Annotated in this window: 111 protein-coding genes and 1 tRNA gene (2 of these 112 running past the window's edge); 60 read left to right on the top strand and 52 right to left on the bottom strand. The window is 67.2% G+C overall.

Annotated elements, in window-relative coordinates; all coding sequences use genetic code 11:
* From gap to AADV74_RS05530, 5 genes are all read left to right on the top strand, one after another.
* Positions 1-753, top strand: the 3' portion of a protein-coding gene (gene gap, locus AADV74_RS05550; protein WP_342112491.1) for a type I glyceraldehyde-3-phosphate dehydrogenase. Its footprint begins 255 nt before the window's first position; the window shows 753 of its 1,008 coding nt (coding positions 256-1,008); the start codon falls outside the window, past its left edge; the stop codon is at positions 751-753.
* 8 nt (positions 754-761) lie between these two features.
* Positions 762-1,976 (top strand): phosphoglycerate kinase, encoded by a 1,215-nt coding sequence (locus AADV74_RS05545; RefSeq protein ID WP_342112490.1) that lies wholly within the window; start codon positions 762-764, stop codon positions 1,974-1,976.
* On the top strand, positions 1,967-2,755 hold the full coding sequence (gene tpiA / locus AADV74_RS05540; RefSeq protein ID WP_342112489.1) for a triose-phosphate isomerase: 789 nt from the start codon (positions 1,967-1,969) through the stop codon (positions 2,753-2,755). The genes AADV74_RS05545 and tpiA overlap by 10 nt, the downstream gene beginning before the upstream one ends.
* 108 nt (positions 2,756-2,863) lie before the next feature.
* Positions 2,864-3,115, top strand: coding sequence for a preprotein translocase subunit SecG (gene secG / locus AADV74_RS05535; protein ID WP_056163160.1), 252 nt, complete (start codon positions 2,864-2,866; stop codon positions 3,113-3,115).
* A 36-nt stretch (positions 3,116-3,151) separates the two neighbouring features.
* On the top strand, positions 3,152-3,517 hold the full coding sequence (locus AADV74_RS05530) for an RNA polymerase-binding protein RbpA (RefSeq protein ID WP_055818294.1): 366 nt from the start codon (positions 3,152-3,154) through the stop codon (positions 3,515-3,517).
* A gap of 78 nt (positions 3,518-3,595) precedes the next feature.
* Here the strand turns inward: AADV74_RS05530 and pgl are convergent, their stop codons facing one another.
* Genes pgl through tkt form a run of 6 tightly spaced genes read right to left on the bottom strand, consistent with a single transcriptional unit; the run spans position 3,596 to position 11,710 of the window.
* A complete protein-coding gene (gene pgl, locus AADV74_RS05525; protein WP_342112488.1) occupies positions 3,596-4,363 on the bottom strand; it encodes a 6-phosphogluconolactonase in 768 nt (255 codons plus the stop codon).
* Positions 4,360-5,325: a glucose-6-phosphate dehydrogenase assembly protein OpcA gene (locus tag AADV74_RS05520; protein ID WP_342112487.1), complete on the bottom strand. Its 966-nt coding sequence runs from the start codon at positions 5,323-5,325 to the stop codon at positions 4,360-4,362. The genes pgl and AADV74_RS05520 overlap by 4 nt, the downstream gene beginning before the upstream one ends.
* Entirely contained in the window at positions 5,322-6,863 is a 1,542-nt protein-coding gene (gene zwf / locus AADV74_RS05515; protein ID WP_342112486.1) for a glucose-6-phosphate dehydrogenase, read from the bottom strand. The genes AADV74_RS05520 and zwf overlap by 4 nt, the downstream gene beginning before the upstream one ends.
* 15 nt (positions 6,864-6,878) lie before the next feature.
* Positions 6,879-8,480 carry a glucose-6-phosphate isomerase gene (locus AADV74_RS05510; RefSeq protein WP_342112485.1) on the bottom strand — a complete coding sequence of 534 codons (1,602 nt, stop codon included), beginning with the start codon at positions 8,478-8,480 and terminating at the stop codon, positions 6,879-6,881.
* Positions 8,477-9,589 carry a transaldolase gene (gene tal / locus AADV74_RS05505; RefSeq protein WP_342112484.1) on the bottom strand — a complete coding sequence of 371 codons (1,113 nt, stop codon included), beginning with the start codon at positions 9,587-9,589 and terminating at the stop codon, positions 8,477-8,479. Before tal ends, AADV74_RS05510 begins: the two co-directional genes overlap by 4 nt.
* Positions 9,590-9,616: 27 nt before the next feature.
* On the bottom strand, positions 9,617-11,710 hold the full coding sequence (gene tkt / locus AADV74_RS05500) for a transketolase (RefSeq protein ID WP_342112483.1): 2,094 nt from the start codon (positions 11,708-11,710) through the stop codon (positions 9,617-9,619).
* Positions 11,711-12,056: 346 nt separating this feature from the next.
* Here tkt and AADV74_RS05495 point away from each other — a divergent pair, with 346 nt between their 5' ends.
* Positions 12,057-12,977 (top strand): heme o synthase, encoded by a 921-nt coding sequence (locus AADV74_RS05495; RefSeq protein WP_342112482.1) that lies wholly within the window; start codon positions 12,057-12,059, stop codon positions 12,975-12,977.
* A gap of 3 nt (positions 12,978-12,980) precedes the next feature.
* Here AADV74_RS05495 and AADV74_RS05490 read toward each other — a convergent pair whose 3' ends face one another.
* Both AADV74_RS05490 and AADV74_RS05485 read right to left on the bottom strand, forming a co-directional pair.
* Positions 12,981-13,700, bottom strand: a complete 720-nt coding sequence (locus AADV74_RS05490) for a hypothetical protein (RefSeq protein ID WP_342112481.1) — start codon at positions 13,698-13,700, stop codon at positions 12,981-12,983.
* 137 nt (positions 13,701-13,837) lie between these two features.
* Complete coding sequence (locus AADV74_RS05485) at positions 13,838-14,776, bottom strand: COX15/CtaA family protein (RefSeq protein ID WP_342112480.1); 939 nt, start codon at positions 14,774-14,776, stop codon at positions 13,838-13,840.
* Positions 14,777-15,045: 269 nt separating this feature from the next.
* Between AADV74_RS05485 and sufB the strand changes: the two genes are divergently transcribed.
* From sufB to AADV74_RS05455, 6 genes are all read left to right on the top strand, one after another.
* Positions 15,046-16,464, top strand: coding sequence for a Fe-S cluster assembly protein SufB (gene sufB / locus AADV74_RS05480; protein WP_342112479.1), 1,419 nt, complete (start codon positions 15,046-15,048; stop codon positions 16,462-16,464).
* Between the two features lie 35 nt (positions 16,465-16,499).
* A complete protein-coding gene (gene sufD, locus AADV74_RS05475) occupies positions 16,500-17,702 on the top strand; it encodes a Fe-S cluster assembly protein SufD (protein ID WP_342112478.1) in 1,203 nt (400 codons plus the stop codon).
* Positions 17,699-18,025 carry a non-heme iron oxygenase ferredoxin subunit gene (locus AADV74_RS05470; protein ID WP_342112477.1) on the top strand — a complete coding sequence of 109 codons (327 nt, stop codon included), beginning with the start codon at positions 17,699-17,701 and terminating at the stop codon, positions 18,023-18,025. The genes sufD and AADV74_RS05470 overlap by 4 nt, the downstream gene beginning before the upstream one ends.
* Before the next feature lie 60 nt (positions 18,026-18,085).
* Positions 18,086-18,847 (top strand): Fe-S cluster assembly ATPase SufC, encoded by a 762-nt coding sequence (sufC, locus tag AADV74_RS05465; RefSeq protein WP_342112476.1) that lies wholly within the window; start codon positions 18,086-18,088, stop codon positions 18,845-18,847.
* 9 nt (positions 18,848-18,856) lie between these two features.
* Complete coding sequence (locus AADV74_RS05460; RefSeq protein ID WP_055818324.1) at positions 18,857-19,186, top strand: metal-sulfur cluster assembly factor; 330 nt, start codon at positions 18,857-18,859, stop codon at positions 19,184-19,186.
* A gap of 107 nt (positions 19,187-19,293) precedes the next feature.
* Positions 19,294-20,133, top strand: coding sequence for a class I SAM-dependent methyltransferase (locus AADV74_RS05455; RefSeq protein WP_342112475.1), 840 nt, complete (start codon positions 19,294-19,296; stop codon positions 20,131-20,133).
* A 7-nt stretch (positions 20,134-20,140) separates the two neighbouring features.
* Here the strand turns inward: AADV74_RS05455 and AADV74_RS05450 are convergent, their stop codons facing one another.
* The 7 genes from AADV74_RS05450 to AADV74_RS05420 form a co-directional block, all read right to left on the bottom strand.
* A complete protein-coding gene (locus tag AADV74_RS05450) occupies positions 20,141-20,407 on the bottom strand; it encodes a hypothetical protein (protein ID WP_342112474.1) in 267 nt (88 codons plus the stop codon).
* A 2-nt stretch (positions 20,408-20,409) separates the two neighbouring features.
* A complete protein-coding gene (locus tag AADV74_RS05445; RefSeq protein ID WP_342112473.1) occupies positions 20,410-20,853 on the bottom strand; it encodes a GNAT family N-acetyltransferase in 444 nt (147 codons plus the stop codon).
* Between the two features lie 10 nt (positions 20,854-20,863).
* A complete protein-coding gene (gene valS / locus AADV74_RS05440) occupies positions 20,864-23,443 on the bottom strand; it encodes a valine--tRNA ligase (RefSeq protein WP_342112472.1) in 2,580 nt (859 codons plus the stop codon).
* 86 nt (positions 23,444-23,529) lie between these two features.
* Positions 23,530-25,167 (bottom strand): ATP-binding cassette domain-containing protein, encoded by a 1,638-nt coding sequence (locus tag AADV74_RS05435; protein WP_342112471.1) that lies wholly within the window; start codon positions 25,165-25,167, stop codon positions 23,530-23,532.
* Positions 25,164-26,018 (bottom strand): ABC transporter permease, encoded by an 855-nt coding sequence (locus AADV74_RS05430; RefSeq protein WP_342112470.1) that lies wholly within the window; start codon positions 26,016-26,018, stop codon positions 25,164-25,166. Before AADV74_RS05430 ends, AADV74_RS05435 begins: the two co-directional genes overlap by 4 nt.
* Positions 26,015-26,959, bottom strand: a complete 945-nt coding sequence (locus tag AADV74_RS05425; protein WP_342112469.1) for an ABC transporter permease — start codon at positions 26,957-26,959, stop codon at positions 26,015-26,017. Before AADV74_RS05425 ends, AADV74_RS05430 begins: the two co-directional genes overlap by 4 nt.
* Before the next feature lie 3 nt (positions 26,960-26,962).
* Positions 26,963-28,597: an ABC transporter substrate-binding protein gene (locus tag AADV74_RS05420; RefSeq protein ID WP_342112468.1), complete on the bottom strand. Its 1,635-nt coding sequence runs from the start codon at positions 28,595-28,597 to the stop codon at positions 26,963-26,965.
* A 158-nt stretch (positions 28,598-28,755) separates the two neighbouring features.
* Between AADV74_RS05420 and AADV74_RS05415 the strand changes: the two genes are divergently transcribed.
* The 5 genes from AADV74_RS05415 to ndk all read left to right on the top strand — a co-directional run bounded on the left by AADV74_RS05415 (position 28,756) and on the right by ndk (position 34,902).
* Positions 28,756-29,106, top strand: coding sequence for a GntR family transcriptional regulator (locus tag AADV74_RS05415; RefSeq protein ID WP_342112467.1), 351 nt, complete (start codon positions 28,756-28,758; stop codon positions 29,104-29,106).
* Between the two features lie 264 nt (positions 29,107-29,370).
* Positions 29,371-32,691, top strand: a complete 3,321-nt coding sequence (gene ileS, locus AADV74_RS05410) for an isoleucine--tRNA ligase (RefSeq protein ID WP_342112466.1) — start codon at positions 29,371-29,373, stop codon at positions 32,689-32,691.
* Positions 32,688-34,049: a bifunctional folylpolyglutamate synthase/dihydrofolate synthase gene (locus AADV74_RS05405; protein ID WP_342112465.1), complete on the top strand. Its 1,362-nt coding sequence runs from the start codon at positions 32,688-32,690 to the stop codon at positions 34,047-34,049. The genes ileS and AADV74_RS05405 overlap by 4 nt, the downstream gene beginning before the upstream one ends.
* Positions 34,046-34,486, top strand: a complete 441-nt coding sequence (locus AADV74_RS05400) for a DUF4233 domain-containing protein (protein WP_342112464.1) — start codon at positions 34,046-34,048, stop codon at positions 34,484-34,486. Before AADV74_RS05405 ends, AADV74_RS05400 begins: the two co-directional genes overlap by 4 nt.
* The gene (gene ndk, locus AADV74_RS05395) at positions 34,483-34,902 is read left to right on the top strand and encodes a nucleoside-diphosphate kinase (RefSeq protein WP_342112463.1); all 420 of its coding nucleotides are present in this window, start codon (positions 34,483-34,485) and stop codon (positions 34,900-34,902) included. Before AADV74_RS05400 ends, ndk begins: the two co-directional genes overlap by 4 nt.
* 180 nt (positions 34,903-35,082) lie before the next feature.
* Here ndk and AADV74_RS05390 read toward each other — a convergent pair whose 3' ends face one another.
* Entirely contained in the window at positions 35,083-35,697 is a 615-nt protein-coding gene (locus AADV74_RS05390; RefSeq protein ID WP_342112462.1) for a vitamin K epoxide reductase family protein, read from the bottom strand.
* A 281-nt stretch (positions 35,698-35,978) separates the two neighbouring features.
* Here AADV74_RS05390 and AADV74_RS05385 point away from each other — a divergent pair, with 281 nt between their 5' ends.
* Complete coding sequence (locus AADV74_RS05385; RefSeq protein WP_425287250.1) at positions 35,979-38,867, top strand: Rne/Rng family ribonuclease; 2,889 nt, start codon at positions 35,979-35,981, stop codon at positions 38,865-38,867.
* Positions 38,868-38,871: 4 nt separating this feature from the next.
* Here AADV74_RS05385 and AADV74_RS05380 read toward each other — a convergent pair whose 3' ends face one another.
* Complete coding sequence (locus tag AADV74_RS05380; protein ID WP_055911674.1) at positions 38,872-39,144, bottom strand: DUF4031 domain-containing protein; 273 nt, start codon at positions 39,142-39,144, stop codon at positions 38,872-38,874.
* 226 nt (positions 39,145-39,370) lie between these two features.
* Here AADV74_RS05380 and rplU point away from each other — a divergent pair, with 226 nt between their 5' ends.
* The 13 genes from rplU (at position 39,371) to AADV74_RS05315 (ending at position 48,872) form a co-directional block, all read left to right on the top strand.
* Entirely contained in the window at positions 39,371-39,679 is a 309-nt protein-coding gene (gene rplU, locus AADV74_RS05375; RefSeq protein WP_056163075.1) for a 50S ribosomal protein L21, read from the top strand.
* A gap of 19 nt (positions 39,680-39,698) precedes the next feature.
* The gene (gene rpmA, locus AADV74_RS05370; protein WP_055818357.1) at positions 39,699-39,956 is read left to right on the top strand and encodes a 50S ribosomal protein L27; all 258 of its coding nucleotides are present in this window, start codon (positions 39,699-39,701) and stop codon (positions 39,954-39,956) included.
* A gap of 107 nt (positions 39,957-40,063) precedes the next feature.
* On the top strand, positions 40,064-41,602 hold the full coding sequence (obgE, locus tag AADV74_RS05365) for a GTPase ObgE (RefSeq protein ID WP_342112461.1): 1,539 nt from the start codon (positions 40,064-40,066) through the stop codon (positions 41,600-41,602).
* Positions 41,599-42,381, top strand: coding sequence for a glutamate 5-kinase (gene proB, locus AADV74_RS05360; RefSeq protein WP_342112460.1), 783 nt, complete (start codon positions 41,599-41,601; stop codon positions 42,379-42,381). Before obgE ends, proB begins: the two co-directional genes overlap by 4 nt.
* Positions 42,382-42,410: 29 nt before the next feature.
* Positions 42,411-43,679 carry a glutamate-5-semialdehyde dehydrogenase gene (locus AADV74_RS05355; RefSeq protein WP_342112459.1) on the top strand — a complete coding sequence of 423 codons (1,269 nt, stop codon included), beginning with the start codon at positions 42,411-42,413 and terminating at the stop codon, positions 43,677-43,679.
* A 59-nt stretch (positions 43,680-43,738) separates the two neighbouring features.
* Positions 43,739-43,951, top strand: coding sequence for a hypothetical protein (locus tag AADV74_RS05350; protein WP_056163061.1), 213 nt, complete (start codon positions 43,739-43,741; stop codon positions 43,949-43,951).
* Positions 43,952-43,974: 23 nt separating this feature from the next.
* Complete coding sequence (nadD, locus tag AADV74_RS05345) at positions 43,975-44,574, top strand: nicotinate-nucleotide adenylyltransferase (RefSeq protein ID WP_342112458.1); 600 nt, start codon at positions 43,975-43,977, stop codon at positions 44,572-44,574.
* Entirely contained in the window at positions 44,571-46,010 is a 1,440-nt protein-coding gene (locus tag AADV74_RS05340) for a hypothetical protein (RefSeq protein WP_342112457.1), read from the top strand. The genes nadD and AADV74_RS05340 overlap by 4 nt, the downstream gene beginning before the upstream one ends.
* A gap of 40 nt (positions 46,011-46,050) precedes the next feature.
* Positions 46,051-46,428, top strand: coding sequence for a ribosome silencing factor (gene rsfS, locus AADV74_RS05335; RefSeq protein WP_055911696.1), 378 nt, complete (start codon positions 46,051-46,053; stop codon positions 46,426-46,428).
* A gap of 75 nt (positions 46,429-46,503) precedes the next feature.
* A tRNA-Ala gene (locus tag AADV74_RS05330) sits at positions 46,504-46,579 on the top strand.
* A 164-nt stretch (positions 46,580-46,743) separates the two neighbouring features.
* Positions 46,744-46,911 carry a helix-turn-helix transcriptional regulator gene (locus AADV74_RS05325; protein WP_342112456.1) on the top strand — a complete coding sequence of 56 codons (168 nt, stop codon included), beginning with the start codon at positions 46,744-46,746 and terminating at the stop codon, positions 46,909-46,911.
* A 377-nt stretch (positions 46,912-47,288) separates the two neighbouring features.
* On the top strand, positions 47,289-47,702 hold the full coding sequence (locus AADV74_RS05320; RefSeq protein WP_342112455.1) for a CBS domain-containing protein: 414 nt from the start codon (positions 47,289-47,291) through the stop codon (positions 47,700-47,702).
* Between the two features lie 453 nt (positions 47,703-48,155).
* Positions 48,156-48,872 (top strand): TIGR00266 family protein, encoded by a 717-nt coding sequence (locus AADV74_RS05315; protein ID WP_342112454.1) that lies wholly within the window; start codon positions 48,156-48,158, stop codon positions 48,870-48,872.
* Between the two features lie 25 nt (positions 48,873-48,897).
* Here the strand turns inward: AADV74_RS05315 and AADV74_RS05310 are convergent, their stop codons facing one another.
* From AADV74_RS05310 to AADV74_RS05300, 3 genes are all read right to left on the bottom strand, one after another.
* Complete coding sequence (locus AADV74_RS05310) at positions 48,898-49,839, bottom strand: CPBP family intramembrane glutamic endopeptidase (protein ID WP_342112453.1); 942 nt, start codon at positions 49,837-49,839, stop codon at positions 48,898-48,900.
* A 115-nt stretch (positions 49,840-49,954) separates the two neighbouring features.
* Entirely contained in the window at positions 49,955-50,929 is a 975-nt protein-coding gene (locus AADV74_RS05305) for a CPBP family intramembrane glutamic endopeptidase (RefSeq protein ID WP_342112452.1), read from the bottom strand.
* 520 nt (positions 50,930-51,449) lie between these two features.
* Positions 51,450-53,237, bottom strand: coding sequence for an alkaline phosphatase family protein (locus tag AADV74_RS05300; protein WP_342112451.1), 1,788 nt, complete (start codon positions 53,235-53,237; stop codon positions 51,450-51,452).
* Positions 53,238-53,434: 197 nt separating this feature from the next.
* On the opposite strand from AADV74_RS05300, the gene AADV74_RS05295 reads away from it, so the two are divergent.
* The 3 genes from AADV74_RS05295 to AADV74_RS05285 all read left to right on the top strand — a co-directional run bounded on the left by AADV74_RS05295 (position 53,435) and on the right by AADV74_RS05285 (position 58,437).
* Entirely contained in the window at positions 53,435-54,736 is a 1,302-nt protein-coding gene (locus AADV74_RS05295; RefSeq protein ID WP_342112450.1) for an alpha/beta hydrolase, read from the top strand.
* Between the two features lie 6 nt (positions 54,737-54,742).
* Positions 54,743-57,319: a phosphatidylglycerol lysyltransferase domain-containing protein gene (locus AADV74_RS05290; RefSeq protein ID WP_342112449.1), complete on the top strand. Its 2,577-nt coding sequence runs from the start codon at positions 54,743-54,745 to the stop codon at positions 57,317-57,319.
* Positions 57,320-57,546: 227 nt separating this feature from the next.
* On the top strand, positions 57,547-58,437 hold the full coding sequence (locus AADV74_RS05285) for an EamA family transporter (RefSeq protein ID WP_342112448.1): 891 nt from the start codon (positions 57,547-57,549) through the stop codon (positions 58,435-58,437).
* Positions 58,438-58,463: 26 nt separating this feature from the next.
* On the opposite strand, the gene AADV74_RS05280 is transcribed toward AADV74_RS05285, so the two are convergent.
* Positions 58,464-59,213, bottom strand: a complete 750-nt coding sequence (locus tag AADV74_RS05280; protein ID WP_342112447.1) for a GntR family transcriptional regulator — start codon at positions 59,211-59,213, stop codon at positions 58,464-58,466.
* Positions 59,214-59,385: 172 nt separating this feature from the next.
* Here AADV74_RS05280 and AADV74_RS05275 point away from each other — a divergent pair, with 172 nt between their 5' ends.
* From AADV74_RS05275 to AADV74_RS05250, 6 genes are read left to right on the top strand one after another with little or no spacing between them, the layout of a single operon-like run.
* Positions 59,386-60,321, top strand: coding sequence for a phosphate/phosphite/phosphonate ABC transporter substrate-binding protein (locus AADV74_RS05275; RefSeq protein ID WP_342112446.1), 936 nt, complete (start codon positions 59,386-59,388; stop codon positions 60,319-60,321).
* A 27-nt stretch (positions 60,322-60,348) separates the two neighbouring features.
* Entirely contained in the window at positions 60,349-61,197 is an 849-nt protein-coding gene (gene phnC / locus AADV74_RS05270; RefSeq protein WP_342112445.1) for a phosphonate ABC transporter ATP-binding protein, read from the top strand.
* Entirely contained in the window at positions 61,197-62,987 is a 1,791-nt protein-coding gene (locus tag AADV74_RS05265) for a PhnE/PtxC family ABC transporter permease (RefSeq protein WP_342112444.1), read from the top strand. Before phnC ends, AADV74_RS05265 begins: the two co-directional genes overlap by 1 nt.
* Positions 62,984-64,141 carry a TIGR03364 family FAD-dependent oxidoreductase gene (locus tag AADV74_RS05260; protein WP_342112443.1) on the top strand — a complete coding sequence of 386 codons (1,158 nt, stop codon included), beginning with the start codon at positions 62,984-62,986 and terminating at the stop codon, positions 64,139-64,141. Before AADV74_RS05265 ends, AADV74_RS05260 begins: the two co-directional genes overlap by 4 nt.
* The gene (locus AADV74_RS05255; protein ID WP_342112442.1) at positions 64,138-64,887 is read left to right on the top strand and encodes a phosphonatase-like hydrolase; all 750 of its coding nucleotides are present in this window, start codon (positions 64,138-64,140) and stop codon (positions 64,885-64,887) included. Before AADV74_RS05260 ends, AADV74_RS05255 begins: the two co-directional genes overlap by 4 nt.
* Positions 64,888-64,893: 6 nt before the next feature.
* Positions 64,894-66,045, top strand: a complete 1,152-nt coding sequence (locus tag AADV74_RS05250; RefSeq protein ID WP_342112441.1) for an alcohol dehydrogenase catalytic domain-containing protein — start codon at positions 64,894-64,896, stop codon at positions 66,043-66,045.
* A gap of 25 nt (positions 66,046-66,070) precedes the next feature.
* On the opposite strand, the gene AADV74_RS05245 is transcribed toward AADV74_RS05250, so the two are convergent.
* The 7 genes from AADV74_RS05245 to AADV74_RS05215 form a co-directional block, all read right to left on the bottom strand.
* On the bottom strand, positions 66,071-66,631 hold the full coding sequence (locus tag AADV74_RS05245; RefSeq protein WP_342112440.1) for a hypothetical protein: 561 nt from the start codon (positions 66,629-66,631) through the stop codon (positions 66,071-66,073).
* Complete coding sequence (locus AADV74_RS05240; protein ID WP_342112439.1) at positions 66,628-67,218, bottom strand: signal peptidase I; 591 nt, start codon at positions 67,216-67,218, stop codon at positions 66,628-66,630. The genes AADV74_RS05245 and AADV74_RS05240 overlap by 4 nt, the downstream gene beginning before the upstream one ends.
* Complete coding sequence (locus tag AADV74_RS05235; protein ID WP_342112438.1) at positions 67,215-67,634, bottom strand: hypothetical protein; 420 nt, start codon at positions 67,632-67,634, stop codon at positions 67,215-67,217. Before AADV74_RS05235 ends, AADV74_RS05240 begins: the two co-directional genes overlap by 4 nt.
* Before the next feature lie 181 nt (positions 67,635-67,815).
* The gene (locus AADV74_RS05230; RefSeq protein WP_342112437.1) at positions 67,816-68,403 is read right to left on the bottom strand and encodes a hypothetical protein; all 588 of its coding nucleotides are present in this window, start codon (positions 68,401-68,403) and stop codon (positions 67,816-67,818) included.
* A 268-nt stretch (positions 68,404-68,671) separates the two neighbouring features.
* A complete protein-coding gene (locus AADV74_RS05225) occupies positions 68,672-69,661 on the bottom strand; it encodes a hypothetical protein (RefSeq protein WP_342112436.1) in 990 nt (329 codons plus the stop codon).
* A gap of 226 nt (positions 69,662-69,887) precedes the next feature.
* Entirely contained in the window at positions 69,888-70,745 is an 858-nt protein-coding gene (locus AADV74_RS05220) for an SDR family oxidoreductase (RefSeq protein ID WP_342112435.1), read from the bottom strand.
* Positions 70,746-71,390: 645 nt separating this feature from the next.
* The gene (locus AADV74_RS05215; RefSeq protein ID WP_342112434.1) at positions 71,391-74,429 is read right to left on the bottom strand and encodes a P-loop NTPase; all 3,039 of its coding nucleotides are present in this window, start codon (positions 74,427-74,429) and stop codon (positions 71,391-71,393) included.
* A gap of 583 nt (positions 74,430-75,012) precedes the next feature.
* On the opposite strand from AADV74_RS05215, the gene AADV74_RS05210 reads away from it, so the two are divergent.
* Entirely contained in the window at positions 75,013-75,621 is a 609-nt protein-coding gene (locus tag AADV74_RS05210; RefSeq protein ID WP_342112433.1) for an HD domain-containing protein, read from the top strand.
* Between the two features lie 47 nt (positions 75,622-75,668).
* Here the strand turns inward: AADV74_RS05210 and AADV74_RS05205 are convergent, their stop codons facing one another.
* From AADV74_RS05205 to AADV74_RS05185, 5 genes are all read right to left on the bottom strand, one after another.
* A complete protein-coding gene (locus tag AADV74_RS05205; protein ID WP_342112432.1) occupies positions 75,669-76,082 on the bottom strand; it encodes a GreA/GreB family elongation factor in 414 nt (137 codons plus the stop codon).
* Between the two features lie 141 nt (positions 76,083-76,223).
* Positions 76,224-77,324, bottom strand: a complete 1,101-nt coding sequence (locus AADV74_RS05200) for a DUF998 domain-containing protein (protein ID WP_342112431.1) — start codon at positions 77,322-77,324, stop codon at positions 76,224-76,226.
* Positions 77,325-77,411: 87 nt separating this feature from the next.
* Positions 77,412-78,608 carry a DNA polymerase IV gene (dinB, locus tag AADV74_RS05195; protein ID WP_342112430.1) on the bottom strand — a complete coding sequence of 399 codons (1,197 nt, stop codon included), beginning with the start codon at positions 78,606-78,608 and terminating at the stop codon, positions 77,412-77,414.
* 78 nt (positions 78,609-78,686) lie between these two features.
* A complete protein-coding gene (locus tag AADV74_RS05190; RefSeq protein ID WP_342112429.1) occupies positions 78,687-78,950 on the bottom strand; it encodes a PLDc N-terminal domain-containing protein in 264 nt (87 codons plus the stop codon).
* Positions 78,951-79,105: 155 nt separating this feature from the next.
* Positions 79,106-79,474 carry a DUF1622 domain-containing protein gene (locus AADV74_RS05185; RefSeq protein ID WP_342112428.1) on the bottom strand — a complete coding sequence of 123 codons (369 nt, stop codon included), beginning with the start codon at positions 79,472-79,474 and terminating at the stop codon, positions 79,106-79,108.
* Positions 79,475-79,652: 178 nt separating this feature from the next.
* On the opposite strand from AADV74_RS05185, the gene AADV74_RS05180 reads away from it, so the two are divergent.
* The 4 genes from AADV74_RS05180 (at position 79,653) to AADV74_RS05165 (ending at position 81,831) form a co-directional block, all read left to right on the top strand.
* Entirely contained in the window at positions 79,653-80,816 is a 1,164-nt protein-coding gene (locus AADV74_RS05180; RefSeq protein WP_342112427.1) for an AI-2E family transporter, read from the top strand.
* Positions 80,817-80,945: 129 nt separating this feature from the next.
* Positions 80,946-81,404 carry a DUF6325 family protein gene (locus AADV74_RS05175; RefSeq protein ID WP_342112426.1) on the top strand — a complete coding sequence of 153 codons (459 nt, stop codon included), beginning with the start codon at positions 80,946-80,948 and terminating at the stop codon, positions 81,402-81,404.
* 1 nt (position 81,405) lies between these two features.
* A complete protein-coding gene (locus AADV74_RS05170) occupies positions 81,406-81,567 on the top strand; it encodes a hypothetical protein (RefSeq protein ID WP_342112425.1) in 162 nt (53 codons plus the stop codon).
* A gap of 45 nt (positions 81,568-81,612) precedes the next feature.
* Positions 81,613-81,831, top strand: a complete 219-nt coding sequence (locus AADV74_RS05165; RefSeq protein ID WP_342112424.1) for a hypothetical protein — start codon at positions 81,613-81,615, stop codon at positions 81,829-81,831.
* Here AADV74_RS05165 and AADV74_RS05160 read toward each other — a convergent pair.
* From AADV74_RS05160 to AADV74_RS05150, 3 genes are all read right to left on the bottom strand, one after another.
* The gene (locus tag AADV74_RS05160; RefSeq protein ID WP_342112423.1) at positions 81,812-84,433 is read right to left on the bottom strand and encodes a winged helix-turn-helix domain-containing protein; all 2,622 of its coding nucleotides are present in this window, start codon (positions 84,431-84,433) and stop codon (positions 81,812-81,814) included. The two genes, AADV74_RS05165 and AADV74_RS05160, sit on opposite strands and share 20 nt — an antisense overlap.
* A gap of 202 nt (positions 84,434-84,635) precedes the next feature.
* The gene (locus AADV74_RS05155; protein WP_342112422.1) at positions 84,636-87,002 is read right to left on the bottom strand and encodes an arylsulfatase; all 2,367 of its coding nucleotides are present in this window, start codon (positions 87,000-87,002) and stop codon (positions 84,636-84,638) included.
* 13 nt (positions 87,003-87,015) lie between these two features.
* Positions 87,016-87,402: an SHOCT domain-containing protein gene (locus AADV74_RS05150; RefSeq protein WP_342112421.1), complete on the bottom strand. Its 387-nt coding sequence runs from the start codon at positions 87,400-87,402 to the stop codon at positions 87,016-87,018.
* A gap of 265 nt (positions 87,403-87,667) precedes the next feature.
* Here AADV74_RS05150 and AADV74_RS05145 point away from each other — a divergent pair, with 265 nt between their 5' ends.
* Entirely contained in the window at positions 87,668-88,069 is a 402-nt protein-coding gene (locus tag AADV74_RS05145; protein WP_342112420.1) for a DUF7144 family membrane protein, read from the top strand.
* Between the two features lie 69 nt (positions 88,070-88,138).
* Here AADV74_RS05145 and AADV74_RS05140 read toward each other — a convergent pair whose 3' ends face one another.
* From AADV74_RS05140 to AADV74_RS05130, 3 genes are all read right to left on the bottom strand, one after another.
* A complete protein-coding gene (locus AADV74_RS05140; protein ID WP_342112419.1) occupies positions 88,139-88,705 on the bottom strand; it encodes a GIY-YIG nuclease family protein in 567 nt (188 codons plus the stop codon).
* 46 nt (positions 88,706-88,751) lie between these two features.
* Positions 88,752-89,021 (bottom strand): hypothetical protein, encoded by a 270-nt coding sequence (locus AADV74_RS05135; RefSeq protein ID WP_342112418.1) that lies wholly within the window; start codon positions 89,019-89,021, stop codon positions 88,752-88,754.
* A gap of 81 nt (positions 89,022-89,102) precedes the next feature.
* Entirely contained in the window at positions 89,103-89,690 is a 588-nt protein-coding gene (locus AADV74_RS05130) for a histidine phosphatase family protein (RefSeq protein WP_342112417.1), read from the bottom strand.
* 31 nt (positions 89,691-89,721) lie between these two features.
* Here AADV74_RS05130 and AADV74_RS05125 point away from each other — a divergent pair, with 31 nt between their 5' ends.
* Positions 89,722-90,249 (top strand): nitroreductase/quinone reductase family protein, encoded by a 528-nt coding sequence (locus AADV74_RS05125; protein ID WP_342112416.1) that lies wholly within the window; start codon positions 89,722-89,724, stop codon positions 90,247-90,249.
* Positions 90,250-90,377: 128 nt separating this feature from the next.
* Positions 90,378-91,550 carry a coiled-coil domain-containing protein gene (locus tag AADV74_RS05120; RefSeq protein ID WP_342112415.1) on the top strand — a complete coding sequence of 391 codons (1,173 nt, stop codon included), beginning with the start codon at positions 90,378-90,380 and terminating at the stop codon, positions 91,548-91,550.
* Here the strand turns inward: AADV74_RS05120 and AADV74_RS05115 are convergent.
* Positions 91,547-92,176, bottom strand: coding sequence for a hypothetical protein (locus AADV74_RS05115; protein ID WP_342112414.1), 630 nt, complete (start codon positions 92,174-92,176; stop codon positions 91,547-91,549). The two genes, AADV74_RS05120 and AADV74_RS05115, sit on opposite strands and share 4 nt — an antisense overlap.
* A 237-nt stretch (positions 92,177-92,413) precedes the next feature.
* On the opposite strand from AADV74_RS05115, the gene AADV74_RS05110 reads away from it, so the two are divergent.
* Positions 92,414-92,998 (top strand): hypothetical protein, encoded by a 585-nt coding sequence (locus AADV74_RS05110; RefSeq protein ID WP_342112413.1) that lies wholly within the window; start codon positions 92,414-92,416, stop codon positions 92,996-92,998.
* Between the two features lie 17 nt (positions 92,999-93,015).
* On the opposite strand, the gene AADV74_RS05105 is transcribed toward AADV74_RS05110, so the two are convergent.
* Entirely contained in the window at positions 93,016-93,798 is a 783-nt protein-coding gene (locus AADV74_RS05105; RefSeq protein WP_342112412.1) for an oxygenase MpaB family protein, read from the bottom strand.
* A gap of 54 nt (positions 93,799-93,852) precedes the next feature.
* On the opposite strand from AADV74_RS05105, the gene AADV74_RS05100 reads away from it, so the two are divergent.
* Positions 93,853-95,028, top strand: coding sequence for a glycoside hydrolase family 3 N-terminal domain-containing protein (locus AADV74_RS05100; RefSeq protein ID WP_342112411.1), 1,176 nt, complete (start codon positions 93,853-93,855; stop codon positions 95,026-95,028).
* Here the strand turns inward: AADV74_RS05100 and AADV74_RS05095 are convergent.
* The 3 genes from AADV74_RS05095 to AADV74_RS05085 are packed head-to-tail and all read right to left on the bottom strand — an operon-like array spanning position 94,993 to position 97,835.
* Positions 94,993-95,628 carry a TMEM175 family protein gene (locus tag AADV74_RS05095; RefSeq protein WP_342112410.1) on the bottom strand — a complete coding sequence of 212 codons (636 nt, stop codon included), beginning with the start codon at positions 95,626-95,628 and terminating at the stop codon, positions 94,993-94,995. The genes AADV74_RS05100 and AADV74_RS05095 overlap by 36 nt on opposite strands.
* Positions 95,629-95,660: 32 nt before the next feature.
* The gene (locus AADV74_RS05090; RefSeq protein WP_342112409.1) at positions 95,661-96,713 is read right to left on the bottom strand and encodes an FUSC family protein; all 1,053 of its coding nucleotides are present in this window, start codon (positions 96,711-96,713) and stop codon (positions 95,661-95,663) included.
* Between the two features lie 9 nt (positions 96,714-96,722).
* A complete protein-coding gene (locus tag AADV74_RS05085; RefSeq protein WP_342112408.1) occupies positions 96,723-97,835 on the bottom strand; it encodes a winged helix DNA-binding domain-containing protein in 1,113 nt (370 codons plus the stop codon).
* A gap of 121 nt (positions 97,836-97,956) precedes the next feature.
* Here AADV74_RS05085 and AADV74_RS05080 point away from each other — a divergent pair, with 121 nt between their 5' ends.
* Entirely contained in the window at positions 97,957-99,555 is a 1,599-nt protein-coding gene (locus AADV74_RS05080) for an ABC-F family ATP-binding cassette domain-containing protein (protein ID WP_342112407.1), read from the top strand.
* A 70-nt stretch (positions 99,556-99,625) separates the two neighbouring features.
* Here AADV74_RS05080 and AADV74_RS05075 read toward each other — a convergent pair whose 3' ends face one another.
* From AADV74_RS05075 to AADV74_RS05065, 3 genes are read right to left on the bottom strand one after another with little or no spacing between them, the layout of a single operon-like run.
* A complete protein-coding gene (locus AADV74_RS05075; protein WP_342112406.1) occupies positions 99,626-100,480 on the bottom strand; it encodes an SURF1 family cytochrome oxidase biogenesis protein in 855 nt (284 codons plus the stop codon).
* Positions 100,477-100,701, bottom strand: a complete 225-nt coding sequence (locus AADV74_RS05070) for a hypothetical protein (RefSeq protein ID WP_342112405.1) — start codon at positions 100,699-100,701, stop codon at positions 100,477-100,479. The genes AADV74_RS05075 and AADV74_RS05070 overlap by 4 nt, the downstream gene beginning before the upstream one ends.
* A complete protein-coding gene (locus AADV74_RS05065) occupies positions 100,698-100,997 on the bottom strand; it encodes a DUF3099 domain-containing protein (RefSeq protein WP_342112404.1) in 300 nt (99 codons plus the stop codon). The genes AADV74_RS05070 and AADV74_RS05065 overlap by 4 nt, the downstream gene beginning before the upstream one ends.
* 111 nt (positions 100,998-101,108) lie before the next feature.
* Between AADV74_RS05065 and AADV74_RS05060 the strand changes: the two genes are divergently transcribed.
* A complete protein-coding gene (locus tag AADV74_RS05060; RefSeq protein WP_342112403.1) occupies positions 101,109-101,819 on the top strand; it encodes a beta-ketoacyl-ACP reductase in 711 nt (236 codons plus the stop codon).
* A gap of 31 nt (positions 101,820-101,850) precedes the next feature.
* On the opposite strand, the gene serB is transcribed toward AADV74_RS05060, so the two are convergent.
* Positions 101,851-102,516, bottom strand: a complete 666-nt coding sequence (gene serB / locus AADV74_RS05055) for a phosphoserine phosphatase SerB (RefSeq protein WP_342112402.1) — start codon at positions 102,514-102,516, stop codon at positions 101,851-101,853.
* On the bottom strand, positions 102,513-103,757 hold the full coding sequence (gene glgC, locus AADV74_RS05050) for a glucose-1-phosphate adenylyltransferase (protein WP_342112401.1): 1,245 nt from the start codon (positions 103,755-103,757) through the stop codon (positions 102,513-102,515). The genes serB and glgC overlap by 4 nt, the downstream gene beginning before the upstream one ends.
* Before the next feature lie 96 nt (positions 103,758-103,853).
* Between glgC and glgA the strand changes: the two genes are divergently transcribed.
* The 3 genes from glgA (at position 103,854) to AADV74_RS05035 (ending at position 106,260) form a co-directional block, all read left to right on the top strand.
* A complete protein-coding gene (gene glgA, locus AADV74_RS05045) occupies positions 103,854-105,038 on the top strand; it encodes a glycogen synthase (RefSeq protein ID WP_342112400.1) in 1,185 nt (394 codons plus the stop codon).
* 36 nt (positions 105,039-105,074) lie between these two features.
* Positions 105,075-105,857, top strand: a complete 783-nt coding sequence (locus tag AADV74_RS05040; RefSeq protein ID WP_135119570.1) for an ABC transporter ATP-binding protein — start codon at positions 105,075-105,077, stop codon at positions 105,855-105,857.
* A 151-nt stretch (positions 105,858-106,008) separates the two neighbouring features.
* Positions 106,009-106,260, top strand: coding sequence for a type B 50S ribosomal protein L31 (locus AADV74_RS05035; RefSeq protein WP_055818496.1), 252 nt, complete (start codon positions 106,009-106,011; stop codon positions 106,258-106,260).
* A gap of 162 nt (positions 106,261-106,422) precedes the next feature.
* On the opposite strand, the gene AADV74_RS05030 is transcribed toward AADV74_RS05035, so the two are convergent.
* On the bottom strand, positions 106,423-106,668 hold the full coding sequence (locus AADV74_RS05030; protein ID WP_342112399.1) for a three-helix bundle dimerization domain-containing protein: 246 nt from the start codon (positions 106,666-106,668) through the stop codon (positions 106,423-106,425).
* Between the two features lie 268 nt (positions 106,669-106,936).
* Between AADV74_RS05030 and AADV74_RS05025 the strand changes: the two genes are divergently transcribed.
* Complete coding sequence (locus AADV74_RS05025; protein ID WP_342112398.1) at positions 106,937-107,464, top strand: hypothetical protein; 528 nt, start codon at positions 106,937-106,939, stop codon at positions 107,462-107,464.
* A 23-nt stretch (positions 107,465-107,487) separates the two neighbouring features.
* Here the strand turns inward: AADV74_RS05025 and AADV74_RS05020 are convergent, their stop codons facing one another.
* Positions 107,488-108,795 (bottom strand): APC family permease, encoded by a 1,308-nt coding sequence (locus AADV74_RS05020; RefSeq protein WP_342112397.1) that lies wholly within the window; start codon positions 108,793-108,795, stop codon positions 107,488-107,490.
* Positions 108,796-108,972: 177 nt separating this feature from the next.
* Here AADV74_RS05020 and AADV74_RS05015 point away from each other — a divergent pair, with 177 nt between their 5' ends.
* The 4 genes from AADV74_RS05015 (at position 108,973) to AADV74_RS05000 (ending at position 112,954) form a co-directional block, all read left to right on the top strand.
* Positions 108,973-110,439, top strand: a complete 1,467-nt coding sequence (locus AADV74_RS05015) for an SLC13 family permease (protein ID WP_342112396.1) — start codon at positions 108,973-108,975, stop codon at positions 110,437-110,439.
* 48 nt (positions 110,440-110,487) lie between these two features.
* On the top strand, positions 110,488-111,849 hold the full coding sequence (locus tag AADV74_RS05010) for a M20/M25/M40 family metallo-hydrolase (RefSeq protein ID WP_342112395.1): 1,362 nt from the start codon (positions 110,488-110,490) through the stop codon (positions 111,847-111,849).
* A gap of 22 nt (positions 111,850-111,871) precedes the next feature.
* The gene (locus AADV74_RS05005) at positions 111,872-112,279 is read left to right on the top strand and encodes a DUF7144 family membrane protein (protein WP_342112394.1); all 408 of its coding nucleotides are present in this window, start codon (positions 111,872-111,874) and stop codon (positions 112,277-112,279) included.
* 66 nt (positions 112,280-112,345) lie between these two features.
* Positions 112,346-112,954: an HdeD family acid-resistance protein gene (locus AADV74_RS05000; RefSeq protein ID WP_342112393.1), complete on the top strand. Its 609-nt coding sequence runs from the start codon at positions 112,346-112,348 to the stop codon at positions 112,952-112,954.
* A 1-nt stretch (position 112,955) separates the two neighbouring features.
* Here AADV74_RS05000 and AADV74_RS04995 read toward each other — a convergent pair whose 3' ends face one another.
* A protein-coding gene (locus AADV74_RS04995) for an NAD(P)H-binding protein (protein ID WP_342112392.1) crosses the window boundary here: on the bottom strand, positions 112,956-113,203 show its final stretch. It continues 1,270 nt past the right edge of the window; only the last 248 of its 1,518 coding nucleotides appear in the window; its start codon lies off the right edge, out of view — the gene reads right to left on this strand; the stop codon is at positions 112,956-112,958.

Raw genomic sequence — 113,203 nt, 5'->3', positions numbered from 1 at the left:
TGGGGCGAGCTGGGCGTCGACATCGTCATCGAGTCGACCGGCCGCTTCACCAAGTCGGAGGATGCGCGCAAGCACATCACCGCCGGCGCCAAGAAGGTCCTCGTGTCGGCTCCCGCCACGGGCTCCGACGTCGCGACGATCGTGCTCGGCGTGAACGAGGGCACCTACGACGCCTCGGTCCACGACATCATCTCGAACGCATCCTGCACGACGAACTGCCTCGCGCCGCTCGCCAAGGTGTTCAACGACGAGTTCGGCATCGAGCGCGGTCTCATGACCACGGTCCACGCCTACACCGCCGACCAGAACCTGCAGGACGGCCCGCACAGCGACCTCCGCCGTGCCCGCGCCGCCGCGCTCAACATCATCCCCACGTCGACCGGTGCAGCCAAGGCCCTCGGCCTCGTCCTGCCCGAGCTCGTCGGCAAGCTCGACGGCTACGCGCTGCGCGTTCCGGTTCCGACCGGTTCGATCACCGACCTCACGGTCACGGCCTCGCGTCCCGTCACGGTCGAAGAGGTCAATGCGGCGTACAAGGCTGCGGCCGAGGGCCCCCTCAAGGGCATCCTCAAGTACACCGAGGACGAGATCGTCTCCAGCGACATCGCCGGCGACCCGCACTCCTCGATCTTCGACGCCGGGCTCACCAAGGTGATCGGCGACCAGGTCAAGGTCGCCTCCTGGTACGACAACGAGTGGGGCTACTCCAACCGTCTCGTCGACCTCGCCGAGTACGTCGCCGAGAAGCTGTAAGGGCTGGCGTGTCGCTTCGCACCATCTCGGAACTCGGGCCGCTCGCCGGCACGCGTGTCATCGTCCGCTGCGATCTGAACGTCCCCTTGAAGGACGGAACGATCACGGATGACGGCCGCGTGCGGGCGTCGGTGCCGACCCTGACCGCCCTGCTCGAGCAGGGCGCGAAGGTCGTCGTCATCTCCCACCTCGGTCGTCCCGACGGTGCCCCCGACGCGCGCTACAGCCTGGCCCCGGTCGCCGAGCGGCTCTCGGAGCTGCTCGGCCGGCCGGTCGCCTTCGCCACCGACACTGTGGGGGAGTCGGCGGCATCAGTCGTCGACGCCCTCGAGGACGGTCAGATCGCCGTCCTCGAGAACCTCCGCTTCAACGCCGGCGAGACGGCGAAGGACTCCGCCGACCGCGTCGTCTTCGCCCAGAAGCTCGCCGCGTTCGGCTCCGTCTTCGTCTCAGACGGATTCGGCGTCGTGCACCGCAAGCAGGCGAGCGTCTACGAGCTCGCCGAACTGCTGCCGAGCGCTGCCGGAACGCTGATCGAGGCCGAACTGACGGTTCTCGAGAAGCTCACCCGCACGCCCGAGAAGCCGTACGCGGTCGTTCTCGGCGGCTCCAAGGTCTCAGACAAGCTCGGCGTCATCGGGCACCTGCTTCCCCGTGTCGACTCGCTGCTCATCGGCGGCGGCATGCTCTTCACCTTCCTCGCAGCCCAGGGCCACCAGGTGGGCGCGAGCCTGCTCGAGGCCGACCAGATCGACACGGTCAAGGGCTATCTCACCGAGGCCGAGCGCCTCGGGGTGCAGATCGTCCTGCCGACGGATGTCGTGGTCGCCTCGAAGTTCGGTGCAGACGCCGAGCACGTCGTGACCGCTGCCGATGCCATCGAGGAGACACCGTTCGGTGCATCCGGCCTCGGCCTCGACATCGGTCCGGACACGGCGGCTCGTTTCGCCGAGGTCATCAGGGACTCGAAGACGGTGTTCTGGAACGGCCCCATGGGCGTGTTCGAGCTCGAGCCCTTCGCGGCCGGAACACGCACCGTCGCCGAGGCACTCACCCAGGTCGACGGCCTCAGCGTCGTCGGCGGTGGCGACTCCGCCGCCGCCATCCGCTCCCTCGGGTTCGCGGATGACGACTTCGGACACGTTTCCACGGGAGGCGGCGCCAGCCTCGAGTTCCTCGAGGGCAAGCACCTCCCCGGCTTGGAGGTACTCGGATGGCACTGAACCGCACCCCGCTGATCGCGGGCAACTGGAAGCTCAACCTCGATCACCTGCAGGCGATCGCGTTCGTGCAGAAGCTCGCGTGGAGCCTCGACGACGCCAAGCACGACTTCGCCGGCGTCGAGGTGGCGGTCTTCCCGCCGTTCACCGACCTGCGCAGCGTGCAGACCCTCGTGGCCAGTGACAAGCTCCCGATCGCCTTCGGCGCCCAGGATCTGTCCGCCCACGACTCCGGTGCGTACACCGGTGAGATCTCCGGCGCCTTCCTCGCGAAGCTCGAGTGCAGCTACGTCATCATCGGTCACTCCGAACGACGCACCCTGCACAACGAGACCGATGAGGTCGTCGCGGCCAAGGTGCAGGCGGCTCTCCGCCACAGCCTGGTCCCGATCATCTGCGTCGGCGAGACCGCGGAGGACCTCGAGATCCACGGCCCCAGCGCCGTGCCCGTCGCCCAGCTGCGTGCAGCCCTCGCCGGCGTCACCAGCGCGGCTGACATCGTCGTGGCGTACGAGCCGGTCTGGGCCATCGGCTCCGGCCAGGCGGCGACGCCCGACCAGGCCGAACAGGTGGCAGCGGCACTGCGAGCCGTGCTCGTCGAGCTCCTCGGAGACGACGTCGCAGCGAAGACCCGCATCCTCTACGGAGGCTCGGTGAAGGCGGCGAACATCGCCGGCTTCATGCGCGAGCCGAACGTCGACGGTGCCCTCGTCGGAGGCGCGAGCCTCGACCTCGACGAGTTCGCCAGCATCTCGCGGTTCAAGCAGCACGTCGGCCTGTAACGATCGAACGCGGCGGGCGGTCCGGGTTCCCGGGCCGCCCGCCGCGTGCCGTTATACTGGCCTGAGTTCTTCCGGCGCTTCGTCGCGCCGATCTTCGAAAGGTTTTCCGTGGACATCCTCCAGGTCGTACTCCAGGTCATCCTGGGCCTGACGAGCCTCCTGCTCACCCTGCTCATCCTGCTGCACAAGGGTCGCGGTGGCGGTCTCTCCGACATGTTCGGTGGCGGCGTGACCTCCAACCTCGGAGCATCCGGGGTGGCAGAGCGCAACCTGAACCGCATCACCGTCATCCTCGGCTTGGTCTGGATCTCGGCGATCGTCGTTCTCGGCCTCATCACGAAGTTCGAAACCGGCGCCTGAGCGTCACCACTCTCTTCACGGATCTAAGGACACACAATGGCATCAGGTGGTAGCGCGATCCGCGGCTCTCGCGTCGGCGCGGGCCCCATGGGCGAACAGGACCGCGGCTTCCACGCCGAGCGCGTGGCCGTGTCGTACTGGGACGCCCTCGGAAACGAGACTGTGCGGCACTTCGCCGCGAATCTCCCGGCGGAGGAGATCCCCGAGACGATCGACTCCCCGTCCTCCGGCCTTCCCGCCGGCCGCGACAAGGAGAACCCTCCTCTCGTCGCCAAGATGGAGCCCTACAAGACCCATCTCGCGTACGTGAAGGAACGTCGCACCGAGGAGGAGGCCGAGCAGCTGCTCGACGAGGCGCTGCAGCAGTTGCGCGTGCGTCGCGGCACGGCTGCCGCCGAGTAGCTCCAGCACAGGCACACGAAGAAGGGCCGCATCCGATCGGATGCGGCCCTTCTTCGTATGCGCATGGTGCGCGGCGGCTCAGTAGCTGGGCGCGATGAGGTTCTCGGGAACCTCGGATGCTGCATCCGCGTCGACGAAGAACACCGTGCGCTTGCGACCCTTGATGCCGGCGACGGGCACCTCGTCGCGAGCGGCACCGGCGAGGGCCAGGCCCAGGGCCGACGCCTTGTCGGCGCCGGAGAGCACCATCCAGACCCGCTCCGAGGAGTTGAGGGTCGGGCGGGTGAGGCTCAGACGCTCGGCAGGCGGCTTGGGGGAGTTGCGCACGGGGATGACCGAGCGGTCCTCGATGCTGATGCCCGAGCGGTGCGGGAACAGCGACGCGATGTGGCCGTCGGGTCCGACACCGAGGAAGGTGATGTCGAACCGGGGAGCACCCTCCCCGTCTCCGTTGGCCTCGAGCTCCGCCGCATACTGCAGTGCGGCGTCGTCGAGGCTGATACCGGAATCCGACGTCGGGTAGGGGTGCACGTTCTCGGCGGGAACGCTGATGTGGTCGAGCAGGGCGTCGCGAGCCTGCTGGTCGTTGCGCTCGGCGTCGCCGGCCGGGAGCCAGCGCTCGTCGCCCCACCAGAAGCTCACCCGCGACCAGTCGATGGTGTCACGCGCCGGGCTGGCGTTGATGGCGGCGAGGACGGCCGTGCCGACGCGACCGCCCGTGAGGACCACGTTCGCCGTGGCCTGGTCATCGAGGATGTCGACGGTCTTCGTGATGAAGCGCGCGGCGACGGATGCCGCGAGCGACTCCGTGTCGGCGTGCACCAGGACGCGGCGTTCGTTGGTCATGCGAGGGGGCCCTCCGTGATCGCGCTCGGGGCGCCCAGGGTGGCCAGTCCACCCGTGATGACCTCACCATACAGTTCATCGGGGTCGAGCCTGCGCAGCTCGTCCGCGAGGCAGTCGCGCAGGTTGCGGCGCGCGAGCGCCACGTCGTGCGTCGGCTGGCCGGGCTGGGTGAGCGTCGCGACGCCCCCGTGCGTGCGCACGAGGTCGATCGAGTCGTCGCCACGGAACAGGCGCACCCCGTGGATGCCCTGCGAGCTCTCGGCACCCGTGAGCTCGTAGTCGGTCTGCACCTGCAGCGCGAGGTGCAGCCAGGCGGCCAGCAGCGTCGTCGACGGGGAGTCGGCCGAGCCGGAGACCTGAACGCCGGTGACGTTCTCGTACGGCGGCTGGTCGAGCACGGCGGCGAGCTGGGCACGCCACAGTGTCACGCGCGTCCACGCGAAGTCGGTGTCACCCGGCGTGTAGTTCTTCGCGCAGGCCTCGAGGGCGAGCTGCGGATCGGCGTGGCGACGGGTCGCATCCGTGATCCTGCGGAGCGCGATCAGGCCGAGCGGAGACTTGCCTGGAACCTCGGGCGCGCGCCCCGGCCACCAGACGACGACGGGGGCATCGGGCAGGAGCAGTCCCATGATGAGGCTCTGCTCGTCCTTCGCCGTGTCGCCGGTCGGGCGCAGGATCACGACCTCGCTGGCGCCGGCGTCGCCGCCGACGCGGATCTCGGCATCGAGGCCGGGAGTAGCGCCGGGAGCGACATCCGGATCCGTCGAGATGACGATGACCCGCATGGGGTGCTCGCGCGATGCGTCGTTGGCGGCCTCGATGGCCTCCTCGGTGATCGACTCGTCAGAGGCGATCACCAGGGTGAGCACGCGCCCGAGGGCGACGGCGCCGCCCTCTTCACGGATCTTCACGAGCGCCTTCGAGATGCCGCTCGTGGTGGTGTCGGGCAGGTCGACGATCATGGACGCCTCCAGGTGCGGCCGTCGCGGGCCAGTAGTTCATCGGCTTCGTCTGGTCCCCAGGTGCCCGGGTTGTACTGCTGAGGCTGGCCCTGGGTCTCCCAGAACTCCTCGATCGGGTCGAGGATCTTCCAGGACAGCTCGACCTCCTCCTGACGCGGGAAGAGGGGCGGGTCGCCGAGGAGCACATCGAGGATCAGGCGCTCGTAGGCCTCGGGGCTCGCCTCGGTGAAGGCGTGGCCGTAGCCGAAGTCCATGGTGACGTCGCGAACCTGCATGCCGGCGCCGGGAACCTTCGAGCCGAAGCGGATCGTCACGCCCTCATCGGGCTGCACCCTGATGACGAGGGCGTTCTGGCCGAGCTGCGAGGTCTGGCTGTCGGCGAAGAGCTGTTGCGGAGCCCGCTTGAACACCACGGCGATCTCGGTGACGCGACGGCCGAGGCGCTTGCCCGCCCGAAGGTAGAACGGGACCCCGGCCCAGCGGCGTGTGCCGATCTCGAGTTTGAGGGCGGCGTAGGTCTCGGTGGTGGACTCGGGGTTCATCCCGTCCTCCTCGAGGAAGCCGAGCACCTTCTCGCCACCCTGCCACCCGCCGGAGTACTGACCGCGCGCGGTCGACTTCGAGAGGTCGGCGGGCAGACGCACGGCCGAGAGCACCTTCTCCTTCTCCGTGCGGAGAGCGGATGCCTCGAAGGAGATGGGCTCCTCCATGGCGGTCAGGGCCAGCAGCTGGAGGAGGTGGTTCTGGATGACGTCGCGGGCAGCGCCGATGCCGTCGTAGTAGCCGGCCCGGCCGCCGACACCGATGTCCTCGGCCATCGTGATCTGCACGTGGTCGACGAAGTTGGCGTTCCAGATGGGCTCGTAGAGTTGGTTGGCGAAGCGCAGCGCGAGGATGTTCTGCACTGTCTCCTTGCCGAGGTAGTGGTCGATGCGGAACACGGCATCAGCCGGGAACACCGACGCCACCATCTCGTTGAGTTCGCGGGCGGATGTCAGGTCATGACCGAACGGCTTCTCGATGACGACCCGTCGCCACTCGCCGTCCGCCGGCTTGGCCAGCCCGGAGCGACGAAGCTGCTCAGTCACCTTGGGGAAGGCATTCGGCGGGATCGAGAGGTAGAACGCGTGGTTGCCCATCGTTCCCCGCTCGGTGTCGAGCTCGGCGAGGGTCTCCTTCAGGGTCTCGAATGCCGCGTCGTCGTCGAAGGTGCCCGGCACGAAACGGATGCCCTGGGCGAGCTGCGTCCAGACCTCCTCGCGGAACTCCGTGCGCGCGTACTTCTTCACAGACTCATGCACGATCTCCATGAAGTCCTGGTCCTCCCAGTCGCGCCGGGCGAACCCGACGAGACCGAATCCGGGAGGAAGCAGGCCGCGGTTGGCCAGGTCGTAGACGGCCGGCATCAGCTTCTTGCGCGACAGGTCGCCCGTCACGCCGAAGATGATGAGCGCGCTCGGACCGGCGATGCGGTTCAGGCGGTAGTCGTTGGGCGAGCGCAGGGGGTTGTGCTCGGCTGACACGTCAGCGGGGTTCATACTGCTCCTTCGCGACTAGCGGATCGCGTCGAACAGCGCTGCGGTGTCCGCGGCGGCGTTCGTCAGGTTCAGGCGCAGCACGGGCCGGTCGTGGTCGGCCAGCACGCTGGCGTCACCGATGGCCTGCGCCTGGATGAGCTCGCCGAACGTGAACGGGATGCCCGGGATCTCGAGGTCCTCGACGGGGTTCTGCGTGATCTGCAGGAAGACGCCGACGGCCGGACCGCCCTTGTGGAACTGACCGGTCGAGTGCAGGAAGCGCGGTCCCCAACCGAAGGTCACCGGGCGGCCGGAGCGCTCGGCGAGGATCGCGCGCAGCTCGGTGAGCTGCGGGAGGGCGAGACGGTCGACGTAGGCCTGGATGGCGATGTAGCCGTCGTCGCCGACCTCCTCGAGGAGGACCTCGATGGCCGACACCAGATCGTTCGATGCGCCGATGACGTCGGGCGTGCCGCGCACCTCGATGCCGCCGGTCACGAACGCTGCGGGCTCGGGAGCCGGACGGGCGTCGAGCAGGGCGCGGGTGGCGATCTTCGCGGACTCCACGTCGGGCTGGTCGAAGGGGTTGATGCCGAGGAGACGACCGGCGACGGCCGTGGCGTACTCCCAGACCAGGAACTGCGCGCCGAGGGTGCCGCTCACGCGGATCTCGTCGGCGCCGTCGACGAACACGTCGTCTCCGGCGTCGTCGGTTAGGCGCACCAGCTGCAGGTCGGCGAGTTCATCCTTCAGCTCGGGCGCGTCCTTCTCGAGCACGACGGGCAGGATGCCCTTGCCGAGCTTGCCCGTCGATTCGGCGATGAGCTGCTCGGCCCAGTCGCCGAAGCCGACGATGTGGGTGCCATCGGTGATGATGCCCAGCTTGTCGCGCAGGGGAGAGGTGCCGGCGATGGCGGCCCCGAGGATGAGACCGGGGTTCGACTCGTCGTCGATCGCGAGGCTGAGCGAGATGGTCTCGGCCTCGTCGAGGAGCTCGCCGATGTCGACGCCCGAGAGGCCGCTCGGCACCAGGCCGAAGGCCGTGAGCGCCGAGTAGCGGCCGCCCACGTTGGGGTCGGCGTTGAAGACGCGGTAGCCGGTCTCGCGGGCGTTCTTGTCGAGGGGCGACCCGGGGTCGGTCACCACGATGATGCGGGTGAGCGGGTCGATGCCCGCGGCCGTGAACGCCTGCTCGAAGGCACGGCGCTGGCTGTCGGTCTCGGTGGTCGATCCCGACTTCGACGACACGACGAGGGCGGTCTCGGCGAGGCGGTCGCCGAGGGCGCTCAGCACCTGGCCGGGCTCGGTGGAGTCGAGCACGGTGAGGTCGACGCGGGCCGTGTTGGTGATGACCTCTGGGGCGAGCGACGATCCGCCCATTCCGGCGAGGGCGATGTGGCGCACACCGGCGGCGTGGAGCTCATCGCGCAGGGCGTTGATCTCCTCGACGAGCGGGCGGGAGACCGCGACCGACTCGGTCCAGCCGAGACGCTTCGCGGACTCGGCTTCGGCATCCGGTCCCCAGAGGGCGGCGTCGAAGCCGGTGATGCCCGAGGCGACGAGATCCTTCACGAGGGTCGGGACGTGCGCGCGCACGGCCTCGGCTGCGGCTCCGCTCACCGAGATGCGGAAGCTCATTTCGCGGCCTCGAGAGCTGCCTTCACGGTCTCGAGCAGCTCGCCCCACGAGACGATGAACTTCTCGACGCCCTCCTTCTCGAGCAGGGCGGTCACCTCGTCGTAGGAGACGCCGAGTCCCTCGAGCTGGTCGAGGATGTCACGGGCGGCGTCGTACGAGCCGCTGACGGTGTCGCCCTCGATGACTCCGTGGTCGAAGGTGGCCTCCATCGTCTTCTCGGGCATCGTGTTGACGACGCCCTGTGCGACGAGGTTCGTCACGTAGAGGGTGTCGGGCAGCGACGGGTCCTTGACACCGGTCGACGCCCACAGCGGGCGCTGCACGTTGGCGCCGGCCCGGAGCAGGTTCTGGGCGCGGTCGGTGGCGAACTCGTCCTTGAAGAGCTCGTACGCCAGCTGGGCGTTGGCGACGCCGGCCTTGCTCTTGAGTGCGAGGGCCTCGTCGGTGCCGATGGCGGTGAGGCGCTTGTCGATCTCGGTGTCGACGCGCGACACGAAGAAGGAGGCGACGGAGTGGATGGTCGAGAGGTCGATGCCCGCGGCCTGGGCCTTCTCGAGTCCGGCGATGTAGGCCGCGATGACGGCCTGGTGACGCTCGAGGCTGAAGATCAGGGTGACGTTGACGCTGATGCCGGACCCGATGACCTCGGTGATGGCCTCGAGGCCCTCGACCGTTGCCGGGATCTTGATCATCGCGTTGGGGCGGTCGACCTTGGCCCAGAGCTGCTTGGCCTGCTCGATGGTCTTCGCGGCGTCGTGGGCGAAGCCGGGCTCGACCTCGATCGAGACGCGGCCGTCGACGCCGTCCGTGGCGTCGTACACGGCACGGAAGATGTCGGAGGCGTTGGCCACGTCATCCGTCGTGATCTCGAAGACGGCCTCGTCGACCGATGCGCCGCGAGCGGCGAGCTCGGCGACCTGCGCCTCGTAGGCGTGGCCGTTGGCGAGGGCTCCGGCGAAGATCGTCGGGTTCGTGGTGACGCCCACGACGTTCTTCTCCTCGATGAGCTTCTTGAGGCCGCCCGACGTGATGCGCTCGCGCGAGAGGTCGTCGAGCCAGATGCTGACGCCGGCTGCTGAGAGCTCGGCGAGGGGGGTGGTTCCGGTCATGTGTTCAGTTCTCCTTCATGCTGCGCATCAAGCGGATGCGAGCGACTCCTTGGCGGCGGCGACGACGGCTTCAGCCGTGATGCCGAATTCGCGGAACAGCGTCTTCCAGTCGGCCGAGGCACCGAAGTGCTCGATCGAGATGCTGCGGCCGCGGTCTCCCACGTACTTGTCCCAGCTCATCGAGATGCCGGCCTCGACGGAGACGCGGGCTGTGACGGATGCCGGGAGCACCGACTCGCGGTACTCGGCCGACTGCTCCTCGAACCACTCGATGCTGGGTGCTGACACGACCCGGGCGTTGATGCCCTCGGCCTTGAGCGTCTCGCGCGCCTGCACGGCGAGCTGCACCTCGGAGCCCGTGGCGATGAGGATGACGTCGGGCGTTCCGTTGGCGGCCTCGGCCAGGATGTAGGCACCCTTGGCCGTGTTCTTCGCCGAGGCGAAGACGTCTCCGGATGCCTCTCCGTCGCCGCGCTCGAACACGGCGATGTTCTGGCGGGTCAGGGCGATTCCTGCAGGTCCCTGGCGACGCTTGAGGATCTCGAGCCAGGCGTAGGACACCTCGTTGGCGTCGCCGGGGCGCACCACGTCGAGACCCGGGATCGCGCGCAGTGTCGAGAGCTGCTCGACCGGCTGGTGCGTGGGGCCGTCCTCGCCGAGGGCGACGGAATCGTGCGTCCAGACGTAGATCGCCGGCGCCTTCATGAGCGCGGCGAGTCGGACGGCCGGGCGCATGTAGTCGCTGAAGATGAGGAAGGTGCCGCCGAACGGGCGCGTGTTGCCGTGCAGCACGATGCCGTTCAGGATGGCGCCCATCGCGTGCTCGCGGATTCCGAAGTGCAGTACGCGGCCGTACTCGTTGCCCGTCCACTCGTGGGTGGAGTGCTCACTGGGCACGAACGACGCTGCGCTCGAGATCGTCGTGAGGTTGGACTCGGCCAGGTCGGCCGATCCGCCCCACAGCTCGGGCACGACGCCGGCGATGGCATTGATGACTTTGCCGGATGCCGCACGGGTCGAGACCTCGACACCGGCCTCGAACACGGGGAGGACATCCTCGACGCCGTCGGGCAGCTCACCCGTCAGCACGCGGTCGAGGAGCTTCTTGCGCTCGGGGTTGGCCGCAGCCCAGGCGTCGAACGACACCTGCCACTCGGCGTGCTCGGCCGCACCGCGCTCGAGGGCGAGACGGGTGTGGTCGATGACCTCGGGGGCGACGTCGAAGTTCTTCTCGGGGTCGAAGCCGAGAACCTCCTTGACGGCGGCCAGCTCCTCGGCTCCCAGGGCGGATCCGTGGATCTTGCCGCTGTTCTGCTTCTTCGGGCTCGGCCAGCCGATGATCGTCTTGAGGATGATGAGCGACGGCTTGTCGGTCTCGGCCTTGGCGGCCTCGAGCGCGCGGTGCAGCTCGGCGACGTCCTCGACGTACTCGCCGGTCTTCTTCCAGTCGACTGTCTGCACGTGCCAGTGGTAGGCCTCGTAGCGAGCGGCGACGTCCTCGGTGAAGGCGATGTTGGTGTCGTCCTCGATGGAGATCTGGTTGCTGTCGTAGATCACGACGAGGCTTCCGAGCTCCTGGTGGCCGGCGAGCGATGACGCCTCGCTGGTGATGCCCTCCTGGAGGTCGCCGTCTCCGGCGATGACGTAGATGTTGTGGTCGAACGGGCTGGTGCCCGCTGCGGCGTCGGGGTCGAACAGGCCGCGCTCGAAGCGCTGCGCGTATGCGAAGCCCACGGCGGAGGAGAGTCCCTGTCCGAGTGGGCCGGTGGTGATCTCGACGCCGTCGGTGTGGCCGTACTCGGGGTGGCCGGGGGTGAGCGAGCCCCAGGTGCGGAGCGCCTTGAGGTCGTCGAGTTCGAGGCCGTAGCCGCCGAAGTAGAGCTGTACGTACTGGGTCAGCGAGCTGTGGCCGGCCGAGAGGATGAAGCGGTCGCGACCGATCCATTCGTTGTCGGACGGGTCACGGCGCATGACCTTCTGGAAGAGCAGGTAGGCCGCGGGGGCGAGGCTCATGGCCGTCCCGGGGTGGCCGTTGCCCACCTTCTCGACCGCGTCCGCTGCGAGGATTCGCGCGGTGTCGACGGCCTTGTCGTCGATGGGTTCCCATTGCAGAGCTGGCACTGGTAACTGACCCTTCTCAATGCGTCAGGAGCCACCGCAAGTGCAGGGCCCCGTTGTTATCGGAGCACGCCGTCGTCATCCTTGGCACAGCCCTTGACATGACGGAACGATCCGGTATGAGAGCGGATCGCGCCGAGCGCACAGGCTGATAGGCGAGCCTTCCCAGTATAGAGACAGGGTGTTTGTCTATTACGGACGAAGAGGCAGGGCGCCGTTACAGTCCGGTTGCATGATCCCCACAGTCGGCCGACCTCGCTGTGAGGTGGCGGTGGGGCTCCGTCGGGTGCCGATGGCCTAGACTGGGGGCAGCATTCCCGGGCCGACTATTCCCGGATTATGGGGAGTAATGAACGTCGCACTTGAGACACGATCCGCCGCGTCCTCCATCGGAGTCCGACGCAAGCTGAACGCGTACATCTCGTTGACGAAGCCGCGCGTGGTCGAGCTGCTGCTCGTCGTCACCGCTCCGACGATGATCCTCGCGCAGGGCGGCATCCCGTCACTGTGGCTCGTGCTCGCGACTCTGGTCGGCGGCGCCATGAGCGCCGGGTCGGCCGGAGCGTTCAACTGCTACATCGACCGCGACATCGATCGCCTGATGAAGCGCACGAAGAGCCGTCCGCTCGTGACGGGCGACCTGACGGACCGCGAGGCGCTCGTCTTCGCGTGGGCGCTCGGAATCGCCTCCATCGTCTGGCTCTGGGCCTTCACCAACTGGCTCGCCGCAGCACTCTCGCTCGGGGCCATCCTGCTGTACGTGGTCTTCTACAGCCTGATCCTCAAGCGCCGCACCTCGCAGAACATCGTCTGGGGCGGCGTGGCCGGCTGCATGCCCGTGCTCATCGGCTGGGCCGCCGTCACGGGCAGCCTGTCGTGGACGCCGTTCATCCTGTTCGCGATCATCTTCCTCTGGACGCCTCCGCACTACTGGCCGCTCTCGATGAAGTACCGCGAGGACTATAAGGCCGCAGGGGTGCCGATGCTCGCCGTCGTGCGCGGTCGTGCCCAGGTCGGCCTCCAGGTCATCCTGTACGCGTGGGCCACTGTCGCCTGTTCGCTGCTGCTCATCCCCGTAGCGGGCATGGGGCTCGTCTACTCCGCCGTGGCACTCGTGGTCGGCGGCTGGTTCCTGTACGAGTCGCACCGCCTCTACGACCTGGCCATCCGTCACGTCGACGTGTCGCCGATGCGGGTGTTCCACGGGTCGATCGCCTACCTGTCGCTGCTGTTCCTCGCCATCGGCATCGACCCGCTGCTGCCCTTCTAGGAATCAGTCGATCACTGCGGCGGCGAGCAGCAGGGCGAGAGGATTCGTCTCGTCGACGTTGCTCACCCCGAAGCGGGTGCGCGCCCATCCCGGATCGAGGCTGTCGAATCCGCCCCAGCCCTCGTGGTCGAAGAGCAGCATCGCGACCTCGACATCCGTCGGTGCCATGATCCGATCGCGAACGGATGCCGCAGCCTCATCCTCGGCGCCGTTGAGCGCATCGACGAGGCTCTCGCTGATCGGGCCGTGGAACTCGTCGTCGCCACTGAGCCCGCTGATGATGGGTTCGCTGAGTTCGAGGCCGTCCATCACGCTGCGCGCGTACGGGATGCGCACCGAGAGCAGGCCGTCGTCGAGTGAGCCGACAGTCACGGCGAGCGCTTCGGACACCCGCGGGTCGCCGACCTCGAACCTGGACTCGATCGTGGCGGATGCCCGCGTCTCGGGGTCGAGCCCGACTGCGATCCAGGTGTCGCTCGTGATGGCGATGGCATCGGCGTTCAGGTGCTTCGTGATGTGATGCAGCACATCGAGGGCTCGCTCGTCGGGAACGACCGCGAACGAGGCGTACGGCCGCGAGTCGAGGTACAGGTCGGCGTACAGCGGCATGAACCCGTTGTCGTATGGCGTGTCGGCGAGCCTGCGACAGGCCGCGCGAGCCTGATGCCTCGCCATCGCCTCGATGTCGAGCCTGTCGTCCGCGGGCACTGAGCCGGCTGTCATGCCGGGAGTCTACGAGCGTGACCGCCCGCATTCACGGCTGGCGCGCCGTCGACGCCGATCGTGCTGAGAGCGGCGTCAGTCGCGTCGTGAGGCGAGACGACGCTCTGACGTGAGCGACATGGGCTCACGCGCCGCTGTCATGCGCTCACGCGAGCGTCGCGGTGCTCGGTCGCCTTCGGCGTTGCCGCCTGGGACCGACGTAGGGAGAGCACCACGTTCGTCATGGCTGCGGCGAGGCAGGCGGCCAGCACCATGTGCAGACCGACGAGGAAGGGCGGAAGCCCGGTGCGCGCCTGGATCAGGCCGACGACGACCTGCGCGAGCTCGACGGCGAGCAGGAGGAGCACGGTCCCGCCGCCGGGGATCTTCGCCACCAGCACGGCGAGGAGCATGGCCACAGTGAGCGCCAGCGTCGCGTAGGCGGGCCAGGAGTGCACGTGCTGCAGCACCTCCGGGTCGAGTCCGTTGCGCGGGGCGTCCGCGTCACCGGCGTGCGGGCCCGACCCCGTGGTGATGATGCCGACCACGATCGTGATCGCGACGACGGCGCTCGTGACGTGCGCGATGACCGCGTACCAACGCGGTACGGCGAGGACACGGGCGCCCGGTGCGGCGTAGACCCTGTGCACCAGGGCCGTGGCGAGGCAGACGAGAACGATCGAGACCACGAAGTGCAGGCCGACGACGTAGGGGTTGAGGCCGGTCAGCACGCTGAGGCCGCCGATGACTCCCTGGGCCGGGATGCCGAGGCCGATGAACAGCGAGAGCCGGAAGAGGTCGCGGCGTTCGGCGCGCATGCGGATGACGAGCAGGAACATCGCGATCGCGATGAAGACGAGGACGAAGGTCATGAGGCGGTTGCCGAACTCGATCACCCCGTGGATGCCCATCTCGGGAGTGTTCACGAGGGAGTCCGCGGTGCAGGTGGGCCACGTGGGGCATCCGAGCCCGGATGCCGTCAGGCGGACCAGCCCGCCCGTGCCGATGAGCACGATCTGGGCGACCAGCGAGAGCCAGGCGAAGACGCACACACGGCGATCGATCTGCGTGGGGAGCCAGTTCAGAAATCGCGACACGTCGGGGAGGTCCTGTTCTTCGTACGGCAGACTCACGGGCGGTGCCGCTGCAACGTCACCGCGGGTGCCTGTAGAATCAATTGGTTGGAGAACCGCGTGTCACCGGTGTCAATCAGTCGGCACACGCTCTTTCGGTTCCTTCGACAATTCTAGGTACGCACAGAAGCTGCCCCGCACAAATCAGACCTCGTGACCGTTCGTATCCACATACGCGGAAGGGGAATGAGCCGGATTGATAGCCGGTCGTCATGGGTAGGAAAGAGGGAGACATGTCGGACGTTCTCATCGACCGCCCCGAACTGGAAGGGCTCGGTACCTACGAGTTCGGCTGGTCGGATTCCGACGCTGCAGGCGCATCCGCCCGGCGTGGGATCTCGCCGGAGGTGGTTCGCGACATCTCGGCTCTGAAGCAGGAGCCCGATTGGATGCTGCAGCGGCGCCTGAAGGCGCTCCAGCTCTTCGAACGCAAGCCGATGCCCACCTGGGGTGCCGACCTGTCGGAGATCGACTTCGACAACATCAAGTACTTCGTGCGGTCGACCGAGAAGCAGGCCCAGACCTGGGAAGACCTGCCCGACGACATCAAGAGCACCTACGAGAAGCTCGGCATCCCCGAGGCCGAGCGCCAGCGCCTCGTCTCGGGCGTCGCCGCCCAGTACGAGTCCGAGGTGGTGTACCACCAGATCAACGAGGAGCTCGAGGCTCAGGGTGTCATCTTCATGGACACCGATACGGCTCTCAAGGAGCACCCCGAGTTCTTCGACGAGTACTTCGGCACCGTCATCCCGTCGGGCGACAACAAGTTCGCCGCTCTGAACACTGCCGTGTGGTCGGGTGGATCGTTCGTGTACGTGCCGCCGGGAGTGCACGTCGAGATCCCCCTGCAGGCCTACTTCCGCATCAACACCGAGAACATGGGCCAGTTCGAGCGCACGTTGATCATCGCCGACGAGGGCAGCTACGTCCACTACATCGAGGGCTGCACGGCCCCGATCTACAAGAGCGACTCGCTGCACTCCGCCGTGGTCGAGATCATCGTGAAGAAGAACGCCCGCGTTCGCTACACGACGATCCAGAACTGGTCGAACAACGTCTACAACCTCGTCACCAAGCGCGCCACCGCCGGTGAAGGCGCGACGATGGAGTGGATCGACGGCAACATCGGCTCGAAGGTGACGATGAAGTACCCGTCGATCTACCTCATGGGCGAGCACGCCAAGGGCGAGACCCTCTCGGTGGCCTTCGCCGGCCCCGGCCAGCACCAGGACGCCGGCGCCAAGATGATCCACATGGCTCCGCACACGCAGAGCTCGATCGTCTCGAAGTCGATCGCCCGGGGCGGCGGCCGCGCCGGCTACCGCGGCGAGGTGCGGGTGGATGCCAACGCGCACCACTCCGCCAACACCGTGCGCTGCGACGCCCTCCTGGTCGACACCATCTCCCGCTCCGACACCTACCCGGCCATCGACATCCGTGTCGACGACGTACAGCTCGGGCACGAGGCCACGGTCTCGCGGGTCTCCGAGGAGCAGCTGTTCTACCTCATGAGCCGCGGTATGCCCGAAGACGAGGCCATGGCCATGATCGTGCGCGGCTTCATCGAGCCGATCGCCCGCGAGCTGCCCATGGAGTACGCGCTCGAACTCAACAAGCTCATCGAAATGGGCATGGAAGGCTCTGTCGGATGACCATTCTCCTCACGTCGAAAGGACTCGTAGGCTAGATGAGTGCCGTAACCAACGCACCCACCGTTCCCACTTTCGAGCAGCACGGTCTCAAGAAGCACAGCGACGGCGACTGGGCCAACAAGGTTCCGGTCCAGACCCGCTCCGCTCGACCCAAGTCGACTGACGTCGCCGACTTCGCAGCCGTCACCGGTCGCGAGGTCGAGTGGCGCTACTCGCCCGTCGCGAAGCTCACCGACCTCACAGCCGGCGACCTCGACGGTTCGCGCTACGACTACACGGCGACAAGCGTCGACGGCGTGAGCGCAGCGTGGGTCTCCCGCGATGACGCCAGGATCGGCTCTGCCGGCATCCCCGAGGAGCGCGCATCAGCGAACGCATGGACCAGCTTCGAGCAGGCCCTGGTCATCTCGGTGACGGGCGAGGAGTCGAAGACGTTCACGCTGAACCGCGGCGCACTCGGCTCCGGCCCGCGCGCGGCGCACACTGTGATCGAGGCCGCTCCGTTCAGCCGAGCGCTCGTCGTGCTGCAGAACACCGGAGAGGCCCGCCTCGCGGAGAACGTCGAGATCGTGGTCGGCGAGGGCGCCCAGCTCTCGGTCGTGACGGTGCAGGAATGGGCGGATGACGCCATCCACACCGCAACGCACTTCTCGCGTGTCGGCCGCGACGCCAAGCTCAAGCACATCGTCGTCTCGCTCGGCGGGTCGATCGTGAGGGTCAACCCCACGACGCTCCTCGCCGAGCAGGGAGCAGACGTCGAGGCGTTCGGCCTGTACTTCTCCGATGCCGGACAGCACCTCGAGCAGCAGGTCTACGTCAACCACGATGCGCCGAACACCCGCTCGCGAGTGACCTACAAGGGTGCTCTGCAGGGGCAGGGAGCCCGCTCCGTCTGGATCGGCGACGTGCTCATCGGCAACAAGGCCACCGGCACCGACAGCTACGAGCAGAACCGCAACCTGGTGCTGACAGACGGCACCCGCGCAGACTCGGTGCCGAACCTCGAGATCGAGACCGGCGACATCGCCGGCGCCGGACACGCCAGTGCCACGGGGCGCTTCGACGACGAGCAGCTCTTCTACCTCATGAGTCGCGGCATCACCGAGGACGAGGCACGTCGCCTCGTCGTGCGCGGCTTCCTCACCGAGATCGTGCAGCAGATCGGCGACGCCGAGCTCGAGACACGCCTGCAGGAATCGCTCGAGACCGAACTGGTCGGAACGGTGCTGGCATCGTGAGCGCCCAGCGCATCTGCGCCGTCGACGAGCTCGAGGCGAACCAGGCCGTCAAGGTCGACATCGACGGCGTCGCGATGGCCGTCGTGAAGGACGACTCGGGCGCCGTGTTCGCCATCGGCGACACCTGCACCCACGGTGACATCTCACTGTCGGAGGGTTTCGTCGAGGAGGACACGCTCGAATGCTGGGCGCACGGCTCGAAGTTCTCGCTGCGCACGGGCAAGCCGCTGTCGCTTCCGGCCTACGACCCGGTACCCGTGTACCAGGTCGAGATCCGCGACGGCGACATCTACATCGACCCCACCATCACAGTCGCGGTCTGAACCGCGCCACAGTCTTCGGCACCGCGTGTGCCGACGGAATGAAAGAGACACAGAAGAGCAATGTCAGTTCTTGAGATCAAGGACCTCCGCGTCAGCGTCGAGACCGACCAGGGAACCAAGCACATCCTGAAGGGTGTCGACCTCACCATCAACGAGGGCGAGATCCACGCCGTCATGGGCCCCAACGGCTCGGGAAAGTCGACCCTCGCGTACACGATCGCCGGTCACCCCAAGTACCACGTCGAGGGCGGATCGGTGGTGTTCGACGGCGCCGAGGTGCTCGACATGACCGTCGACGAGCGTGCTCGCGCCGGACTCTTCCTCGCGATGCAGTACCCGGTCGAGATCCCCGGTGTGACCAACACCAACTTCCTCCGCACCGCGAAGACCGCGATCGACGGCGAGGCTCCGGCCATCCGCACGTGGGTCAAGGACGTGCGCGAGGCCATGGGCAACCTCCGCATGGACAACTCCTTCGCCGAGCGCAACGTCAACGAGGGCTTCTCCGGCGGCGAGAAGAAGCGCAACGAGATCCTGCAGCTCGAGCTCCTGAAGCCGAAGTTCGCCGTTCTCGACGAGACCGACTCCGGCCTCGACGTCGACGCGCTGAAGATCGTGTCGGAGGGCGTCAACCGCGCGAAGGCCAACACCGGTCTCGGCATCCTGCTGATCACGCACTACACCCGCATCCTCCGCTACATCGAGCCCGACTTCGTGCACGTGTTCGTCAACGGCCGTGTCGCCGAGCAGGGCGGCCGTGAGCTGGCGAACCGCCTCGAGGACGAGGGATACGACCGTTTCCTCACCGGCGTGACGGCGTAGGCTGATCCCATGGTCACGACACTCGAACCCGCACTCTTCGATCAGGTCGAAGAGGCGCTCAAGGAGGTCATGGACCCCGAGCTCGGCATCAACGTCGTGGACCTCGGCCTGATCTACGACCTCGGCTGGGATGACGAGAACAATGCCCTCGTCATCCACATGACCCTGACGAGCGCCGGATGCCCCCTCACCGACGTGCTCGAGGAGCAGACCGCGCAGTCTCTCGACGGCATCGTCGAGGCCTTCCGCATCAACTGGGTGTGGATGCCGCCGTGGGGTCCCGAGCGGATCACCGACGACGGACGCGACATGATGCGCGCGCTCGGCTTCGCGATCTAGACCTCGTCGACGACACCTCGTCGACTCGAACGGCCCGTCCTCCTCGTGAGGGCGGGCCGTTCCGCGTGCGGCGCACTGGACGCGCGGGCGCTCGCTAGGCTCGGCGTATGAGCACGGATCCGCAGGAGAAGGAGATCGCCCCGCGCGATCAGTACACCCACGGTCACCATGAGAGCGTGCTGCGCTCTCACACGTGGCGCACCGTCGAGAACTCGGCCGCGTACCTGGCACCTCACCTCGTGCCTGGCCTCGCGGTGCTCGACCTCGGTTGCGGGCCGGGCACGATCACCGTCGACATCGCCCGACGCGTCAGCCCGGGCCGGGTGGTCGGCGTCGACGTCGCCCCCGAGATCGTCGCGCAGGCACGGGGCCTCGGTATCGACAACGCCCTCGCCAACGCCGACTTCCTCGTGGCCGACGCCTACGCACTGCCGTTCGACGATGGCACCTTCGATGTCGTGCACGCTCATCAGACGCTCCAGCACCTCGTGCGGCCGGTCGACGCACTGAGTGAGGCGCTGCGCGTGCTGAAGCCCGGTGGCCTGCTCGCGGTCCGTGACGTCGACTACGGGGGAGTCACCTGGTTCCCCGCCCTTCCCGGGCTCACCGAGTGGCTGAGCGTCTACCACGACGTCGCACGCTACAACGGGGGAGAGCCCGATGCCGCGCGCATGCTCAAGTCGTGGGTGCGCGCCGCCGGTTTCGCCGACCTCGAGTGCACGGCTTCAGTGTGGTGCTTCGCCTCGGATGCCGAACGCGAGTGGTGGGGCGAATCGTGGGCCGTGCGCGCCACCGAGTCCGCCTTCGCCGCGCATGCCATCGAGGCCGGGATGGCAGACCTCGAGGAACTGCGTGCGATCAGTTCGGCGTGGCGTGAGTGGAAGCTCGACGCCGACGGCTGGATGCAGATGCCGCACGGTGAGGTGCTCGCCCGTAAGCCGGAGTGAGGGCTCGCTACCAGTCGTCCTCGTCGTCGACGGACTTTGCAGGCAGCACGATCTGGGCCGAGTCGTCTTCGGCGACGTAGCGGATGACCGTGCCGTCGTCGAGCTCGATCACCGGCTTGCCCTCGAGCCAGGTGAGGGTCCAGCGCCAGTCGGCTCCGGCATCCGGAGTGATCTCGTCGTCGGTCTCGACGGCGTCGAGGGCGAACCCGACGACCTCGGGCAGGTTGGCCGGGCGGTCCGTGCCACGGAACGGCCAGCGGGTGCCGAGTTGCATGGTCACACCTCGGTCTCGTAGGTGACCCAGGACGTGCGGGTTCCTGCGTTGTCGTAGAGCCGCTGGGCGGTCTCGTTGTCAGCAGCTGTGATCCACGTGACGGCACCGGCGTTGCGCTCGCGTGCGATGCGCTTCGCCTCCTCGATCAGTGCGCCGCCGACGCCGTGGGAGCGGGCCTCCTCCGCGACGAACAGGTCGTCGAGGAAGATGGCGCGGTCGGCTTCGAGGGTGCGCGGATACTCGCGAACATGGGCGAACCCGACGAGCTTGCCGTCGTCCTCGGCCACGTAGCCCGAGAGCTCGTGAGCCTTGTCAGTGAGCCAGGACCAGACGATGAGGGCCTTGGTGTCTGTGACCTCGGACTCGTAGAAGGCGCTGTAGCCCTCCCACAGTCCGAGCCAGTCGAAGAAGTCGCGATCCACGATGGGGCGAACCTGAACAGTCATTCGTATGCTCCTAACTTTCCGGCACCGTCTCGAGGACGATGTCGGTGACGGCGAGTTCATCGGCTTCAGCGAAGTCGAGCACCGCAATGCGTCCAACCGCGGCGAGGTCCGAGGCTGCCTGCCGAAGCAGTGCGACCTGTTCTCCTGTTCCCGCAATTACAGCAGAAATCACTGGTGTGCGCTGAGAAACCTTCGCGTCGGTCTTGGCCCGGCGGATGGCCGTGAGTGCACGGCTGGCGAGGTCGAGTACGGCTGTCACTCCGTCCTCGGCTCCGGGGATCTCGGTCTCGTTCGGCCAGGCCGCGACGTGCACCGAGCCGTCACTCGACCAGGACCACGCCTCTTCGGTCGCGAACGGCACGAAGGGGGCGAAGAGGCGGAGGAACACCGAGAGCGCGGTGTGCAGCGCGGCGACGGCCGACTCCTTCTCGGCATCCTCCCCACCGTAGGCACGTTCCTTGACCAGCTCGAGGTAGTCGTCGCAGAAGGTCCAGAAGAACGCCTCTGTGACCTCGAGCGCGCGAGCGTGGTCGTAGTTGTCGAGGGCGATCGTGGCCTGGTGCACGACCTCGGAGAGGGAGGCGAGCATGCTGAGGTCGACTGCGTTGGTGACCGCGGGGCCGCCGGCGGTGCCCGCACCATGGATGAACTTGGCCGCGTTCAGGAGCTTGATGGCGAGACGGCGGCCGATCTTGATCTGCGTGGGGTTCTGCGGATCGAAGGCGGCGTCGGTGCCGAGACGCGAGGATGCAGCCCAGTAGCGCACGGCATCCGAACCGTGGGTCTCGAGGATGTCGGCGGGGGTGACGACGTTGCCCTTCGACTTCGACATCTTCTTGCGGTCGGGGTCGACGATGAAGCCCGAGAGCGTCGTGTGGTTCCACGGGCGCTCACCGTGCTCGAGCTCGGCTCGCAGCATCGTGGAGAAGAGCCAGGTGCGGATGATGTCCTGGCCCTGCGGACGCAGCGAGAACGGGAACACCAGCTCGAACAGTTCGGGGTCGCGCTCCCAGCCGCCGGCCAACTGCGGGGTGAGAGACGATGTCGCCCAGGTGTCCATCACGTCGTGCTCGCCGACGAAGCCGCCGGCCTCACCGCGCTGGGCCTCGTCGTAGCCGGGAGCGGCATCCGACGACGGGTCGACCGGCAGGAGGTCCTGGGTGGCGACGATCGGCTGGTCGAAGACGGGGTTGCCGTCTGCGTCGAGCGGGTACCAGACGGGGATGGGAACACCGAAGAAGCGCTGGCGCGAGATGAGCCAGTCGCCGGTGAGGCCGCCGACCCAGTTCTCGTAGCGCACGCGCATGAAGTCGGGGTGCCAGGCGAGCTCGCGACCGCTTTCGAGCAGCTTGGCGCGCAGCGCCTCATCGCGGGCGCCGTTGGAGATGTACCACTGGCGGGTCGAGACGACCTCGAGCGGCTTGTCGCCCTTCTCGAAGAACTTGACCGGGTGCGTGATCTTCTTGGGCTCCCCGATGAGCTCGCCCGAGGTGCGCAGCAGGTCGACCATGGCCTGCTTGGCCGAGAAGACGGTCTTGCCGGCGAGCTCGGCGTAGGCGGCGAGGCCGGCCTCGCTCGTGATGACGTCGGGAGCCTCGGAGATGATGCGGCCGTCGAAGCCCATGATGGCGCGGTTCGGCAGGTCGAGTTCGCGCCACCAGACAACGTCGGTCACGTCGCCGAAGGTGCAGATCATGGCGATGCCCGATCCCTTGTCCTTCTGGGCGAGGTGGTGGGCCAGCACGGGAACCTCGACGCCGAAGACCGGTGTCGTGACGGTCGTGCCGAAGTAGGGCTTGTAGCGCTCGTCGTCGGGGTGCGCCACGAGGGCGACGCAGGCGGGGAGGAGCTCGGGCCGGGTGGTCTCGATCTCGATGGTTCCACCGTCGGGCTTGTGGAACGCGACCCGGTGGTACGCGGCGGGCTGCTCGCGGTCCTCGAGCTCGGCCTGGGCGACGGCGGTGCGGAAGGTGACGTCCCACAGCGTGGGCGCCATGGCCTGGTAGGCCTCGCCGCGCTCGACGTTGCGGATGAAGGCGAGCTGCGAGGTGAACAGCGCCTCCTCGCCGATGGTCCGGTAGGTCTGGGTCCAGTCGACCGAGAGGCCGAGGTCGCGCCAGAGCTTCTCGAACTGCACCTCGTCCTCGCGGGTGAGCTGCTCGCAGAGCTCGATGAAGTTGCGTCGGCTCACGGGCTTCTGGTCTGCGGCCTTCGTGCTCTTGCCGTCGCCGCCCTCGAACGGCGGAGTGAAGTCCGCCTCGTAGGGCAACGACGGGTCGCAGCGCACGCCGTAGTAGTTCTGGACGCGGCGCTCGGTCGGCAGGCCGTTGTCGTCCCAGCCCATCGGGTAGAAGACGCTACGGCCACGCATGCGCTGGAAGCGGGCGATCACGTCGGTGTGGGTGTACGAGAACACGTGGCCGATGTGCAGCGACCCTGACGCCGTCGGCGGCGGGGTGTCGATCGAGTAGATGTTGTCGCGCGTGGCGCGCTCACGGTCGAAGCGGTGGGTACCGTCGGCTTCCCACGCTGCTCCCCACTTGGACTCGAGCCCCTCGAGGGCCGGCTTGTCGGGAATGGCAGCGGACATGATGATGCTCCGATCGGTATGGACGGCACCGTGTCAGTGGTGAAGTGCCTGATTAGTCTCCAGAGAGCTTACCGGCACCGGATGGCTCAGCCCAGCGAGCGCAGTCGGGGCGCATCCGCGATCAACGACCGGGTGTACTCGTGCTGCGGGTCGGTGAACACCCTCTCGGCGTCGCCGTGCTCCACGATGCGTCCGTCTCGCATCACGGCGACGGTGTCGCTCATGTGGCGAACGACGCCGAGGTCGTGCGAGATGAACAGCAGCGACAGCCCGCGCTCGCGCTGCAGCTCGTCGAGCAGATCGAGCACCCTGGCCTGGACCGTGGTGTCGAGGGCGGAGACGGGTTCGTCGCACACCAGAATCTCGGGCGCCTCAGCGATGGCGCGTGCGATCGAGACCCGCTGGCGCTGGCCTCCCGAAAGGGTGAGCGGATGCCGGGTGGCGACATCCGGTGCCAGCCGAACCTGCTCGAGCAGCTCGATGACCTCCGTACCCGTGGCAGGGGGGCCGATGGCGTCGCGCAGGATGCGCTCGACAGTCCAGCGAGGGTCGAAGGAGCCGAGGGCGTCCTGGTAGATCGCGCCGATGCGCGGCCGCAGAGGACGCCGTTCCCGTTCGGTGAGGCTCGACCACGCCGAGCCTCCGAGCAGCACGTCGCCGCTGTCTGGGGCGGCGAGAGCGAGCATCAGGCGCGCCACAGTGGTCTTGCCCGATCCGGATTCGCCGACGAGCCCGAGGGTGCGTCCGCGTTCGAGGGCGAACGACACGTCGTCGACGGCCAGGGTGCTGGTGTCTCGCATGGAGAAGGTCTTGGTCAGTGATCGGCACTCGAGCACGATCTCCTGCGGCGCCGATGGGGTGGCACTCAGGCCCACCGGAGGGTCGGTGCGGCCGATGAGCGTGAGCGGGTGGCCCCGCGGAACCTCGGTCGGCACCGCGGCGACGAGGGCTCTGGTGGTCGGATGCCGCGGGTTGGTGATGACATCCGTCGTCGGTCCCTCCTCGACCACGACGCCGTCGTCGATCACGATGATCCTGTCGGCGAGGGCGGAGACCACGGCCAGGTCGTGACTGATCAGCAGGATGCCCGTGCCGCGGTCGCGAGCCTCGGCGAGCAGCGCCAGCACCCGGGCCTGCACCCCGACGTCGAGGGCCGTCGTCGGTTCGTCGGCGATGAGGAGCGGGGGATCGAGGGCGATGGCCGACGCGATCAGGGCTCGCTGCCGCATTCCTCCCGAGAGCTCGCCCGACCGGCGGTCGATCGCTCGGGCCGGGTCCGGCATGCCGACGAGCTCGAGCAGCTCGAGCACCCTGGCGCGGGCGGCGGCCGGCGGCATCCGTCGATGCAGGCGCAGGGAGTCTCCGATCTCACGGCCGATGGTGCGCAGGGGATCGAGAGAGACCAGCGCGTCCTGCAGCACGAGTCCGACGCCCACCCCGCGCAGGCGCCGCCACTCCCGCTCACCGGCTCCCAGCATGCCGGACCCGCCGACGTCGAGTCGATCGGCACGCACGGCTGCGTCGGCCCCGGCGAGGCCGAGCAGGCTGCGTGCCGTGACCGACTTGCCGGAGCCGGACTCGCCGACGATCGCGACGCACTGCCCGGCCTCGATGCGCAGGTCGAGGCCCTGCACGACGGCGCGGCGCGCACGACCGGTCCCGAAGGAGACCCCCAGCCCTTGGACGTCGAGCACGGGCGCCGGGGGAACAGCGACGCCGGTCATCGCGCGCCCCCTCGTCGACTGGTGATGGCTCGACCGAGCACGGTCGTGGCGATGGTCGTGAGCACGATCATGAGGCCGGGGAAGACCGTCATCCACCAGGCCGTCGTGATGTAGGTGCGCCCGGCCGACAGCATGGCGCCCCATTCCGGCGCAGGCGGCTGCGCTCCGAGGCCCAGGTAGCTGAGCGCCGAGGCCCACACGATGGCCTGACCGACACCCAGCGTCGCGAGCACGGCGATCGGTGCGAGGGCGTTGGGCAGGATGTGCCGACGGATGATCCCGGATGAGCTGTGGCCGAGCACCCTGGCGGCCTCGACGAAGCCCGAGGAACGGATGCCGCGCAGCTCGCCCTGGATGATCCTCGCGTAACCCGGGGCCGTCGACAGGCCGACCGCAATCGTGGCCGTCACGGGGCCGGGGCCGTACAGCACGATGACGAGCAGGGCGAGGAGCAGTCCGGGAAAGGCGAACAGCACCTCGTTCACCCGGCCGACGGCGAAGTCGAGGGCACGGCCGCCCAGACCGCCGATGGCACCGAGCAGCAGCCCGAGGGACAGGCCGATGGCCGTCGCCGTGACGCCGATGAGCAGTGAGGTCGCCGTGCCCCAGATCACCCGGCTGTAGATGTCGCGCCCGGATTCATCCGTGCCGAACCAGTGCTCGGCCGACGGCGGCTGGAAGGCGTCGCGGGGTGCGATGGCGTCGGGGCCGTAGGGGGTGATCAGGCCGGGCCAGATCACGGCGACGGCCAGGAACACGACGAACAGGCCGGCCAGCACGGTTCCGAACCGGGGGAGCGGACGGGCGGCGGCCTCGACGGTGACGGTGCTGCGCACCTCGAGCTCGCTCATGGACGCGCCTCCTGACGCAGCCGCGGGTCCGCGACGCGCGAGAGCGCATCCGTCACGAAGGTCATCACCACGTAGACGAGGGCGACCAGCAGAACCACCCCCAGCACGACCGGGACGTCACGCAGTTCCACGGCGCGCAGCAGGGTGCGGCCGAGGCCCGGACGAGCGAAGATCGTCTCGACCACGACGGCTCCCGAGATGAGGTAGCCGACAGCCCAGCCCGACAGGTTGATGCCGGGCAGGGCCGCATGGCGCAGGGCATGCCGCAGCCGGATCCCAGTGGCCGACTCGCCCCTGGCCCGCGCCGACAGGGCGAACGGCTGTTCGAGCGCGATGAGAAGGTGCTCGCGCATGAGTTGGGCGAGGAACCCGGCGAGCGGGACCGCCAGCGTGACCACGGGCAGCACGATCCCCGTCGGGGTTCCGGTCGACACCGCAGGCAGCCAGCCGAGCGCCGTGCTGAAGACGGCGATGAGCACCGTCGCCAGCCAGAACTGCGGCAGCGAGGCCGCCGTGAGTTCGACTCCCTGGGCGACGGCACGGCTGGCACGCCCGGGTCCCGTCGACCAGAGGGCGAGACCGATCGCGAGCAGCCAGGCGACGAGGAGAGCCAGCAGTGCCAGCACCACGGTGCCGGCCAGCTGGCCTCCGATCAGTTCGGCGACGGGCATCCGCAGCGCATAGGAGTCCCCGAGGTTCCCCGTGACCAGTCGACCGAGCATGGCGAAGTACTGCACGAGAAGCGGCTGGTCGAGCCCGTAGTCGGCGCGCACCCTGTCGAGGGCCTCCTGAGATGCCTGGGACCCGGGGCCGCCGAGGATGGCCTGTGCCGGGTCACCCGGAACCAGGTGGATCGCGAAGAACGTGAGGGTCGCGACAGCCCACAGCACGAACAGCGCGCCGGCGAGGCGCCCCAGCGTGCGGCGGACGGCGCTTCCCATCGACTACTCGGCGAGCCAGGCGTCGGCGAAGGTCGGCGTCGACACCGTGGGCATCGCCCGTGCACCCTTCACGCTCGTGCTCAGCAGGAAGTGGTTCTGCTGGTCGTAGAGCGGGAGGGCGTAGAAGCCGCCCAGGATGATCTTCTGCGCCTGCTCGTAGAGCGAGGCACGCTCGTCGGTGTCGCTCGTGCTCGCAGCGGAGCGGAGCAGCTCGTCGAGCTCGGGGTCGTTCAGCTGGGCGAGGTTGGCGAAGTACCCGCTCGGCGCCGGGGTGATTCCCGCGGAGTCGTAGAGCGTGCGCAGCACGTCGGGGCCGATCTTCGTGTACGGGGCGCTCACGAGTTCGTAGGAGTCCGAGAACAGGGCGCCGTACCAGCCCGAGATGTCGAGCGGCGAGATGACGACCTCGAAGCCGGCCTCCTTGGCGGTCGCCTGGATCTGCTCGAACAGCGACTGCTCGGCCGGGATGGACTGGTTGGTCGACACCGGGAAGCGCAGGGTCAGTCGCTTGCCGTCCTTCGTGCGGTAGCCGTCGGAGTCGCGCGTGGTCCAGCCGGCGTCGTCGAGCAGGCTGTTCGCCGCGTCGAGGTCCGTCGTGAAGAGCTTCTCGTCGGAGTATCCGAGGGGCTCGACGCTGGAGAGCACGGAGTAGGACCGCGTGGCCGTGCCGAAGAACAGCGAGTCGATGCCGTCGTTCACGTCGGCCGCGCGGATGAACGCCTCCCGCACGCGCACGTCGTCGAACGGCGCCCGCGAGGAGTTGAGCTCGATGCGGTTGGAGGCCCCGGGTCTGGGGGCGTCGATCTCGACGAGGGAGCCGTTCTTCGTGGCCTGGGCGATCGTGTCGGGCTGGGCGTTGTCGATCACGTCGACCTCACCCGACTGCAGGGCGGCGTAGCGCGATGCCGAGTCGGGGATGAAGCGCCACTCGATGCCCTCGAGGTAGGGAGCACCTTCGTGGGCGGCGTCGGCCGGGGCGGAGTCGTAGTCGTCGTTGCGCATCAGGGTGAGGTGATCCTGCTGCACCCACTCCTCGACCACGAACGGACCGGTGCCGATGGGGGCGAGGCAGTTCTCGTCCATGCCACGGGCGATACCGGCCGGCGACTCGATCGCGACCCAGGGCTGGGCGAGGGATTCGAGCAGCGCACTGTCGGGCGTGCTGAGGTGGAAGCGGGCCCTGGTGTCGTCGACGACCTCGACCGATTCGACCTTGCCCAGGGCGAGATAGCCCGTCGACGACTGGGTGTCCGGATCCTTGAGGTGCTCGACGTTGACCTTGACCGCCTCGGCGTTCAGCGGGGTGCCGTCGGTGAAGGCGACGTCGTCGCGAAGCGTGAAGTCCCAGGTGAGTCCGTCGTCGGATGCCGTCCATTCCGTGGCGAGCCACGGGATGATGGCGCCGTCATCGTCGAGCGACACGAGCGACTCGAGGAACTGGCCGGCGACCAGGGCCTGCGGGTAGTTGCCTCCGACGTGCGGGTCGAGGCAGTCGGGTTCAGCATCCCCGCTCGCGTACACGAGGGTGCCGCCGGCGGTCGGAGTGGACGCCGCCTCGGGGGCAGCGGCCGTGCAGCCGGAGAGCAGGAGGGTGGCGCCGCTCGCGGCGGCCAACAGGGTGAGAAGACGCCGGTTCATCCGAACCGAGGCGGGAGCGCTGCGCATCGAGGTCCTTGCACGTGGGGGAAGGGTGAAGCCCCCCAGCTCGTGGCGGGAGGGCATGATTCATCCTGACAGCACTGCGAGCAACATCGCGCCTGATTGAACCAGTTGGGCTACCTCAATACACTCAATTCATGCAGATTCGCGTCGATCCGTCCAGCCCACGCCCCCTGTTCGAGCAGCTCGCCTCGGGCATCCGTGGCTCCATCGTCGACGGTCGTCTCGTCGACGGTGAGCGTCTCCCGTCAGCTCGGGCGCTCGCCGAGCAGCTCGACATCAACGTGCAGACCGTGTTGCACGGCTACAGGGTGCTGCGCGACGAGGGCCTGGTGGAATTGCACCGGGGCAGGGGAGCAGTCGTGACGGTGCGCGTCGGAGGGCATATGGTCCTGGCCGGGCTGATCCACGACCTGGTCGCTGAGGCACGCGAGCACAGGGTGGCCCCGGCGGCGCTGCACGCGCTCATCGACGAGGCCTATCGCTGAGGTGCGGGTGACGGTCACTCGAGCACCGTGTTCGCGTAGACTGAGGGCAACGACATCGATCCGGCCATCACCGGGGAGTCTTCGGAAGAACGGCGAGAGCCCAGTAGAGCCGAACGGGTCTGGCCCGTCACAGCCAATGAACAAGCGGTGCAGCGGTTCCGGGCAACTCACGGGGTCGGTGCGCAAGCGGGGTGGTACCGCGGTGGAGCTCGACGGGCTCGCCGTCCTCGTGGAGAAGTCTCTCTCGCATCCAGGAGCCACGCGTTGTACCCCAAGGGTCAGGATCCCCAGCACGCTTCCGACGGAGTCGTGCCGTCGCCGAACTTCCCCTCGATCGAGCGGGAGGTGCTCGAGTTCTGGAAGAACGACGGGACCTTCCAGGCCTCCATCGACAACCGCGACGGCGCTGCAGAGTGGGTGTTCTACGACGGCCCGCCATTCGCCAACGGCCTCCCTCACTACGGCCACCTGCTGACCGGGTACGCGAAGGATGTCTTCCCGCGCTTCCAGACCATGCGCGGCAAGCAGGTCCACCGTCGCTTCGGCTGGGACACTCACGGGCTCCCGGCCGAGCTCGAGGCCGAGCGCCAGCTCGGGATCACCGACAAGAGCCAGATCGAGGAGATGGGCATCGCCGCGTTCAACCGCGCCGCCCAGGACTCGGTGCTGCGCTACACCAAGGAGTGGGAGGGCTACGTCACCCGTCAGGCCCGCTGGGTGGACTTCGAGAACGACTACAAGACCCTCGACGTGACCTTCATGGAGAGCGTCATCTGGGCCTTCAAGCGCCTGCACGACAAGGGCCTCGCCTACGAGGGCTACCGCGTGCTGCCGTACTGCTGGCGCGACCAGACGCCGCTGTCGAACCACGAGCTGCGCATGGACGACGACGTCTACAAGGACCGCCAGGACCAGACAGTCACGGTGACCTTCCCGCTCACCGGGGCCAAGGCGGAGTCTCTCGGGCTCACCGCCGTGCGCGCCCTCGCCTGGACCACCACGCCGTGGACCCTCCCGACCAACGCCGCACTCGCTGTGGGTCCGGCCATCACCTACGCCGTGGTTCCCGCGGGGCCGAACGGGACTCCGGATGCCACCGTCCTGCGTGAGCGTTCGGGCGGCAACGACGGCACCGAAGTCCTGGGCGCGGAGTACCTCATCGCCATCGACCTCGTCGGCAACTACGCCAAGGACCTCGGCTACGAGTCGGCCGCCGACGCGATGGCAGCGGTATCCCGCACGGTGCTCGGCATCGAGCTCGAGGGCGTGACGTACGACCGCCTGTTCGACTACTACGCCGATGTCGACGCGTGGGGCATGCAGAACGGCTGGCGCATCCTCGTCGCCGACTACGTCACCACCGAGGACGGCACCGGCATCGTGCACCTCGCGCCCGCCTACGGCGAGGAGGACCAGAAGGTCTCCGAGGCCAACGGCATCCCCGTCATCATCTCCCTCGACGACGGCGGCAAGTTCCTCTCCGACGTGACGGATGTCGCGGGCCAGCTCTGGAGCGACGCCAACAAGCCGCTCACGCAGCTGCTCAAGGCCGAGGGGCGCCTGCTCCGCCAGGCCAGCTACGTGCACTCGTACCCGCACTGCTGGCGCTGCCGCAACCCGCTCATCTACAAGGCCGTCTCGAGCTGGTTCGTGCGCGTCACCGACTTCCGCGACCGGATGGTCGACCTCAACCAGGACATCACCTGGGTGCCCGAGAACGTCAAGGACGGCCAGTTCGGCAAGTGGATCGGCAACGCCAGGGACTGGTCCATCAGCCGCAACCGCTACTTCGGCTCACCCATCCCCGTGTGGAAGAGCGACGACCCCGAATACCCGCGCATGGACGTATACGGCTCGCTCGAGGAACTCGAGCGCGACTTCGGCACGCAGCCTCGGAACGCTGCAGGCGAGCCCGACCTGCACCGCCCGTACATCGACGAGCTCACCCGCCCGAACCCCGACGACCCGACAGGGAAGTCGACGATGCGCCGCATCCCCGACGTACTCGACGTCTGGTTCGACTCCGGCTCGATGCCGTTCGCCCAGGTGCACTACCCCTTCGAGAACCAGGAGTGGTTCGACAGCCACAACCCGGCCGACTTCATCGTGGAGTACATCGGTCAGACGCGCGGCTGGTTCTACATGCTGCACGTGCTCTCCACCGCGCTGTTCGACCGACCGGCGTTCACCAACGTCGTCAGCCACGGGATCGTGCTCGGCAGCGACGGCCAGAAGATGAGCAAGTCGCTGCGCAACTACCCCGACGTCTCCGAGGTGTTCGACCGCGACGGCTCCGACGCCATGCGCTGGTTCCTCATGTCGAGCTCGGTGCTGCGCGGCGGCAATCTCGTCGTCACCGAGGAGGGCATTCGCGAGGGCGTGCGCCAGGTGATGCTCCCGCTCTGGAGCACGTGGTACTTCTTCTCCCTCTACGCAAATGCATCGTCGGATGCCGGCTACGAGGCGAGTCGCCGCACGGACTCGACCGACGTGCTCGACCGCTACCTGCTCGCCAAACTCGGCGACCTCGTCAGTGCAGTCACGACGGACCTCGAGCAGCTCGACTCCACGCTCGCGGCCGCGAAGCTCCGCGACTTCGCCGACGTGCTCACCAACTGGTACGTGCGTCGTTCGCGCGACAGGTTCTGGGCCGGCGTCGGCGAGGACGGCGCGGGCAGCGAGGCGTTCGACACGCTCTACACGGTGCTCGAGACCTACACCCGCCTCACCGCTCCGCTGCTGCCGCTCGTCTCCGAGCGCATCTGGCAGGGGCTCACCGGCGGGCGCAGCGTTCACCTGGCCGACTGGCCAGACGCCGCGGAGTTCCCCTCCGACGACGCCCTCGTCGCCGTGATGGACGAGGTTCGGGCGATCAGCTCCACCGCTCTCTCGCTGCGCAAGCAGTCGGGCCTGCGCGTGCGACTTCCGCTGGCGAAGCTCACGGTGGTGTCGGCATCCGCCACCGCCCTCGCTCCGTTCGAGGCCATCCTGCGCGAGGAGCTCAACGTGAAGGCCGTCGACGTCGTCGAGCTCGCCGAGTCGAGCGCAGCCGACTACGGCGTCTCGAGCCGTCTGACCGTGAACGCACGTGCCGCCGGCCCCCGTCTCGGCAAGGAGGTGCAGAAGGCCATCCAGGGTGCGCGCACCGGTGACTGGTCCGAGACCGACGGCGTCGTCACCGCCGGCGGCATCGCACTCGTCGAGGGCGAGTACGACCTCGTGCTCGAGGCGACGGCCGAGGCCGGCTCCGGGGTGGCGCTCGCGCTGCTCCCCGGCGGCGGCTTCGTGCTGCTCGACACCGTGATCACCCACGAACTCGAGGCCGAGGGGCTGGCTCGCGACGTCATCCGCGCCGTGCAGGACGCCCGCAAGGCGGCAGGGCTCGAGGTCAGCGACCGCATCCGTCTGCGTCTCACCCTGAACGAGACCGCCGCCACGGCCGCGCGAGTGCACGCCGAGCTCATCGGCGCCGAGACTCTCGCCGTCGGCCTCGACATCGCCGCGTTCGGTGGCACCGAGCTGCCGGCCGAGGCCCTCTCGGTGGGTCGCGACTCCACCCTCACCATCGCTCTGGAGAAGGCATGAACGACGAAGACATCTGGCGCCAGCCTGCCGACGCCGTCTACGAGGGCCTCCTGGCCCGCATCGGCGAGTCCAACCCGCAGCCGCGGCTGTCAGCAACCCGGCGCGCCGTCGAGCTGCTGGGCGACCCGCAGCGCGCCTACCCGGTCATCCACATCACGGGCACGAACGGCAAGACCAGCACCAGCCGCATCATCGACAGCATCCTGCGTGCCTACGGGCTCAAGACCGGCCTGCTCACCAGCCCCCACCTGACACGCTTCACCGAGCGCATCCTCATCGACGGCGAGCCGATCACCGATGAGGCGCTGGTGCGCAACTGGGAGGACATCGAGCCGTACATCGCGATGACGGATGCCGAGCTCGAGGCATCCGGAGACGCACCGCTCAGCTTCTTCGAGGTGCTCACTGTGCTCGCTTTCGCGTGCTTCGCCGACGCTCCGGTCGACGTCGTCGTGCTCGAGGTCGGCATGGGCGGGGAGTGGGACTCCACCAACGTCGCCGACGGCCAGGTGGCCGTGTTCACGCCGATCGCCCTCGACCACGTCGGACGCCTCGGCGACACCGTCGCTGCCATCGCCCGCACGAAGTCTGGCATCATCAAGCCGGCCGCGAGCGTCGTCTCTGCCGCGCAGGCACCGGAGGCCCTCGGTGAGCTCGAGCGTGCCGTCGAGCTCACCGAGTCGACCTTCGCCGTCGAGGGCGCGCAGTTCGCCCTCACCGAGAACCGCGTCGCCGTGGGCGGCCAGCTCATCAGCGTTCGCGGGGTGGCCGGCAGCTACGACGAGATGTTCCTGCCCCTCTACGGTGCGCACCAGGCACAGAACGCCGCCGTGGCGATCGCGGCCGTCGAGGCGTTCATCGGCGGGGGAGCGCAGCCCCTCACCACAGCACTCGTCGAAGAGGGCCTCGCCACGGCGACGTCCCCCGGCCGCCTGCAGCTCGTGGGCATCGAGCCGAGCGTGATCGTCGACGGGGCCCACAACCCGCACGGAGCGGCAGCGCTCGTCACCTCGCTCGAATCGTTCTTCGACTTCGACGAGATCGTCGCCGTGGTCGGCATCCTCTCCGACAAGGATGCCCGGGGCATCGTCGAGGCGCTCGTCCCGGCCGTGCACCACTTCAACGTCACGGCGTCGTCGTCGGAGCGCGCCATCCCGGCCTCCGAACTCGCGAACGCCATGGTGGAGTGGGCGAACCAGGACATGGTGTTCCCGTTCGACTCGGTGGCCGACGCCCTCGACGAGGCGCGCCAGTGGGCGGCTGCCGCCCCGCGTCGGGCGGTCGTCGTGACCGGGTCGATCACCCTCGTCGCAGAGGCCATGGACTACGCGGCCGATCGTGACTGGATGGCCTCGTGACGGCCCCAAGCGCGTCCGGCGCCGGTCTGCCCGATGACGCGGAGGGCCCGGATGCCGCATCCGCGCCGGCCGGTCGCACTCCGGCACCCCGCTCCATCAAGCGCAGCCTCGCCTCGATCGTGCTCGGCTTCGAGCTCATCGTGGTGTTCCTCGCCGCCCTCGTGAACTTCGGGCTGCCGACAGCCGGTCTCGTCAGCATCGGGCCCGTCGCGGCTCTCGTGAGCGGTGGTGTCGTCTGCCTGCTCATCGTGATCACGCTCGGCCTGCTGCGGCATCCGTTCGCCTACGTGCTCGGATGGATCGTGCAGGCGTTGATCCTGCTCGCCGGACTGCTCAACCCGGGAATGTTCTTCGTAGGAGCCATCTTCGCCGCCATGTGGACCTACGCCATGATCAGCGGCGGACGTATCGACCGACACAACAAGGAGAACGCATGACCACGATCGAAGAGACCCTCGTCCTCGTCAAGCCCGACGGCGTCGCCCGCGGCCTGACCGGGGAGATCCTGCGCCGCATCGAGGCCAAGGGCTACTCGCTCGTCGACCTCCGCCTCGTCGAGGCCGACCGCGACCTGCTCGCCCAGCACTACGCCGAGCACGAGGGCAAGCCGTTCTTCGAGCCGCTCATCGAGTTCATGGAGTCCGGCCCGAGCGTCGCCATCCGTCTCGCGGGCAACCGCGTCATCGAAGGCTTCCGCTCGCTGGCCGGCACCACCGACCCGACCACCGCCGCGCCCGGCACGATCCGCGGCGACCTCGGACGCGACTGGGGCCTCAAGGTGCAGCAGAACCTGGTGCACGGCTCCGACTCGCCCGAGTCGGCCGCGCGCGAGCTCGCCCTCTGGTTCGCCTGAGTGTCTCGCGCTCGCTGAGGGCCGAGCGGAGCGACCGCCCGAAGCGCACCGCGCATGACAGGTGACGCTTCGGGCGCGGACTCCGTCCGGCCCTCAGCGAACGGGTGTGGCGCGGACTCCGTCGGCCCTCACCGAACGGGTGTGGCGCGGACTCCGTCCGACCCTCAGCGGTGATGAGCCTCAGAACAGGTACCCCAGCACGTCGAGACGCAGCTGCGCGATGACCGCGACGATCAGGTAGCAGACCAGGGTGATCAGCGGGATCCAGCCGAACGCTGATGCTGCGAACCGTCGGAACCGCTCGTTCGTGGGGATGCGGCCCGTGCGCAGGTTGTCGATCGTGACCACCCAGAACAACGGGATCACGACGGCCCAGGTGAGCATGCACCACGGGCAGAGCGTCGCGAGGATGTGGATGCTCTGGTACATCAGCCAGATGACGAACGCCAGGGCTCCGATCACGCCGATGTTCAGGCCGATCCAGAACCAGGCGGCGAACCGCGCCCGAGCCAGGATCGCCACGCCGATCGTGATGACCACCGGCCAGCAGATGAGGCCGATCACGGGGTTCGGGAACCCGAGCACCGCGCCCTGCGATGAGGCCAGGTTGACCGAGCACTGCACGATCAGGCTGAAGTCGCACGAGGCCCCTGTTCCCGGGAACTCGAGGGCATGGAACTTCTCCAGGGTGAGTTCGAATGCAGCCAGCAGACCGAATGCGCCGAGCACTGCCAACACGATTCCGACGGCGTAGGCGGGTCTGGACACTGTGCCGGCAGGGGTGGTCTCGCTCATGATTGGCGATTATGGCATGGCTGATCACCGCCGATCTGTGAAGCCGTGCGATAATCGGATGTGTCGACTGAGCCGCGCTCAGTCCGACGCCAAGAAGGCTTGATGGGTGCGGTGCACCCGAACATTCGGTCCCAGACCGAGAGAAGTGGCAGCCAGAGCCAATGTGCCGGCTGCAGACGACAGAGGATTAGCGAGATTCCGCATCGGCGGAGACTCGCGTGAGAGAGTACCCGGAACGCGGATGGCGCGGCCAGTCGCACCGGTCGAGGAGTGCCCCAGCAATGGTGGAGAACAACGAGAACACTGACCCGACGAAGAATGTCGGGGAGACCGGTGGCCGCAAGCGCACGCGCATCTTCGGGGCTCGCAAGAGCCAGAAGAAGGCGGAGCAGGCGCCAGTTGAGCCCACGGCCGAGGTGACGGATGCCGCCCAGGCCGCGGCCCCGGATGCCGCAGTCGAGGTGCCGGCCACCCCCGAGCCGAAGGCCGCGAGGTCCAAGGCCGCGCCGGTCGTCGAGAAGCCGACCGTCGAGGAGCCGACCGCCGCGGAGTCGAGCGCTGACGAGCAGACCGCTGACGCAGAGCCCGCCGACGCCGCGCCGGCTGACGTCGAGGTGGAGGACGCCGCAGCCGAGTCGCAGGGCGAGCCTGCGGCATCCGTCGCCCCGACGCTCTTCCCCGCAGCGCTGACGACGACGTCGCTCATCTTCCACGCGCCCGAGATCGCAGCCCTGCCGCCGCGGCCGAACCGGGGCGGACGCCCCGACCGCTCGGAGCGCGACGACCGCGACCAGGACGACGACTTCGAGGAGTCGGAGTCGACTCTGCGTCGCCGCGCCCGTCGTCGCAGCGGTGACGAGAGCCGTGGTGGGTCAGACGACCCGACGAACACAGTGGTCAAGGTGCGCGCCCCGCGCCAGCCCGAGCTCATCACCGAGCCTCAGCGCATCAAGGGCTCGACCCGGCTCGAGGCCAAGAAGCAGCGCCGTCGCGACGGCCGCGACGCCGGTCGTCGTCGTGCCGTCATCACCGAGGCCGAGTTCCTCGCCCGCCGCGAGTCGGTCGACCGCACGATGGTCGTGCGCTCCAAGAGCGCCCGCATCCAGATCGGCGTTCTCGAGGACGGCGTGCTCGTTGAGCACTACGTCGCCCGCAACCAGGACGCCTCCCTCATCGGGAATGTGTACCTCGGCCGCGTGCAGAACGTGCTGCCCAGCATGGAGGCGGCGTTCGTCGACATCGGACGCGGCCGCAACGCCGTGCTGTACTCTGGCGAGGTCGACTGGGAGGCCGCTGCGGCGGAGAACCCCGGTGGCAACCAGCCGCGTCGCATCGAGCTCGCGCTCAAGCCCGGCGACAAGGTGCTCGTGCAGGTCACGAAGGACCCCGTCGGCCACAAGGGTGCCCGCCTGACCAGCCAGATCTCGCTGCCCGGCCGCTACCTCGTGTACGTGCCGAACGGCTCGATGAACGGCATCAGCCGCAAGCTCCCCGACACCGAGCGCGCGCGCCTCAAGAAGATCCTCAAGGAGGTCCTTCCCGACAACCAGGGCGTCATCGTGCGCACCGCCGCCGAGGGTGCGACCGAGGAGCAGCTGACGCTCGACGTCAACCGCCTCATCGAACAGTGGGCGTCGATCTCCAAGCAGCTCGAGACCGTGCAGGCTCCTGCCCTGCTGCACTCCGAGCCCGACCTGCTCATCAAGATCGTGCGCGACGTCTTCAACGAGGACTTCCAGAAGATGGTCATCGCCGGCGACGAGGCCCAGGAGACCATCGAGGCCTACCTTCGTGCAGTCGCCCCCGACCTGGTAGAGCGCGTCGAGACCTACACCGGCGACAAGGACGCCTTCGACGAGTTCCGCATCTCGGAGCAGATCGAGAAGGCCCTCGACCGCAAGGTCTGGCTGCCGTCCGGTGGCTCGCTCGTGATCGACCGCACCGAGGCCATGACGGTCGTCGACGTCAACACCGGCAAGTTCGTCGGCTCCGGTGGAAACCTCGAGGAGACCGTCACCAAGAACAACCTCGAGGCCGCCGAGGAGATCGTCCGCCAGCTGCGCCTGCGCGATATCGGCGGCATCATCGTGGTCGACTTCATCGACATGGTGCTCGAGTCGAACCGCGACCTCGTGCTGCGCCGTCTCGTCGAGTGCCTCAGCCGTGACCGCACCAAGCACCAGGTCGCCGAGGTCACTTCGCTCGGACTGGTGCAGATGACCCGCAAGAAGCTGGGGCTCGGCCTGCTCGAGTCGTTCAGCGAGAACTGTGAGGTCTGCGCCGGCCGCGGCATCATCGTGCACCACGATCCCGTCGTGCGTCACCGCCAGCAGCAGCAGACGCCTCAGCCGGCCATCGCCGGTTCGAGCAACCGTCGTCGCGGTGGCGGCCAGTCGGCTCCGAGCTCGCAGTCGGCAGCGCCGACGGATGCCGCCAAGTCGGGCAACGGAACGCACGGGATCACCGAGGACGCCAAGCACGCCCTCGCCATGATCGCCGCATCGACCCTGCACCCTCACGAGAAGGAAGCCGCAGCAGCAGCCGTCGTCTCGGAGCCCGCCGAGGCGCAGGAGCAGTCGAACACCGAGGCTTCGACCGAGGCCGCATCCGGCGATCGCAAGTCGTCGCGTCGTGGTCGTCGGGGACGTCACGGCAAGGGCGAGCAGGCGAATCCCGAGCAGTCGAGCTCCGAGCAGGTCGCCGGCGAGCAGTCGAACACCGAGCAGCCGAAGAGCGAGGTGGCCGAGGGCCGGTCACGGTCGACTGATGTCGCAGCAGCGGCCGAGGCCGAGCGGGCCGAGCAGTCGTCCACCCGGCCCGCCGCCGAGGCAGAGGTCGCGGCCGAGGCTGCTCCAAGCGTCTCGGCGACATCCGAAGCTGGGAATCGTCCGGCAGAAAAGCGCCCGGCTTCGCGTCGTGCCCGCCAGGAGAAGCCCGTCACGGCCGAAGCTCCCGTCGCGATCCTCGACATCCCCGTGGTGGCGAAGGCCGTGCGAGAGCCCAAGCGCGTGAACCCCGTCGAGGCCGAGCACCTGCTCGACTCGGTGCTCGACTCCCTGCCTCAGCCGAAGCAGGCTGGTCAGGGTCGGGCGCGGAGTCGACGAGTCACGACGGCCGGCCTCTCGACCACCCCGGTCGAGCCCATCGTCACCACCGGTGCGGGCGAGTAGACCCCTACAAGCCCCGCCGTTCGCGGGCAGTCACCCGGAGTCCGCTCGCGCGGAGCCGGGTGACCAGCTCGCGATTCGACACGAAGACCGCCCCGGCGGCTACGAGAGCCTCATGGCGCTCGAGTGGCACGTCGTAGTGGTCCCGGTCGAAGCCACGCCTGGGAATGCCGTTCGCGGCAGCGAAGGCGTGGAGTTCATCGAGTGAGGCGTCGCTCACGAGATGGGCCCAGATCGTGTCGTGGGCCGGCCACATCGGCTGGTCGATGAGCACGGTCATGTACGTGATCATAAGGCGGACCACCGGGCGACGCGCCGGGTGGCCGTGTTTGACCGAGGTAGATCCTTCGGCTAAACTCGACCGTTGGTGTGTGTTGGATTCTTCGTCCTCACCCTCACCACGGTTTTCTGGTTGGCCAGGTCGGCTTGGATCGGTCAACCCAGCGGAAATTTCCCGTGAAACGAATCGGGGCTTCTCGGAGCCCCCCAGAGAATAGGTACGTAAAGTGGTTTACGCAGTTGTGCGCGCCGGTGGCCGCCAGGAAAAGGTCGAGGTCGGAACCATCGTCACGATGGACCGCATCAAGGCTGACAAGAACGGCAACGTCGAGCTCGCTCCGGTGCTGCTTGTCGATGGCGACTCGATCACCTCGGACGCCAAGTCGCTCGAGAAGGTGACCGTCACGGCCGAGGTCCTCAACGACCTCCGTGGTCCGAAGATCGTCATCCAGAAGTTCAAGAACAAGACCGGATACAAGAAGCGTCAGGGCCACCGTCAGGAGCTCACGCGCGTCAAGATCACCGGCATCAAGTAAGCCCTGAGGAGACTGACAGATGGCACACAAAAAGGGCGCAAGCTCCACCCGCAACGGTCGTGACTCGAACGCACAGCGCCTCGGCGTGAAGCGCTTCGGCGGCCAGGTCGTCGGCGCAGGCGAGATCATCGTCCGCCAGCGCGGCACCCACTTCCACCCCGGCGCCAACGTCGGCCGTGGCGGAGACGACACTCTGTTCGCCCTCTCGGCCGGTTCGGTCGAGTTCGGCAACAAGGGCGGCCGCAAGGTCGTCAACATCGTGGCGGCCGCCGAGTAGGCACCGCACGATTCGATGGACGCGAGGGCGGGCTTCGGCTCGCCCTTCCGTCTTTCCAGCGCACGTCCACCCGGACGCGGCGCCCCCGATGTTCAGGAGAATCCAGCATGACCACCTTCGTCGACAACGTCACGCTCCACCTGCGTGCCGGTCATGGGGGCAACGGATGCGTCTCCGTCCGTCGTGAGAAGTTCAAGCCGTTGGCAGGCCCCGACGGCGGCAACGGCGGCCACGGTGGCGACATCATCCTCGTCGCGGACCCGCAGACGACGACCCTGCTCGGCTACCACCGAGCGCCTCACCGGTCGAGTGCCAACGGCGGTCCCGGCATGGGCGACCACCGCGCCGGAGCCAACGGGGGAGACCTCGAGCTGCCCGTGCCGCTCGGCACCGTCGTCAAGGACCGCGATGGCAACGAACTCGCCGACATGAGCGAGCCGGGCATGCGCTTCATCGCTGCTCCCGGTGGTCAGGGCGGGCTCGGCAACGCCGCCCTCTCGACCACCAAGCGCAAGGCCCCCGGCTTCGCGTTGCTCGGCATTCCCGGCTACGAGGGCGATGTCGTCCTCGAGCTGAAGACAGTCGCCGACGTCGCTCTCGTCGGCTACCCCTCCGCGGGCAAGTCGAGCCTCGTCGCTGCGCTGTCCGCTGCACGCCCCAAGATCGCCGACTACCCCTTCACCACGCTGCACCCCAACCTCGGAGTCGTGCAGGCCGGCGAAGTCCGCTACACGATCGCCGACGTTCCCGGTCTCATCGAGGGCGCCAGCGAGGGCAAGGGACTCGGGCTCGAGTTCCTGCGCCACGTCGAGCGCTGCACCGCGCTGCTCCACGTGCTCGACTGCGCCACCCTCGACCCCGGACGCGACCCGATCAGCGACCTCGACATCATCCTCACCGAACTGGCCGCCTACCCTGTGCCTGATGGCCAGAAGCCGCTGCTCGAGCGCCCGCAGCTCATCGCCCTCAACAAGATCGACGTGCCGGAGGGCCGCGAGCTCGCCGACTTCGTCACCGCCGACCTCGAGGAGCGCGGCTACCGCGTCTTCGAGATCTCGACGGTGAGCCACGAGGGCCTGCGCCAGCTGAGCTTCGCGCTGGCCGAGCTCGTCGAGCAGGGTCGCGCCGAGATCGCAGCCGAGCCGCCGCGCGAGCGCATCGTGCTGCGCCCGAGCGCCGTCAACGAGCAGGACTACACGGTCAAGGTGGAGGGCGGCTCCTACGGAGACATCTACCGCATCCTCGGCGTCAAGCCCGAGCGCTGGGTCGCCCAGACCGACTTCGCCAACGACGAGGCTGTCGGCTTCCTGGCCGACCGCCTCGCCAAGCTGGGCGTCGAAGAGCGCCTGTTCAAGGCAGGCGCCATCGCAGGATCCACCGTCGTCATCGGCAAGGGCGAGGGCATCATCTTCGACTGGGAGCCGACGCTCACGTCGACTGCCGAACTCATCACCGCCCCTCGCGGAACGGACGCCCGTCTCGACGGAGACCGTCGCCGCACCAGCGACGAGCGTCGCAGCACGTACTTCGAGCGGATGGACGCCAAGGCCGAGGCCCGCGCCGAGCTCGAACGCGAGCGCGAGGCCGGTCTCTGGAAGGACAGCGACCACACCGACGGAACCGCGATGGAGACCGAGGAACGGTGAGGATCACCGAGCGGGCAGACGTCCAGCGCGCCAAGCGCGTCATCGTGAAGGTGGGCTCGTCGTCGATCAGCGGTGACAACGCCGGACAGATCCCCCCGCTCGTCGACGCCCTGGCCGCAGCGCACGGGCGGGGCGTCGAGGTCGTCCTGGTCTCCTCGGGTGCCATCGCCACCGGCATGCCGTACCTGCAGTTGGACGAGCGGCCCTCCGATCTCGCGACACAGCAGGCTGCGGCATCCGTCGGCCAGAACCTCCTCATCTTCCGGTACCAGGACAGCCTCGATCGCTACGACATCGTCGCAGGCCAGGTGCTCCTGACGGCCGGCGACCTCGAGAACCCGACGCACCGGTCGAATGCCCAGCGTGCGATGGCGCGTCTCCTCGACCTGCGCATCCTGCCCATCGTCAACGAGAACGACACCGTCGCCACCCACGAGATCCGGTTCGGCGACAACGACCGCTTGGCCGCCCTGGTGGCGCAGCTGCTCGATGCCGACCTGCTCGTGCTGCTGAGCGACGTCGACTCGCTGTACACCAAGCCGCCGCAGGAGCCCGGTGCCGAGCGCATCGCGAACGTCGCCTACGGTGATGGCCTCGAGGGTGTCGTCTTCGGGTCGACGACAGTGAACAGCGTCGGCACCGGGGGAGCCTCGACGAAAGCCTCTGCCGCGAGGCTCGCCGCCGAATCCGGCACGGCCGTGCTCGTCACGTCGACGGCGCTCGTGCACGAGGCCCTCACCGGGGTCGACGTCGGCACCTGGTTCTCGCCGGCGGCGTAACGATTCCGTAGCTGCCCTAGGCTTGACGCATGCCTGAGACGGATGCCGCCCTGCCCGGATTCGAGGCGCGCCTCGAGGACGCCCGCACGGCGTCATTCGCCCTCGCCGTCGCCACGACGGCGCAACGCAACTCCGCTCTGCACGCCGTCGCCGACCACCTCCGCGGTGCCGCGCACGAGGTGATCGCGGCCAATGCGCGCGACCTGGACACCGGTCGCGAGAACGGACTGACCGACGGCCTGCTCGACAGGCTCGCCCTCGACGGCAGGCGGGTCGAGGCCTTGGCCGCGGCTGTGGAGCAGATCGCGTCGCTCACCGATCCCGTCGGCGAGGTCGTGCGGGGCAGCACCCTGCCCAACGGCGTGCGCATCTCCCAAGTACGGGTGCCGTTCGGCGTCGTCGGCGTCATCTACGAAGCCCGGCCGAACGTGACCGTCGACATCGCGGCACTCGCGCTGAAGAGCGGAAACGCCGTCGTTCTCCGTGGGGGCTCGGCCGCCGAGAACAGCAATCGCGCGCTCGTCGGCCTCATCCAGGACGCGCTGCAGTCCGTCGGCCTCCCGCGCACGGCGGTGCAGACCATCGACGACTTCGGTCGTGCCGGCGCCACGGCTCTGATGCAGGCCCGCGGCTTCGTCGATGTTCTCATCCCTCGCGGAAGCGCGGACCTCATCAACACCGTCGTCGCCGAGTCGAAGGTGCCGGTCATCGAGACCGGAGCAGGCGTCGTTCACATCTTCCTCGATGAGAGCGCGGCACAGGAGTGGGCCGTGGAGATCGTGCACAACGCCAAGACGCAACGCCCCAGCGTCTGCAACACGGTGGAGACGGTTCTCGTGCACGCTGATGCCGCCGAGCGACTGCTTCCGTCTGTGCTCGACCGGCTCGCGGCATCCGGAGTCACCGTGCACGCCGACGAGCGCACCCGCGCCATCTGGCCTGATGCGACCCCGGCGACTGACGAGGACTGGGGCACCGAGTACATGAGCCTGGACGTGACGGTCGGCGTCGTCGACTCCCTCGACGATGCCATCGGCCACATCCGTCGCTACTCGACGAAGCACACAGAGTCGATCATCACCAACGATCTGGGCAATGCCGAGCGCTTCCTCAACGAGGTCGATTCCGCGGCCGTCATGGTGAATGCCTCGACGCGCTTCACCGACGGCGGGGAGTTCGGCTTCGGGGCCGAGGTGGGCATCTCGACGCAGAAGCTGCACGCTCGCGGACCGATGGGACTGACCGAGCTCACGAGCACGAAATGGATCGTGCGTGGCGATGGACAGGTGCGCGGCTAGCCGTACTAAGCTCTCGGACGGGGCGAAAAAGGCCGATTCGTCCGCAAAAGGAGAAACACATGACGTTCCTGACCACAGTTCTCGCTGAGACCGAAGCCGCGTCGAGCAGCTTCCCGACGATCATCTTCGGCGCGATCGCGCTCGTCGTCTTCGCCGCCCTCGGCTTCGTGGTGTGGAGCTTCCGCGACGTGGCGAACCGGCACGCGGTGAAGGCCGACGCATACGCTGCGGCGCATGGTGGCGGCCACGACGCTCACGGCGGCGGGCACTGACCGGAATCGGCTGAAGCCGACTCATGAGTGAGCCTTCGCGCCGGCGCCGGGTGGGCGTCATGGGCGGAACGTTCGACCCCATCCACCACGGTCACCTGGTGGCTGCGAGCGAAGTGGCGCAGTCCTTCGACCTCGATGAAGTCGTCTTCGTGCCCACCGGGCAGCCCTGGCAGAAGGCCGCGGTCTCGACCGGAGAGCACCGCTACCTCATGACCGTGATCGCGACGGCATCCAATCCGCGCTTCACAGTGAGCCGCGTCGACATCGATCGAACGGGCCCGACGTACACGATCGACACCCTGCGCGACATCCGTGCGGCACGTCCCGAGGCCGAATTGTTCTTCATCACCGGAGCCGACGCCATCGCGCAGATCCTCACCTGGAAGAACGTGCACGAGCTGTGGGAGCTCGCGCATTTCGTCGCTGTGAGTCGCCCGGGACACGACCTGAGCATTTCTGGATTGCCACAGGCGGACGTAAGCTTGTTGGAGGTTCCCGCACTTGCGATCTCATCGACCGCCTGCAGGGAACGGGTCAACCGGGGTTACCCGGTCTGGTATCTGGTACCCGATGGCGTGGTCCAGTACATCTCGAAGCACCATCTGTATCGGAGTGCGGCATGACGACGTGGCAGGATCAACCGCCACTGACGCGCAGACAGGCGCGTGAAGCGGAGCGTTCGCAGGAGAGCGCTGCTTCGCCGAGCCCACTGACTCGCCGCGCGGTCACCACCGAGCCGACAGCCGGTGGCGAAGCCCCCCAGCTCGTCACTCCCTACACGGGCACCATCGACACCATCGGTACGAATAACGCCGACGGCAGCGGCGACAGCACCGACGCCGCCGACGAGAAGAGCGACTACGACGCGCTGTTGTCCGGTCGCCCCGCAGTCCCCAACTACTCCGGCTCGTCGTTCGCGGCGGGGAGCCTCACGAGTGCTCCGCCCGCGCCGCCTCAGGCTCCCGCCGAGGTCGCTCCGAGCGAGGCGCCCTCCTTCACCACCCCGGCCGCAGCCACGACACCCGAGTTCCGTCAGCGTTCCTACGCTCCGGGTGGCTCCGCAGGCCTGCAGGCTGCGACGGCGGCTCCGGCATCCGGTGCCGACTCGATCGACGCCGAGACGGATGCCGCAGTCGAGTCCGACGGCACTCCGATGCGCACCCTCACTCGACGCGAGCTGCGCGCGATGCTCGCCGAGCAGGAGGCCGCAGCCGCAGCCGAGTCAGCCATCGAGGTCGTGGTGTCGACGCCGACCGCTCAGCCCGAAGCCGAGCCGACGGCATCCGACACCGGACGTCGCGTCACCTGGTCGCCGCCGGTCCCAGAGTCCGAGGCCGAGAATCGCCCCGTGTGGGAGACGGCGCAGACTGGGTTCTCGCTTCCTCCCACAGTCGCCGTGCCCGTGGTTCCGTCCGCGCCCGCGCCCAGCGCGCTGATCGCCGAAGTCCCCGCACCGGCCGCCGAGGCCCCCGCTCCGGCTGTCGTCGTCGCGCCTCCCGTCGCCTCGCCGTTCGACTTCGGTCATACCGACGACGTGCTGCCGCCGAAGCCGGTCGGCCACTGGTCGATCGACGCAGACCATGAAGACGACCGAGACGTGACCGGTGCGCAGCCGTCGTTCGACCAGCTGCTCTCCCGGGGCATCGCCGCCGGCGGCGTGTCGGCCGGGGGAGTGCCCACGACCACGAGCGCCCTCATCCTGCCGTCCATCCCGCAGAGTGGCGACGGCGCCGTGGCACTCACCACCGGCGAGGTGCTGGTCACCGGATCGTTCGACCTCCCGCGCAGCCTCGGCTCGACGGGCGCCCACCCCGACCGCGTCGACTCGTCCGAGATCGATCGTCTCTTCGAACTCGAGGATGCCGGTCCCGCGACCGGCGCCCAGCCGATCCGCGCCTCTCGCGCCGTGAGCGGCCAGACCTCGACGCGAGACGTCATCCAGCCTCCGCAGAAGCAGAGCCGCTGGACCGTCCCCTTCATCCTCTCCATCTCTGCGGGCGTCCTCGCCGTTGGCGTCGTGGCCCTCATCATCGCCGGACTCGTGTCCGGCATCTTCTGATGCGCCGACAGCGCGTCTCTTCTCATCAAGGAACCTCTTCATGCCTGCCACCGAACGCGCCATCGAGCTCCTGAACATCGCCGCCCGCGCGGCCGATTCCAAGTCGGGTGAAGACCTCGTCGGTCTCGACACCTCCGGCCCGCTTCCGTTCGTCGACGCCTTCCTCATCGTCACCGGCAACTCGGAGCGCAACGTCGTCGCCATCGCCGGCGAGGTCGAGGACGAGCTGCTCGCCGCCGGAGTGAAGACCATCCGCCGCGAGGGCCGTTCCGATGGACGCTGGATTCTGCTCGACTTCGGCGACATCGTCGTGCACGTCTTCCACCAGGAGGATCGCCAGTACTACGCGCTCGAGCGCCTGTGGAAGGACTGCCCTGTCGTGCCCCTCGAACTCCCCGTGCACGACACGCGCGACTGAGCCCGCTCGATTTCACACCGCCTCGCGAGTGTAGTAATCTAATCAAGTTGCTTCCGGAGGATTCCGGAGGCGAACGGGTCTGTGGCGCAGCTGGTAGCGCACCTGCATGGCATGCAGGGGGTCAGGGGTTCGAGTCCCCTCAGATCCACCAAAACCCCTGATGAACGTCTAGTTCCTCAGGGGCTTTTTCGTTAAGAACTGGCCTGTGGGGCCTTTTTGGGGCCTTTTTGAAATCGGTCCCGGTCCTCGATGCGATCCACATCGGATCACATCAGACAGACACGAAACAGAATCTGTGCCGCACTCATAAGGAGTATGAGCACATCCATTCCGAACACCTATCCGCCCGCTCGCTTCATCGAAAGCCTCGGGGATTACCTCACCGTCGACGAGCTTGCGGAGTACCTGCAGCCTTCCAAGGAGACGATCTACCACTGGCGTCTCGAGGGCACAGGACCGAAGGCGACGAAGCTCGGCAAGTAACTCCGCTACAGCCGAGCGAACGTCGAGGCCTGGCTCACGTTGCGAACGGACCGACGGTGATCGGCTCGGCCGCGCTCGTCTCCTCCAGCGGAGGACGATCGCAATGACACGCAGCAAACTAGAGCCCGGCTCGCACGGCGAGATCAGCTATCAACACTTGCCAGATGGTCGCGTGCGCGGAACAGTACGCTTCCGCCGCCTCGACGAGTGGGCGGAGTGGGCCCCGGTCTCCCGCGAACCTGAAGGCAAGGACGCGGCGAGAAAGGACGGGACCATGCTCGTAGCTCGATTGAGTCGACGCGCTGCTAGTGCTTGTCAAGCCCTCGGAGAGTTGCAGGAGCGGGGCATAACGTGACCGGATCACGAGAGGAACGATTATGCCCACAGCACGCGACATCATGTCTGCCGACCCCACACACATCGGCGAAGACGAGACACTGGCCGAGGCGGCTCGCCTGATGGCAGAACTGGACGTGGGCGCCTTGCCGATTTGGGGTGCCGACGACCAGTTGAAGGGGATGCTGACGGATCGTGACATCGTGGTGAAGTGCATCGCCCGCGGCGGTGATCCCACGCAGGTGACAGCTGGCGAGCTCGCAGATGGAATGCCAGTGACAGTACGAGCCGATGAGGATATCCGCGACGCGCTGACGACGATGCAGGACCATCAAGTCCGCCGTCTACCTGTGATGGACGGCCGGGAACTCGTCGGAATGATCAGCCAAGCCGATATCGCACTTTCCCTGTCAGCGACGGAGACGGCCGAAACGGTGGAGGCGATCTCTGAGTGAGTGCTTGGGGCTCTTGAAGCCGTACCCGCTTTGCGTCGCTGACGGTTTCGGCAACTTTGGGTAAGCCGATGAACAGGACCGCTAGGAACACGACAGGTGGCCGGCGACAAACGTCCGTACGGCCATCGATTGATCATCTCGAAGGAGTACGTCGCTGTAGTCGAAGAGTCAGCCGTCTTGAATCCAGTCGAACCCGCCTGCGGGCGGCCATCGGCGAGTAGTAGCAGTGGATGATTGAGAACCCGGCGGTCAGTGAGCGAGGGCACTGGTTCGGCTGAGGTGGTCACCCGGCACCTCGTCTCGGTATGGCGTCTAGCGGCGAGGTTCATCCATAGCGAGGTAGCCCCATGCAACTAACCAGGGAGTCAGAGCTGTTTGACGTGATTGTGGGAGTCACCTTCCTGGAACTCAACGTGTGGCTCAAGTTGCGGGATGGCGTCTATGTTGTATCGCATGAAGTCGACTATTGCGGGTACGACCATGCCGATCCTCGAGCTCACGCTTGAGGCGGGGGAGAAGATCGTGGCCGAGGGTGGTGACGTGGCCTGGATGTCGCCCGGCTTCGCCCTGGACACCTCGACCGTGCACGGCACCGGTGGCCAGGGCGGATTCATGAGCGGCCTGAAGCGGGTGCTCGGTGGTGCCCAGCTGTTCCTCACCGAATACACGGCGCCGGCGCAGGGCGGTCTGCTCGCGTTCGCCGCGCAGTTGCCGGGCACGATCCGGCAGCTGGACATCGACGCGGCCGATTCGTTCATGGTGCAGCAGGGTGCGTATTCGGCAAGCACCGCCGGTATCGAGGTGTCCGTGGGACTGCAGCAGAAACTAGGGGCAGGCATCTTCGGCGGTGCGGGCGTGATCTTCCAAAAGCTGGCCGGCAGCGGCACGGCGTGGGTGCAGCTGGCCGGTGAGATCACCGAGTACGAGCTGCCTGCCGGTCAGTCGTTGCTCATCCACCCCGGACACCTGGCGATGTTCGAGGCCGGCATGAACCTGGAGTTCACCTCTGTCAAGGGCATCAAGAACAAGTTCTTCGGTGATTCGCTCTTCCTCGCCGAGATCCGCGGCCCCGGCCGGATCTGGTTGCAGTCGATGTCTCCGGCGAAGCTCGCTGCAGCCATCGAGCCCTACCTGCCCGACCGTTCGTCGAACTCAGGCAACAACTCCTGACGACAGCAGGTGCGCGGGCTCCCTTTCAGTGCTTCGCGCTTTCCTGCTCGAGCACGCCTTCAGGGCGAGCCGTTCGTGTTCGGTCCCAACCCCGATAGACGAGGAAAGCGGCGACAGCGGCGAGCCCGAGCACGAGATCGGCAGGCAGGCTCGCCTCGGTTCCGAACTCGCCGCCGGTGAGCCAGTCGGGCGCTCCCTCGCTGGGTGCCAGGAAGATCGCCGAGGCGGTGTGCGGGGGAAGCCCGCTGACGGGAATGCCGTACAGGTTGCCCATTGCGAAGTTCCAGCCGGTGTGGATGCCGATCGCGATCCAGAGGCCACCCTGGCGGAGCACGACGAACGTCACGAGCAATGCGAAGAGGAAGATGCTCGCAAACGCGAACGGTTTCGTCGTGACCCCGTGGAAGAGCGTGAACACCACGGCGGGAAGGAGGACGGCAATCCATCCTGGCAGCGCCACCCCGCTGCTCTGAAGCATGAATCCACGGGTGAGCGTCTCCTCGGTGCCGCTCTGTACGAGGACGAAGACAAGCACGAGGAGCAGGATCGGCAGGCCAGCGAGCCCTGAAATCGCCCCGGTGGGAGGACTGGCGAGCTGGTACGCCCCGATCGACCAGAGGAACAGCGTCGGAATCGAGTTCAGCACCACTCCGGCGACGAGACCGACGAGCAGGGTGAGAATGCCTCGCCCCGAGCGTCGAAATCCGAGAGACGTGATGCGGCGTCGCTCGAACAGCCACACCCAGACGAACAGACCGAGGAGGCCGGCCCCGAACGTCACCGCTTCCTGCAGCTGCGCCTCTGGCGTGCCCGGCCCCACCTTCCACGTCTGCAGGAAGACCGCTCCAACGATTCCGGGAAGGACGAGGATGAACACGACCAGTACGAGGACGTAGGACAACCACCATCGCGTGACCCGCTTGCCGGTCGTCGCATCCTGCACGAACGGGGTATCGCGAACAGACATCCGTCTCAGACCTCCAGGTTCATGCATGCGCCGTAAGCGCTGTTCGCTTGGACGGGTGTTGTTGCTATTCCGCCGACGCATCGCGATTCTCGGAGCTGTGCCCCAAAGGGCCTGCTCATGCAGTCACGCCGATGGGGCGGGGAACCGCATTCTCCTTGGCTCGTCTCCGTTCGCTGATAGCGAGCACGATGAGGAGGATGAATCCTGTCGCGATCACAATGTATGTGCTCAGGGTGGGCAGCAGGCCGAGAAGGCTGTCGGATGGGTAGGTGCCGTGGAGGAGGATGGTCGGGTCGGTGCTGGCGTGGACCAGCATCGGGGCGATCAGGGTGCGGGTGACCCGGAGGATCAGGTACATGCAGATGCCGAACGCGAATGTGTACACGATCTGCAGCAGTGTGACTCCGAGGCCTTGAGTGGACGTGAACAGGTTGGTGAAGTGCAGTGCGGCGAAGATGCCTGCAGAGGCCACAGCGACGGCGATTTCGCGGTGTCCGGCTTTGCGCATCATGTTGACGACGAACCCGCGCGTGACGAGCTCTTCGACGAAGCCGACGAACAATCCGGTCAAGAGCCAGGTGAACACAAGCGGCAGCCCGGCCTTGGCGTAGTCGATGCTCAGCAGCGCGGCGACGTTGATGAGCAGAACCACGATCAGTGCGATCCACATCCACCTGCGTCCAGGTAGCTTCTGCCGGGCGAACAACTCTCGTAGCCACCCCACGGACGCAGCGAAGAGAACCAGGAGGACGCTGGTGATGATGATCGGGAGTGCCGTGTCGAGGAAGACGTCGGTCGCGCCGCCCTTCTCCCCGCGCATGTCGTCGGTGAAGACGAGCCCGAGCAGGAAGCCGATCAGCTCGTACACGCCCAGGTAGACGGCCGCGAGCAGTACTGCCCGCCAAAAGCCGCCGCGATCCCAAAAACGTTTCCATCCGGAGGACTGCTCGGTCATCGCAACTCCATTCAACTCAGTGATTGGGCTTGCGACTCGAACGTCACGTCCCCCGCGTCTCGTCCCCAGAACTTTACAGACAAGAGCGTCCAAAGGTGCAGCAACTTGACCTGAACCTCGGGCCAACTTCGGCATACCCGGTCCCTGAGGGAGCGGCATGGCGGCTAGGCCTGCGTCATGAACGCGAGTTCGACGACCCAGCGTGTCTTCCGCTTCTCAGTGCGGGGTCCGTCAGGTAGAACTCACAGCGCGACGCGAACACCTCCCCGCGGGCGTCCGGACAGGAGTCCAGGGTGAGTCCTTGCCCTTTGCACCCGTGCAATCGCTTGTTCGCCGCCATCGACATGGCTCGATAGGCCAGCACCGCGTAGCCGCCGGCAGGAACCGCTCCGGCCTGCACCCTGTCATCGGCGGCTGCGCTCTCAGCCACGGCCCCGACCTCGATGTCCATGAGGTCGGTCAAACCGACGATATGCAGTCGCAGGAATAACGGTCCTGACCGGTGCACGTCCTTGCTCCGATAGCCACCCGATCAACTCCGCCAACAGCCGGTCGCGATTGGAAAGCCTCGTGCGGAATGGGATCCCTCCGGGGATCATCGCCCTGTCGGGAGTAGCACGTCCTTCACCAGGCGAGCGAGTGAGCTCTTCCGAAGCTAGTCGCCGCCCTCGCCGAACAAGCCGACGCCATAGGTCTGCAGCAGCTCGAAGGCCTCGCCGAAGTTCGTCGGATCGAGTTCGTCGGGCCTGCCGTACTTCGCGAGCAGCAGTCCGAGCAGTCCGCGGGCTGGCGGGCTCAGCGGCTTGTCTCTGTGCGCGTTGCCCGGATGCGGCTCCGTCGCCTGCGGGTTCGGGGGGATGTACTGCGGGATCGTCGACGGCCACGTCCGCGGGTCGCGCGGTTGGGAGAGGTTGACGGCGCTGAACAGGTCGTTGGCTCCGGCATCCCGACGCGTCAGCGGGCGGAGTCCGTGCAGCCTCGACAGGGTCGCGATCACCGAGCCGTGGTGCATCTCGTCGTGGATGACGGTGCCGGCGCGGGTCCAGGCCGAGATGGCGATCGCCGGCACGCGGCATCCGAGGCGGTCGAATCCGAAGTCCATCTCCCCGGGACCGTTCGTGTCGGGCGGAACGGCGGATGGCGGTGGCACGTGGTCGTACGTGCCACCGTGCTCGTCGAAGGTGATGAGCAGCATGGTGTTGAGCGCGTTCGAGCCGCCCTTCGTCGCGCTGTCCTTCACCGCCATGTAGATCTGGTGGATGAGCGCCTCTCCCGCCCTGACGTCGGAGATCGCGCTGTCGATGATCGTCTCGCCGTTCACGCTGCTCTGACGGAATTCGCCGAACGGCGGGTGGAAGTCGTTGTGGTTGTAGGTCATGCGCGGCTCGATGAAGGAGTACTCGGGCAGCTCGCCGTTCTCGACGTCGATGTAGAACTGCTCCATCAACGCGAAGTGCCCAGTCTTCCAGTACTTCTCGAGCACAGGGGCGTGCAGCACTCCGGTGAACGAGACGAGCTGCATCGCATCGAAGTAGATGCGCCAGCCGATCTTCTTGTCCTCCAGGCGGTTGAAGATCGTGTCGGACTGCTCAGAATCGAGCCACTTGTCATAGCCGCCGTGATCCTTGTTCGTCACGAACCCGTGCGATGTGGAGGCGTGGAAGAACGAACGGTTGCAGAAGGTCTGCGATGGCACTGCGCAGTGCCAGGCGTCGAAGACGGCGAAGTTCTTCGCCAGGGTCGACAGCACCGGCAGCATGTCGGGGGTGAAGGAACCCATCACCCGGCCCTGCTCCTCGATGGTCGGGTACGCGCCCTTCTTGATCGTGTTCCAGTTCACGATGTAGTCGCTCACGAAGCCGTCCATTGTGGGATTTCCGGTGTGCTCCGGCGCGTTGAAAGGCGCCTGGATCTCGTTGTCGAGCAGGTCGGCGTTCGCAGCGGGCAGGATCGTGTTGAACAACTGGGTGTTCACGTGCGGGAAGTGCTCGCCGGGATCGGGGTTGGGCATCCCCATGATCTCGTCGGTCGTGCCCGTGTACGGGTGGGCCGGGATGATTGTGCCGTCGGGGCTCGCGTTGGAGTAGTCCCCGAACGCGAGCCCGTCGAACTGCTCGCCGTCCGGAAGGTCGTTTGCGTTGTAGAGGTAGCCGAGCAGGTTGTCGAAGGATCGGTTCTCGCCCATCACGACGATGAGATGTTCGAAACCGGCCTTCTGCTGCGGGTCGTAGGCGGTGAAGTCGTTGAACGTCTCGTCGACGCCAGCCTGATGCCCCACGGCGCCGCCGACCGCGCCGCCGGCTGCTCCGCCCACGACGACGCCGGCGGCCGCTACGCCTCCGGCTTTGAGGAATGACCTTCGACTGGTTCCACGCGGGTCGTCGGCACCCGGGTCACCTGCGGGCGCCGGTTCCGGATTCGCCCTCTTCCGCTTTCTCGACATCGCTGCCCCCTTCCGTCTTTTCTAGCGCACTCGGACGGGATGGGACGCATAACGATCGGGGCCAAGGCGCCTCAGCCAGACCCTATTCGTGGTCGTGATCTTGGGTGGTGGTCACTTTATGCGAGTTCCGAATGATACCCATACAGTGAGAACACGCGGCCGGCCGGTCGCACTGACCGCTCGTGAAGGTGGGTCGCGTGGACTGGCTGCTCGACGTCGACATCGTGGGCGGTGTCGCGTTCTGGGCGCCGTGCCTGCTGTCGGCGGCAGCGCTGCTCGTTCTGCTGGTGCGACGCCCGACCCGACGCTGGGTCATCACGGCGGCATCCGCTCTGCTGATTGGAGTGCTGCTCGGCCTGCTTCTGGTCTGGCTCGCCGTCGGTGTGCTCGGCGCCTTCGGCGGCCCGGTGAACACCGCCACCTGGGCGTGGGTGCCCGCGTGCTTCGGCGGCATCCTGCTGGCCATCGTCAGCATCGCCCGGCCGCCGCTCTGGCGCCGCGTCGTCGCGATCGTCGCCATCCCGCTGTTCGTGCTGACGACGGGGCTGATCATCAACGCCGCCTACGGCATCACGACCACGGTCGGCGCGGTGTTCTTCGTGATCACAACCCCGAGCATCGCCGTGATCCCGCCGACGGATGCCTCGGCCGACGATCCGGCAGAACCCGTCGTCGAGACCTGGACCGCACCGGCCGACCTCCCGCAGCACGGCCGCTACGGCGTGATCGACCCGCCGATCCCGAACGACGTGTCGGGCTTCGACGCCCGCGGAGCCCAGGTCTACTACCCGCCGGCCGCCCTCGTCGCGGATGCGCCACGCCTGCCCGTCGTCATCATGATGATGGGCCAGCCGGGCAGCCCGGATGCCGCCATCATCGCCTCGGTGCTCGATGGCTTCGCCTCGCAGCACGACGGGCTCGCCCCGATCGCCGTCGTCATCGACCAACTTGGGGACCCGCTCGCCGACCCCCTCTGCCTCGACTCGAGCCGAGGTCAGGCCGAGAGCTACATCATGGACGACGTCGTTCCGTGGGTGCGCGACACCCTCGGCGTGCTGCGGGAGCGCACGGATTGGGTCGTGGCCGGCTACTCGAACGGCGGCCAGTGCGCGGCCTACCTGGGCTCCAAGTACCCCGAGACCTTCGGCAGCATCCTGGCGGTGTCGCCTGAGGAGTTCGCCGGCGAGAGCGACCGGGCTGCAGTGCTCGACGAGGTGTTCGGTGGCGACCGGGAAGCGTACGACGCCGTGAAGACCACGACGATCATGGGCGAGGGTGACTATCCGGACACGAGGGCGATCTTCACGGTCGGGGCAGACGACCCCGGTTACGTCGACGACACGAAGAGGCTCGCGCGGGCGGCATCCGGAGCCGGCATGGACACGACCTTCGTCACGATCCCGTACGCCGATCATGGCCGCAGCGGCATCGTCGGCGGGTTGACTGCCGGATTCGACCTGCTGGCCGCCAGACTCGGATTGGCCGCCGCGAGAGGATGACGACCCATGAATGAGAGCAGACCCACGGATGCCGCATCCGGCGACGCGGCTTCGCCGATCGGGCGCCTCCCCGCCGCAGGACGCCTGGCCCGGCGCTACTTCACCCGAGTGCCCGTCAGCATCGCGTTCGCCGTCCTGCTGATCGCCACTGCGATCATCTCCGGCACGATCGCCGGCCACCCGTCGAAGGCGACGCTTGATGCGTGGGCTGCCGGCGTGCTGACGACGATCGGCCAGGCGCACTGGTGGTCTCCCGTCACGGCTCTGTTCATCCCGTGGGATCCGTTCCAGCTCGTGGCCGGCGTGATCGCCTCGCTGACACTGCTCGGCATCTCGGAACGCCTGATGGGCAGCCGCCGCGTCGTGCTCGCCTTCCTCGTGACCGGCGCCCTGGGCGTGAGCATCGGCGTGCTGCTGCAATGGGCGGGCAGCCTCGCCGGCGAGTGGTGGGCGCTCGGAACCTCGATCGATCTCACCCTCGACCCGCTCACCGGCATCACCGGCGCGCTGCTCACGGCGAGTGCTTTCGCCGGGGTGTTCTGGCGTCGCCGCATCCGTGTCGTCAGCTTCGCGTTCATCCTCGTGTTCGTGCTCTACGACGGCGACTCGTCGAACGTGTACAGGCTGAACGCCGCCGTGCTCGGGCTGTTCCTCGGTGCCCTGCTCACCCGCGATGCCTCGACGCTGCGCGCCCGGCGAAGTTCGAAGGCCGAGGCGCGCACGCTCATCGCCACGGTCGTGGCCGTCACGGCCATCGGGCCGATCGTCGGGATCGTGAACCCCAACGGCCTCACCCCGTTCTCCCTCCTCTCGACGCTGTTCGACCAGCGCGCCCCGGTCACGCAGTCGCAGCTCTCGGACTGCGCCTCGACGGCCGCGACCACGACGGACATCACCGCGGCCTGCAAGGACGCGTTCATCGACGCCAGCGCCAGCGGGCCTGGTCCGTTCCTCCTCACCTTCGTCCCCCTCGCCCTGCTCCTCGTCGCAGCCTGGGGCCTCCGCCGTGGCCGCCGCTTCGCCCTCTGGCTGGCCATCGCCGTGAACGTCGTGCTGGTGCTCATGGCCTACTTCTCGTTCGACATCGTCACGAGCCTGCAGGATGCCGAGGCCGCCGGGATCGCCGGCTGGGACCTGGGCGAACTCATCGTGTGGGCGGCCGCGGCCCTCCTGCTCCCGATCGGCATCCTCGTGGTGCTGTGGCGTTCGCGCCACCTGTTCACGGTGAGGGCGTCGGATGCCGCGTACGTGAAGTTCACGCTCTGGACGCTGCTCGCCCTCGCCGTGCTGGCGACCGTGTACTTCGTGCTGGGACTTGTGGGGCTGGCGAGCTACCAGCCGGCGGCATCCGTTCTCGATCTCGGAATCGACACTCTGAAGCGCTTCCTGCCGACCCAGTTCGTGGCGAGCATCGACCCCGTCGTCGTGCCGCGCAGCGACATCGCTTATGTGCCGTACCAGTCGGTCGGGGTGGTGTTCTGGATCGTGTTCATCGGCGGATGCATCCTGCTGATGCGCGACACCGAGACGCGCAACCGGGCGACGGACCACGCGAAACTGCGCGCCCTGCTGCACAGCGGCGGCGGCGGCAGCCTCAGCTTCATGGCCACTTGGCCCGGCAACACCTACTGGTTCACCCCATCGGGCAGTGGCGCCGTCGCGTACCGGGTGATCAACGACGTGGCCATCACCCTCGCCGATCCGATCAGCCTGCCCGAGCACGACGAGGAGACCATCGACGGCTTCGTCGCGTTCTGCGACGAGAACGGGTGGACACCGGTGTTCTACTCGGTGCATCCGCGAGTCATGCCGCTCTTCGAGGCACGCGGCTGGCAGAGCATGCCCGTCGGCGAGGAGACGATCCTCGATCCATCGCGCTTCGAGCTCGCCGGCAAGCCGTGGCAGAAGGTGCGGCAGGCTCTCAACCGCGGGGTGAAGGAGGGCATGACGGCGGTCTGGACGTCGTGGGACGAGCTGCCGTTCGCCTTCAGCGCCCAGATCAACGCCATCTCGGAGGCGTGGGTGTCGGAGAAGAGCCTGCCCGAGATGGGCTTCACCCTCGGCAGCGTCGAGGAGCTGCGCGACCGCGACGTGAAGCTCATGCTCGCCGTCGACACAGACGAGCGCGTGCAGGCCGTGACGAGCTGGATGCCGACGTACCGCGATGGAGTGCCGATCGGCTGGACGCTCGACTTCATGCGCCGCGCCGACGGCAGCATGAACGGAACCATGGAGTTCCTCATCGCCTCGGCGGCACTGCACATGAAGGAGCAGGGCGCCACGCTGCTCAGCCTGTCTGGTGCGCCGCTCGCGACCAAGCCGCTGGCCGCAGGAGAGAACCCGCCGGCCCCGACGGCGATGACGCGGATGCTCGACCTGCTCGCCCGTACCCTGGAGCCGGCCTACGGCTTCTCGACGCTGTTCCGGTTCAAGTCGAAGTTCAACCCGCGCTACGAGACCATCTCGATGGCCTACCCCGATCCCCTGGCACTGCCGGCGATCGGCGTGGCGATCGGCCGGGCCTACGTGCCGAACGTCTCGCCGCAGGAGGCCGTGGCGCTGGTGCGCACACTGGCGGGGTGAGGGCGGTCGCAGCGTCACCGGGGGTTGGATCGTCGAAGTTGCGGCAGAGCGAGCGACGGTAAGGCAACGTGTTAGCGTAGGTGCCGATAGCGCCTAGGGTTCCGGGATCGAGAGGTCCGACTGGTCCGAGCGGCGCCACGGTCGCCGCCAGTGGGGGCCGTCATCTGACAGGACAAAAGCCCGGAGGACCCCGTTCGTCGCGCCCGCGACGCACCGAAGGGTCTCTCGTGTCGTCTCTCGCTCTCGTCCTTGTTCTCGCCGCAGCCGTCTGCCATTCGGCGTGGAACATCCTCGCCCACGGCGTCAGCCGCATCGGCCTGCCGTTCCTCTGGTGGGGCGCTCTCGCCAGCGCCGTGATTTGGCTGCCACTGGTTCCTATCACCGGCGGGATCGGTTCTGGCGGCGTCGGCGGCTTCGTGCTCGGCGTGGTCGTGTCTGCCGTGCTGCATTGCGTCTACATGCTCGTGCTGCAGCGCGGCTACTCCACCGGGATGCTCTCGACGGTCTACGCGACAGCCCGGGGGACAGGACCCCTCGTTACCGTCGTCGTGGCCGTGCTCGTGCTGGGGGAGCGGCCGTCGGGGTGGGCGCTTGTCGGCATCGCAGCGATCCTGGGCGGCGTCGTGGCGATCGGGCTCCTCGATCGACCGGTCGCGGATCAGCGCGTCGGCGCGCGAATCCCGGTGCGGCGGCACCGGCTCGACCCCGCGGTCGCCTGGGGCATCGCGACCGGGGTCGCGATCGCGGCCTACACACTCTGGGACGCGAACGTGGTGCGGGCGTGGGATGTGTCCCCTGTCGCCTTCATGGTCGGATGCACCGCCGGGGAGATCGTGCTGTTCTCAGCGCTGCTCGGCCGGCGGGCGAGAGAACTCGGCGCTGTCTGGCGGGCGCACTGGGTGCGCATCCTGATCTTCGGCTTGCTGTCGCCGCTGTCGTACATCCTGGTGCTCTTCGCCGTGACGCTCGCTCCCGTGGCCCTCGTGGCTCCTATGCGCGAGGTCAGCGTGGTGATCGTCAGCGCGTTCGGCGCCCTCGTGCTGAGAGAGGGCCGCGGGGGATGGCGGGTCGCGGCATCCGTCATCGTCGTCGCCGGGGTGGTGCTGATCGGGGCGTGAGCGTCAGCCCGCCGCCTACTCGTCGGTCACTCGCCGACGGGGCGGATGAAGTGCTCGCCGGAGATCGCACGGCCCGACGCCGACACCGTGAAGCGCACGATGTCGCTGCGGTACCTGTCGTCCGATGCCTCGAACACGCGGCCGTCGGCGCGCCGCGTCACTCGGCGCAGGCGCAGGATCGGCGAGCCGGCCTCGACCTCGAGGAGCTTGCTGTCGAGCTCGTCGGCAGCCACCGCGTCGATCTCGTGATCGACCTCGGAGTACGGGTGGCCGCGTTCGGCGAGGTACTCGGTGATGGAGACGGTGTCGAGGTCGACGTCGAAGAGCACCCGGCCCACCTCCTCGATGAACATGAGCCGCTCGAGCATCGTCGGACGGCCATCGAGGAGTCGAAGACGGATGACCTCGACGACGATGTCGCCGGTCTCGATGCCGAGCATCTCGGCCTGGTCCTCGTCGGCACGGCGGAGAGCGACCTGTTGGGTCAGAGCGCCAGGAGTCGCACCCATCTCGCGCGCCCACTTCGTGAACGGGATCGACACGTCGACGGCCTGGTGGGCCTTGCGCCTAACGACCTTGCTCGGCCGGCCCCGAGTGGTCTCGATGAGGCCTTCGCGACGGAGCTCGGCCAGTGCGTTGCGGATGGGGCCGCGCGAGGTGTTCCACTGCTGCGCGAGTTCGCCCTCAGTCGGAACGTCGTCGCCGGGGGCCAGTTCGCCCGTGGAGATGCGCTGCCGGAGGTCATCCGCGATCTGCTTGTATACACCGAAGGTCACATAGGCACACTACATGTACAGATGACGCCAGCGGGCTACGCCACCTGCTGTTCATATAAGCCTAAGTAGGGTGAACAGACAGTGAATCTCGACAGAGTTCGGTATATAACTCAATTTCCGGATGGCACCATTGCAACGTCCCCACACCGGAACTCCTGCCTGAAAGGCCATCATGTCCACGCGATTCACCCGCTCCATCCTCGCCCTCGTGGGCGTCGGAGCTCTCGCCGCCACCCTCGCCGGATGTTCCGGCACCGCCGCAACCGGCGACAGCACGTCCGGCGCCGCTGCTGACACCGTCTCCTACGCCGTCGACGAGAACACCATCGTGTTCGGCGTCGTGCCCGACTCCGTCGACACCGAGACCAACTACCAGCCCCTCATGGACTACATCGCCCAGGAGACCGGCAAGAAGGTCGACTACCACGAGTCGACCGACTACGCAGCACTCATCGAGGCTGCGGTCGCCGGCAAGATCGACGTCGCCTCGTTCTCTGGTTTCACCTACGTCACGGCCAAGAACAACGGCGCCGCGATCACCCCGATCTCCTCGATCATCACCGAGAAGGGACAGGAGCCCGGCTACTTCTCGCAGGCCATCGTGCCCACGGGCAGCGACATCACCGACCTGGCCGGCTTCAAGGGCAAGAAGGTCTGCTTCGTCGACCCGTCGTCGACGTCGGGCTACCTCTTCCCCACCTACAACCTGCTGAACGAAGGCATCGACCCTGAGAAGGACGTCACCCCGGTCTTCGCCGGCAAGCACGACGTGAGCGTCACCAAGGTCGGAGAAGGCGTCGAGTGCGAGGCCGGCTTCGCCGAGGACAGCGAGGTCGCCAAGAGCGACAAGGTGAAGGTCATCGCCGAGACGATGGTTCCCGGTGCACCGATCGTGGTGTCCGACACGCTCCCCAAGGAACTCAAGACCAAGCTCACCGACGTGCTCAGCCAGGTCACCATCGACGACATCATCGCGTCGGGCGTGAAGAGCGCAGACAGCGACGGGTTCCGCAGCGTGTTCTACGCCACGTCACCCGTCGACGACAAGTACTACGACACCATCCGCGACATCTGCAAGAAGACCAACGCGGAACAGTGCCAGGGCTGACGCCCGATCACTGAGTACTGACGGTCAATGAGCACGGAACCGGAGAAGGTCATGAACAAGGCATCAGTCATCGAAGTCGCGGGACTCACCAAGGAGTTCGGCCGCACCGTCGCACTGCACGATGTCGCGCTCAGGGTCGAACCCGGCGAGATCGTCGTGCTCCTCGGCCTGTCGGGCTCGGGCAAGTCGACGCTGCTGCGGCAGCTGGTCGGGCTCGAGACCACAACCTCCGGTTCCGTTCGCGTACTCGGCGAGGAGGTGTCGTCCCTCGGTGGACGGCGCCTCCGCGCCCTGCGCAGCCGCATCGGCTTCGTCTTCCAGCAGTTCGAACTCGTGCCATCGCTGACGGTGCTGGAGAACGTGCTCACAGGTGCGCTCGCCGAACTGCACGGGCCGCGGCTCGGCCTGTGGGCCTACCCCAAACGGCTGAAGCTCGCGGCTCTCGGCCACCTCGACAGGGTCGGGCTGCTCGACCGGGCCTACCAGCGGGCGGACACCCTCTCCGGAGGGCAGCAACAGCGCGTGGCGATAGCCCGGGCGCTGATGCAGAACCCGCAGATTCTCCTCGCTGACGAGCCCGTCGCCTCGCTCGACCCCGAGTCGAGCGACCAGGTCATGAGCCTCATCCGCGAGATCGCGATGGAGGCCGGACTCACCGTGGTATGCAGCCTGCACCAGGTCGATCTCGCCCTGTCGTGGGCCGATCGCATCGTGGGGCTACGCCATGGGGAGGTCGTCCTCGACACCTCCGTGGAAGGACTCTCGAAGGCACAGGTGATGGAGGTCTACGGACGCGTCGCCACCTCGACCAGCGAACTCGAGGCGATCACCGTCGAGCTCGCTGAATCGGCTCAGCAGCAGACGGTCGTCAGCTGATGTCGACCCTCTCGGCGACCGCCCCTGCCTCGCCGCCGCTGACACCGAGCCCAGCGCCCTCCGTCGCCGAGCGGGCACCGAAGCGCCCCATCTCGCCGGAGCGCATTGCCGCCGCAGTCACTCTCCTCGTGATCGTCGGCCTTGCCGTCGTCGCCGTCGCCGAATCGGGTATCTCCCTCCCGGCGATGATCGAGAGCTGGGGCCACGCCGAGCGCTTCTTCGCCCGCGTCGGCAGCATCACCTTCCCCGAGCCCGGCGAGCTGCTCTACCTCACGGCCCTCACCGTCGGCCTCGTGCTGTGCGGCACCCTGCTCGCCGCCGTCATCTCCGTGCCCGTCGCCTACATCGCCGCCTCGAACACGACGCCGGGCCCGGCCTGGCAGGCGATCGGACGATTTATCACCGTGCTCACCCGCGCGGTGCCCGACGTGGTTCTGGCCATGGTCTTCGTGCTCATGTTCTCGATCGGCACCCTGCCCGGCATCCTGGCCATCGGCATCCACTCCATCGGAATGATCTCTAAGCTCTTCGCCGACGCCATCGAGCAGATCGACGAGGGCCCGCGCATGGCCATTCGCGCGGCCGGCGGATCGAAGCTGCAGCAGTTCACCAGCGGGGTTCTCCCGCAGGTGCTGCCCTCCTGGGTGGCGACGGTACTGCACCGCAACGACATCAACCTGCGCGGTTCGGTCGTGCTCGGCTACGTCGGCGTCGCCGGCCTCGGCCTGGAGATGTCGTACGCCTTCAAGTCGTTGAACTACTCGCTCGGCCTCGGCATCGCCCTGGTCATCTTCGCGCTGTGCGTGGTCATGGAGATCGTTTCGAGCACTGTGCGCCGGGCCATGCTCGGCATCCAGCCCAGCTCCCGCGGACTCGGCGACAGGGTCGTGCGCGGCGTGACGGATGCCCGAGCCGCGCGCACGGCTCGCCGTGAGTCTGCCGTCCCTGGGGCCGCTGCCGCGAGGCAGGCGCCCGCCTCCGCTGCGGCATCCGGAAGCCTCGAGGCGGCCCTGCGTCGACCGTGGACCGGGTCTCGCATCCGGAACACCGCCTGGGGCTGGATCGCTGTCGCCGTGGTGATCGGCAGCGTGCTGATCTGCGACATCCACTGGAGCGAGCTCGTCACGTTCTGGGCCAAGGTGCCTGCCATCACCGCACAGTTCTGGCCGCCGAGCTTCGGCAACTACGAGGCGGCCACCCTCTTCGGCGCCATGGGCGCGACAGTCGGAATCGCTCTGGCCGCCACCCTGCTCTCGTTCGGCTTCTCGCTGCTCATAGGTTCCTTCGCCGCCCGGAACGTCGCTCCGAACGGCGCAGTGCGTTCGACGATGCGCTTCCTGCTGGTGATCATCCGCGGTATTCCAGAGCTGATCCTGGCGATAGTCCTGATCGTCATCACGGGCCTCGGCAGCCAGGCCGGAACGATCGCGCTCGCCTTCGGAGGCATCGGCCTTCTCGGCAAGCTCATCGCCGACTCCTTCGAGGAGGTCGACTCAGGTCCGGAGCGGGCGCTCCGGGCAGCCGGAGCCAGCCGCGGTCAGGTGTACGCGTCCGCGACCCTGCCGCAGGGCAGGCGCGCCCTGCTCGGTCACTCCTTCTACCTGCTCGACTCGAACATCCGCTGCGCGACCATCCTCGGGATCGTCGGCGGTGGAGGAGTCGGGTACTACCTGCTGAACGCCGGACAGGGCTCGAACTACGCCGTGGTCACGACGATCGTGCTGATGATCCTCGCCACAGTGCTCATCGTGGAGGGTCTGGCAGTGTGGATGCGGCGGGTGTTCCGATGAGCGCTGCAGCTGAACGCGGCTACGACGTCGCCGTCGTCGGAGCGGGCATCGTCGGGTTGGGCGTCGCTCTCGCGGCCTCCGCCCGCGGGCAGCGCGTGATCGTTCTCGAGCGGGGGAGCGAGGCCACCGGCGCCTCGGTTCGCAACTTCGGCCACCTCTGCTTCACGCCGCAGCATGGCCTCGCCCGTGACTTCGCGGCCACCTCGCGCGAACTGTGGCTGCAGCTCGCGAGCGACGCCGGAGTCTGGCTGAGACGGTCGGGCACCCTCGTGGCCGCTCGCCACGAAGATGAACTCGCCGTTCTCGCCGAGTTCGCCGCTGCGCGCGGTGATGAGGTGCAGCTTCTGCGCCGATCCGAGGCGGCCGAACGGATGCCGCTCGCCCCGGGCACCGCCCTGGGCGGAGCCTTCCTGCCGCTCGACCTGCAGGTGAACCCGCGCCAGGCCGTGGCCGCGATTGCCGCTCACCTCGCTCGGCAGGGGGTCGAGTTCCGCTACCGCACCTCCGTCGGCTCCGTGCGAGCCGGCCGAGTCGAGACGAGCCGCGGCCCCATCGACGCGCGCGAGATCGTCGTCGCCGCGAACCACGACCTCGATCTGCTCTTTCCCGAGCTCGCCGAGCAGCGGGGCATCGAGAGGTGCGGGCTCGACATGATGCGCGTCTCGACCACGCTGCGCACGCCGTTGGCGGCGCCGCTCCTGACCGGATGGTCCCTCGTGCGCTACGCCGGATTCGCGCAGACGCAGGCGGCGGCGTCCCTGCGCGATCGTCTGCACTCGGAGGACCCGGCGCTGGCGGCGCTCGACCTCAACCAGATGTACACGCAGCTGCCCGACGGGTCCCTCATCGTCGGCGACACGCACTACCGCGGCACCGCGATAGCACCGTTCCAGAGCGAAGCGGCGTTCGAGTCCCTTCTCGCGATCACCCGGGAGCTTTTCGGCGTCAGCGAGCTGCGGGTGCTCGAGCGCTGGCAGGGCGTGTACGCGAGCGGCCCGAATGACTTCCTGATCGACCAACCCGAACCCGGCGTGAGCGTCATCGCCGCGACGACGGGCATCGGCATGACCACCGGGCTCGGCCTCGCCGAACACCTCGTGACCGGGCTTCTCGGCGAGACCGCCGTCTTATCCACCCTGAAAGGAACAGCATGATCACCGCAACAACCACCCCCGTCTCCGCTTCGTCCGGATCACCCGTCGAGGCGCGACGAGCCTGGGCCGATGTCGAGCTCATCGTGCTCGACATGGCCGGAACGACCGTCGGTGACGACGGCGCCGTCGAGCAGGCCTTCGCCCTCGCGGCCGAGCGCAGCGGCATCGGAGCCGGTGCTGACTTCGAGACGTCGCTGCAGTACGTGCGCGACACCATGGGCCAGTCGAAGATCGACGTCTTCCGCCACCTCGCCAACGGTGACGAAGAGGCAGCCGAACGAGGCAACGCCGCCTTCGAGGGCGCCTACGCCGAGATCGTTGCGCGAGAGGGCGTCAGCGAGATCGACGGCGCCGCCGACGTCATCCGCGAGCTGCGTGACGCCGGAGCATCCGTCGCATTCACCACGGGCTTCGCACCCGCCACCCGGAACGCCGTGCTCGACGCTCTCGGCTGGCAGGACCTCGTCGAGGTGGCGCTGTCGCCCGTCGACGCCGGCCGTGGCCGCCCGCACCCCGATCTTCCGCTGACGGCTCTCCTCCGCTCGGGTGCCCCGAGTGTGGCGGCGATGGTCGTCGTCGGCGACACCCGGAGCGACGTCGAAGCGGGCAAGCGCGCCGGCGCGGGTCTCGTCGTGGGCGTCCTCACGGGCGCGCACGATCGTGCTGCGCTGACGGATGCCGGTGCCGATGCCGTGATCGCCAGCATCCGGGACCTGCCCGCCCTTCTCGGCCTGCGCGGCGAGTAGGCAACGATGACCACGCTGCTTACTGCCCCAGTGCTGGACCTCACCCTGACACCATCACCTCTGGCGATGGTGTGGAACGAGCCCGGTCGTCCGCATCAGCTCATCGCGTCACCCGACGTGCATCTTGCGCCGGGTGACGCGCTCGTCGAGATCGAGTTCGCGACAGTCTGCGGCTCCGATGTGCATACCGTGCGTGGCGACCGCCCCGCCCCAACGCCCCTCGTGCTCGGGCATGAGCAGGTCGGTCGTGTCGTCGCCGTCGGGGACGGCGCGGTTCGGGCCGACGGCAGTCCGCTCTCGGTAGGCGATCGGGTGGTCTGGTCTCTGGCGGTGAGCTGCGGAGCCTGCGATCGCTGCAGCCGCGGGATCCCGCAGAAGTGCCGCAGCCTCGCCAAGTACGGCCACGAGCGCATCACCCGGGGCTGGGAACTCACCGGCGGATTCGCCACCCACGTGCACGTCCGCGCGGGAACCCCCATCGTCCTCGTCAGCGAGGAGATGCCGGCAGCCGTGGCGGCCGCCGCTTCCTGCGCGACGGCGACGGCGGTCGCCGCCATCGACGCGGCATCCATCACAAACGACCTCGACGGCGCACTGGTGCTCATCACAGGCGGCGGCATGGTCGGGCTGTCGGCAGCAGCCCTGGCCGTTGAAGCGGGTGCGGACGTCATCGTCTCCGATCCCGACCCTTCCCGCCGAGCCTTCGCCCGTCGGCTCGGCGCGATCGCGGCCGACCCGACTACCGCCCCCGGAGCCCCGGAGCATCTCGACGAGGTGCTGGCCGTGCGAGCGCGCCGCGGCCTCAACGAGGTGTTGGTCGCCATCGAGGCGTCCGGGGCTCCGGCCGCCTTGCAGACGGTCATCAGCCGGATCGGCGTCGGCGGCACCGTCGTGCTCGTCGGCAGCGTCTCGCCCGGGCCATCGGTCGCCATCGACCCGGAGTCGATGGTGCGTGGGCTGGTCACCCTGACCGGTGTGCACAACTACACGTTGAGTCAGTTGCGACGCGCCGTTGAGTTCCTCGAGCGTTCGTGGGGGGAGATGCCGTTGGCGGATCTCGTCGGCGAGACCTACCCGCTCTCCGAGCTCGACCGCGCCATTGAGGATGCAGCATCCGGCAGGCACGTGCGCGTCGGTGTCGTTCCGTCAGTGGGCTGAGGGAAGGCTGGCGACGCGGCCGCAGCTAGCCGGCGCAGGTTTGATCTGCCACGGGGTGGTCGTGCACGGTGACTCGCACCGGACCCGAGACTCCTGCCGTGCTGACTCCATTCACGAGGGGGAGCGAGCCACAGGTGTACCCGGCGATCGGCGTGTACGAGATCTCGGGCGATGTCGAGGCGTCGTTCCAACTCCAGCTCGGATTGACCGGCTGGCCACCGTAGATGACTTCAGGCGCCGACAGGTCGACCCGGAACGAGACCTGGTCGGTGGGGTCGGTCGACGATGTGGCAGTGGCGACTTCGTATTCGCGGAGGAGCTGGCCCGCGTTCAGCCCGCCCTGCTCGATCAGGGTGATGGAGCTCACGGTGCACGATGCTCCGGGGACAGGAGCACCGGAGGCATCGAGGAGCTCGCAGGTCCCGAGCCCCGACGCGGGCGGCCATGACCCGACGTCGGCACCGGCGGAGAAGCGTGCGTCATCCGTCCATTGCGCGGAGGTGGTGGTGATCCCGGCTCCGAGCAAGACCGCCACCGCAGTGGCGGCGACTGCGGAGAGCGAGAACAACGTTAGACGACGGCTCATCGAGGTGCACCGCCGCTGCCTGTCGTCCCGACAGCCGCCGGCTCTGCCGGGGTGAGCGCCGGACCGTCGTCCTGCTTCTGGTCCTCCTCCGCGTCGCGGCGCGACGGAAGAGCCACGAGGCCGACCAGTGCTGCGAGGGCGATGACGAGGGGAATCGCGACAGTAGGACGACTCACGGTCTCGACGGCGCGGCCGGCCCCCGGCACGATAAACCACGGCGTGGGCGGTGAGGCATTCGCCGCGACGAGGTACTCGCCATTGTCGGCCGAGGAGTTGGCATCGCCCTTAAGCGTCACGGCGTAGCCATCGGCGCCATCCTGCCTGACTGCGATGACCCGGTGCGTCACGAGGCGGTGGGTCACGGGACTCGACAGTGTGATCACATCTCCCTCGGTGACGTCGGCGATCGGCTTCGGAATGCTGACGACGAGGTCGCCGGTGCGGATGCCGGGGGACATCGACCCGGAGACGACGACCAGCGGATGCAACAGGCCCGCGGAGTGCGCTGCCCATGCCACCCCGGACAGAACGCCCAGGCCGGCGAACGCGTACAGGATCACGAGACCGACAGTGCGGAGAGCCCTCATGGTGCACCCCGCGCAGGCCTGCCGCGCGCGGTCAGGGCCAGCAGGATACCGATGATCACCAGAACGCCGCCGCCGATCACCCACGGTGAGAAGCCGACGCCCGTTGATGCCAGCTCGTCGTCAGCGGCCACGAAGGTGAGGCGCCCCAGAGCTGTTCCGGACGCCGCGGGTGGTGCATCATCCGCGACCGTCACCGTGACCCGGACCTCAATAGTCCCGGCCGTCATCGCAGTCGCGACGAAGGTCGCGGCATCGACGCAGGCCTCGCCTCTGCAGGCGGTCATGCCGAGCGGGCTGTCAGCCAGGAGACCGGTGCGTTCCTCCCACTCTGCCGCCTCAATCGTCGAGTCGCGCTCGAGGGTCACAGCCTCGACTTTCGTGCGGGTCTCGCCGGGGGCGAGGTCTGAGAATGTCACCGAAAAGTCGAGCGGTTCTGCGGCGCCAGCCGGCGCCGTCCCGAAGCCGATCGACATAAGGATTCCTCCGATGAGTACTGCGAACAGGCCGGCGGCGCGTCCAGCGAAGCCTCTCGCGCGGCGCGCGAAGTGCCCGGGGGCCGTGCCCCCGGGCGGTCTCGCCCGCTCTGTCGCCGTCACGTCAGATCGTGGTGCCGCCGAACTGGATCGCGACCCCGTCCGAGGCCACGCCCTGCATGCCATCGTCGGCGGGCGACACCCACTCCGGAGTCCTCACCACCACGTAGAGGTTGACCGTTCCGTTCGCGGGAATGGTCGTCGTCGTGTACGGAGTGGTACCGGCGGCATCCGTGTACACGCCGATCGAGGCGGGAGCCGACGGGTCGGTCACGTTGCCATCGAAGACCGGGTCGCCGGTGAGGTTCAGGGAGGGAAGCGAGACCGAAAGATCCGTCGTCGACTCGTTCCAGAGCCAGATCGGGACCGAGCGCGTCTCACCGGGCATCAGGTCACCGAAGGAGTCGACCGGGATGGTGATCGCGTCCGGTTCCGTGTCGGCATCCTCCCAGTTCGTGACGTCGAGTGCGGGCTGGGTATCGGCGACGGCGCCGTAGAGGTCGATGCTGGCGGTGTCGGCCTCAGCACTGAACCACACGTCGTCGGTCCAGGCTGCGGTCGTGAGTGCGGCGCCGAAGCCGAGCACGGCGATAGATCCGAGGGCGATCGCGACAATCGTGCGGCGCTTGCCATTCTTCTGAGTGATGGACATGTGTACCTCTCCTGGTCGGGCACACACCGCGGCGGTGCCGGAAACGCGGGAGGTAGCGCATAATTTTGTCCCCCTTCTCCATACTCAAGGAATTGTCATATCTGGGCAAGCAAACTTTTCGGCGAGGGGACGACCGCGTTACGCAGATCACGCGAGGTTCACGCGTCCACGGGGTAGTCGGCGGCGCGGAGGGACACACCTTCTCGTCGACGGCATGAACGACGAACCGCTGCGCCGGCCGCCGCCGCAGCCTTCGAGGGCAACGCCGCTACAGGTCGTGCAGCTCGCGCCAGGTTTGATAACGCTGCACGGTGATGCCCTGGTAACCAGGCACTTCGACAAATGCCCGTTCCACCGAGTTGATCTCGGTCTCGAACACGGTCGGGCCGTCGTCACTGAAGGTGTACTGCTCTCCGCCGGCGACCGACGGTGAATCGGTCTCAACGCCGATTCCGAATGGAACGTTCGCCTTGGCGGCGGCGGCTACCGCGCTGGTGGCGAGGGTGATGATGCCCTCGGCTCCACCGGCGTGGTCGGAGAACGCGACGATTTCGACTCGATCGACGCGATCGAGGACGGCATCCATCAGGGTGTTGCCACCGCCCGGCGCGGCTTCGTTCACCAACCACCACGGAGCGTCGATGGCGAGTCGAACGCCCGGGGGCAGCTCCGTCTTCACCGCATCGAGCACTGCGAGCCACTTGACGATGGTCGCCTCCTTGTCTCTCTCCCATGCTGGAGTCGTCCAGGGTTCGACGTCGAGCTGGATCTGGGCGACGTCGCGGGCGTCGGTCGCGTCCTTCATCCATTCCACGGCGAAGTCGGGATGATCCACCCACGTGGGGTCTCCGCCGAGCATGCTCGATTCGATTCCTTCATCGGCCAGCGCGCGGGTGCTCTGGTCGAGCCAGTCGGCGAAAGATCCCTGGCCAGATTTCCAGGGAGCCGACAGATGAACGATGTGCAGTCCGTTGGTTTCCGCGAAGCTGGCCAGCCGTTCCGCGTTTGCCGGCTCGTACGCCTTGCCCCGCGTGTCATCCTCACTGGCGATCGGGTTGTGCCAGACCCACATCGAGGTGACCGCCTCGTTGCCGAGATCGGGCTCGGCGGTCGGGACTGGCTCAGCAGGGCGGGTTGCCGCCATCGTCTGGACTGGCGCTGGTGTGCGATCGCCCAGCAGTGAAGCCGCCATGATCGCAGCGACTACCGCCGCACAGGTGAGTGTGGCGGCAGCGATCACTATGGTGTGGGTGCGCACGCGGCTCCAGGTATGGTGCGGCTCAGCCGTTGAAGGGGGCGGGATCGTTGGTCATGAGATCAAGGTAGACCGGCCAGGCAGCCTTGGCGGGGTGCCGGGCGGCAATGGCATCGAGGGGCTGCGGCGCCTTGCGGTGGAATCGAGGGAGGACCTACCTGGATCGTGCCCGGGCATGAGCTCGTCCCGTCTGCTCAGATACTTGCGGGCGGCTGGTCCGGCGTGACTGCTACGCGTGCCAGGAATCGCTGTAGTCCTGGACGAACTGCTCGAACCTGGTTGCCGGTCTCCCGGTGAGCTTGCGGATCATCCGGTTGGGGAAGGCCGAGATGTTGAGGCGCACGACGCGGTAGATCATCTTCTGCACGGCGATGTAGTCGTCGGGGTAGCCCTTGTCGGCGAGGAGGGCGAGGTAGTCGTTCTCGCTCGGCCGGGTGTAGCGGATCGGCCGGCCCAGGACGCGGGTCATGATCGTTGCGACCCGCGCGTAGCGCAGCGACTGTTCGCCTGAGAGCGTGTAGGCCTTGCGCTCGTGTCCGGGTTCGGTGAGCACCGTGGCTGCGACGCGGCCGATGTCGCGGGCGTCGATGAAGGCGGTGAAGGCCCGGCCGGCTGGCACGATGATCTCGCCGCGCTCGCGGATCTCGTCGGCGTACGTGCCCGAAAGGTTCTGCATGAAGAAGTTCGGGCGCAGGCTTGTGTACGGGGCATCCGTCAACTTCAGGTACTGCTCGACGGCGTAGTGCGGGGTCTTCCGGTTGCCTTGGACCCCCTGCAATGAGAGGAACACGATCTGTCGAATGTCGTGGTTCAGGCAAGCGTCAATGAATGGGAACAGGTAGCGCTGCACATCTTCGATCGCGGGCGGTCGCATGAGGAAGACCCGATCGATCCCGTCTAGGGCTGCATCCAGTTGCTGGGTGGTCCCAGCGAAGTCGAACAGACGTGCTGTCGCGCTGTCGGGGAGGCGAGCAGCATCCGCGTCGCTGCGCACGGCACCGACGACGGTCTCGCCTCGGTCGAGCAGATGCTTCGTCACGGCAGAACCGACCAGTCCCGTCGCGCCTGTCACGAAGATCGCACTCATGCGGTCCTGCTGCCCGGCTCACGCGGGGTCAAGTTCGCGTTCATCATGCCGGTTGGGCCGCTCCGCTGGCCGGTGGCCAGTCGCACGAAAGCGAGCATGTCGCTTATCACTTCGGTACAAGTTCGGATCGATTGACTGCGAATGAGTCGGCGGATCTCGACTCGAACTCGGCCGATGTCTACCTCCAGCCGCATTCGGTGAGCTGCCTGCTGATCCCATGCGGCGCTATCGAGAAGCTGGCGAGCCACGTCCGATTCGTGCATGTTCGATCATGATCACCGCCCCTGTGCCTTGTCCAGACTCAAGTTTTCGCCGACGAGACGCAAGCGGGGGTCTGATGCGGCCCCGGTCGACTTTCTCGATGACGGGAAACTGGCCTGCGTTCCCCGATGGACGTGACCAAAACGCACCGATAAGGCTGCCGGAGGCCCCGGATCAGCGCGTGTCCGTAGTAGGTCATACGCTGATGCGAAAAGAACCGGGGAAATCCGCGGATTCTGCCCCACCAGTGCGACCAGAAAAAGGCGAGAGGACTCATCGTTTGTTCTTGGTTCGAGTCCGGTTGCGATCCGTGGGAACCACGGCGCGTGCTTCATGTTCTCTGGACATATGAGGCGTTATCGGCGCATAGCCGGTCTGGTTCCTTTAGAGCAAAGCTGAGACGGTCGGGCCCATCGCGTTGAATCCGACTTCGAACTCCACTTCCTGTCCTTTCGCTAGGCGACGGCCTCCGATCCGATTTCCAGGGCAAAACACTTCACCGAGCAAGCCGGTGCGGATGAACGCATATGTGGCATTGGAGGTCTCCACGCTCCCCTTTATAGTCAAGATTGCGCCCTCTCGGCGAGGCTTGTAGAAGGGGCGCTTCTGATCCACGGGTGAGAAGCCCCGTTGTTGAGCGCCGCGCCACACGGCCTCGGCGTCATCAAACTGCCCATCAAGCATCAAGAGCCCGCCGTAGGTAGCCACAAATGCGGGGTCTCTTGAACCTCTCAACGACGCAAGCCGCATAGCTGCGACAGAGGCGCCATAGTCTCGACCGGAATCCTGCAATACGAGGGCGTACGACATCGCCAACTTGGGATCGTCGGGGTGTAACGCCAGACCGTCGTGGAGGACCGATTCGGCGTCGGCGATCTGGCCGTCTGCACGGAGCGCACCTCCGAGCATGAATCGCACGATCGCGCTCGACGGGGACTCTTCAAGTGCCGTGCGGAGTGCGGATATCCTGGCTGGGGTGTCCCCAAGCACCTTCTGGATCTTGCTTTCGACAATGTAGAGGCCCTCCAGAATGGACGCGTTCGAGAGTCCGCGGAGCACGGTTTCCTGAGACTTCTTTAGATAGTCGACGCTTTCGGTCGCGTCCCCGATGCTCTGGGCCCAGTCCAAATAGAGCTCTGCGAGCGACTGATATCCGTATTCGTCGCGCGCATTCATGGCGATCGCGGATTCGAAGGCCGCCTCGCTCTGCGTCAACCACCTTCGAGCCAGTTCGTGCGAGGTTGTCCCTACCGCGAGATCGCGAAGAATGACTCCACGGGTGTGATGGAGACTTCGTTGGCGTGGAGCCGAGACAATGGCGCTGTCGATCTGAGCCAACGCAAGGTCTAACTTTCCTTCGCGACGGAGCATTCGTGCATAGTGTTGCTTCACAAAGGGATTTCCGGGAGCCTTCCGAGACGCTTCCTCGAAGAATTTGGTTTTGGATTCCATCGATTGCAAGCTGTCGACTGCTGCGTCGTCACGGGTGAACTGCTCGAACGCTTTGGCATCAACTCCGTACGTCAGGTTGAGAGCCTTGACTGCGCCAATGAGTATCCGCTCGCGTCGGACCCGATCGATACATCGATCCCAAACGATCTCCGCAATTATTTGGTGTCGAGCGCGAAGTGCTTCAATACCTCTCGTGTAGTCGACCGTTTCCCATATCGTCGTTCCTTCGAGGTAGTCAGCGAGGACTCGATACATCGTTGCGTGGCCGAGACCGAGAGCATCGCTGACAAGCGTGTCTCGTGTCAACGCCCGTACGCGAGAGAACGCACAGACAAGCGCGTATATGTCGCTGGCCGTCTCGTCTCCGAGCGCTCGGAACTCGTCCTCGATGATGGCATCGAACGACTTTCCCTCGGTCACTTCTCGCATTGTGACCAGAAGCTCTTGTTGGTTCCTCGTCTTAATCGCACTCGTGCGAAGTGCCGGCGTCAGTTCAGCGAGCTTGCCAAGGCTGGATGCTCCTTCCAAGGATGCGAGTAAACGCTCAATCTCTGCATCCGACAACGGATCGATGCCGAACTCCACGGTACTGATTGACGAATGGCTCCGGCGCCATTCGTTGAGGCGTTCGCCGAGAAGGAAATACCCCGGAAGTTGTAGCGACCTGAGGGTTTGGCGGGCAGTAACGAGGGTTTGGAGGTGGTCGGCCGCGTTGTCGACCACGAAGATCACTGGGCCAGCAAGATGCTGCGCGGCAAACTCTACGTCACCGCTGATTATGTCCGCACCTGGCCTGAGTAGGAGTACCGTTGATGCCTGATCGCGCACGTACCAGGCGGAAACCGCGAGGAGAAGTGTCGATACTCCGTAGCCTGCCGAGCCTAAGACGGTCGCGATTCGCACTCCGGTCGGCGAGGATGTGTAGAAGTCTCTGATGTCGTCGAGCACGGCGCCTTCGATGTCACGCTCAAAGTTTATGCCCTTACCGATTACGCCCCAGTTGGGTCGGTTTCCAAGGTGGAATGAGGCCGTATTTGGTGAAACAGAGAAGTCGGCTTGGTTTACGTACTCCCATGAGACGAGCAAACGGGCCAACGGGGCAGGGTGGGAATCGAATACGTCGTGTAGTTGACTTGGAACCTGCGCTCTCAGTGAGTCAAGGCCGCCAGGCTGAACGCGTAGGTCCCCGAAACGGGCAAAGACTGCGCCGCGAAGGTCCGCTACTGTCCCGTCTATCGTCTCGATGCCGTCGTGCTCAAGGATTTCGCGGTCAATGTCAGCGGTTGTCGGAGCCAAGCGATAAGAACGCGGAGGGACCCCAGGCGCGAACTGGGCCCGGAGCTCGGTCGTTACTTCGAGCCAGTTTGGATCTTCGTTGCTATAGCCAACGTAGAGGATTGGGGTATCCGGATACTCAGTGCGAAACAAGTTGAACAACATGGAGCGCTGCTCTCGATGGGTTGCGTAGTCTTTCTGCGTCAACAGAATCGATTCGGCGCTCGCATCGCTAAGTGATCCGTGCAGGTGCACGAGAGGAACCTCATGGGTCGGCAGCCAACTCCGCGCTTGCGAATTTGCCGACATCACCACAGGGTTTTGCAGGCCATCTGCGCTTAGCTCGTAGCAGCGCTCGATGTTGTTGTCGTAATTCGTTGTGTAGATGGCTCGCCAGGTCAGTGAGAATAGCCAGCGGATGTCGTCATTCGGCGTGTAACCCTCCAGTAGCTCGGCGACAGCTCGAACCAACCGTTTACGTCCGACCCGAATTTCAGCAAGCTGTGCAACCTTCGCGAGCGAGGTGTCGGAGGTGACGTCAAGCTTCAGCTTTGACGCTAAACGGTCTGCCAATTCTGCGCCGTCGGGCATGCTGTCACCCGCAGCGTTGAACATGTAATGCCCGAGTCCCGATCCGACAAAAAGAACGACGTTGCCGGTTTCTAACGCACCCGCCAGTCCGAGGGGCAAGTCCATTTTTTGGCTCCGTTCGTTGCGTGTCGAGCCGACCCTATCGGACTGCATGTCAGTCAGATGTGCCGTTTTGTGGTCACTCGCGCACGGACGTTCGAATCGAACGCCGAGCACAGACAGAGGGCAACGACGCAGGAGATATCTCATGACACTTTTCGGGTTTAAGGCACGCGGCCAGTTTCTGTACGGACGGGGCTCTTTTGGGGCTCTTTTGATCACAGATATACAGAAATACCTACACCCAACGCCAGACGTGACTTCGACGCGAGGTGCGCCGTTCGCCTAGAATTGCTCGCATCCACAACCAAACACGGCGCAGACTCATACTTCAACGTCTGTCAGGGGGTCAGGGGTTCGAGTCCCCTCAGATCCACCAAAACCCCTGACGAACTGCAAGTTCTCAGGGGTTCTTTCGTTGAAAGAACCCCTTGGGCCTCATGTGGCCCGGTGCACCTGGCGACTGCTCCCGAGTCGCGAGAGCCTTGCAGCCTCGACGGCCACGTGTGATCCTCTGTTCAGACGGCTCGGCGATCTGGATCCCGCAGACCAAGTCCGCGAGTCGATCACACCTCCGAAGGGATGACCGATGCGCCTGGAAGATCAATCCCCGCCTGAGACGCAGGCTGCTCGCGCGGCCCAGGCGATCGCTGCGAGCTATCATTCTCCGGCGATGGTGAACCACGTGACGAGGTCGTGGCTATGGGCGGAGGCCTTCGCGACGATCGAGGGCCGCACCGAGATCGATCATGAGCTTCTCTTCGTGTCGGCCATGCTCCACGACATCGGCCTCGTTCCGGCGTTCGACAACGTCAACTTGTCGTATGAGGAGGCGGGTGGTCACGTTGCCGTCGCGCTGACGGCGGGAGCGGGATGGTCAGAAGGCCGACGCCGCCGCGCGCTCGAGGTGATCGTCCGGCACAACTGGCCGTCCGTCGACCCGGCGATGGACGTGGAGGGGCACCTGCTGGAGAGCGCGACGGCCTTGGATATCGCCGGTGCCCGCGCCGACGCTCTCCCGACGGTCTACGTCAGTGCGGTCCTCGACGCGTATCCGCGCCTCGACTTGGCCGTTGAGTTCGGTGAAGACGTCAGCGCTCAGGCGGCCAGGAAGCCGCATACGTCAGCGCATCGACTCGTGACGCAGGGCGTGCTGGGGAAACTGGCCGGTCATCCGTTCGAGCAGGCGGGCACGTAGCGATACAACTCGCCGATCGCCTGCGAGCGGGCACAGCCCCAGCGCCTTCACGGGTTGTACGGCACCGCCGCTAGGACCTCGACTCTGCGCGATTCGCCCGCCGGCGTCACGTAGGTAACGGTGTCTCCCGGGTGCGACCCCATGACCGCCGCACCCAGCGGCGACGACGGAGACAGCACGTCGTGGGCGACGGCGGGATCCAGCACGGCCAGCTTGCGCTCACCGACGAGGAACACGGCAGGTACGGCGTCACCGGAAACCAACACGGTTACTCTCATCCCAGGCTCCACCAAGCCGTCGTCCGGCTTCGATGACGCCTCAGCGCGCCGCAAAGTCCGGCGGAGATCGCGCATCCGATCAACGGTGTCCTGGTCTGGGTCGAAGCGTGACCCCAGCTGAGCAAGTTCCTCAGTCAGGCGGGCCAGCGACGCGGGAGGAAGCCAGATCATGTCATCGGTCATTGCGACACCTTTCGCTGACACTCCAGAATACCGCTGGTGCGGGAAGGACCGGCTGCGCACTCCGGCAGAGACGACGGCGATCGGCTTTGTGGCCTGAGGCGGTGGTGTGAGCCTGCTGACTCCTGAGCGTGCGCCGGACGACTACACCGGCTGGAGATCGTCATCGACGGACGCGAGCGGAGAGTCATTTGCTGCCGCGACCGGTGCCATCGAGCCGGTACTGCGGAGGAAGACGATGACCCAGGCGAAGATGAGCACGAAGGCGACGAGTTCGACCGCGGTCAGGTTGTAGTAGCCGGTGACGAAGAAGCTCGCCAGCACGACGATCACGCCCACGAAGACATATCCCAGCAGGAGGAAGACCCGCGGCATCGACCGGACCAGCGCGCGCAGCGAGAGAACAGTGACGACGTAGATGATCGCCATGCCCGTTGCCGAGAGATTGTGGATCTGCAGGTTCTCGTCGACGGGGAAGATGCCCACGCAGGCGAGGAGGATGCCCATGAGGATGAGCGCCAGCCGCACCAGGTTCCGTCCGCGCAGTTCGGCATGTGTCGTCGTCGGAAGCCCGAGCGTCGCGTAGTGCGAGATCGTGGTCACCATGACGCCGGCGATGATGAGCGTGACGTTGAAGGCGAGGGCGGAGATGTCGTCGCTGATGCCGAGAGTGCTGAGGTTCTTCTGCCACCAGAGCGGATCGCTGGCGCTCAACATGCTCGCCAGGGCGCCGACGACGAGGAACACGGCCAGCACGAGCGACAGCAGCATCGGAGTGAGATTGACAGCTGAGAGGAACGCCGCGTAGGCCGATATGGCCATGGTCACCCCGGCCAGGACCGCAGCCGACGCGGCGTAAAGGTGTGCGCCCTCGAAGCCGGCGCTGAACACCGCGGCGAGGCCGACCCAGCCGAGGAGGGCGATGATCGCGTGCGCCAGGCATAAAGCGGCGACATCGAACCAGCGGAGCCGACGCCAACCGGGAGCAGAACCGCGCTGCGCTCGTCTCAGCACTCCGCCGTAGAGGAAGGCCAGGAGAGCCGTGATGGCCGACCCGACCGCCGCGAAGTCTCCGAGGGATCCGCGCCCGGAGATGGGTACCTCCCTGTCCCAGAAGACGAGGAGCGCCGGAACCACCCCTATGACGAAGCCGACGGCCCCGACGAGGAGGGCCGCGGATTCACGCGCCTCGGCATCCGCGATCGGGTTGCGCACGATGCGAGAGAGCGACGTCGACTGACTCACCAAGACCTCCGATTGATCCGGTGCGATCGGCCGCGACCGCACTGACTGATTCGGAGCGTACCGCTGCAGGACTGATCCGAGAAGTGGTCACTCGTGTTCAGGTAGCAGCGGCGTCGACCAGCCCGGATCGCGATCGAGTTGCGTGGCTCGGGCGACCGATGTCGCGCCGAAGCGATCGCGTACCGCGTCGAGCACTGTGTCGAGGCGCGCTTTGTCGTTCCAGTCGATCGGCAGCTCCGGCTGGAGGCTGCCGACGTGTGCCAGCTGCGAAAGTGAGACGCCGATGAGGGTGATGCCGCGCTCTGCGATCTCGGGTTGCGCGGAGGCAAGCAGCTCTCGCGCGACGGCGAGGAGCACTGCGGTGCGGTCGGATGCCGCGCCCACTGTGCGCGATCGGGTGGCCTTCACGAAATCACCGTAGCGAAGCCGCAGCACCACGGTGCGGCAGACGCGATCGCCGTCGCGCAGGCGGCGGGCGAGCCGATCGACGATCTGACTGAGGATGACGTCGAGTTCGTCGACGGAGCGCGGATGGCTGCCGAGCGCGCGTTGGGAACCGATGGAAGAACGGCGACGCGTGGTGTCGACGGGGCGCGGGTCTCGCAGGCGGGCCAGCGCGTGGAGGTGTGCGCCGGTCGCCTTGCCCAGCAACCTCTCGGCGGTCGCGGCCTCGAGCTCAGCCAGCTGCCCCACGGTGGAGATGCCGAGTCGGTGCAGCTTCTCGGCGGTGACCGCACCGACTCCCCACAACCGTTCGACCGGCAGCGGGAGCAGGAATGCCTCCTCCCGGTCAGGTTCGACCACGAGCAGCCCGTCGGGCTTGCTGACCGCGCTGGCGACTTTGGCGAGGTACTTCGTGCGCGCGACTCCGACCGAGATCGCCAGTCCGGCCTCCTCACGAACTCGCTCCCGGAGGCGCACCGCAACCTGCTCGGGCGTGCCCGCGATGCGTCGGAGACCACCGACCTCCAGGAACGCCTCATCGATGGACAGTCCCTCCACGAGCGGCGTCGTATCGCGGAAGATCGCGAACACGTCTCGGCTGGCCTCGGAGTAGGCGTCCATTCGCGGTGGCACGACGACGGCATCCGGGCACAGCTCGCGTGCCTGGCGCCCGCCCATGGCGGTGCGCACTCCGCGGGCCTTCGCCTCGTAACTTGCAGCAAGCACGACACCGCCGCCGACGATGACGGGCCGACCGCGCAGCTCGGGCGCATCACGCTGTTCGACCGAGGCGTAGAAGGCGTCGAGATCGGCGTGCAGTACCGTCGCCTCGCCTCGCACTCCTGCCTCCCGCCGATCGTCCGTTTCGGGGATCGTCGCACGCACCACCGACATCGCGCGTCGGCGAGGGGTTCGAACCTAGGGCCTCACGAAGTCGAAGTCGTCGTGAACGACTTCCTCTCCACGACCTTGGCGCATGGCCATGCTCTTGCGCCGAACGATCAGGTAGACCACCGTGCTGAGGAAGGGGACGAACACGAGGAACAGCACCCAGAGGGCTTTCGCCCATCCCTCGAGGGTCTCGTCCCGGAAGACGTCGACGAAGACGACGAAGAAGAGGATCAGGCACGAGAAGGTGACGAAGAAGCCGAAGAACCAACTGACGAAGTCCCAGATGAACATGCCGCTCCGTTTCGTCGATGAGGCGTCTGCTTGCGGAGGCTACGCCGGGTGAAACCGGGCCGCATCACCCCGTTGGGATGAGGTCGACCGCGGTTCGGGAACAGGCAACGCCTGATCGCGGGCACCGCATTCCCGCCGCAGTCGACCTGGCCGGGTCAGGACTCCACGGCCGATTCCGTGGACGAAACGCCCTTCTTCTGCCACGGCCATCGTCCCGAGATCTCGAGTTCCAGGGACCAACTGAGGAAGGTTCGGATGAGCACGATGAGTGCGAGCACAGAGACCGATTCGAGGGTGGGTTCCACGGCCACGGTCTTGATGATGTCAGCTGCGACCAGCAGCTCGAGGCCGAGCAGGATGGCCCGTCCGAGCACGCGACGGAATCGGGTGTACACCGGGCTGAGTCGCCGGAGCCCCCGGATGCCGGCGTCGAGGATGGCGTACACCACGCCGATGACGATGGCGGCGACACCGAGAATGTCGACGATCTCCCCGACGATCTGAATGGTCGCACTCGATTCCATCCGGGTCCCTTCGCGTCATGATGGAGAGTTCATCGTGTCGCGCACTGGTGGACGATGCATCATCCGAATGGGATGATCCGCGGACGCCGCGGTCCGCCCGTGCGACGTGCCGCCAGGCGAGCGGGATCATCCCCTGAGGGTGACGCGCGTCGTGCGTCTGGCGCCCTAACGTTGCGCCATGAAAAGGTACCCGCGCGCGACGATCATCCTCGTGGGATTGGCGGCCGCGACGATCACGGCGATCGGTATCAGCGGCATCCGGGGCATTCTCGCACCGACGCTGCTCACCCTGATCCTGACCATCTGTGCGGCCCCTGTCCGCGCGAAGCTCATCGACCGGGGGGTTCCGCGGGGACTGGCGACGGGTTCGGTGATCATCGTCGTGTTCGGCGTCCTGGCCGCATTCGGATACGCGATCGTGGTCGCCGTGGGGCAGTTCGCCGCGATGCTGCCGACCTACTCCGAGGAGTTCGCTGCGATCGGAGCCGCCATCTCCGGGTGGCTCGAATCCCTGGGCTTCGGAGAGGCGCAGGTCGAGTCCATCGTCCACAGTCTCGATCCGCAGAACGTCATCGCATCGCTCACGACGGCCATCGGCGGGCTGGCGAATTTCACCGCGGCGCTGGTGATCGTGCTCACGATGATGATCCTCATGGCCGCGGATGCCGTCTACTCCCGAGTCATCCTGGGCCAACTGCGCGAGACCAGCCCCGATCTCGTCTCGGCTCTCGGACAGTACGCGTCGAACGTGCGCCGCTACATGGTGGTGACCACGGTGCTCGGCATCGCCCAGGGAACTCTCGATGCCATCGCGCTGGCGCTCCTGAACGTTCCGGCCGCCCTGCTCTGGGGACTCCTGGCCTTCCTCTGCAGCTTCATTCCCAACGTGGGCTACTTCCTGGCGCTGATCCCGCCACTCGTCTTCGGGTTCCTCGAGGGCGGATGGGGCACGGCTCTCGCGGTGCTGGTGGTCTACGCGGTCATCAACGCCGTGGTCCAGTCGATCATCCAGCCGCGCGTCGTCGGCCAGGCAGTCTCGTTGAGCCAGACGGTCACCTTCTTCTCGGTTCTGTTCTGGGCGGTGATCATCGGCCCGATCGGGGCGATCCTCGCCATCCCGCTGACACTCCTCGCGAAGGCCGTACTGATCGACGCGGACCCGGGCGCCCATCGCTGGCAGCCGGCTCTCGGACCGACCGCTGCAACACGCGAGCTCATGGAGGCCGAGATCCAGCAGGATCGCTCGGATCGTAGAGCGCGTCATGTCGCGCCGGCGGCGCCGGCTTCCGCAGACGGACCGGCGCCCCCTCTGCCACCCACTGACAGCGAGGCAGGCAGGTGACGCTCCTGCGGTCAGCGAATCATCCTGATCGGATGACGTAGCCCAGATCGATCGAGAGCATGCTGAACCACATCAACCGGGGACCACCGTTCCCGACATGGTCAACGAAAAGTGAAGGAGTCACCCGACATGCCTGCTGAGGATCTGAATGAACTCGGCCCCGTCGATTTCTACGTGATCGAGTTCCCGGCCGGTCAGGCGAACTTCACGGGGGAGATGGCGGAGGAGCTGGTCAAGCTCGTGGACGCCGGCATCATCAGGGTGATCGATGCGATCATCCTGACGAAAGACGCCGACGGCGAGGTCGACGCGATGGAACTCTCCGACGTCCCTGATCTCGGCGCCCTCGTCGCCATCGAGGGGCAGTTGGCAGAACTCCTCGCCGCTGATGACGTCGTGAACCTCGCCGCCGCCATGGAGCCGGGCAGTGTCGCCGGGGTCCTCGTGTACGAGAATCTCTGGGCCGCGCCCTTCGCCTCAGCAGCGCGTCGCGCCGGCGGACAGCTGATCGCGAACGGGCGCATCCCCATCCAGGCCATCATCGCCTCGCTCGAGGCTGATGGAGTACTCGATACAGAAGGAGCTTGACATGCCACTCAGACCAGCCAGAATCGGCCGGGTCGGCGTCGTGCGCGCGCCGGTCGCCAAGGCCGCCGTCGTCAGCGCGGCCGTCCGCCCAGGGCCCTCTCCCGTCGCGAAGGCGGCCGTCGTCGGCGCAGCGGTGACGCCGGGCCGGCGTCGGCGCATCTAGCACGCCGCATCGGCCGGACGACGGGGAAGGGAATCGGGAGCGGCCATGATCGCCGAGACTTTCGACATTCTCGTCAGGGGAGAGGTCGGTCAACTCATCACTGATGAGCTCGCAGGTTTCGAGGTGATCGAGAGCAGTGCCGGTTCGACCCGGTTACGCGGGGTGGTGCCCGATCAAGCTCGCCTGGTCGGCCTCCTCGACCTCCTGCGTTCGTTCAACATCGAGATCGAGGCCGTCAAGCACGTCAGCGAAGCGTCACCCTGACCTGATCGGCGCGTGCCGATACGGGATCGAGAAGTCCCAGCTGGCGAGCCTGATCGATCGCGGCGCTGCGGCCGGTGACGCCGAGCTTCCTGTAGATGTGCGCCATATGGGTCTTCAGCGTGTTGACGGTCACGAAGCACAGCTCGGCGATCTCCGCATTGGTCGTTCGATCCGGGAGGTACCGGAGCACCTCCAGCTCCCGCTCGGTGAGGGGGTCTGCGAGCTTCGCGTTCGTGTTTCCCGAGTCGAGGCGTCGTGCTCTCGTCATGATGACCTGGGCCAGTCCGACGCGGTCGACGGCGAGCTCGTCGATGAGCCGCAGTACGACCGGGCCGCCGTCGGCGGTGAAGGGTGCCACCAGCCGCTCCGGTTCCGCCCTGTCGAGGGCCTCCGCCATGAACTCCAGCGCCTCGTCATGCGCGTCTTCTGCCTCGGCCGCCCATGCACGCAGGAGGAGGAGCTGGATCTCGCCTCGAAGTCCGTCGCTCGCGATCACCCCCGCCACTGCGTCCAGAATGCCGGCGGCTGTCGTGGTGTCGCCGAGACTGAGGTGGGCCGCGATCGTCTCGAAACAGATGGCGGGTGTCGTCGGGATGGGGTCTCCCACGGAGTGCAATGCCTCGGCGGCCCGACCAGTTCGCCGGAGCCCGTTCATGTGGATGGCCATGAGGCGATCTCGAAGAGCCGGGGCTGGACTCGACACGGGTCCCGGTGTCGACCGGTCCGCGGGATCGGGCGTCTGCTCGAGGCGTCCATCGCCGGCGGCCAGTTGGGCGCGTTGATACAGGGCCAACCACGCCAGTTGCGTGCGGTGGTTCGCTTCAGCGCGAAGTTCTCCCGCCTGGAGGTGCGCGGCAGAGGCATCCTCCAGTCCTCGGTCGACCGCGACCATCGCCAGGGCCAAGTGCGCGTCAGCACTGATCGGGTGGAGGACGAGGCCGGTCACTGCGGCCACGTCGAGCGCCTGCACGGCCAGTCGTTCGGCCTCGGATGCCCGGCCGCACCACGCATGCAGAAGGGCGAGAGAGCCCAGCAGGCCGACGCGGAACGGCGGGTACGCGACACCCTCGGTATCCAGAGCCCGGCTCAGCCACGCGTCGGCCTGTGCCATGTCGCCATTCAGGAAATGTGCGCGCCCGACGGATGCTGTCGCAATGGTGGAGAGCAGGCCGCGGGAGCTCAATCTCATGACGTTCGGAATTGACGCGTGGGGATGTTCGTCGAGGAGGGAGAGAGCGCGCCTGCCCGCTCGGATGGAATCCTCTGGCCGGGGGTTCCACTGTACCGTCGCCGACATCCAGGCGTACGCGATGGCCCTCTCGCCGACCGAGGCCCTCGAGTCCTCGGCCACTCGACCCAGGATGTCGATCGTGCGGGCGGCCGCTCCCTGCATTCCGAGCAGGATTCCGAGCTCGAGTGCCACATCGAGTCGATGGGCGCGGGCAGTCTCCGGCACTGTCGTGAGCCAGCGGATCACCGTTCGCATCTCACCGCGCTCGAAGATGTCGCTGCCGCGGGTCATGATCGCGTCGATCGCGCCATCCCAGTCCCTGGCCCGGAGCAGGTACTCGACTCCGGCGTCGAACTCTCCGCGGTTGAGGTGGTACTCGGCCGCTCGCCCGAGGATCACCGCCTCCTCATCGGCGCGCTCCGCCCGGAGCCTGTAGCGAAGGAGATCGCGGAAGAGATGGTGGAACCTGAACCGCTCCTGGCGATTGTCGATCGGCACGAAGAACATGGACTCGTGCCGCAGCTGTTCGAAGAGCCTCTGCGCGTCTTCTCGTCCGAGCACGTGATTGACGAGGTCGGCCGTCATAGTGTCGAGCGGCGACATCCTGAGCAGGAGCGCCCGGCCGTTCGGTGGAAGCGCGTCGAGAACCTCCTCGGTCAGGTACTCGGCCACCAATCGGTCGCTTCCGCCGAACTCGGCGACGAACTCGTCTGGCCGGTCGTGGTACTTGAGGGTGATCCCCGCGAGCTGGACCCCGGCCGCCCATCCCTCCGTACGGCTGACCAGCACATCGAGCACGGCCGGTGAAGTGACGTTGTTGGTGATCTTGGTGAGCAGTTCTGCGGTTTCCTCCCTTGTCATGGCGAGGGCGTCCTGACGGATCTCGAGGAGATGATTCCTCAGACGCAGACCACTCCAGGGGATCGCGGGATCGACACGTGTCGACATGACGACGTGCACGTTCATCGGGAGTGCCGCGATGAAGCGCCCGAGATCAGCCAAGAGGATGGCGTTCGACAGGTGATGGAGATCATCGAGGATGACGACGGTCTCGGGGAACGACTCCAGTTCCGCGGACAGGGCGGCCAGCAGCGGCCCGCCCAGGCCGCCGGCGCTCAGCGCTGCGAACCGAGACAGCTGCGCCATGTCGGGGTGCACGGTCGTCATGGCGGTCGACAGACGCCTGGCGAAGCGCACAGGGTCGTCATCCAGCGAGTCGAGGTCGATCCGCACGAAGGCGAGTTCGGGATGATCGGCGGCCCACTGGTCGAGGAGGACCGTCTTCCCCGCGCCGGGTGGTGCCACCAGGAGCGTCAACGGAACGGTGAGCGCAGCGTCGAGGCGGCGCTTGAGCAGGGGGCGATCCACCATCGAATCAGATGGAGATTGTCCGACCACATGCGCCTCCCGAGGCACTCCCGAACGCGCTTTCGTTCAGTATGGCATCGGAGAGGAGTCGGGCGCGATGCCTCTCGACGGCTCACGCGGTAACACCGCGTCACGTCTTCTCCCGGCCCGGGCAGCGCATCCGGCACGGGCCCGAACCGGTGAAAACGTGACCACGATCGGCTGACTACTGGCGGGCCATCGCGACGCGCAGGCGTTCGTCGGGATCGATGAAGTGGTCGTTGTCCTCGATGCCCACATCGATCTGCACCCAGTGGATCTTGCCCGTGAATCGACTGCGTTCGGCCGTGTAGTCGGACGCGACGGTCGTACCCGACTCGTAGCCGACGTCCGTGGTCTCGTCGGCGGAGAAGATCATGGCCTGTGTGGCACCGACTCGCCCAGTGCCGACGGCGGTTCCGTCGTAGTAGATCGTGACGTCGCCTCCCTTGGCCAGTCCTCCGCCGTCATAGGCGAACTCCATCCTCACCTGATGCGTGCCGGCTGGAATCGGATCAGTCGCCTCCGTGGCGAACTCGTGGATGCCGAGGACGTTGTAGACGAACTTCGCCTTCCCGGCCTTGGCGTACAGGCTCCAACCCCCGAACCGGCCACCCTGGGCGATGACGACGCCGTTCACTCCGGACGCCGACACCTCCACCTCCGCGGTTATGGAGAACGACCTGTTCTTGATGCTCACGACGCTGCTCTCCGAGAGCCGCCCCATCCCCGCGAACAGCGTCTGGCTGTTGCCGTGGATGAGCGTCGGCCTGCCTGCCATCTCGGGATTGAGCCGCTCGGCCCCGCGATCATCGATTGGAAGCACGTTGTACTTCGTCGCTTCGATGAGCCAGAGTCGCTGCAGACCGTGGAGTCGCTCCGGGTCGTCGGCCGAGAGGTCGCGCGCCTGGCTGTAGTCGACTGACCCGTCGTACAACTCCCAGACATCGTCATCGAAAGCCGGAAGCGTTCCCCCGACCATGACCCACGGGGTGCGGTGCTTCGTGACAGCACTCCAGCCCTTGAAGTAGATGCCCCGATTGCCGAACATCTCGAAGTACTGCAGGTCGTGTCGTTCGGCAGTGTCGGGGGAATTGAAGGAATACACCATGCTCGTGCCCTCGATGGGCGACTGCTGGACGCCGTTGACGACCGTGGGCTCTGGAAGGCCGGCCGCTTCCAGGATGGTGGGGGCGAGATCGATGACGTGGCTGAACTGGGTGCGCAGCCCTCCCTTCTCCTCGATGCCGCTCGGCCAGTGCACGATCGTGCCGTTGCGGGTGCCACCCCAGTGTGATGCGACCTGCTTCGTCCACTGGAACGGAGTGTCCATCGCCCAGGCCCAGCCCACGGCATAGTGGTTGTACGACGACGGGGTGCCCAACTCAGCCATCCTCGACACCAGGAACTCGGGCGTCTCCAGAGCTGCCATTCCGTTGAAGTTCGCCATCTCGTTGAATGCGCCGTTGACGGTGCCCTCGGCCGATGCACCGTTGTCGCCGATGATGTAGTAGATGATCGTGTTGTCGAGGATCCCCAGGTCGTCGATCGCGTCGATCACGCGTCCGACGTGGTGATCGGTGTGCTCGAGGAACCCGGCGTACACCTCCATCTCGCGCTCGAGAACAGGCTTCAGTTCGTCGGGCATGTCCTCCCAGGCCGGAATCTCGGCGTGCCGGGGCGTCAGTTCGGCGTCAGCCGGGATCACACCCAGCTCCTTCTGTCGAGCGAACGTCTGCTCCCGCTGCGCGTCCCACCCGCCGGCGAACTTGCCCTTGTACTTGTCGGCCCATTCCGCGGGCACATGGTGTGGAGCGTGGGTGGCTCCGGGTGCGAGGTACACGAAGAACGGCTTCTCCGGCATGAGCGCCTTCTGCGTGCGGATCCAGCTCGTGGCCCGGTCGGCAAGGTCTTCGGTGAGGTGATAGCCCTCCTCGAATGTGGCGGGAGGCTCCACCGGTGTCGTGCCGTCGTAGAGCGCCGGCTCCCACTGGTTGTTCTCGCCTCCGATGAACCCGTAGAACGTCTCGAAACCGCCTCCTGCAGACGGCCACGCGTCGAACGGTCCCATCGGCGAGGACTGCCACACGGGCACCTCATGGCACTTGCCGAACTGCGCGGTCGAATATCCGTTCAGCTTCAGCGTCATCGCCAACGGCGCCTTCGTGTTCGGCCGGAGCGAGCTGTTGCCGGGGGCGGATGTCGCCGTCTCGGTGATGCTGCCCATTCCCACCGAGTGGTGGTTGCGGCCGGTCAGCATGGCCTGCCTGGTCGGAGCGCAGAGCGCGGTCGTGTGGAATCGGTTGTACTTCAGCCCACCGGCCGCGAGCTTCTCGGCGTTCGGCGTCGCGCACGGGCCGCCGAACGCACTCGAGGCGCCGAACCCGACGTCATCGAGGAGGATCACGAGCACGTTCGGTGCGCCGTCCGGCGGGAGCAGCGGCTCGATCGGCGGGTAGGCGGTGTCGGGGTCCTTCGCATCGTATGTCGTCAGCCCCGGCGCTGGACGGTCGGGGATCGGCAGCATCGAGCGGCTGTGACGATCGGGGTTCATGACTTCACGCCTCCTATGCGCTCGCGAGCGACTTGGCCTTCAATTGCTCGTACTCGGCCGGCGTGATCGCGCCGGAGTCGAGGAGTTTCTTCCCCGCCTCGATCTCGGACGCCGCCGAGGTGGACGAGCCGGCAACGGAACGGATGTACTCGGTGGACGCTGCTGATGCCTGTTGTGCGCGCGCCGCGCTGCGTTGCGCCATCGCCTGGCCACGGGCGATCAGGTAGATCAGGGCGGCGAGGAACGGGGCGATGATGAGGAAAATGACCCACAGGGCCTTGGCCCAGCCGTTGAGGTCCTTGTCTTGGAAGAGGTCGACGAACACCCGGATGAAGATCACAATGCACGAGACCGCGATGTAGAACCAGAAGAACCAGACGAAGAAGTCCCAGATGGTCATGGCATGTCCTTTCACAGCGGGAAGCTGAATACTTCCTCGTCGCCTTGAAGCTACGACCGGCGTCGGGTGGCGCGCATCACCCGATACGGATGATGTGGAAGCCGATCGCCGTCCGCCTGCCGGGCGCGACGACTCATCCCATCCGGGTGATGCGTCGCCTCGTCGTGGCTCGGTACCTTCAGCGTGAAGCGGGATCGGACGCCCGCCTCCCGTTCCGGTCGTCTCCGGCTGATCGGCGGTGGACCTCGATGACAGCGGGTGGATCATGAGTGAAAGCAGAGTAGTAACCGGTTGGGTGGGATGGATCGGCTTCGCCGGCATCATCCTCATTCTCAACGGCATCTTCAGCGCAGTGCAGGGAACGGTGGCGCTCATCGGCCCGAACTCGTACTACCTCGTCACGGACGACGGGCTCTTCCTCTTCGACGTCGCCGGCTGGGGGTGGTGGAACCTCCTCATCGGCCTCGTGTTGATCTTCACGGGGATCGCGCTCTTCGTCGGAGCCACCTGGGCTCGCGTGGTCGCGATCATCTTCGCGTCGCTGAGTGCCATCGGCCAGCTTCTCCTCGTTCCGGCTCAGCCGGTGTGGTCCATCCTGGTCATCGCCCTGAACGTCCTCGTGATCTACGCGATCAGTGCGCACGGCCGTGAAGTGAAGATGGACTGAAGCGCATGGGGGCGCGAGTCCGGTGTGATGGCGTCGCGGCGCATCCATTGGGCTCGTGACCCTTGCGATTCAGCCGCGCAGGGCGAGCAGCGAGCTGAGCCAGCGGGCGTGGGCATCCCACGGATCGATGCCTCCGCGCACGACCTCGATGTGCCGCAGCAGGGCCTCGTGCGCGTGGAACCATTCGCCGCCGTTCACCTGCTGCGACGCGAACTGGGCGTGGCGTCGCTGCTCGAGGCGGCGATCGCCGCGTTCGAACGCCAGAACCTCATCGTGGGGCAGGCTCGCGATGCGTCTGCGGGGGTTGGCCGACGTGCCGATCTTGATCAGCCCACCGAAGCGGATGTAGTAGACGACGTCGAGCCGCGGGGGAGCGAGCTCACCATCGGGGAATTCGCCGTGGCGCCATTCGCAGACCGCGCAGAGCCACCCCGACGGGTAGTGCACCCCGAGCCTCGAGCCGCAGGCGAGACAGGGGCTGGGGAGCAGATCGGTGACGCCGACCTCGCGCGCGGCGATGTCGGCTGCTGCCAGCAGGTGCTGGTCGCAGAGGTTCAGTTCTGCATCCGCCGGCACGATGCTCGAGCAGTTCGAGCCGTCGTGCAGCGTGATGCCGCAGGTTCGGGGGTGCTCCATGGCGACCACGCTAGGCGTCGCCGCCGACGCTGCTCGGATACTTCGATCAGCGGATGCGGGTGGCCAACGGGTCTATGCGGCGGCGTTCCGGCCGTCTCAGCATGCCGATCAGGCCGTACAGGAGCCCGGGAACGCCGACGGCGAGAAGCACAGCGCCGATGGTGGGCGTGAGCCATTCGGGGATGGACGGAACGAGGTGCGAGGCGACGGATGCTGCCGCCAGCAGTAGTACGCCGGTGATGGTGAAGATCAATCCGAGCGCGGCGGCTGCCGCCAGGGCGGCACGATCCGGCACCGATTCGGGTTCGGTGGTCATGTCGCCACGCTATAGCTGAGGCGCCCTCAGCTCTCGACCCCAGAACGGGGCGTTGACTCGCGCGTCGACGCTGGTGTCGCCTCAGGCGTCGGCGCCGACCGTGACCTCGATCGGGGTGCGGCTGACGAAGCTGATGTCGTCGTCGATCACGGCGAACTCGGTGATCGAGCCGTTGCCTGCCGACCCGGGGAAGACGTCGGGCGATGTGGTGTTGCGGGTGAGACCGTTGATCACACCGCCGTGACTGGTGATGATGACAGTCCCAGTCGACTCGGCGGCTATCCTGCGCAGCGCTGCCGTCGACCGTTCCAGGACTGCCGGGCGGGGTTCGGCACCGGGAACGACTCCGTCAGCGTAGAGGTGACGAATCTCCTGCCAGACCGCGCCCTCGGCCTCGCCGTACTGCATCTCGATGAAGTCGCCCTCCGTCTCGACGGCCGGACCGTCGATCGCTGCCGCGATGATGGCCGCGGTCTCGGCGGCGCGACCGAGCGGACTGGTGATGATGCGGCTCGGCTCGGCGCCGCTCAGGAGCTCGGCGGCAGCGAGAGCCTGGGAGCGTCCGAGTTCGTTGAGGGGGACATCGGTGTGGCCCTGCACGCGGCCCGCCCTGTTCCAGTCGGTCTCACCGTGACGCACGAGCAGGAAACGGGTGGGCGCAGAGGTCATGGTTCGAGCCTATCCGGAGCAGAATGTGAGAATGGCGAGTCTCCTCGACGTCACGCGGGCCGCTGTCGCACCGCTGACCCGCACCGGTCTGTTCCGGCGCACCGCACCGACACTGCTGCCGCCGCTCGAGCGTGCCACGGCCTGGCTGAGTCGCGGCCACGTGCAGCTGAGCGGCCTGCTGGTGCCGTCGCTGGTGCTGCACACGACGGGCGCGGCATCGGGACTCCAGCGCGACGTGCCGCTCATGTACTGTCCCGACGGCGAGATCTGCATCGTGGCCGGAAGCAACTTCGCGCGCGAGCGGCATCCGGCGTGGACCGGCAATCTGATCGCGCATCCGGACGCCGCCGTGAGCATCAGGGGACGACGGATGCCCGTGCACGCCGAGCTCGTCGGGGACGACGAGCGCGACGCGGTCTGGGCGCGCATCGAGCAGCAGTGGCCCGGGTACCGAGCCTACGAGCGCGGCTCCGGCCGGACCGTGCGGCTCTTCCGGCTGCGACCGGTGCCGCCGCATGCGGCGGAGGACGATCCGGCAGGACCAGGCACCGCGAGGTGAGAGGAGCCCACTCGCGCCGCGCCGCTCGATCTGCGGAGCCCTGCGCGGGCGCGACGTAGCCTCGATCAGAGCGGCGGCCGCACGTCGGTTGCGCCTCGAGTGTCGACGGGACCGTGGGAGGGGGAGCGATGCGTCTGAGAACGCGTGTCATCGCCGTCCTGGCTGCCGCCGGCCTCCTCGCGCTGGCCGTCGTCCCTGCAGCATCAGCCGAGGACTACCCGACCTGGGACGAGGTGGAGGCAGCGCGCTCGAGTGCTGCGGCCACGAGTGCCGAGGTCGACCGCATCTCCGATTTCATCAGCTCGCTCACCGCGGAGTCGGCCCGCCTCGGCCGGATCACCATCGAGAAGGCCGCTGCGTACACGCTGGCGAAGGCGGAGCTGGATGCCGCGACCCAGCGCGCGGACGTGCTGGTGGCCCAGCGCGACATCGCTGTCACCGAGGCGGCGGAGGCGCACGATCGCTATGGCGCCATCGTATCGCAGCTCGTGGTGTCGGGCGGCACGGAGAGCCTGACCGTTCAACTGCTGCTCGATCACTCCTCCGACACCGACCTGCTCTACAGGCTCGGCGCGATGACCAAGCTCACCCAGCAGGCCGCTGGGCTGGAGGACAGGGCCGAGAGCCGCAGCAACGAGGCCGACGCCCTCAGCGCGCAGGCCGCCGTTGCCGAGAAGGCGCGCGACAAGCTCGCCGCCGCCGCGCAGACAGCACTCGGGGAGGCCCAGGCAGCAGAGCAGGAGGCAGGCGCCAGACTCGCCGCGCAGAAGGAGGCGAGCGCCACGCTGCAGGCGCAACTCGCCTCGCTCACCGCGGAGGCCGCCGACGTCGAGAAGCGCTACACCGATGGTGAAGCGGCCCGCAAGGCGGCTGAGGCCGCCGCCGCAGCCGCCGCGGCTGAAGCAGCAGCGGCGGCAGCGGCCGCCGCTGAGGCGGCCGGCGACGGCGGGGGCGGGGGCGGAGCGACCCCGATCTACACAGGGGATGTGGACTCTGACCCCGGCGCGGCCCAGGCGTACGCCGCCGGTGCCATCGGAGCCTACGGCTGGGGTGGAGACCAGTTCGGCTGCCTCCAGCGCCTGTGGAACAAGGAGTCCGGCTGGCGCGCCGACGCGTACAACGCGTCGAGTGGTGCATACGGCATTCCGCAGTCACTTCCCGGCGAGAAGATGGCGTCGGCAGGCGTCGACTGGCGCACCAGCGCTGCGACGCAGATCAACTGGGGTCTGTCGTACATCGCCCAGCGCTACGGCTCGCCGTGCGGGGCCTGGGACCACTCGGTCGTCTGGAACTGGTACTAGGACGCCGGCCGCACGCGCAGGGCGTCGACGGCGTCGTCACCGCGGAGTTCTGCCATGCGCGCCACGATGCTGTCCGCGACCTGGGGTGTCAGCGAGGCGCAGACGATGCTGTTCGGGCCGATCGACTCCAGTCCCGCGGCCCGCACCCGGATGACCTCCCACCCGACCTCGGCGAGGGCGTCGTCCTTCTCGCGGTCCGATGCCTCCTTCAGGCCGAGGTGCGCGCGCCGGGATCGGCCGGGATCGTCGTACTCGATGGCTATCCGCAGCGCCGGAACGAGGATGTCGGGCCACACCTCCTGCTTGCCGTAGAACATGCGGTTGACGCGCACTGTGTTCACGCCGCGGGGCACGCGGATGCGCTCCTCGAGCAGTGATCGAAGCCGCTGCTCGGTGAGCGAGGTGCGGGTGCGCAGGCCGCCGTTCATCGAGGCGACTCCACCGTCGCGAGCGACCGTCGGCGCCTCGGCGTTGCGGATGCACTTCGGGCAGCTCGGGCCGGTCAGGACGTCCATCACGCTCGCCTCGTAGCGGTCGTGACCGCGGGCGCACTGCCACTGGAATTCAGCTCCGAGGCGGGTCTCCACGGCGACGGATGCCCGTGCGGGAGGGGCAGCGCGCGACACCAGCTCGCCTCGAGTGCGGTGCGTCTCGTGCAGAAGCATGCACAGGGGACAGGAGCGCCTGAGCGCGATGGAACCGGGTTCGGTCGGCGGTGCGCCATGGCCGCAGGCGAAGCTCACAAGGGTCATGCGGGCAGCGTAACCCGGGCCGCCGACATGCCACGAGGCGTCCTTGACCTCCCCCCGTGCGGGGCACACAATGGCAAGGCGACCCGAGCGCATCCGACGAGAAAGGTCACCATGTCAGACACCCAGCAGGCCACCTCCGAGACCGGGGCGCCCATCGCTGCGTCGAGTTCGGTCGGCAGCCGCTCGCTCGACGAGACGACTGCGCTTCCGACCTTCGACTCCGAGTCGTCAGCGGCATCCGCGCCCACCGAGGTCGTCGCTGTCCCTGCGGCATCCGTCGGCGAGGCGAAGCCGGCGAGGAAGACCTTCTCGTGGTTCCAGGACCAGCCGATGCGTCTCACCCTCGTCGTGATCATCGGGGTCGTCGCGCTGTTCTTCGCCTTCGGCCTGCTCATCATCTTCAGCCCCAGCTCCGCCGCGGTCTCGGCACTCGCCGTGATCGCCACCCCTGTCGCCTCGATGGTCGCGGCCTACTACGGCATCACCCTGAGCATGCAGCAGGTGCGGGACGAGCGCCTGGAGCGCGCCGCTGCAGTGCAGCGCGCCGAGGATGCCGAGACCGCTGCGCAGGAGGCCGACGTCTGGGCCGCGCAGATGGAGTCGGGCCTGCGAGTGGCCAAGGTCAAGCTCGAGGCCGCCGGCCTGCGCACGGACGACGTGGAGAAGGCGGCTGGGGTCGATCCCGACTTCTTCTGATATCCGCCTACGTCAGATCAGCCCCGCCTGATCTGCGCCAGGCTTCGGCGCTGCGGCCATTCGCGCAGCGAGCGCGGCAGCCACGGCCACACCGCGCCAGTCATGGCGAGGACACGACGGAAGCGCCTCTCCGCCCGCGGCGTCCAGTGGATGCGATAGGCGGCGCGTACTGACGACGGCAGGAGTCCGGCCGTGACGAGCCTGGCGAGTGGCATCGCGAGCCCGAGCGGGGCCGGCAGGGAGCGGGCGAACATCAGCTCGCGTGAGACGGCCAGCACGTCGGCGTCGACGGAGAGACGGGGGAGCATCCCCGCCCAGTAGTCGGAGAAGGCTGCCCGATCGGCCGGCCAGCGTCCCCGCGGCAGCTGGAGCCTGGTTCCCAACGCGGCGTAGGCGGCGTACAGGGCGTCGGCCTGCTCGGTCTCGAGCGGCCCGAACAGCTGCTCGTGCACGACGACGGCCGTGTCGTAGAGGGTCGCGGCCACCCAGAGCTGCAGCTCCGGGTCGTAGGCGCTGTACGCCGGAGCATCACCGCGGGCGGCACCGCGCACGGGGGAGTGCGCGCGATTCACCATGCGCACAGCCCGCACCCTGTCGTTCTCGGTGCCGTGGACGATCGCGTAGGCGTAGGCGAGGGTGGCCCAGAGCCTGTCGAGCGGTCGCCCGGCGAAGTCGGAATGATCCACGACGCCACGCCCGACCGGCGGATAGGCGAGCTGCAGCAGGATGGCGCGCGCTCCGCCGGCGATGAGCACGCCGTCGCCTGCGAAGCGGGGCAGGTCTGTCGCATCCGCTGGCATGCTCCAACGCTACGCGGTCAGGGTGTTCGGATTCCGCGCGCTTAGAATTCCCCGGTGGTCGGGAAGCTGGTACGGACGACGGCGCTCGCTCTCGCGGTCGCCGTCTGCCTCATCGGCTGCGCACCCTCGGGAGCACCGACACCGACACCGTCGGGGAGCATCGCGGCTGAAGTCCCTCGGCGGGTCGCTCCGGATGCCGTCACAGTCGAGGCACGCCAGAGGTTGGCCGCCATGAGCCTCGAACAGCGCGTCGCCAGCATGCTCATGCTGCACTTTCCGGGCACGGATGCCGCGGCCATCGCGGCGCAGACCGTGCAGTACTCGCCAGGCGGCATCATCCTCATGGGCGACAACACTGCGGGTGGCACACAGGGCGTGCGAGCCATCACCGCTGCCGCCGACGCAGCCACCGACCTCCCGCTGCTGGTGGCCGTCGACCAGGAGGGCGGCGAGGTCAGCCGCATCGCGGAGGACCCGTCGCCGGGTGCCGACGTGCTGCGCGGGCAGGCGGCATCCGTCACCGAGAAGGCGTTCGCGGCGCGCGCGGACGTGCTGGCCGCTGCCGGGATCTCGGTGAACTTCGGCATCGTCGCCGACGAGACCGACGACCCGAACTCCTTCCTCGCCGGGCGCGTGCTCGGCGCCGATCCGGCCTCGGCCGCCGAGCACGTGGCCGCCGCAGTCGCAGGCGAACAGGGTCGGGTGCTCAGCACGCTCAAGCACTTCCCGGGTCACGGCGCTGCTCCCGGCGACTCGCACAGCTCGATTCCGACGACCGCCGAGTCGCTGGCCGACTGGCGCACGACCGATGCCGTTCCGTTCCGAGCCGGAATCGCCGCCGGCGCCGAGCTGGTCATGTTCGGCCACCTCGAGTATTCGGCCGTCGATCCCGGACCGGCATCGCTGTCGCCCGCGTGGCACCGCATCCTCCGCGACGAACTCGGCTTCGACGGCATCGCGATCAGCGACGACATGGGCATGCTCGACCACTCGGGCGTTCCGGCGCTGGCGGATCGGAGCGAGAACGCGATCGCGGTCATCGCCGCCGGCTCGACGATGGTTCTCTACGTGCCGTCTCCGGACGCCTCAGGGGCGGCCGGCGCCTTCGATCCCGACGCGGTGGTCGCCGACGTGGCCGCCGCAGTGCGCGCGGGTCGGATCCCGGCCGAGACGATCGACCGGGCGGCCATGAAGCTACTCCGGGCGCGGATCGGTCTCGGGGACTCCTGAGACGGTGGTGTCCTCGATGCGGCCGCTGAGGAGGCGCGAGAGTGGCGTGTCGAACGCATAGGCGATGAAGGCCCACGAGCCGATGAAGGGTGCCGCGATGACGACGACGGCACCGAGGATCACAGCGCTCAGCGCGTCGCGTCGGCTGCGTGCGGCCTCGAGCGGGCTGAGACCTTCTATGAGACCGCTGCCCGGCGCGGCAGCACGCACCCAGAGCAGGTAGCCGAACAGCACCACCCAGAAGAAGTTGATCGGCAGCAGTGTCTGGCCGAGGGTGAGACCACCGAAGCGACTGTCGAGGCTGGTCGTGAAGGGGATGAGGACGACGCCGAACAGGCGCAGGGTGTTCAGCCACAGCATCGGGGTGTCGACGTGCACGATGTACTCGAACTGCCGCACGTGGATGCTCCAGAGCAGGCACAGCAGGAAGAAGCTGATCGCGAAGCTGGAGACGGCCGGCCACATGTCGACGAGTCCGCGCCAGAGCTCGGCGTCGGTCTTCGCGCCGGCGAGGTCGTTGACGGTGAGATCGAGCACCAGAAGAGTGGCGGCGATGGCGAAAACACCGTCGGTGAACGCCTCGAGGCGACGGGTCGACACTGTTGCCGTGCTCTCACGACGGCGTCTGCGGATCACTCGGCGCCCACGATCTCTTCGTGCACCCGGCGCAGGTCCTCCATGAGCGACCCGATGAGCACCCAGTGCTCGGCGTGCGGGGTGAGGATGCGGAGCGGTGCGGTGAGCAACGGGATGCCCTGGGTCTGGGGGTCGGCCTCGACGGGGGTGCTGTCGTCGGCCCGCACCAGCAGGCGCAGATCGTGCGCCGCTCGCTCGAGCTCGTCGACGATGGGCTCGACCGTCGGCTCGTCGGGCAGGGCGGCGTCGTAGTGGTCGTGCACCGCCCGCGTCATGTTGAGCGACCGGGTGACGAGAGGGCCCATCCGGGCGAACAGGGCGTCGTCGGCGTCGAGGGCGACCCTGTAGCGCTGCTGCCGGGGGTTGAAGGCGAGCGACTCGTCCGCGTCTTCCAGGGACTCCTGCGCTTTGGCCTGCATCGGCCGCAGCAGCCTCGCCGTCAGCAGGATCTCCTGCAGCTGGGCGTCGGTCTTCGGGGTGCGGAGGGCATCGGCGAGGCGCTCGAAGGTGGCGGCGATCTCGGTGCCGAGAGCTGTGACGGCAGCGTGCGCCGGCGCGAGCAGCACCGGTGGCACGACCAGGATGTTGACGATCAGCCCGACGGCCGCGCCGATCAGCGTCTCGATGATGCGGGCGAAGGCGTAGTCGGGCGTCGCGGCGCCGATGGTGAGCACCAGCATCACGCTGATCGGGATCTGGTTCGCCGAGCCGGGCGTGAGCCGGAGGGCCCAGCCCACGAAGATCGCCACGACGATGGCTGTGAGAACCACCCAGCTGTCCTGGCCGAAGACCACACCGATGCCGAAGGCGATGATGACGCCGGCGATCACCCCGAAGCTGCGCTCGAGGGCGCGCCCGACGGACTGGTTGACGCTCGGCTGCACGACCAGCAGTGCGGCGATAGCGGCGAAGACCGGCAGGGTTCCCGGAAGAACCAGCACGGCCGCGAACCAGGCGAGCACGGTGGCTATGGCAGACTTCGCCACCTGCAGCAGCGGAATGCGCGCGCTCGACCTCAGCCGTGCGGTGAAGCGTGCGGGGCCGGTCACTCTGTCAGGCTACTGCGCCGCCACGTGCGGCTTGCCGAGGAAGTCGGCGTAGGCGGCCGAGGCGCGGGTGATCGCCCGTGAACGCGTGGCCGTGATCGAACCCTCGACGAATGGTCTCGGCTCCACGCCGATGCCCCGACGCGTCGCCGAGCGTCGCCAGGTGCCGATCACCCGGCCGGCCGCCACGATGGTGGGCTGGAACACCCCGTTGCCGCCTGGCACCACGGCATCCTCGTTCTCCGCATCGATGAACGCCCGGCGGTCGGTGTAGCCGAGGAAGTACTCGTCGAAGCCGGGGAGCAGGTGCACGGATGCCGCGAACGCACGTTTCTCGGCATCCGTCGCCGCAGTGATCTCGGCGTCGGACGACACCCACAGGCCTGCGTCGTCGTCGTACGAGGCGATGCGCCCATCGGAGCGCGCGACCTCGAGTCCCAGGCGGGAGTCGGTGAGCGTGAGCTTGCTCCAGCCGGCGAAGTCGCGCACGGTGGCCGGACCGTGCCCGCGCAGGTAGCGCGTCACGAACTCGGCCAGGGCCTCCTCGCGTTCGAGGGAACGTGGTTCGGGAATCCAGCGCCCGCTCGGCACCAACCGCTGCACGCCGTCGCGCACGGGACCCCAGCACCAGAACCCCGTCTGGGCGAGGTGGGCGATGAGGTGGTAGCCGCGCTGGCCCGTCGGGTCGACGTCGTTCTCGACGAGCAGCGCCATGACCTCCTCGCGGGAGACATCGTCGGCGGCGTCGAGGGCGTCTGCGAAGACCGAACGCACCCTGTCGAGCAGAGCGTCGTCGATGCCGAGCTGCACCCGGCGGGTCGCTGCCTGCGCGAGCATCCGCGGGCCGGTGAGCGAGAGCATCCAGCCGAGATCGGCAGCCGGAACGGCGAAGAGGGTGCCGCGCATGGTCCACGCCCGCACCAGGTCGCCACTGTCGAATGCGGCGATCACGGCGGCATCCGTCACCCCTGAGCGGATGCCGACACCCCAACGGGCCGCAGCGAAGTCCTGCGCCTGCACGGCCAGCATGCGCTCGAGCACGCCCAGTGGGGTGTCGGTGCCGCCGATGCCGTGCGCCCCGAGGCGCAGCCTGAGCAGTTCGCGTTGCTGGGAATCCGCCGCCATAGTGCCCCAGTATCGCGCAGGGGACCGACAGCGGAACAGGCGGCGGGTCTGCTGCGTTTAGACTGGGTGGCTGCGCCTCTCGCGCGACTTCCCCAACTTTCTCCGACCGAAGGGTTCCCCCGTGCTCGCCGTACACGACCTCGAGATCCGCGTGGGGGCGCGCGTGCTGATGCAGGACGTGAACTTCCGGGTCTCCGACGGAGACAAGATCGGTCTGGTGGGTCGCAATGGAGCGGGCAAGACGACACTGACGAAGACGCTCGCCGGGGAGACCCTCCCCACAGGCGGACGCATCGACCGCACGGGCGAGATCGGCTACCTGCCGCAGGACCCGCGCTCGGGCGACCCCGAGGAGCTTGCCCGCACGCGCATCCTGAACGCCCGCGGCCTCGGCTCGCTGGTGCAGGGCATGCACGAGGCGACTCTGGCCATGGCCAGCGAGGACACCACCGTCAGCGAGGCCGGCATGAAGAAGTACGGCACTCTCACCGACCAGTTCCAGGCACTCGGCGGCTATGCGGCCGAGGCAGAGGCCGCCTCGATCGCGTCGAACCTCAATCTGCCCGATCGCATCCTCGAGCAGCCGTTGAAGACCCTCTCGGGCGGACAGCGTCGCCGCATCGAGCTGGCCCGCATCCTGTTCTCGGATGCCGGCACCATGATCCTCGACGAGCCGACGAACCACCTCGACGCGGACTCCATCGTGTGGCTGCGCGACTTCCTCAAGAACTATAAGGGCGGCTTCATCGTGATCACCCACGATGTCGAGCTCGTGGGGGAGACCGTGAACCGCGTCTTCTACCTCGATGCCAACCGCACCGTCATCGACATCTACAACATGGGCTGGAAGCACTACCAGCGTCAGCGTGCCGCCGACGAGGAGCGTCGCAAGAAGGAGCGCTCCAACGCCGAGAAGAAGGCCGGCGTCCTGCAGATGCAGGCAGCCAAGTTCGGTGCCAAGGCGTCGAAGGCAGCTGCGGCCCACCAGATGGTCGCCCGCGCCGAGAAGCTGCTTTCAGGTCTCGAGGAGGTGCGTGCAGTCGACCGCGTCGCCAAGCTGCGCTTCCCGACACCGGCCCCCTGCGGTCGCACGCCGCTGCAGGCCTCCGACCTGTCGAAGAGCTACGGCTCGCTCGAGATCTTCACGGCCGTCGACCTCGCGATCGACCGCGGCTCGAAGGTCGTCATCATCGGCCTGAACGGTGCCGGGAAGACGACACTGCTGCGCATCCTCGGCGGCGTGGACCAACCCGACACCGGCCAGGTCGAGCCGGGCCACGGACTGCGCGTCGGTTACTTCGCGCAGGAGCACGAGACCATCGACGTGAAGGCCACGGTTCTCCAGAACATGGTGTCGTCTTCGCCGAGCCTGACCGAGACCGAGGCTCGCAAGGTGCTCGGCTCATTCCTGTTCACCGGCGACGATTCCCACAAGCTCGCCGGAGTCCTCTCCGGTGGCGAGAAGACCCGTCTCGCCCTCGCGATGATCGTGGTCTCCGGTGCCAACGTGCTGCTGCTGGATGAGCCCACGAACAACCTCGACCCGGCCAGCCGGGCCGAGATCCTCGATGCGCTCGCGCACTTCGAGGGTGCCGTCGTGCTGGTCTCGCACGACCCCGGAGCCGTCGAGGCGCTGAACCCCGAGCGCGTGCTCATCCTCCCGGATGGCGTCGAGGACCACTGGAACGCCGAGTACGCCGACCTGATCGCGCTGGCGTAGGGAGCGCTTCGGGCGCGGACTTCGTCGGTCCCTCAGCGACCGGACGGACTCCCGCTCGAGCGGGCAGTGGTCAGCGACCGGAGACGTGCTCCGCATCGAGGATCTCGTCCTCGACGGCGGCGTCGGTCTTCGCCTTCTTCGCCCGGCGCCGCTCCCGCTCGAGAGCGCGCTCGCGCTCCTCGGGATCGTCGGCGTTCAGCATCCGATACTCGTTGCGCACGGCCCAGCCGAAGCCGATGAATCCGAGCAGCGCGAAGACGAACCACTGGAACGCGTACGACAGGTGCGGGCCCTCGTCGAGCGCCGGCTTCTCCGCCGCCGAGGGACGGGTGGCCGCAGCGGGCACCTCGGAGTCCAGGAGCCCGTACGCACCGGTGTAGGTGGGTTCACCGACGAGTTCGGCCATGTCGGTGAGTTCGATCGTCGCGACTTCGTTGCCGGATGCGCTCCGCCCGGCGAGACGCGGTTCTCCGGCCTTCAGCCGCGCGACGACCGTCACCTCACCCGACGGCGCCTCGGGAACCTCGTCGGGTGCATCCTGTTGCGATCCGGTCGGCAGCCAGCCGCGGTCGACGATGAAGACCGTGCCGTCGGCGAGCTGCAGCGGGGTGAGCACCTCGAAGCCCGGGCTCCCGTCGCGTGGTCGGTTGCGGGCGAGGCGCTGGTCGTCCGTCAGGTAGACCCCCGTCATCGTGACGGGCAGGTACTTCTGCGAGATGTCGAAGGAGTCCAGCTCGGGCAGTGCGTCATCGAGCGGCACGGGCTCAGCGCTCCAGTTGCTCTCGACCCGGTCGATCTCGGCCAGTGCCTCGGCTCGGCGGGCGATCTGCCAGAACCCGAGCGACACGCACACCAGGGCGAAGACGACGACGAGGGCGAGGTAGCCGATCCATCGTCTGCTGAAGGCGAAGGACCAGCCGGTCATGCGTCGGCTCCGATCTCGATGGCGGTGACGGTCAGGGGGAAGTCGCGGGCCGCGAGGAACTCGCGCAGATAGTCGACGTGCTCGTCGCACGCCAGCCAGGTCTTGCTGCGGTCCCCGGTGTGGATGCGGGGGTTCCGCCAGTCGATTCGCCAGGCTGCGGTCTCGTCGCAGCCCGCGCGGGAGCACGCGTGCACCTCGGGTGCACCGCCCAATCCGATCACTCGTCGTCTCCGGGTCGTGTCGTACCGTCGTCGGACCGCGGGGCGAGTTCGATGCTGCCCGGGCGCAGCACTGTGCGTGACCGGGGGCTGATCTTCACGTTCGCGACGACGACGGCGATGTAGGGAAGCACGATGGCTCCGGCGGCGAACACCCACAGCCACGGCCCGCGGGCGAACAGCAGTGCGACCACGCAGAGCACACGGATCGACATCATGATCGAGTACTTGATGACTCGAGCGCGACGTTCCGCATCCGGGGAGGCCGGAAGGCTGGTGATCGAGGAGGGCTGTTTCATTCCTGGCCGAACCGCGGGACCCGAGTGTCGCCGCTGCCTCCAGCCTACGCGGGCTCGCGAGTGCTTTCGTCCTAGGCTGGGGGAGTTGTCAGCGAGAGAAGGAACCATTCCATGAGCACTCCCCGTACAGTCCTCGTCACCGGTGGAAACCGCGGCATCGGCTTCGCCATCGCCGAGGAGTTCGTGCGTCAGGGTCATCGTGTGGCCGTGACCGCCCGCTCTGGCGCCGGCCCCGATGGCACGCTCACAGTGCAGGCCGACGTGACGGATTCGGCATCCGTCGACGCCGCCTTCACCGCCATCGAAGCCGAGCTCGGCCCGGTCGAGGTCGTCGTGGCCAACGCCGGCATCACGCGGGACACCCTGCTCATGCGCATGAGCGACGAGGACTTCGAGACCGTCATCGACACCAACCTCACCGGCTCGTTCCGGGTGGTCAAGCGTGCGTCGAAGGGGATGCTCAAGGCGCGCTACGGCCGCATCGTGTTGATCTCGAGCGTCGTGGGCCTCTACGGCGGCCCCGGCCAGGCGAACTACTCGGCCTCGAAGGCCGGACTCGTGGGCTTCGCGCGCTCGATCACGCGAGAGCTCGGTGCCCGCGGCATCACCGCCAACGTCGTCGCTCCGGGCTTCATCGAGACGGACATGACGGCCGAACTGCCCGAGGCCACGCAGGCCGACTACAAGAAGTCGATTCCGGCCGGCCGCTTCGCCACGCCCACCGAGGTCGCGAAGGTGGTCGCCTGGATCGCGAGCGACGACGCCGGCTACATCTCGGGTGCCGTCATCCCCGTCGACGGCGGCCTCGGGATGGGGCACTAGCCCCTCAGGTTCGCCTCAGCGAGCGTGCTTGTCAGCCCCGTAACCCCAGCAGCGCGAGCACCTGCGACAGGTCGGGCACGTCGACGGCGACGTTGGCGCGCAGGCGCACGAGAGGCTTCGCGTTGAAGGCCACCGAGAGTCCTGCGACGTCCATCATCGCGAGGTCGTTCGCGCCGTCGCCGATGGCTATGGTGCGGTTCAGGGGTACTCCGTGAGCGGATGCCCATTCCTGCAGAGCCGCGGCCTTGGCGTCGGCGTCGATGATCGGGCCGACCAGGCCGCCGGACAGGCGCCCATCGGTGACCTCGAGCCGGTTCGCGCGCCACTCGTCGAGCCCGAACGATGCGCCGATCGGATCGAGCAGCTCGTGGAACCCGCCCGACACCACGCCGACGACGCCCCCTGCCGTGTGCACTCCGGCGATGAGGTCGTGCACGCCGTCGGTCGGGCGGATGCGGGCTCCCACCTCGGCGAACACGCTCTCGGGCAGCCCCGCGAGGGTCGCGACGCGTTCCCGCAGGCTCTCGGCGAAGTCGAGCTCGCCGCGCATCGCCCGCTCGGTGACCTCGGCGACGAGTGCGCGTGAGCCCGCAGCATCTGCGAGGAGCTCGATCACCTCGTCCTGGATGAGGGTGGAATCGGCGTCGAGCACCACGAGGAAGCGCGCGTCGGCGACGCGAGGTGCGGCATCCGTCATTCCGCGGAGACCCGCGTTCCCTTGCCGACGACGGTGATGCCGGAGTCCGTCACCGCGAAGCCGCGGGCGGCATCCTTCTCATGGTCGACGCCGATCTGGGCGCCAGCCTCGACGACGACGTCCTTGTCGAGCACGGCGCGGATGACCTGGGCGTCGGACTCGATGTGCGCCCGCTCGAAGATGATCGAGTCGACGACCTTGGCGCCGGATCCGATGGTCGACCACGGACCGAGCACGCTGCGCTCGATGTGGGCACCCGAGATCACGGATCCGAGCGAGACGATCGAGTCGATCATCGTGCCGAGCGAGCCGCGCGCGTCGCGCACGAACTTCGCGGGCGGGGCGTTCAGCTGCTGAGTGAAGATGGGCCAGGCCTCGTTGTAGAGGTTGAAGACGGGCAACGCCGAGATCAGGTCCTGGTGGGCCTCGAAGAACGAGTCGATCGTTCCCACGTCACGCCAGTAGTAGCGATCGCGATCTGTGGAGCCCGGAACGTCGTTGCGCCTCAGGTCGTAGACGCCGGCCGTGCCGCGGGCCACGAAGTCGGGGATGATGTCGCCGCCCATGTCGTGGCTGGAGTTGGTCTTCTCACCGTCGCGCAGAACGGCGTCGATGAGGGCGTCGGTGTTGAAGACGTAGTTGCCCATGGATGCCAGCACCTCGTGAGGCGCATCCGCGAGCCCGATGGGGTCGCTCGGCTTCTCGCGGAACGCCGCCACGCGGGTGGCGTCGTCCTCGTCGACCTCGATCACGCCGAACTGGTTGGCGAGTTCGATGGGCTGACGGATGGCCGCGACAGTCGCTTCGGCACCGGAGTCGATGTGCGCCTGCACCATCTGGGAGAAGTCCATGCGGTACACGTGGTCGGCACCGACGACGACGATGATGTCGGGCTTCTCATCGTGGATGAGGTTGAGGCTCTGGAGGATGGCGTCGGCCGATCCGCTGAACCAGCGCTTGCCGAGGCGCTGCTGGGCCGGCACCGAGGCGATGTAGGAGTTGAGCATGCCCGACAGGCGCCAGGTCTGCGAGACGTGGCGGTCGAGGCTGTGCGACTTGTATTGGGTGAGGACGACGATCTGCGTGAGCCCGGAATTGATGAGATTCGAGAGGGCGAAGTCCACGAGGCGGTAGTGCCCTCCGAAGGGAACAGCGGGCTTGGCCCGGTCCTCCGTGAGGGGCATGAGCCGCTTGCCTTCTCCGCCGGCCAGCACGATGCCGAAGATCTTCGATGACTTCATGGCTCCACAGTAGTGTGGCGCGGCGGGTGGCGGCATGCCCTTGCCGATGCGCGGCGACATCTGTATCAAGGCCGACTGATGCCCTAGCGTTGCAGCATGCGCGTCGACCTGCTCACCCGTGAATATCCGCCCGAAGTCTATGGAGGAGCGGGGGTGCACGTCGCCGAGTTGGTGAAGGCGCTCCGGGGCGACACCGAGGTGCTCGTGCGCTGCTTCGGCGCACCCCGAGACGAGCCCGGCGCCTTCGCGTACGGCACGCCCGTCGAACTGAGCTCCGCGAATCCCGCGATCACGACCCTCGGCACCGATCTCGCCATGGCGCAGGATGCCGCAGGGGCGGATCTCGTGCACTCGCATACCTGGTACGCGAATGCTGCCGGCCACATCGCGAAGCTGCTGCACGGCATCCCGCACGTGGTCACGGCGCACAGCCTCGAGCCGCTGCGTCCGTGGAAGGCCGAGCAGCTCGGCGGCGGCTATGCGGTCTCGAGCTGGGTCGAGCGCACGGCGTTCGAGGCTGCGGATGCCGTCATCGCCGTGAGCGGGGGCATGCGTCGCGACATCCTGCGCTCTTACCCGGCGATCGATCCCGACCGTGTGCACGTTGTCTACAACGGCATCGACCTCGACCGCTGGAAGCCCGTGCACGACGAGGCGACGGTGCGCGCGCTCGGCATCGATCCCGATCGGCCATCGGTGGTCTTCGTCGGCCGCATCACCCGGCAGAAGGGCCTGCCGTACCTCCTGCGTGCCGCACGGATGCTGCCTCCCGAGGTGCAGTTGGTGCTGTGCGCCGGCGCTCCTGACACCCAGGCCATCATGGACGAGGTCAGCGGCCTCGTGCGCGAGCTCCAGCAGGAGCGCACGGGCGTCGTGTGGATCGACCGCCTGCTGCCGCAGCCGGAGCTGTCAGCCGTGCTCACCGCCGGCACTGCCTTCGTCTGCCCGTCGGTGTACGAGCCCCTCGGCATCGTGAACCTGGAGGCCATGGCCTGCGGGCTCCCCGTGGTCGGAACCGCCACCGGCGGCATCCCGGAGGTCGTCGACGACGGCGTCACCGGGCGCCTCGTCCCCATCGAGCAGCTCCAGGACGGCACCGGCACCCCGATCGATCCCGAGCGCTTCGTGGCCGACCTCGCCGAGGCGCTCACGGCCGTCGTCAGCGACCCGGAGGCGGCAGCACGCATGGGTGCGGCAGGCCGCGATCGGGCAGAGCGCGAGTTCGGTTGGGATCGCATCGCCGCGAGCACGCGAGAGATCTACGCCAGCCTCATCAGCTGACCTGAACGCCTCCCGCTGACGGATAGCATGGGCTGTATGCCGAACGTTGTGCAGCTGTCAGACGTCTCCGTCATCCGTGACGGAAAGCCCATCCTCGACTCGGTGACCTGGTCCATCGACGACGATCAGCGTTGGGTCATCCTCGGCCCTAACGGAGCAGGCAAGACCACGCTCCTGCAGATCATCGCCGCCATGCTGCACCCGACGAGCGGCACCGCCGAGATCCTCGAGGAGCGCCTCGGCGCCGTCGACGTCTTCGAACTGCGGCCGATGATCGGCTTCGCCTCCACGGCGATGGCACGCAAGCTGCCGCGGAACGAGACCGTGCTCAACGTCGTCATGACGGCGGCCTACTCCGTCACCGGCCGCTGGAACGAGGAGTACGAGGAGATCGACTCCCGCCGCGCGCAGCGCGTGCTGGCCGAGTGGAAGCTCGATCACCTGGCCGATCGCACCTTCGGAACCCTGAGCGACGGCGAGCAGAAGCGCGTGCAGATCGCCCGCTCCGTGATGACGGATCCCGAACTCCTCCTGCTCGACGAGCCTGCGGCGAGCCTCGACCTCGGTGCCCGCGAGGAGCTGCTGCAGCTGCTCGGCGGCTACGCCCGCGAGGCCACGTCGCCCGCCTTCGTCATGGTCACGCACCACGTGGAGGAGATCCCGGTCGGGTTCACGCACGTGATGCTGCTCGCAGACGGCAAGGTCACGGCATCCGGACCCCTCAGCGAGGCCCTCACCTCGGAGAACCTCACCGAGACGTTCGGCCTGCCGATCGAGGTCACCGAGATCGACGGGCGCTACGCGGCACGCGCCGTCTGACATCCGGTGCACGGAGACAGCTCACAGGGCGATCTCTGCTAGACTCGGTAGCTGGCCCTCGTGGCCTGAGTTTTTCGCCGTGCGCGGCGTTACCCGTGGTTTCCACGATCTCAACACAATTCCGTTCCATTCGAAACACAAGGACTCTTCAATGAAGACTGACATTCACCCCAAGTACGAAGCGGTCGTCTTCCGCGACCTCGCGTCGGGCAAGTCGTTCCTCACCCGTTCGACCGTCGGCAGCGCCAAGACCGTCGAGTGGGAAGACGGAAACACCTACCCCGTCATCGACGTTGAGATCTCCTCGGAGTCGCACCCGTTCTACACGGGCAAGCAGCGCATCATGGACTCGGCCGGTCGTGTCGAGAAGTTCAACCAGCGCTTCAAGAACTTCGGCAAGTAAGCACCAGCTTCAGCCCGGACAGGAGGCCCTCGCCATAGGCGGGGGCCTCTTTCCGTTAACCCGCGCTGACGGATGCGGCCTCGACCCGCGTTGCCAGGTTACGGGGGTGCGGAGCATCAGGCACCCCTCGTAACCGGCAACTCGACGGGCCCTGGACTCGGATCAGGGCTCGAGGCCCGGCGGCACGTAGAGCGTGCCGTCCGAGGCATTCGCGAACTCGGAGCGGATGCGATCGCGGGCCTCGTGCTCGACGAGCACGGGCACGAAGTCGCGGATGGGATTTCCGTCGAGGTTGTGGTGCTCTTCCTCGACCACCTGCTCCACGACATCGGGGTCGACCTCGGGGAAGCGGTCCTCGAGTCGCTCGACGACCTTCTCGACTGCTGCGTTCTCTTCGTCGGCGTTCATTTCAGCAGTCAACGCTCGCGCGCGGGCGCGTGCAAGCGAACATCCGGTTAACGGATGCGGGTGGCGGTGATCGTTCGGCCGCGCACCCGGCATCGGCACAGCGTCGTCGTGTCTGACGCACGCACGCGGCGAACCCGGAACCGCCACCGTCGTGGCTCCGCCCGTCGCCGATAGCCAAGGGTGATCCGCCAGTCCTAGACTGCGGTCGACGGCGGACCACACCCTGCCAGCCCGGCACTGGAGCCGCTGCGTGAGATGGGAGCTAGAGATGGTTGACCAGAACTACATCGCGATCGCTGCGCAGTACGACGATGAGGACGCAGCAGCGGCGGATTTCGAAGCGGTCAGTGCTCACTTCAAGGAGACTCCGAAACGCGAGGTCTTCGATGCCGCGTTGATCAGGCGAGGGCTGGACGGTGAGGTCTCCATCGTCAAGCGGGAGGAGAGCGGAAAGCACCGCGGAACCAAGAAGGGCCTCGGGGTCGGCCTCGCGACCGGCCTCGCCGTCGCCCTGTTCCCGGCGGTCGCGCTCGGTGGTGCCCTCGTCGTCGCCGGCGGCTCGGGGGCGGGTGTCGGCGCGGTCGCTGGTCATATCGGACGGAAGACCCCGTCGAAGAACCTGGAAGCGATCAGCGAGACGTTGGACGCTGGCAGTGGCGGCATCGTGCTCGTCCTCGAACCCGACGACGTCGAGGCAGTGGAGAATCTCCTGCCGAGCGCGGCGCGGGTGACCAAGAAGGACCTGTCCATCGACGACAAGGAACTCGACGACGAGGTCGACGAAGCATACGAATGACGATCCGCGGCTGATCCGCGCGTTCAGGCAACCATCTCTTCGCGCGGATCACCGGTCTCGCGTCCGGTTCGCACCCGCTTCCACAGCAGGTCGGCGAGGACGGCGAGTGCGATGATCACGACGAGTGCGATCGCCGTCGCGGGTTCGTTGACCAGAGTCGTCGTGCAGAAGACGATCAACGTGCCCAGCGTCGCGATCAGTGCGATGACGAGCACGATGATGCTGGCGCCGGTCTCCCGGTAGAGCCGGAAGTGTCCGACGGTGACGGTCGAGAAGACGAGCAGGGCGACCGCGCTTCCGATCGAGGCGATGCTCGTCAGGTCGAAACCGACGACGAGGATGCTGGCGAAAGCGGCCATCACCAGGAGACCGACGGGGAACCGTCCGACCGACCGGCCGAACACCGGCGGGAACTGCCCGATCGACGCGAGGTGACGTGTCATCCCGATGGACGGGTAGAGACCGGCGTTCACAGCGCCGGTGGTGGAGAGCAGCGCGGTGATCACCATGAGGACGTAGCCTGCCTGCCCCAGTGTCGGCTTGGCGGCCTCGGCGATCGCAGTGGCCCCATACTTCACGACCTGGTCGGCGGTGAGGGTGCCGAACACTCCGAGTGAGACGGCCACATAGACGGTCGTTGCGATCGCCAGCGCCAGGTAGATGGCACGGGGCAGCTGACGAGACGGATTCGGGAGATCCTTCGCCGTGAACGTGATCACACCGAACCCGAGGAAGGCGAAGAACGTGAGGGCGACGCTCGCGATGATCTCCTGCAAGCCCGGGTAGTCGGCCGGGGCGAGAAGGGCCGGGTCGAGGTTGACGATGGTGACGGCGGCGAACACGACGAGGATGGCGAGCACCACCGTGACCAACACCGACTGCACTCGCGCGACAGCCGTCGAGCCGACGGCGTTCAGGCAGGTCATCACCACGATCAGCAGCACACCCAGCGCTCTCGCCCATCCCGCGTCACCGCCGGCGACGACCGAGCTGGCATACCCGCCGAACGACGATGCGATCATCGCGACGACGATCGATCCGGCGGTGAAGAACAGCCAGGCTCCGATTCCAGCGATGTGCCCCTCGCCGAACCCCTTCGAGAGGTACGTCAGCAGCCCACCGCCGGACGGGTACTTCGCGCCGAGCTTCGCGAAGGAGTAGCCCTGGAGGCCGGCGATCACGCCGGCGATGAGGAAAGACAGCCAGACGGCTGAGCCGGCTACGGCGCCGGCTGCGCCGAGCAGCGCGAAGATGCCCGCACCGACCATTGAGCCGACCCCGATGAACGTCGCCTGGAGCACCGTCATCCGCTTCTTGGCATCCGCAACCATGACGTCTCCCCTCGACGTCGCCCATGATGCTCCACGCAGTCCGCGTTCTGCAAGAGGCGGACGAAAACGCCCTCTGTTCTGCTCTTCCCTTCGATAGTTCAATGGGTGCATTCTTATCCCAGCAGGTGCAGTGTCGCTCCACGCAGGTGCAGGTTCCGTCGAAGCAGGGGGACTGTCATGGAAACCGTATCGATCATTCTTCAGGCAGTCGTCGTCATCGGTGCGATCGCCATGGGCGTCCGGACCGGGGGCTTGGGGCTGGGGCTCTGGGGTGTCGTCGGCACCGTGATCCTGGTATTCGGCTTCCGTCTGCCGCCAGGGTCCATCCCTGTCGATGCGTTCTTCATCATCATCGCCGTGATCACGGCGTCGTCTGCGATGCAGGCCGCAGGCGGCATCGACTACCTCGTGGCGATCGCATCGAAGATCATCCAGCGGAACCCGAAGAGGCTCACGTACGTGGCGCCGATCGTCGCATTCGTGTTCACGGTGCTCTCCGGTACGTCGAACATCTTCCTCGCCCTCATCCCGGTCATCTACGAGACGTCGTACCGGAACGGTCAGCGCCCTGAACGCGCGCTTGCCGCGTCGACCGTCACCTCGGGCCTCGGGATCACGGCCAGCCCGGTGTCGGCCGCCATGGCCGCCTATATCGTGCTGATGGATGGCACCGGCTACGGGCTTCCGCAGATCCTGCTCATCACTATTCCGGCGGCGATCGTGGCCTGCATCGTCACCTCGTTCGTACAGCAGCGAATCGGAAAGGATCTGCTCGACGACCCGGTGTACCTCAAGAGGGTGGAGGCGGGCACCGTCGAGATGCCGGCCGCTCTGGCCGCGCGCTACGAGGCGAGGGTCGGGGCGTCGGCAGGCTCGGCGACCACGACCACGACCGCGAGCACGAAGGCGACCGGTGACTCCGGCTCCGGTGCTGGCCGCGTGAAGGCGGCTGGGACGGCTCCCGCGCGGATCGAGCACCCCGTGCCCCCGGGAGGGGCGATCTCCGCCTACATATTCGTGACCGGGACGCTGCTGATCGTGCTGTTCGGGTTGTTCCCCGACCTGCGACCGGCGTTCCCCGACGAGGAGGGCGAGGTCGTCGCCATCGGCATGACGACGATCATCGAGATGGTCATGTTCACAGTCGCCCTGGCGATCATCCTCGCCCGGCGGGTGAAGCCGAGCCTGGTGGTCGAGCAGCCTCTGCTCAAAGCCGGGTTCGTGGCAGCGGTGGCGCTGTTCGGAATCGCGTGGATGGCCGACACGTTCATCTCAGCCAACGAGGAGACCATCATCGAACCTCTCGGCGCGATGATCGAGGCCAACCCCCTGCTGCTCGCTGTCGCACTCTTCGTCGTCTGCGGTCTCACGACGAGCCAGTCGGCGACGACGAACACCCTGATCCCGATCGCGCTGGCCGCCGGCCTCGCCCCCGGTGTCATCACCGCGATGTGGCCGTCCCTCATCGGCGTCTGGCTGTTCCCGGCGAACGGTTCCCAGATCGCCTCGGTCGAGACCGACCTGACCGGATCGACGAAACTCACACAGGTGCCCGTCTGGCATTCGTTCACGATCCCGATGCTGGTGTCGTGGGTCGCCGTCGTACTGGCCGGTCTCCTGATCCAGCTCGTAGTGCCCGCCTGATAATGATCGGCCCAGTCTCGCCCGTTGAGGCGGTGAGGAGGAGGAAACATGTCTGATGCATCCACCGTGGACGCGGCATCCCTGATGCCGGAGGTGATCCGACGACTCGAAGAGCTCGTCCGCATCCCTTCCGTCGCGTTTCCCGGATTCGACCCGGACCCGGTGCACCGCATGGGCGACGCGGTGGTCGATCTGTTCACCTCGGCCGGCGCAACCGACGCGAGGCTGCTCCAGGTTCCGGACGGGTACCCGTGCGTGTACGCGACCATCCCCGGCCCGGAGGGCTCCCCGACCGTCCTGTTGTACGCGCACTACGACGTGCAACCGGCACCGGAGAGCCAAGGCTGGTCGAGTGAGCCGTTCGAACCGGTGACGAAGGAGGATGGCCGCATCTATGGGCGCGGTGCCGCCGACGATAAATCGGGGCTGGTGATTCACTGGGCGACTCTCAAACTGCTCGCTTCCTCCTGGCCCTGCACGATCAAGATCCTCGTGGAAGGTGAGGAAGAGACCATCTCCCACCTCGAGGGGTTCGTCGAAGCGAACCCCGAACTGTTCGACGCAGACGCGTTCGTGATAGCCGACATTGGGCCGCAACGCGTGGGCAGGCCCGGATTGACCACCGCGCTCCGCGGAGACGTCGCCTGCACCGTGACAGTGCGAACGCTGGCGAACCCGGTTCATTCCGGCATGTTCGGCGGTGCAGCGCCCGACGCGGTGACGGCGATGGTGCGCATCCTCGACACGTTGCATGACGAGCATGGGGACACGGTCATCCCCGGCGTGGCCAGCGGAACGTGGAACGGTGCCGACATGGACGAGGCCGTCTATCGCGACGGCTCGTCGATACTCCCCGGCGTCGACTTCCTCGGCACGGGCTCGCTCTCCGACCGGATCTGGATGAAGCCGTCGGTGACAGTGCTGGGCATGGACCTGCCGAACACGGCTGAGGCGTCCAACGTCCTCCTCCCGGAAGTGACGGCGAAGCTGTCCATGCGGGTGATCCCCGGCTCGGATGCCGAGGCTCAACTCGAGGCGCTGATGGGACATCTGCGTGCTCAGCGACCGTGGAACTGCGAGGTGATCGTCGAGCGCGTGAAGGTCGGCAATCCATTCGAGGTCGAAGAGTCGCATCCGGCGATCATCGCCGCGAAGGACGCTCTGGCGCAGGCCTACGGTGCCGACGTCGAGTCGATCGGCAGTGGCGCGTCCATCCCTCTGGTCGCCTCACTCAAGAAGGTGTCTCCGGATGCCGCGATCGTGCTGTGGGGTGTCGAGGACACGGAGAAGTCACGCATTCACGCGTCGGATGAATCGGTCGATCCAGCGGAGATCGAACGCATGATCGTCGCGCAGACCCTGTTCGTCCGAGAGTTCGCTGCCTCGACCGGCAGTCCCGCCGGTCGGTGATCGAAAAGGAACGGTGACCATCATGACTGACGTCAAGACAACGAGTGGATGGGTGGGGTGGGTCGGATTCGCCGGCATCATCCTGATCCTGAGCGGCGTGTTCAGCCTCATCCAGGGTTTCGTCGCACTGATCGGATCCAACTACTACTACGCCGTCGAGAACGGGAGCCTATTCCTGTTCGATCTGACCGGCTGGGGATGGTGGAACCTCATCATCGGTGCGCTGCTCGTCCTGACCGGCCTCGCACTGTTCACCGGCGCGACCTGGGCGCGGGTCGTGGCCATAATCGTCGCCTCCCTCAGCGCGATCGGGCAGATGCTCCTCGTTCCGGCCCAGCCGTGGTGGGCACTCATCGTCATAGCAGTCGACGTACTCGTCATCTACGCGATCACCGCCCACGGACGTGAAATCGCCATGCTGGACGACTGACGGAACGGCCCTAAGTGCTCTCGCCCCGGGAGCAGGTGGACCACCGACCACTTCAGGAGGTATCTGATGTCCAATGAATCCGGTTCGGCTCTGAGCGTGTTCTCCCTCGACTCAGCGGAACTCGCCCCCGCTGCCGTCAACACCATCCGCGTCGCGCTCGGTGTGGGCGGCGCGATCGCCCTCATCATCGGTCTGCTGATCACATTCCAACCACAGGCGGCGGCGACGACGATCGCGATCCTTCTGGGGATCTATTTCGTCGTCGCCGGTCTCGTCTACGTGGGCATTGGAACCTTCGCCCGCGGCATCGCGGGCGGAGCGAGGGCGCTCGACATCATCCTCGGCGTGCTGTTCCTGATCGGGGCATGGCTGGCATTCGCGAACCTGTCGGGCACGGTGGCGTTCCTCGCCGTCTTCCTGGGCATCGTGATCGGCATCCTGTGGATCATCGAGGGGATCGCCACCCTCGCCCAGCTCGGCGACGCGCCATCGAGGGGATGGGCGATCTTCATCGCGATCGTGAGCATCATCGCCGGTGCCGCCCTGTTGTTCGCACCGGTCTGGGGCGCCCAACTGCTGTTCCTGGTGACGGGGATCGCGTTGATCGTGCTCGGAGTGATGCAGGTCATTCGCGCGTTCACGTTCGGGCGTGGAGCTGCCAGCACGGCACCGTGAGTCAGCGCACCGGCCACGCACCCGAGGTGGTGAACTCCGGGTCCTTGGTTCGGCGCATGTAGCTCTGGAAGCTCTCGGCCTGAGCCTGGCTCCAGTCGACCTGGCGCGCGTGGAGCTCTTCGGCCGTGATGGTCAGCGCATGCGGGTAGCGGCGGGCGATGGCCTGCGCGACGTGGCCGGCGGCGATGGCATCGGCTCCGGCGTCGTGCGCATTGTCGAGCACGACGCCGTAGTGCTCGGCGGCGGCGG

This window comes from Leifsonia stereocauli, from assembly GCF_038432415.1.
GTDB lineage: Bacteria > Actinomycetota > Actinomycetes > Actinomycetales > Microbacteriaceae > Orlajensenia > Orlajensenia stereocauli.
This window is presented reverse-complemented; position numbering and strand designations above follow the sequence as displayed.

Coding starts and splice junctions, on each gene's coding strand:
- AADV74_RS05320 (WP_342112455.1), top strand. CDS start 47,289: ATGCCCACAGCACGCGACATCATGTCTGCCGACCCCACACACATCGGC.
- AADV74_RS05155 (WP_342112422.1), bottom strand. CDS start 87,002: ATGAACCCCGATCGTCACAGCCGCTCGATGCTGCCGATCCCCGACCGT.
- AADV74_RS05120 (WP_342112415.1), top strand. CDS start 90,378: ATGCGTCTGAGAACGCGTGTCATCGCCGTCCTGGCTGCCGCCGGCCTC.
- pgl (WP_342112488.1), bottom strand. CDS start 4,363: ATGACCAACGAACGCCGCGTCCTGGTGCACGCCGACACGGAGTCGCTC.
- AADV74_RS05145 (WP_342112420.1), top strand. CDS start 87,668: ATGAGTGAAAGCAGAGTAGTAACCGGTTGGGTGGGATGGATCGGCTTC.
- AADV74_RS05325 (WP_342112456.1), top strand. CDS start 46,744: ATGAGCACATCCATTCCGAACACCTATCCGCCCGCTCGCTTCATCGAA.
- AADV74_RS05415 (WP_342112467.1), top strand. CDS start 28,756: ATGCAGATTCGCGTCGATCCGTCCAGCCCACGCCCCCTGTTCGAGCAG.
- AADV74_RS05385 (WP_425287250.1), top strand. CDS start 35,979: ATGGTGGAGAACAACGAGAACACTGACCCGACGAAGAATGTCGGGGAG.
- AADV74_RS05240 (WP_342112439.1), bottom strand. CDS start 67,218: ATGAGGGCTCTCCGCACTGTCGGTCTCGTGATCCTGTACGCGTTCGCC.
- AADV74_RS05450 (WP_342112474.1), bottom strand. CDS start 20,407: ATGCAACTCGGCACCCGCTGGCCGTTCCGTGGCACGGACCGCCCGGCC.
- AADV74_RS05160 (WP_342112423.1), bottom strand. CDS start 84,433: ATGGTGGATCGCCCCCTGCTCAAGCGCCGCCTCGACGCTGCGCTCACC.
- AADV74_RS05040 (WP_135119570.1), top strand. CDS start 105,075: ATGCCGAACGTTGTGCAGCTGTCAGACGTCTCCGTCATCCGTGACGGA.
- AADV74_RS05085 (WP_342112408.1), bottom strand. CDS start 97,835: ATGGCGGCGGATTCCCAGCAACGCGAACTGCTCAGGCTGCGCCTCGGG.
- AADV74_RS05020 (WP_342112397.1), bottom strand. CDS start 108,795: ATGGTTGCGGATGCCAAGAAGCGGATGACGGTGCTCCAGGCGACGTTC.
- AADV74_RS05520 (WP_342112487.1), bottom strand. CDS start 5,325: ATGATCGTCGACCTGCCCGACACCACCACGAGCGGCATCTCGAAGGCG.
- AADV74_RS05165 (WP_342112424.1), top strand. CDS start 81,613: ATGATCGCCGAGACTTTCGACATTCTCGTCAGGGGAGAGGTCGGTCAA.
- sufB (WP_342112479.1), top strand. CDS start 15,046: ATGTCGGACGTTCTCATCGACCGCCCCGAACTGGAAGGGCTCGGTACC.
- AADV74_RS05445 (WP_342112473.1), bottom strand. CDS start 20,853: ATGACTGTTCAGGTTCGCCCCATCGTGGATCGCGACTTCTTCGACTGG.
- tpiA (WP_342112489.1), top strand. CDS start 1,967: ATGGCACTGAACCGCACCCCGCTGATCGCGGGCAACTGGAAGCTCAAC.
- AADV74_RS05075 (WP_342112406.1), bottom strand. CDS start 100,480: ATGACCGGCTGGTCCTTCGCCTTCAGCAGACGATGGATCGGCTACCTC.
- sufC (WP_342112476.1), top strand. CDS start 18,086: ATGTCAGTTCTTGAGATCAAGGACCTCCGCGTCAGCGTCGAGACCGAC.
- AADV74_RS05130 (WP_342112417.1), bottom strand. CDS start 89,690: ATGACCTCTGCGCCCACCCGTTTCCTGCTCGTGCGTCACGGTGAGACC.
- AADV74_RS05175 (WP_342112426.1), top strand. CDS start 80,946: ATGCCTGCTGAGGATCTGAATGAACTCGGCCCCGTCGATTTCTACGTG.
- zwf (WP_342112486.1), bottom strand. CDS start 6,863: ATGAACCCCGCTGACGTGTCAGCCGAGCACAACCCCCTGCGCTCGCCC.
- nadD (WP_342112458.1), top strand. CDS start 43,975: ATGAGTGAGCCTTCGCGCCGGCGCCGGGTGGGCGTCATGGGCGGAACG.
- AADV74_RS05005 (WP_342112394.1), top strand. CDS start 111,872: ATGACTGACGTCAAGACAACGAGTGGATGGGTGGGGTGGGTCGGATTC.
- AADV74_RS05510 (WP_342112485.1), bottom strand. CDS start 8,480: ATGAGCTTCCGCATCTCGGTGAGCGGAGCCGCAGCCGAGGCCGTGCGC.
- AADV74_RS05260 (WP_342112443.1), top strand. CDS start 62,984: ATGAGCGCTGCAGCTGAACGCGGCTACGACGTCGCCGTCGTCGGAGCG.
- AADV74_RS05390 (WP_342112462.1), bottom strand. CDS start 35,697: ATGAGCGAGACCACCCCTGCCGGCACAGTGTCCAGACCCGCCTACGCC.
- AADV74_RS05315 (WP_342112454.1), top strand. CDS start 48,156: ATGAAGTCGACTATTGCGGGTACGACCATGCCGATCCTCGAGCTCACG.
- ndk (WP_342112463.1), top strand. CDS start 34,483: ATGACCACGATCGAAGAGACCCTCGTCCTCGTCAAGCCCGACGGCGTC.
- AADV74_RS05460 (WP_055818324.1), top strand. CDS start 18,857: ATGGTCACGACACTCGAACCCGCACTCTTCGATCAGGTCGAAGAGGCG.
- AADV74_RS05305 (WP_342112452.1), bottom strand. CDS start 50,929: ATGCCGAAGTTGGCCCGAGGTTCAGGTCAAGTTGCTGCACCTTTGGAC.
- AADV74_RS05135 (WP_342112418.1), bottom strand. CDS start 89,021: ATGACCACCGAACCCGAATCGGTGCCGGATCGTGCCGCCCTGGCGGCA.
- AADV74_RS05350 (WP_056163061.1), top strand. CDS start 43,739: ATGACGTTCCTGACCACAGTTCTCGCTGAGACCGAAGCCGCGTCGAGC.
- phnC (WP_342112445.1), top strand. CDS start 60,349: ATGAGCACGGAACCGGAGAAGGTCATGAACAAGGCATCAGTCATCGAA.
- AADV74_RS05245 (WP_342112440.1), bottom strand. CDS start 66,631: ATGAGCCGTCGTCTAACGTTGTTCTCGCTCTCCGCAGTCGCCGCCACT.
- AADV74_RS05140 (WP_342112419.1), bottom strand. CDS start 88,705: ATGGAGCACCCCCGAACCTGCGGCATCACGCTGCACGACGGCTCGAAC.
- AADV74_RS05255 (WP_342112442.1), top strand. CDS start 64,138: ATGATCACCGCAACAACCACCCCCGTCTCCGCTTCGTCCGGATCACCC.
- glgC (WP_342112401.1), bottom strand. CDS start 103,757: ATGAAGTCATCGAAGATCTTCGGCATCGTGCTGGCCGGCGGAGAAGGC.
- AADV74_RS05300 (WP_342112451.1), bottom strand. CDS start 53,237: ATGTCGAGAAAGCGGAAGAGGGCGAATCCGGAACCGGCGCCCGCAGGT.
- AADV74_RS05380 (WP_055911674.1), bottom strand. CDS start 39,144: ATGACCGTGCTCATCGACCAGCCGATGTGGCCGGCCCACGACACGATC.
- AADV74_RS05105 (WP_342112412.1), bottom strand. CDS start 93,798: ATGCCAGCGGATGCGACAGACCTGCCCCGCTTCGCAGGCGACGGCGTG.
- AADV74_RS05430 (WP_342112470.1), bottom strand. CDS start 26,018: ATGAGCGAGCTCGAGGTGCGCAGCACCGTCACCGTCGAGGCCGCCGCC.
- AADV74_RS05355 (WP_342112459.1), top strand. CDS start 42,411: ATGCCTGAGACGGATGCCGCCCTGCCCGGATTCGAGGCGCGCCTCGAG.
- AADV74_RS05230 (WP_342112437.1), bottom strand. CDS start 68,403: ATGTCCATCACTCAGAAGAATGGCAAGCGCCGCACGATTGTCGCGATC.
- AADV74_RS05275 (WP_342112446.1), top strand. CDS start 59,386: ATGTCCACGCGATTCACCCGCTCCATCCTCGCCCTCGTGGGCGTCGGA.
- rpmA (WP_055818357.1), top strand. CDS start 39,699: ATGGCACACAAAAAGGGCGCAAGCTCCACCCGCAACGGTCGTGACTCG.
- AADV74_RS05150 (WP_342112421.1), bottom strand. CDS start 87,402: ATGACCATCTGGGACTTCTTCGTCTGGTTCTTCTGGTTCTACATCGCG.
- obgE (WP_342112461.1), top strand. CDS start 40,064: ATGACCACCTTCGTCGACAACGTCACGCTCCACCTGCGTGCCGGTCAT.
- AADV74_RS05035 (WP_055818496.1), top strand. CDS start 106,009: ATGAAGACTGACATTCACCCCAAGTACGAAGCGGTCGTCTTCCGCGAC.
- AADV74_RS05125 (WP_342112416.1), top strand. CDS start 89,722: ATGGCGAGTCTCCTCGACGTCACGCGGGCCGCTGTCGCACCGCTGACC.
- AADV74_RS05435 (WP_342112471.1), bottom strand. CDS start 25,167: ATGACCGGCGTCGCTGTTCCCCCGGCGCCCGTGCTCGACGTCCAAGGG.
- AADV74_RS05210 (WP_342112433.1), top strand. CDS start 75,013: ATGCGCCTGGAAGATCAATCCCCGCCTGAGACGCAGGCTGCTCGCGCG.
- AADV74_RS05000 (WP_342112393.1), top strand. CDS start 112,346: ATGTCCAATGAATCCGGTTCGGCTCTGAGCGTGTTCTCCCTCGACTCA.
- AADV74_RS05190 (WP_342112429.1), bottom strand. CDS start 78,950: ATGTTCATCTGGGACTTCGTCAGTTGGTTCTTCGGCTTCTTCGTCACC.
- serB (WP_342112402.1), bottom strand. CDS start 102,516: ATGACGGATGCCGCACCTCGCGTCGCCGACGCGCGCTTCCTCGTGGTG.
- tal (WP_342112484.1), bottom strand. CDS start 9,589: ATGACCGGAACCACCCCCCTCGCCGAGCTCTCAGCAGCCGGCGTCAGC.
- AADV74_RS05060 (WP_342112403.1), top strand. CDS start 101,109: ATGAGCACTCCCCGTACAGTCCTCGTCACCGGTGGAAACCGCGGCATC.
- AADV74_RS05170 (WP_342112425.1), top strand. CDS start 81,406: ATGCCACTCAGACCAGCCAGAATCGGCCGGGTCGGCGTCGTGCGCGCG.
- AADV74_RS05250 (WP_342112441.1), top strand. CDS start 64,894: ATGACCACGCTGCTTACTGCCCCAGTGCTGGACCTCACCCTGACACCA.
- AADV74_RS05215 (WP_342112434.1), bottom strand. CDS start 74,429: ATGGACTTGCCCCTCGGACTGGCGGGTGCGTTAGAAACCGGCAACGTC.
- AADV74_RS05030 (WP_342112399.1), bottom strand. CDS start 106,668: ATGAACGCCGACGAAGAGAACGCAGCAGTCGAGAAGGTCGTCGAGCGA.
- AADV74_RS05065 (WP_342112404.1), bottom strand. CDS start 100,997: ATGAAACAGCCCTCCTCGATCACCAGCCTTCCGGCCTCCCCGGATGCG.
- AADV74_RS05220 (WP_342112435.1), bottom strand. CDS start 70,745: ATGAGTGCGATCTTCGTGACAGGCGCGACGGGACTGGTCGGTTCTGCC.
- AADV74_RS05420 (WP_342112468.1), bottom strand. CDS start 28,597: ATGAACCGGCGTCTTCTCACCCTGTTGGCCGCCGCGAGCGGCGCCACC.
- AADV74_RS05015 (WP_342112396.1), top strand. CDS start 108,973: ATGGAAACCGTATCGATCATTCTTCAGGCAGTCGTCGTCATCGGTGCG.
- AADV74_RS05110 (WP_342112413.1), top strand. CDS start 92,414: ATGTCAGACACCCAGCAGGCCACCTCCGAGACCGGGGCGCCCATCGCT.
- AADV74_RS05185 (WP_342112428.1), bottom strand. CDS start 79,474: ATGGAATCGAGTGCGACCATTCAGATCGTCGGGGAGATCGTCGACATT.
- valS (WP_342112472.1), bottom strand. CDS start 23,443: ATGTCCGCTGCCATTCCCGACAAGCCGGCCCTCGAGGGGCTCGAGTCC.
- AADV74_RS05290 (WP_342112449.1), top strand. CDS start 54,743: ATGAATGAGAGCAGACCCACGGATGCCGCATCCGGCGACGCGGCTTCG.
- AADV74_RS05455 (WP_342112475.1), top strand. CDS start 19,294: ATGAGCACGGATCCGCAGGAGAAGGAGATCGCCCCGCGCGATCAGTAC.
- AADV74_RS05405 (WP_342112465.1), top strand. CDS start 32,688: ATGAACGACGAAGACATCTGGCGCCAGCCTGCCGACGCCGTCTACGAG.
- AADV74_RS05180 (WP_342112427.1), top strand. CDS start 79,653: ATGAAAAGGTACCCGCGCGCGACGATCATCCTCGTGGGATTGGCGGCC.
- AADV74_RS05530 (WP_055818294.1), top strand. CDS start 3,152: ATGGCATCAGGTGGTAGCGCGATCCGCGGCTCTCGCGTCGGCGCGGGC.
- AADV74_RS05205 (WP_342112432.1), bottom strand. CDS start 76,082: ATGACCGATGACATGATCTGGCTTCCTCCCGCGTCGCTGGCCCGCCTG.
- rsfS (WP_055911696.1), top strand. CDS start 46,051: ATGCCTGCCACCGAACGCGCCATCGAGCTCCTGAACATCGCCGCCCGC.
- AADV74_RS05310 (WP_342112453.1), bottom strand. CDS start 49,839: ATGTCTGTTCGCGATACCCCGTTCGTGCAGGATGCGACGACCGGCAAG.
- sufD (WP_342112478.1), top strand. CDS start 16,500: ATGAGTGCCGTAACCAACGCACCCACCGTTCCCACTTTCGAGCAGCAC.
- AADV74_RS05340 (WP_342112457.1), top strand. CDS start 44,571: ATGACGACGTGGCAGGATCAACCGCCACTGACGCGCAGACAGGCGCGT.
- AADV74_RS05495 (WP_342112482.1), top strand. CDS start 12,057: ATGAACGTCGCACTTGAGACACGATCCGCCGCGTCCTCCATCGGAGTC.
- AADV74_RS05010 (WP_342112395.1), top strand. CDS start 110,488: ATGTCTGATGCATCCACCGTGGACGCGGCATCCCTGATGCCGGAGGTG.
- AADV74_RS05265 (WP_342112444.1), top strand. CDS start 61,197: ATGTCGACCCTCTCGGCGACCGCCCCTGCCTCGCCGCCGCTGACACCG.
- glgA (WP_342112400.1), top strand. CDS start 103,854: ATGCGCGTCGACCTGCTCACCCGTGAATATCCGCCCGAAGTCTATGGA.
- AADV74_RS05425 (WP_342112469.1), bottom strand. CDS start 26,959: ATGGGAAGCGCCGTCCGCCGCACGCTGGGGCGCCTCGCCGGCGCGCTG.
- AADV74_RS05025 (WP_342112398.1), top strand. CDS start 106,937: ATGGTTGACCAGAACTACATCGCGATCGCTGCGCAGTACGACGATGAG.
- AADV74_RS05490 (WP_342112481.1), bottom strand. CDS start 13,700: ATGACAGCCGGCTCAGTGCCCGCGGACGACAGGCTCGACATCGAGGCG.